Here is a 115,343-nt window from a genome sequence, read left to right on the forward strand (position 1 = left end):
CAGCCGCACGCCGAGAACCGACGGGTCGGTGAAGCCGAGGTCGCCGTCCTCGTCGACGATCCGCGGCAGCACGTCGCGCGGGCAGCCGAGGAAGTCCACCCACGGGTCGTACCAGTCACCCGTCCGCAGGTCGTAGGCACCGGTGGCCACGGCGTTGGTGGCGGACATGACGTGGCGCGCCCCGCCGGTGAGCTTCCACACCAGCCAGGTGTCGACCGAGCCGAAGGCGAGCCGGCCCTCGTCGTGGGCCCGTGCGGCGGCCGCGTTCCGGTGGATCTCCTCGGCCGCCCACAGCAGCGGCGCCCGGGAGCCGACCGGCCGGCCGGTGCGCTCGGCGAGGTGCTCGTCCCACTCCGGCTCCCACTCCCGCAGCCGCGCGGCGTATCGGCGGTCCTGCCACACCACGGCCTGGCTCAGCGGCGAGCCGGTCACCGTGTCCCACAGCAGCACGGTGGCGCGCTGGGTGGCGACCGACACTCCCAGGATCTCCACGTCGTGCGCGGCCGCCCAGTCCAGCGCCTCCCGGCAGACCCGGACGGTGTTCACCCAGATCTCCGTCCCGTCCTGCTCGACCCGCAGATGGTCGGGTGAGTGGACCGAGATGGGCAGGTACGCGGGCGGTGCCGCGCCGCCGTCGTCGAGGACGACGGCGGCACGGGTGCCCGTGGTGCCCTCATCGATGCTGAGTACGCCTCGGCGGCGCTCCCTGCTCATCTGAGAAGGTCCTTTCGTCGTGTCCCTGTCGGACACCGTTCAGGCCGGCACCGGCTTGCGTTCCTGGAGGCTGATCGTCTCCTCCTCCAGGTTCACCACGGCGCGGGTCGGGTCCCACTTGATCGCCATGCAGGCGAGCAGGCCGATCAGGGGCACCACCGCCAGGACCATCAGGCTGCTGCCCACCCCGATACCCGCCTGGAGCTGCGGGAACAGGTAAAGGCCCGCGACCGATCCGAGGCTGCCGAGCATGCCGGTCACGCCGGTGCCCAGGGTGCGGATGTCACTGCGGTACGACAGCGCCGCGATCGACTTGCCGTTGGGGCCGGGGCCGGCGGAGTGGAAGAAGATGAACAGCACCGGCAGCAGGGCGGCCAGCCCGACGGGCAGTTCCTTGAACGTCGCGCCCATGACGAGCAGGGCGACGAACACCACGGCGTATCCGGCCATCGAGCTGATCCGCAGGCCCAGCCGGCGGCCGAAGTATGCCGACAGGCAGCCGCCGACGATGCCGACCGCGTTGAACGCCATGGACCCCATGGTCGCCTTCTCGAACTCCTTGCCGAACAGCTCAAGGCTGATCACCGGCAGGTACCAGCCCACGGCGAAGTACTGCATGGCCTGGGTGAGGGAGATGACGGTCGACAGCATGGTCCGCGGCAGGTAGGGCTTGCGGAAGAGCACGCCCGCGTCCCGGAACCCGACCTGGTGCGCGGCGGCGGCGGCCTGACCGGTCTCCTGCGGGCCCTCCTGCACGGCGAACCCGTACATCCGGCGCAGGCTCGCCACGGACTCCCGCAGCCTGCCCTTGGACGCCAGCCAGGTGGGGCTCTCCACCAGGAAGGACAGCTGCAGCACCAGCAGGGCGAGCGCGAAGACGGCCGAGGAGCCGACGGACCAGCGCCAGATGTCGGCGCCGACGTCGAACTTGTAGAACACCAGGGTGAGCAGGAGGTTGGTGGTCGTCGCGGTGTACCAGACGCCCTGCCAGAAGTTGAGCCGGCCCTTGAGGGAGGCGGGGGTGTACTCGGCGAGCAGCGCCATGGCCACGGCGAAGTCGATGCCGTAGGCGATGCCCACCAGGGCCCGCCCGGCGAAGACCGTCTGGAAGTCCGAGCCGGCCGCGGTCAGCAGGGCGCCGAGCGCGAAGACGACCTTCGTGATCAGCAGCGGTTTGACCCGGCCGATCCGCGCGGCGAGCCAGCCGCCGAAGGGGTTGGAGATGATCGCGATCGCCGGGGCCATCGCGGTGAGCACGCCGACCTGCGTGGGTGACAGGTCCAGCTGCTTGACCATGGGGGACAGTCCCGCCCCCAGCGCCGCGTTGGAGTAGGCGTCCAGGAACAGTCCCGCCAGGGCGAGGAACCAGATCCAGTTCGCCCTGCCGCTCAGGCTCTTGAGGGTGTCGATGAGATCGGCCGCGTCTCCCGCGTTGCGGATGACCGCCGTTCTCGGGTTCGCGGGGCTGTCGTTCATGCCCGGCCGCCTTTCAGGGGGGTTTGGATCCCTTGCCAGCGGTCCAGGAACGACAAAAAGCACAGACGAAGACCACTGACAGGGATGTCTTCGTCTGTGCCTGCCGTTTACGGGACGTTATGCCCAGGTCATCCGCTATGTCAAGAGGTATGGCGCAGACGTGACAATCAGGGACATTCATCCTAAAGTCGCCCACTATGCCCTATGTCGTGCAAGCCGTATGGACCGCCCGCGACGGCGAGGAGAACGCCGTCGCCGACATCATCCGGCTCATCACCCCACTGTCCCGCCGGGAACCGGGCAACCTCGCCTACCAGGCCCATGTCTCCGTCGACGACCCCCGGCGGTTCATGATCTACGAGCGGTACGTCGACGCCGCGGCCTTCGAGGCGCACCGCGCCTCCGAACACTTCCAGAAGCACGTCGTCGGCGACTGCCTCGCCCGCCTCGCCTCCCGGGAGGTCGTCGCCTACGAGCCCCTCGACCCCTGAGCCGCCCGCCCGGCACCTCACGACGGTTGAGCGGGCGACCTCACCGGTCGCGTCTCAGTCGTCGTGGGCGATGAGCATGAGCTGCCGCCACAGCAGCACGACGAACACCGCGGAACCGGCGAAGGCGAACCAGAACGGCGCCGCGACGCCGAAGCGGGTGGCCAGGAGGCCGCCGATCAACGAGCCGACCACCAGGCCGGCATAGACGCAGAGGGTGTTGACGCTGCCCACCCGGCCCTGGAGTTCGCTCGGGACCGCGCGCTGGCGGACGGTGACCGAGGTCGTGCCCCAGATGAACGCGTGCGCGCCGAAGACCAGGAAGATGGCCCCGGCGACCCACGGCGAATGGGTCAGGGCCAGGCCCAGGTGGGTGAGCGTCTCGATGATGAGCCCGATCCGCATCAGGGCGCCGAGACTCACCCTGCGGGTGATGGCCCCGTACAGACCGGTACCGACCAGGCCGCCGATCCCGTTGATGGTGGTCATCAGGCCGAACCCCACGGCGCCGAGACCGAGCTGTTCCTGGGTGTAGAGGACGAGGACCGACCAGGCCGCGCCGAACGTGAAGTTGAAGATCAGGATGGTGAGCGCCAGCGTGCGGACCGCGGCGTGCCGGACGGTCCAGGTGAACCCGGCGACGAGCTCCCGTACGGTGCCGGACCCGGGGTCGCCGGCCCGCCGGCCGTGCGGCGGCAACGCGATCCGGGAGACCAGGAGGATCCCCGCCATCACCAGGATCAGCTGGGCCGCGAACGGCCAGGTGAAGCCCAGGCCGAACAGTGCCGCGCCGATAGGCGGCCCGGCGAGCTGATTGAGCGTGATGAACCCCGTGCCCAGGCGGGCGTTGGCGATGACGAGATCGTCCTTGCCGACCATCATGGGCGTCAGCGTGGCCGTCGCGCTGTCGGCGAACACCTCGGCGATGGATCGGAGCGTGAGCGCCACCAGCGCCGTCGCCACGGTCACGGTGCCGGTCATCATGAGCGCGACGAGCGCCGCCAGCACCATGACCCGTACCGCGTTCGCGACGATCACGATCCTGCGCCGGTCGTGCCGATCCGACAGCACCCCCGCGTAGAGGCTGAACAGCAGCGGCGGCGCCCAGCTCACCAGGGCCGACAGCGAGATCATCAGCGGGTCGCGGGTCAACGTCGAGATCAGCAGCGGGCCCGCGGCGGCCGCGACCCCGTCACCGAGATTCGTCAGCCAGCTCGAGGCCAGCAACCACCGGAACCCTGTCCCCAGCCGGGCGGGCAGGACCCTCTCCACCACTGCGATCACGAGCGCAAAACCATACGTTCCGGGGGGATCCGCGGCAACGCATTTTCACGGCCACGCGCCATGTCGTGAAGCCGGGCTCGGGATGGTGGATCCGGGGATCGACCTGCCCGGTATGGTCGCCGTTATGGAGATCATCAAGGGCGCCGGGGAATGGGCGCGACCTGCCGCCGGGGCCGCCAATGACTGGGTCGAGCAGCTCAGGGTGCCGGATCTGTCGGTGGGGACGTACTGCATCCCGGCAGGCGGGGCCGACACCCAGAGCCCGCACACCGAGGACGAGATCTACGTGGTGACCGCGGGCCGGGCCCGCATCGTGACGCCGGGCGGTGAGGCGGAGGTCGGTCCCGGAGCGGTCGTCTTCGTCCCGGCAGGCGAGGAACACCGCTTCGTGGACATCACCGAGGACCTGGCGTTGCTGGTCGTGTTCGGCCCGGCCTACGGCTCGCGTACGGACCCGCGGCCCTGACACGCGTGTCGGAGGCGCGCGGGGGCCGGCGGTCGCGTCGCAGGATGTGGACCGCGATGGCCAGGCCGGCGACGGTGAGGAGCGCGCCGACGAGGTAGATGGATCGCAGCCCTGATCCGTCGCCGATGACTCTTCCGCCCAGCCAGCCGGCGAACGCGGCGGCGAGCTGGAAGCCGGAGGCGTTGACCGCCACGGCCAGCGTGGGGGCTGAGCCGGCCGTGGCCAGGACGCGTGTCTGCATGCCCGGGACGATCGCGAATGCCAGCACCCCGATGGCGAAGGTCAGAATCGCCGCAGGCGCCTGGACTCCGCTGACGAGCCAGAACAGCGCCAGGACTCCGGCCAGGACGGCGAGCAGACCGGTCAGCGACGGCATCAGGGCTTTGCCCGACAGCCACCCGCCGAGGAAGTTTCCGACGACCGCGCCGGCGCCGTAGACCAGCAGCAGCACGGGGACGGCGTCGGCGGGGAAGCCGCTGACGTCGGTGAGCAGGGGGGTGATGTAGGTGAAGACGGTCACGACCCCCACGTTGCCGACCGCGGTGAGGGCGATCGCGAGCCGGACGTCGCGGCCCGCGAACACCCGCAGTTCTCCGGCGACCGACCCTGTCGCCACCGGTGGCTGAGCGGGAACGAATCGCAGCACCAGCAGCAGGGCGATGATGACGACCGCGGCGACCGCCACGAACGTCGCCCGCCAGCCGAAGTTCTGGCCGATGAAAGTACCGATCGGCGTCCCGAGGACGATGCCCAGGTTCATCCCCAGAGCCACCTTCGCCACGGTGGACGCCTGCTTACCCGGCGGCGCCATGGAGGCCGCGGTGGCGATCGCGATGGCGAAGAACGTCGCCACGACCAGGCCGGCGACGAACCGTGCCGCCAGGAGGATGGCGTAGTCCGGAGCCACCGCCGAACCCAGGTTTCCGAGTATGGAAACGGCGATGAGCCCGATGATGAGCGGCTTGCGGTCCAGCCGGGCCGTCAGGACGGTGACCACCGGGCCCCCGACGATCATGCCCAGCGCATAGGCGGTGACCAGCAGACCGGCCTCGGGAATCGATACCGACAGGCCGGCGGCCACATCCGGCTGAATGCCGGAGATCACGAACTCCCCGCTCGTGAGTCCGAAGACCACCACCATGAGAGAGAAGACAGGAAGAGGCATCGGCACCCCCTTTTGATTCGAGTCTTTATGATGAAGACTAGAACTATCATGATTCGAAGCACAAGCTACACTCGAAGGCATGGCAGAAGAGCCGGACCCGGTGGCAGACGGTGAGATCGACCGCGATGTGTGCAAGTTGGTCCATCGGTTCGCGCAGAGACTCGACGCGCATGTGCGGCGCATCGCCGAGGAACTGGGGATCACCGCCACGCAGGTCGTCGCGCTCCGGGAGCTGTCCGACCCGATCACCGCACGGGAACTGGCCCACAGGATGGTCTGTGAGCCCTCGAACGTGACCTTCGTTCTCGATCGGCTCGAACAACAAGGTCTGATCGAGCGCCGACCTCACCCGACGGACCGGCGCGCCAAGCAGATCGTGCTCACCCCGGCCGGCTGGCGCTACCGGGCCGACGTGCTCGAACGCCTGAACGCCCATTCCCCGCTGGACCTGCTCACCGCCACCCAGCAGGAATCCTTGCGCGACCTGCTGCAGGCGCTCGTCGCGCACCATTAGGACCCGAGCATGATGATTCCTCGCTCTTTTCCGTGAGAGCGGGGTCGAGCTCACCCGACGGGTGTGGCCGCCGGCCGACGGCGGGCGCCGCGGTGCGCACATCGGTCGGGAAAACGACGAGATCCCGCCCGATCGAGCCGATCGGACGGGATCTCGTCAACCACCTGCGGGCCATCTCAGGAACGGCCCTTCTGTGGAGCTATGGGGATTCGAACCCCAGACCTCCTCCATGCCATGGAGGCGCGCTACCAGCTGCGCCATAGCCCCTTGCGGTGCAGATGAAATCTTAGCCCACTTCGGACACCCCGCGTGCCATCCGGCTGGAGACGAGGGCGACCGCCGCGGAGATCACGGTGCTCACCGTGATGACGGCGAAGCACAGGACGTAGGCGTCCCGGGACGGCACGGCCGTCCCGGCGATGGTGACCGAGGTCAGGATCGCCGCCGTGACCGCCCCGGAGACGCTGCCGCCGATCGCGCGGACCAGGGAGTTGATGCCGCTGGCGATGCCGCTCTCGCTCATCGGGACGTGCTGTACGGCCAGCGTCCCCAGCGCCGCGTAGGCGATCCCGAAGCCCAGTCCCTGCAGCGCGTTGGAGCAGACCAGGTCGAGCACGGAGGCGTTGGAGAGGGTGAACCAGCCGAACCCGGCCGCGGTGAGGGCCGCGCCGAGGGCCAGGCAGCGGGCCGCCCCGAGCCGCGCGGACAGGCGGCCGGCCATGAAGGAGGCGCCCAGCATGGTCACCGTGCTGGGCAGGGCGTAGACGCCGACGTCGAGGACCGACCCGCCGAAGCCGTACCCGGCCGCGGGCGGCGTCTGGACGAAGCTGGAGACCAGGGTGAAGAACCCGAACATCGCGAAGCCCAGCAGCATCGAGGCGAGGTTGGCCTGCAGGGAGTGGCGCCCGGCGAGCAGGTGGAGCCGCACCATGGGTGCCCGCATCCGGAGCTGGCTGAACGTCCACACCGCGCACAGCGCCGCGGCGCCCGCGAACAGGCCGATGACGCGCCCCGAGCCCCATCCCCAGTCGTTGCCCTTGGAGATGCCCAGCAGCAGGCAGACGAGCCAGCACGACAGCAGGACCGCGCCGATGACGTCGGGGCGGCCTCCGGCCCTGGCCCCGCCGTCGTGGGCGGTCAGCGCGATGAGCACGAGCGCGGCCGCCGCCAGGGCCGCGGTGATCCAGAAGACCGGGTGGTGGCTGGTGGTGCGGTCGGCGATGACCCCGGTGACGATCATGCCCATGTTGCCGCCGACGCCCATGGTGGCGCTGACCACGCCGATGGCCGTCATCACCCGGGTCCTCGGGAAGCTGTCCCTGATCATGCCGATGGCCAGCGGGATCACCGCCGCCGACGCGCCCTGCAGGGCGCGGCCGGCGATCAGCGTGCTGAGGGTGCCGGACAGGGCGCAGACGACCGATCCGAGGGCGAGCAGGCCGACGGTGAAGAGGATCATCCGCTTCTTGCCGTACATGTCCCCCATGCGGGACAGCAGGGGCGTGGCGACCGCGCCGGCCAGCAGCGAGGCGGTGAAGACCCAGGTGACCTCGGCGACCGGCACCCCGAAGGAGACCATCAGGCGGGGCAGCAGCGGGATCACCACGGTCTGCTGTACCGAGACCACCATTCCGGCGATCGACAGGGCGAGCAGGGTCGGCCACAGCCGCCCGCTCCGCCGTTCGACGCCCGGCTCGACGACGACTGCCCCTGCCACGGTCCCCCCGTTCCCCGGCCCATTCGCACAGGAATGGTAGATCGTAACCGGGATGCGACCAATGGGCGCCCGTGCGGTACCGGGGAAATCGTGACAGAAGCCGTGACATCCCGATGGCTCCGGTCACGGGGCGCGTGCCCGCGCGTCCGGTCACGGCCGCCGGGCCGTACACCCTGACCGGCCACGGCCGAAGAGCCGTACGCCCTGACCGGCCACGGCCGAAGGGCCGCGTCCCCGTGTCAGCCCGCGGTGGTGCGCATGGTCAGCTCGGCGCCGTCCTCCGACAGGTCCAGGGCGACGGCGACCGCGCCGAGTTCGGAGGTGCGCGACAGGTGCGTGCCCCCGCAGGGGATGGAGACCTCCGCCCCGGGCAGGCCGCAGTGCCAGGTCCGGCGGGCGGTCAGCTCGGGGCCCGGGCTGTCGATCCAGACCGGGGCGTCGGCCGCCACCCACTCCTTGAGCAGGGCGTTCGCCCGCTGGGCGATCTCCGGCAGCTCCGCGGACAGCCCTTCGGCCGAGAACCCCCTGCGGCGCAGCGACTTGCCCAGGCGGTAGACGTCCACGCTGCCGCCCGGCACGATCCGCGAGGAGGTGATGGCCGTCTGGTCGAAGTCGGGATGCCCCAGCCCGTCGGCGGGGACCTCCTTGCGCCATCGTCCGGCCAGCGCCGCGTTGAGCGCGAGCGCGGCGAGGTGGCAGGCGGTGTGCCCGGCCGACAGGGCGCGGCGGGCTTCGGCGTCCACCGCCAGCTCGACCTCGGCGTCGGTCACCGGGGCGTCGGTCACGTGGACGACCAGCCAGCTCCAGCCGGGTGTGCCCCGGCGCACCGGGATGTCCGGGCCGAGGTGGACGGTCTCCTCGCCTTCCATCACGGCCCCGGTCACGCAGTCGGCGACGGGCAGGCCGCCGATCGTTCCGGTGTCCGCGGGCTGGTCGGGCCAGGTGTGGTCGAGGGGATGGAACGGGGTCTCGGCCACGACCGTGCCGTGGCGCCCGCCCACCGGGAAGGTCGCCACGACCGCCGAGCGCCCCCTGACCTCGCCCGCCGGATAGCTGACCAACGTCGATCCGCCGATGTTCATCCCCACATCATGCAGCATGCGGGTACGGCCCGCGTCGCCCCCGTCGGGACGCGGACCGTACCCGCACGCGCGGCGGAGGTCAGCGGGGCAGTGCCCGCTCGTCCTCCAGGTAACGGTCGCGGCCCGCGTACCAGCCGGCCACCAGCTGCACCAGGACCACCGCGATCAGCAGCAGGTAGCTGGTCGCCCAGCCGCCGGTGGCCTCGTGCATCACGCCGACCAGCAGCGGCCCGGCGCCCGCGATGAGGTAGCCGACGCTCTGCCCGAAGCCGGACAGCGCGGCGGTGGCCTCGGGGGTGCGGGTGCGCAGCGCGAGCATGGTCAGCGCGAGCGGGAAGGACCCCATGCCGATGGCGATGAGCAGCGTGGACAGCCAGGCCAGGGCGGGCGGAGCGAGCCAGAGGCCGAGGAAGCCGACCAGGTAGAAGACCACGAAGGCCGCCACCACCGGCCGCTGGTCGGCGAACCTGGTGGCCACCGCGGGCACGGCCATCGAGACCGGGATGCTGATGGCGGTGAAGACGCCCAGCAGCAGCCCGGCCTGCCCGGTGGTGTAGCCGCCGTCGATGAGGATCTTCGCCAGGAACCCGAACATGATGTAGGCCACCATGCTCTGGGTGCCGAAGTACGCGGCGACGGCCCAGGCGAGCCTGCTGCGCACCAGGGTCCCGGTGCCGAGGTCCCTGCTGCCCGCGTCCCGCTCCGGCTCACTGCGCAGAAGCGCAAGCCACGGAATGACGGCGACTGCGGCCAGCGCCGCCCACACCCCCAGCGCGACGTGCCAGTTGCCGTCGGCGGCCCGTTCGATCGGCACGGTCGCGGCGGCGGCGAGCATCGTGCCGACCGCGAGCGCGGTGGTGTAGACGGTTGTCATGGTCCCGGCCCGGCCGGGGAAGTGGCGCTTGATCAGGGTGGGGATGAGCACGTTGCCCACCGCGCCGCCCGACAGCGCCAGGGCGCTGCTGACCAGGAAGATCCCCGCCGAGCCCACCAGCGCGCGGACCAGCAGGCCCACGCCGAGCACGACCAGGGCGGCCAGCAGCAGCCGGTGCTCGCCGATCCTCCTCGCCAGCGTCGGCGTCACCGCGCCGACCGTGGCGAAGATCAGTACCGGGAGGGTGGTGAGGAGGCCGACCCCGACGCCGGACATGCCGAGGCCGGAGGAGATTTGGTCGAGAACCGGCCCCACGCTGGTGACGGCGGTGCGCAGGTTCAGGGCGGCGAGGATGATCCCCGCCACGAGCAACCAGGCCAAAGATCCTGACGATCCACCGGTGCGGCTGCGCCTCTCCTGGGTGAGCACGCTCATACGGGTTCCAGACCTCCGTCAGTTGACTCGTCGAATCGTAGGATGATTGGCTGACTCAACTGTAACAGGGGTCAAATGGCGATTTGTTCCTGACCCGGAAAACCCATGACAACGTGAAAACCGGGCCACCGCGCCCCTTACAGGACGTGGCCCGGTTTCCCGTGCCCCGGCGCGGACGGCGGGAGGACCCGCCGTACCGCGCCCCAGGAGTTCGGCCTCCGCGCCGGTCGCGTCAGATGACCGGCCCGGTGGCGGGCGGCGGCTCCTCGCCGAGCCGGCGGCCGGCCGGCGGGACCGGGCCGCTGCCGGGCGGGGGCAGCGAGGGGCTCGGAGGAAGTTCTGCCCGCCGACGGTGCCTGGCGGGAGCGGCTCGCCGATGCCGCCGCCGACGTCGGTCACCCCGCCGATGCCGGTCACGCCGCCGGGGACGCCGCCGACGCCCGCCTCCCTGTCCTGCGGGCCCGGCACGTCACCGCGCCACGCGCCGGTCTCACCGCCGCGCGCCTCGATGAACGTCTTGAAACGTTCCAGGTCACCGCGGACGCGCGTGCGGACGATCTGCAGCCAGTCGCCCATCTTCTCGACGAAGCCCTCCGGGTCGTACTCCATCTGGAGCGTGACCCGGGTGCTCTCGGGACCCAGGTGGTGGAAGGTCACCACACCGGCCTGGTGGGGGCGGTCCACCGACTTCCAGGCCACCCGCTCGTCGGGGTGCTGTTCGGTGATCTCGGCCTCGAACTCGCGGCGGACCCCGGCGATCTCGACGACCCACGCCGTACGGGTGTCCGTCAGCTGCTTGATCGACTCGACGCCTTCCATGAACTCGGGAAAGCTCTCGAACTGGGTCCACTGGTTGTATGCCGTACGGATCGGCACGTTCACGTCGATCGACTGTTCGATCGTGCTCACAGTCCTGCCTCCCTTTTCGGTGTACGGGGTGCAGACCTGCCCGATGAGGTACGGCTCTAACTAACGACGCCTCAAAAGCCAGTAGAGCCCCACGAACGGCAGAACCAGCGGGATGAACACGTAGCCGCTGCCGTAGCCGGACCAGACCGTGGCGCTCGGGAACGCCGCGGGGTCCGCCATGCTGAGCGTCCCGACCACGAGCACCCCGGCCAGCTCCACGCAGCAGGCGGTCAGCGCCAGCCTGCGGTTCCCCCTGGCCAGCGCCACGGTGAGCACCAGATAGACGGCGGCGGCGAAGGCCGACAGCGCGTACGCCAGCGGGGCCTCGGAGAACCGCGTCGCGATCTGCACGGCGGCGCGCGCGCCCGCGGCCAGCGTGAACAACCCGTACGCCGCGACCAGGGCGCGCCCCGGCCCACTGCCGATCGCGGGCTCGCCCCCGCCGCGGCGACCGCCGTCCCGGTCGTGCCCGCCGCGCCCGGTCACCGGCTCCCCCCCTCCGGCCCGCCGCCGGCCGCCGCGCCGCTCATGCCGCGCCCTGCCAGAGCTGCAGCAGCCGGCCGACCATGACGCAGACGGCGAAGCCGCCCACCGCGACCACGACCGCCCCCCAGCGTGAGCGCTCGGCGAGCCCGAGGAACGCCGCCGCGGGCGGGATGATCAGAACCCCGACGAGATAACCGACGAAGGTGGCCGTCTCCTTGATCCCCTGACCGCCCGTCAGCGCGGCGATCGCGAGCCCCGCCTGGACGAGCAGGGCGATCTCCAGCACCGCCAGCGCGCCGAGCAGTACGGTCCCCATCGCGCGACCGCGGGCGGCGGTGACGACACCCGCCACGACGATCAGCAACGACAGCGCGATCAGCGCCGCCGCGAACGGGCCGATCACCGGGACATCACAGGGGCTGCGGACATGGGCATCAGCGTACTGCCCGGACGCCCCGCCCCCTGCGGCGCTGCCCGGCCCGCGCGGCGGGGCCTAAGCTTGGGCGGGTGGAGAGAATCCTGGTCAGCGCCTGCCTGATGGGCCGCCGGGTCCGCTACGACGGCGCCGCCAAGACGAGCGACGACGCGCTGCTGGCCGCCTGGCGGAAGGAGGGACGGCTCATCCCCTTCTGCCCCGAGGTGTCGGGCGGCCTGCCCGTTCCGCGGCCCGCCGCCGAGATCGAGGGCGGCGCGGGGGGCGCGGCCGTGCTGGACGGCGCCGCCCGGGTGCTGACCGCCGCCGGAGCCGACGTCACCGGGGCGTTCCTGGCGGGCGCGCACGCGGCGCTGGAGGCCGCCCGCGCGTCCGGCGTCAGGCTGGCGATCCTGAAGGAGGCGAGCCCCTCCTGCGGCAGCCTCGTCGTCCACGACGGCGCCTTCGGCGGCGGGCGCGTGCCCGGCGACGGCGTCACCACCGCGCTGCTGCTGCGGCACGGCATCGCGGTCTTCGGCGAGGACCGCATCGCCGAGGCCGGCCTGCGGCTGCGCGAACTGGAGCGGGCCGCCGCTCCCGGAGGGCGGCGGGACCCCGCCTGATCGGCCGGTTCCCGAGGCCGATGCGGCCGCGCGGGCCCGCGCGCTCCCGGAAGGGCCCGGCGACGGTCGTCCCGAGGTCGGCCGTACCCGCCCGGCCCGGTGTGCGATCCGGCACCGCCGCACGGCGTACGGTGGGGCCGTTCCCGAAACCACCCGCAGGAAGCCGCCCCGTGACCGCCTCCCGTGCGACCCCCGACGCCGTCCCCGACGCCACTGCGATCCGGCCGTCGGCCCCCGCCCCACCGACGTCCTCCGCCCCGGCGGTGCCCGGCGCCCCGATGGCGCCTCCCGTCCCGTCCCGGGGTGCGGCCCGCCTCCTGCTGTCACCGTGGGCGCGCCTGGCGCTGCTCGTCCTGCTCGTGGGAGCGGCCGCCGGGGCGGTGCTGCTCTGGGAGCCCCAGCGGTCGCTCACCTCCGGCGCGGGCGGTCTCGCGTCCGGGGTCTGGGCGGGTCCGGCCTTCGTGGCCGTCTACGCGCTGGGCACGTTCGCCTTCGTCCCCAAGCCGGCGTTGAGCGCCGCCGCCGGCGCCCTGTTCGGCATCGCCTACGGCCTGCCCCTCGCCGTGGCGGGCACCACCGCGGGCGCGGTGACCGCCTTCGCCGCCGCCCGGCTGCTGGGCCGGGACGCCCTGCGGCCGCTGCTGCGGGGCCGGGTCCTGACCGCGCTCGACCGGCGGCTCACCCGTCACGGGTTCGGTGGCGTGCTGGCGCTGCGCCTGCTGCCGGGGGTGCCGTTCGCCGCGGTCAACTTCGGCGCCGCCCTCTCCGGGGTGCGGCCGGGACCGTTCACCGCGGCGACGCTGCTGGGCACGGTGCCGGGCAACGCCGTCTACGTGGCCGCCGGGGCATCGGCCTCCGCGCCCGCCTCACCCGTGACGTGGATCGTCGGCGCCGGATGCGCCGTTCTGCTGGGCGCCGTCCCCCTGTGGCGGGCGGCCGTACGGCGGCGCGCCGCGCGTTCCTCCCCGGCCGTGTCCCCTGATCCGGCCGTGTCCTCGTGATCCGGCCGGAAAACCGACGAGGTCCCGCCCGATCATCTTGATCGGGCGGGACCTCGTCGGTCACCCTCGGGCCGTTTCGGGAACGGCCCCGCGGTGGAGCTATGGGGATTCGAACCCCAGACCTCCTCCATGCCATGGAGGCGCGCTACCAGCTGCGCCATAGCCCCTGGTCACCGCTCCGAGTGTTCTCGTCGCGGCGCTTGGGAAGCATATAGGGAAGCGGCGCGATCGCCTAATCGGCCGCGGTGCGGCCCGCACCCGGCGCGGCCGGGCGCGAGTCCACGCGACCTCGAAGCGGTCGTCGCCGATGACGGCGGGGCCGTGAGCCCGCACGACGTCGGAGACGGCCGCCGTCGGCGGAGCCGCGGGCCCGCGCGACGTCAGGACTGCGTCGCCTCGGGGCTGTCGTCGCTCTGCACCGGCTCGGGGAGGGTGCCGGCGTTGTGCTCCATCAGGCGCCAGCCCTTGCGGCCCTCCTCCAGGACCGACCACGAGCAGTTGCCCAGGCCGCCCAGGGCCGGCCACAGCTCCTCCGGCAGACCCATGAGCCGGGCGACGCCGAGACGGATCGCCGCCCCGTGGGAGGCGACCACCAGCAGCCCGTCCGGCGCCAGCCGCTCCGCCCAGCGGCGGACCGCCGACGACACCCGCTCGGCGACGTGGGTGACGGGCTCGCCGCCGGGCGCCTCCCAGTCGGCGAACTCCCGGGGCCAGCCGGCGGCGATCTCCGCGCGGGTCAGCCCCTCCCACTCGCCGCCGCCCCGCTCGCGGAGGTCCTTGTCCACCGCCACGTCGAGACGGGTGAGGCGGCCGAGTGCCGCGGCGGTGTCGTACGCCCTCCGCAGGTCGGACGAGACGATCATGGTGGGCCTGAGGGCGGCGAGCAGCGACGCGGCGCGGGCCGCCTGGGCCAGGCCCGTCTCGTCCAGCGGGATGTCGCTGTGCCCCTGGAAGCGTTTCTCGACGTTCCAGAGGGTCTGGCCGTGCCTCAGGCAGACGACACGGCGGCTCACTCAGATACCGCCCGGCGGGCGCGCTGGGCGGCGGCCTGGGCCACGCTGTCCGGCAGGGAGATGGAGGGGCAGTCCTTCCACAGGCGCTCAAGGGCGTAGAAGGTGCGGTCCTCCTCGTGCTGGACGTGCACGACGATGTCGATGTAGTCGAGGAGGACCCAGCGGCCCTCGCGCTCGCCCTCCCGGCGGACGGGCTTGGCGTCGGCCTGGAGCCGCAGCCTCTCCTCGATCTCGTCGACGATGGCGCGGACCTGGCGGTCGTTGGAGGCGGAGCACAGCAGGAAGGCGTCGGTGATGACGAGCTGGTCGCTCACGTCGTAGGCGAGAATGTCGTCGGCCAGCTTGTCGGCGGCGGCCTCTGCGGCGATTCTGACGAGCTGGACGGATCTGTCGGTTGCGGTCACGGTGTCGGTTAGTCCTCCTGTAGTCGGCGCTGTCACCTACCAGGGTGCCCCATCGGGAGCCCCCGGAGAACTGCCGCGATCACAGCGCCTGTCATGTTGCCACCCCATTACAACGCCCGGCGGGCACCGCCCGATTCCGTTCCGGTCACGAAGCCCCCGCGCGGGTCGGCGCCGTAAGGCCCGCGGCCGGGCCAGGCCGGGCCGCGGACGCCGTACGGCTCGCGGCCGGGTCAGGCCTCGGGGTCGCGGTACAGGCCGCGCTTGTTGATGTACTGCACGATGCCGTCGGGCACGAGGTACCAGATGGGCTCGCCCGCGGCCACCCGGTCGCGGCACTCCGACGACGAGATGGCCAGCGCCGGGATCTCCACCAGGCTGACCCGGCCCTCGGGAAGGCCGGGGTCGCGCAGCACGTGGCCGGGCCGGGTGGCGCCCACGAAGTGGGCGATGGTGAACAGCTCGTCGACGTCGCGCCAGCTCAGGATCTGCGCCAGCGCGTCGGCCCCGGTGATGAAGAACAGCTCGGTGTCCGGGCCCCGCTCGGTGGAGATCTCCCGCAGCGTGTCGATGGTGAAGGTCGGCCCCGGCCGGTCGATGTCCACCCGGCTCACCGAGAAGCGCGGGTTGGAGGCCGTCGCGATGACCGTCATCAGGTAGCGGTCCTCCGGCGCGGAGACCGTCTTGTCGGCCTTCTGCCAGGGGCGTCCGGTGGGCACGAAGACCACCTCGTCGAGATCGAAGTGGTGGGCGACCTCACTGGCGGCCACCAGGTGGCCGTGATGGATGGGATCGAAGGTGCCACCCATGACGCCCAGGCGTCGCTTTCCCCCGCGACCAGACGCGTTCATCATGGAAGGACCCTAGCGCGCGGCCCGCGACCGGCTTTCGCCCGGTCCCGCGCACACCAGGCGGGTCCGACGTAGCATGCCGGGCATGACCACCACCCCGGATCGCAACCGCGTGCAGCTGCCCGGCATAAGCTCTCGCGCCTACGAACATCCCGCTGACCGGTCCGCGCTGGTCGCCCTGCGCTCGCTCAGCGGCTTCGACACGGTGCTCAAGCAGATGTCCGGCCTGGTCAGCGAGCGCCGTCTGCGCCTGATCCAGCTCGCCTCGGCCGTGCGCACCAGCGAGACGCAGTTCCGCGTCCTGCACGACATGGGCCGCGATGCCGCCTACGTCCTCGATCTCCACCGCATCCCGGAGATCTACGTTCAGCAGAGCCCGGCGGTGCAGGCCAAGGCGATCGGCTTCGACGACCCGTTCATCGTCGTCACCACCGGCCTGCTCGACCTGATGGACGCCGAGGAGCTGCGCTTCGTCATCGGCCACGAGACCGCGCACATCCTGTCGGGCCACGCCGTCTACCGCACCATGCTCGACATCATGACCCGTCTGGCCAGCCGCGTGGCGTGGATCCCGCTCGGCTACATCGGCCTGCGCGCCATCGTCGCGGGGCTGGAGGAGTGGCAGCGCAAGTCGGAGCTGTCGGCCGACCGCGGCGGCCTGCTCTGCGGCCAGGACCCGGAGGCCGCGCTGCGCGCGCTGATGAAGCTCGCCGGCGGCTCGCGTCTGCACGAGATGAACATCGAGGCGTTCCTCGACCAGGCGCGCGAGTACGACACGGCCGGCGACGTCCGCGACGGCCTGCTGAAGGTCCTCAACCTGCTGGGCACCACCCACCCGTTCGCGGTCTCGCGGGTCGCCGAGCTCGACAGGTGGCGCCGCAGCGGCGACTACGAGCGGATGCTCGGCGGTGACTACCCCCGCCGGGCCGACGACGCCGACGCGAGGATCACCGAGGAGATCAAGGCCGCCGCCCGCTCCTACCGCGAGTCCTGGTCGCAGTCGCAGGACCCCTTCATCGGCGTGCTGCGTGACGTCGCCGAGGGCGCGGTCAACGCCGGGGAGCGCATCTTCAACCGCTTCGCCCGCCGCGACGGCAACTGACGGTGACCCGAAGGCCCGGGAGGAGCGTTCCCGGGCCTTCCGTGACCCGTCAGGGTTCGAGGTCGGTCACCCCTCTGCCGCTCGCCATGTCGAACGGTACGGAGACCTGGTCGTGCGCGATCAGCCAGCGGCCGTCGATCTTCCGGAAGCAGAAAGTGGCCCGGACCCACATACCGCTCACCGCCGTCCCGTTCCCCAGCGTGCCGCTGAGCCGGCCGAAGCAGTACCCGAACGCCACGTCGTCGCCCACGGTGAACGTCAGGTCGCGAACCTCGTAATCCACCTCCTGGAAGAACGCGAACACCTTCGCCCAGTTCTTCAGTTTCGCGTCCACCCCGACGTGCTGCAGCGGCGGCTCGACGTCGAAGGACACGACGTCCGTCGCGTAGAGCCGTCGCAGGACCTCCAGATCCTTGGCCCGGATTCCTTCGACGATCCCGCCGACCTGCCGCCTGATCTCGGTTTCGTCCGCCTCGCGTTGCGTGGTCATCGCTGCCCGTCCCTTCCGTTCGGCCTGGCGTCTCGGCCTCTCACCGGTACGACGACGCGGCGCCCCGGAATGTCAGGTGGCGCGGCGACCTGACGGTTCGGTGCGCTGTCTCATCGGACCGCCGAGGGCGGATCCGGCCCGGGGAGCACCTGAAGCCACTCGAGGCCGTGAAGCCGCCTGGTGAGCCCGTCATCCGCGTTCGTCCCGCGGTTGGCCGGTGGTCCAGTCCCAACCGGTGATCGTGGCGCGCATCAGGCGGGCGGCGGTGGACAGGTGGCTGCCGGCGCCCCAGTGCAGGGTGACCGTGCGGCGGCAGCCGGGGTCGTCGACGGCGATCCAGACGCCGGGTACCTGCGTGGTGCTGCGGCGGGCGAAGGCGGGGACGAGGCCGATGCCGAGTCCCGCGCCGATCAGCTCCGCGATGGCGCCGAGCTCGTCGACCTCGCAGACGATCTTCGGCGTGCGGTCCAGCGCGGCGAAGAGCCGGTCGAGCAGCCGCCGCTGCCAGTGCCCTTTGCGGGCGGCGACGAAGGGCTGGCCGACGAGTTCGTCGACGCGCACGGACGTACGGCCCGCCAGCGGGTGATCGAGTGGCGCGCCCACCCCCACCACCTCGTCGAACAGCCGCGCCGACTCCAGTCCTTCGGCGTGGATCGGCTGCGAGGCGACGCACAGGTCGACGTCCTGGGCCCGCAGGCGGCGGGCCATGTCCTCGGCCGGTGACCAGTGGAGCTCGACCTCGACGGAGGGATGGGCCCGCCTGTAGGCCGTCAGCGGGCCGGTGAGGGTGAGGAAGGTTTCCGACGCCAGCCTCACGGTGCCCATGCCCTCGCCTGCGGCCTCGGCGACGGCGCGTCGTCCGGCCTCGAGCTCGCCCAGGGCGCGCTCGACGTGGCCGCGGAAGACCTTGCCCGCGTCGTTCAGCCGCAGCCGGCCGCTCCGGTCGAACAGCGGGGTGCCCAGCTCGCTCTCCAACCGGGCGATGGTCCGGCTCAGCGACGGCTGGGCGACGTGAAGCTCCTCGGCCGCCCGGCTGAGGTGTTCCAGCCGGGCCACCACCAGGAACTGCCTGAGCGGGCCCAGCTCCATCATGCCTCCCGGAACATAACACCATAGCAATATTGATCTTAGACGAGATAACCGTCTGTCCATAGTGTCGGGTCGTTCACAGATCAAGGTCAGAGCGAGGAGAAGTGCGACATGCTCACCGGGGCCGCGCATCGGCCGAAACCCACAGGATGGACGTTTCGAGCCGTCGTCAGCGCGCACATGGTGGCGATCGCCGGCCAGCCGGTGTTCGCCGGGGTGTATCTGACCGGTGACTTCGACGGCCTGCGCTGGCACGCGGTCGGCGCCGGCGTGGTCACCTCCATCGGATACCTGCAGGTGATCGCGGCGATCGTGGTGTGGGTACGGCTGCGCCAGGCGTGGCCTTTCCTGGCCACGACGGCGGTGGTGGCGGCCGAGACGGTGCAGTACTTCGCCGGCTTGGACGGCGCGTTGTGGCTGCACATCCCGCTGGGCGTGATGACCGTCGCCGCGCTCGCCGTGCAGTTCATCGCCGTCTGGCGCCGGCCCCTCCCGCGGCGGCCGCGTACACGGCGGGAGGCCCGTGATGCGTGAGCACCACGACGAGGGCCGCGGCCTGACCAGGCGGCGGATGCTGGGCATCGGCGGGGCGCTCGGGCTGACGGCGGCCGCCGGGCTGTCGGCCTCGGCCGCGCTGGCCCGCCGGCCGCCGGTCACCGGTGCCCAGTTGCGCAGCGCCGTACCGCTACCGCCGCCGTTCCGGGTGCCGCTGCCGATTCCCCCCGTGCTCGATCCGGTCGGCACCTCGGGCGGGACCGACCGCTACGAGATCACCCAGCGCGAGGTGAGCGCGGAGATCCTGCCCGGCGTCAGAACGCCGCTGTGGACGTACGAGGGCACCTTCCCCGGACCGACGATCGAGTCGCGCCGCGGCCGGCCGGTCACCGTGACGCACCGCAACGAACTGCCCGTGCCGACCGTCGTGCACCTGCACGGCGGACGGACCCCGGCGGCCTCCGACGGGTACCCGACCGACCTCGTCCTGCCCCAGGACTGGCAGGAGCGCTCCATGCACACGGGGCACGGCTCCGGGCACGGCATGCGGGGCATGCGCGATCCGCGGGCCGTGGTGACCGAGCTGACACGGGACTACACCTTCCCGATGGACCAGCGACCGACGCTGCTGTGGTACCACGACCACCGGATGGACTTCACCGCCCCCGCGATCTGGCGCGGCCTGGCCGGGCTGCACATCGTCCGCGACGACGCCGAGGACGCCCTCGGCCTGCCCGCGGGGCCGCGCGAACTGCCCCTCATGATCGCCGACCGCGGGTTCGCCGCCGACGGCGGCCTCGCCTATCCCGCCCTCGACCCCGCCCTGCGGGAGCGGCCGGGTGTGCGCGACCCCTATCTCGGCGGCGTCCTCGGTGACGTGATCCTGGTCAACGGCGCCCCGTGGCCCGTGCACGAGGTCGACGCGGCCCGCCACCGGCTGCGTATCCTGAACGCCTCCAACGCCCGGCACTACGAGCTCGAAGCGGTCACCGACGACGGACGCCGCCTCGACCTCGTCCAGATCGGCGCCGACCAGGGACTGCTCGCCGCGCCGGTCACCCACCGGCTGCTGCCGACGGCGCCCGCCGAACGCCACGACGTGATCATCGACTTCTCCGGCGTCCCGGTCGGCGGCCGCGTCAGGCTCCTCAACCGGCTCGGCTCGGGCCGTACCCGCGACGTGATGGCCTTCCACGTCGCGCGCCGCGCCGCCGACGACAGCCGCGTCCCCCGCACCCTCTCCACCGACCTGCCGGCCTGGCGCCGGTCGGACGCCGTCAGGGTGCGCGACCTCTCCTTCCGCGCCGGGCGCATGGGCGGCGGCCACGGCTGGCTGATCGGCGGGCTGCCGTTCGACCCCGTCCGCTCCGACGTCACCACCCGTCTTGGCGATGTCGAGGTGTGGCGGCTGGTCGCCGACGTCCACCACCCCGTCCACCTGCATCTGGTCGGTTTCCGGGTGCTCTCGCGCGGCGGCCGCCCGCCGCTGCCGCACGACGCGGGCCTCAAGGACACCGTCTCCCTGCGGCCGGGTGAGTCAGCCGAGATCATCACCCGTTTCGACGGCTACCGCGGCCGTTACCTCTTCCACTGCCACAACGCCGAACACGAGGACATGGGCATGATGGCCAACCTTGAGATCGTCTAGGGGCGCGTGCCACGCCCGCCCGCGCCGCCCCCGGGTGCCGGTCAGAGGCCGAACACGAGGGCGACCGCCCGTACGGCCGTCGCGCAGAGGGCGACGAACCCGCCCAGCAGGGTCAGGGCGCGCAGCCCCTGCCTGCGCAGGTCGCGGAGCTCGGGGATCCGCGAGCTGACCCGCTCGATCTCGCGGCCGGTGCCCCAGCCGCAGACGACGCCGAACACGACACCGGCGACGGCGACGGGGCCGGGCCGCAGCCACCATTCGGGCGGCAGCTCCCCGCCCAGGATCGCCCACAGGGTGACCCCGGCGAGCCCGGCGGCCGGCAATCCGGGCCAGGCCAGCACGGTCACCAGCGACACCGCGAGGGTCGGCGGGAAGGTCGCCGCGCGCAGTACGCCGCGCGTCCTGGCCGACCTGCACCGCCTGACCAGCCAGTGCCCCATCCAGATCGCACGGGCCAGCCCGGTGAAGACCACGGTGACGGCGAAGGTGGCCAGCGGCCAGATCACCGTGGACACCACGCACGGTACGGCGAGCACGGCCAGCAGGAGCAGCGCCGCGCTTCCCACGGGCAGCGGGCCCGTCCTGGCCGGGGCGGGCTCCGCGGCCGGGGCGGTCCGCCGCCTCCTGACGACCCGGCGGGCGGGCGCGGACCCGTCCGCCGCGGGAGGGTGCCCGCCCCGGGATAGCTGCGTCTCACCCGGGACCGGGGTCCGCTCGTCGTCCCCGGGGCGCGTCCCCCGGACGGTCCGGTCCGGCGCGGGACCCGGCCGGGGCCCGCGGACGGCCTCCGCCGTCTTCGCCGCCCTTCCGGCCTTCGGGGGCTCCTCCGCCGTGGCGGTGGCGGCCCGGGTCTCCGGTTTCCGCGCCGCGACGGCCGCGGCCCGCTCCCCGGCATGCCCGTTCCGCTCCCCCTCGCGCCCGGCGTTCTTCGCGGGTGCCGTTGCGGCCGAGGCGGTGGCGCGGGCCAGGCGGGCGAGGCGGGTGGCGAGGACGGCCGCGGTGGGGCGTTTCCCGGCCTCGCGGTGCAGGGCCGCCCGGATCAGGGGCAGCAGCGCCGCGGGGACCCCCGCGAGGTCGGCCTGGCCGTTCAGGATCGCGTACATCTGCGCCTCGACCGTGCCGCGGCCGAAGGTGGGGCGCCCGGTGGCGGCGAACGCGACCGTGGCGGCCCAGGCGTGCACGTCGACGGGCTCCCGCACCGGCTCGTCGGCGAACAGCTCCGGGGCGGCGTAGCCGGGGGTGCCCAGGAAGGTGCCGGTGAGGGTGAGCCGGGTGGCGTCGAGGACCTGGGCGATGCCGAAGTCGATCAGGACGGGCTCGCCGCCGGGGCCGAGCAGCACGTTCGTGGGCTTGAGGTCGCGGTGCACGACCCCGGCCGCATGGATGGCCGACAGCGCGGTCGCCAGCCCCTGCGCCAGGGTGACGAGCCCCGCTCCCCGGAGCGGGCCGTCGCGCCGTACCCGCTCCAGGAGGGTGTCGCCCTCGATGTACTGCATGACCAGGTAGGGCCGCTCGCAGGCGAGATCGGCGTCGAGGACCCGGGCGACGTAGGGGCTCTCGACCCGGCGCAGGGCGCGGACCTCGCGTTCGAGCCGCGCGCGGGCCTCGGAGTCGGCGTCGACGGCCTCGTGGAGCATCTTGAGAGCGACGAGCTCGCCGCGGCGGTTGGCGGCGAGGTAGACCTCGCCCATGCCGCCCCGGCCGAGGCGCTCCATCAACGTGTAGGGGCCGATCCGCCCGAGTCGCCCCACGTGCCCTCCCGCGTCGGCCACATGGGTCCGAGACCGCCTGTGCCTGTCGGGTCGCTCGCTCGCGCTCGCTCCCCTGCCTCCAGCCCAAAGGAGACAACACCATAGCGGGCGGGGAGGACGAATTTACGGCGGCGCGCCGTACTTGGGGGAAACATCAGCGGCCCGCGGCGTCTCCCCGGGGATGCCCCGGCCCGCCCGCCTGCGGGGACGGCCGCTGCGGGGACTGCTCCGGCGGCTGCTCCGCCGGCCGGTCCGCCGGAGCGGGCGGCTGCGGCCCGGTCGCGAGCGGCGGGACGTACGGCAGGCCCGCCTCGTCCCGCCGGCGGCGCTCCTTCCGGCGGCCGAAGAGCAGGTGGTCCAGGCTGACCCGGCCCGCGCCGCCGGCGGCCAGCAGCAGCGCGGCCGAGCCGAGGGCGCCGGCCAGCTCGAAACCGCCCTCACCGACGAACAGCGCGCCCCGGTGGACGAACAGGACGGCGCCCAGCATGTCCACCGCGAGCAGGAGCCCGGCGAGCGGGGTCAGCAGGCCCAGGATGAGCAGGATCCCGCCGGCCAGCTCGACGACCACGGCGTACCACGCCGACGCCTCCGGCAGCGGCACGCCCATCGTGGCGAACTTCGCCGCGGCCGCGCCGGGCCCGCCGCCCGCGGCCTTCTGCCACCCGTGCGCGAAGAAGATCACGCCCACCACGATCCGGGCGATCAGCGCCGCCACGTCGTAAAGGGCGCGCCTCATGGCCGAGCCCGCCCGTCACGCGGGTCACCGGGCGATCGGTCCGGGGCCACGGCTCCCCGCGAGGGCCGGCCAGCGGACGGCACGGCGGCCGGACTCGTGATCACTGCGTCCATGCGACCAAGTCAAACGGCACCCGGCGTCGATCACGCGGAGCGACACGCCATCACGGAGAGCCATCGGGGGCGGCTGCCCGGCTACTCGGCGCGAGGCCCCGGCCGGGCGATGACCGTGCCGGTCGCGGTGCGCAGATGGCCCTCCCCGGTGTAGATCCACTTGGTGGAGGTCAGCTCGGGCAGGCCCATGGGGCCGCGCGCGTGCAGCTTCTGGGTGGAGATGCCGATCTCCGCGCCGAACCCGAACTCGCCGCCGTCGGTGAACCGGGTGGAGGCGTTGACCGCCACCGCCGCGGAGTCGACCGTCGCGACGAACCTGCGCGAGGCGGTGACCGAGCGGGTCACGATCGCGTCGGTGTGGCCCGAGCCGTACTTCCTGATGTGCGCGACCGCGTCCTCCAGCGAGTCGACCACGGCGGCGGCGATGTCGAGGGAGAGGTACTCCTCGCGGAAGTCGGTCTCACCGGCCGGCACCACGTCGCCGTAGGCGGCGATCCGCTCGTCCCCGTGCACCGTCACCCCCTCGGCGGCCAGCGCGGCCAGCGCGCGCGGCACGAACGCGTCGGCGACGGCGGCGTGCACCAGGAGCGTCTCGGCGGCGTTGCACACCGAGGGCCGCTGGGCCTTGGCGTTGAGGAGGATCTCGACGGCGAGGTCGAGATCGGCGTCGGCGTCGACGTAGACGTGGCAGTTGCCGACGCCGGTCTCGATCACCGGGACCGTGGACTCCTCGACCACCGAGTTGATCAGCGAGGCCCCGCCGCGCGGGATCAGCACGTCCACCAGGCCCCGGGCCCGCATGAGCTCCTTGACCGAGTCGCGGCTGCGGCCGGGCACCAGCTGCACCGCCCCGGCCGGGACCTCGGTGCCGGCCAGCGCCTCCTGCATGACCTTCACCAGGGCGGTGTTGGAGGAGTACGCGCTGGACGAGCCGCGCAGCAGCACGGCGTTGCCGCTCTTCAGGCAGAGCGCCGCGGCGTCCACGGTCACGTTCGGGCGGCCCTCGTAGATGATGCCGACCACCCCGAGGGGCACCCGGACCTGGCGCAGCTCCAGCCCGTTGGGCAGCGTGCCGCCCCGGACCACCTCGCCCACCGGGTCGGGCAGGTCGGCGACCTGGCGGACCGCCTCGGCGACGGCCCGGACGCGGGCCTCGTCGAGCCGGAGCCGGTCGATCATGTACTCGGAGGTGCCGCCCTCCCGCGCCCGCTCCACGTCGAGCGCGTTGGCCTCGACGATCTCGGCCGCCCTGGCCACCAGGGCGTCGGCCACCACCCGGAGCGCGGCGTCCTTGGGCGACCGCGGCAGCGGGGCCAGCTCGGCGGCGGCCTCTTTGGCCGCCCGGGCCACCTTCAGGAATTCCTCGGACATCTCGCGCTCCATGCGAACCGGAAACTAGTGCTGGGTCTCCAGTATGACGATGTCGTCGCGGTGAATCAGCTCACGCTCATATTCCGGACCGAGGTCGGCGCCCAGCTCCCTGGTGGAACGGCCCAGCAGGCCGGGGATCTCCCCGGCGTCGAAGTTCACCAGGCCGCGGGCGACGACCCGGCCGCGCGGCCCGCACAGGTCCACCGGGTCGCCCGCGGCGAACTCGCCCTCGACGGCGGTGACCCCGGCGGGCAGCAGCGACTTGCGGCGGCCCACCACGGCCTCGACCGCGCCGGGGTCCAGGTGGAGGCGGCCCCGGCCGGTGGTGGCGTGCGCCAGCCACAGCAGGCGGGTGCCGGGGTGGCGGCCCTCGGGGTGGAAGTAGGTGCCGATGTCGGCGCCGGCCAGGGCCTGCGCGGCGTGCGCGGCGGCGGTCAGCACGACGGGCACGCCCGCGCCGGTGGCGATCCGGGCCGCCTGCACCTTGGTGACCATGCCGCCGGTGCCGACCGCGCCGCCCCTGCCCAGCTCGACGCCCACGAGGTCGGCGGGCCCGCGCACCTCGGTGAGCCTGCGGGCCCCCGGGCGGCGCGGGTCGCCGTCGTAGAGGGCGTCCACGTCCGACAGCAGCACCAGCGCGTCGGCGCGGGTCAGGTGGGCGACCAGCGCGGCGAGCCGGTCGTTGTCACCGAAGCGGATCTCGTCGGTGGCCACGGTGTCGTTCTCGTTGACCACCGGGACGATGCCCAGCTCCAGCAGGCGGCTCAGCGTGCGCTGGGCGTTGGCGTGGTGCGAGCGGCGCATCATGTCGTCGGCGGTCAGCAGCACCTGGCCGACGCGCAGGCCGTACCGGGCGAAGGAGGAGGTGTAGCGGGCGACCAGCACCCCCTGCCCGACGGAGGCCGCCGCCTGCTGGGTGGCGAGGTCGCGCGGCCGGGCGGGCAGGCCCAGCGGGCCCAGGCCCGCCGCGATCGCGCCGGAGGACACCAGCACGAGCTGAGTGCCCGCCGCGCGGCGGGCGGCGAGCACGTCGACCAGGGCGTCCACCCGGTCGACGTCGATCGTCCCCTGCGGAGTGGTGAGCGAGGACGAGCCCACCTTCACGACCAGGCGTGCGGCCATACGGATCCGATCGCGCCCACCGTCCACGACACGTACCTTCCTCGAAAAGGGCTCCCCGGGTTCTGCCGCCACGGCCCATGCGCCGGGGGCCCCGGGGGCCGTGGAGAGCAGGCTATCCGAGCCGGTTGTCCGTGCCCCGCGGCCCCTGGTGCACGGCCTCGGCGTTGAGCGTCGGCTGCCAGTCGAAGATGTAGCCGTTCTCCATGGACCCGATGATCACCTCGGCGCCGGCCTTGGCGCCCGCCTTGGTGAGCTCCTCCTCCACGCCGAGCCGCTCCAGCCGGTCGGCGAGGTAGCCGACGGCCTCGTCGTTGGTGAAGTCGGTCTGGCGGATCCACCGCTCCGGCTTGACCCCGGTGACCTGGAAGGTGTTGTCGTCCACCCGGCGTACCGCGAAGCCGGTGTCGCCGATCTGGCGGGGCCGGATGACCAGGCGGGTCGGCTCGGGCACGGGCGCGGCGGCCCGGGCGGCGGCGACCATCTCGGCCATGGCGTAGGTCAGCTCCGGCAGGCCCTCGTGCGTGGCCGCCGAGATCTGGAAGACCCGCAGCCCCCGCTCCTCCAGCATCGGCCGGACGATGTCGGCCAGCTCCCGGGCGTCGGGCACGTCGGCCTTGTTGAGCACGGCCAGGCGCGGCCGGTCCTCCAGCTTGCCGTACGCCGCGAGCTCGGCCTCGATCGCCTCGTAGTCGCTGACCGGGTCGCGGCCCGGCTCCATGGTGGCGCAGTCGATCACGTGCACGAGCGTGTTGCACCGCTCGACGTGCCGCAGGAACTCGTGTCCCAGGCCCTTGCCCTCCGACGCGCCGGGGATGAGGCCGGGCACGTCGGCGACGGTGAAGACCGTGTCGCCGGCGCTGACGACGCCGAGGTTGGGCACCAGCGTGGTGAACGGATAGTCGGCGATCTTCGGGCGGGCCGCCGACAGCGCGGCGATCAGGGAGGACTTGCCCGCGCTGGGGAAGCCGACCAGCGCCACGTCGGCGACGCTCTTCAGCTCCAGCATCACGTCGAGAGCGTCCCCGGGCTCGCCGAGCAGCGCGAAGCCGGGGGCCTTGCGCTTGGTGGAGGCCAGGGCGGCGTTGCCCAGCCCGCCGTGGCCGCCCTCGGCGATCACGTAGCGGGTGCCGGCGCCGACCAGGTCGACCAGGACCTCCCCGGTGGAGGCGTCCTTGACCACGGTGCCGTCGGGCACCGGCAGGATGACGTCCCCGCCGTTGGCTCCGTCACGGTTGCCGCCCGAGCCCTGCTTGCCGTTGGCGGCCTTGCGGTGCGGACGGTGGTGGTACTCCAGCAGCGTGGCGGTGCTGGGGTCGACCTCCAGGATCACGTCGCCGCCGCGGCCGCCGTTGCCGCCGTCGGGGCCGCCGAGCGGCTTGAACTTCTCCCGATGGACAGAGGCGCAGCCATGTCCCCCGTCACCGGCCTTGATGTGCAGGACCACCTGGTCCACAAAGTCCGGCATGTCTGCCTTTCTACCCCTATCTCAGGAAAGCCGCTCATAAAGCGAACAGGGGTGGATCGCGTACGCGATCCACCCCTGTCGTTGACGTCTGGCGGTGCGGACCTACTCCGCGGCCGGGACGATGCTCACCGCGCGGCGACCGCGCTTGACACCGAACTGCACGTGGCCGGCGGCCAGCGCGAACAGCGTGTCGTCGCTGCCGCGGCCGACGTTGTCACCCGGGTGGAAGTGGGTGCCACGCTGACGGACGATGATCTCGCCGGCGTTGACCAGCTGACCGCCGAAGCGCTTCACGCCGAGCCGCTGGGCGTTGGAGTCACGGCCGTTCCGAGTGGACGACGCGCCCTTCTTGTGTGCCATCTCGCAAAACTCCCGAAACTCAGGCCTGGTCGATGCCGGTGATCTTCACCTGCGTGTAACGCTGGCGGTGACCCTGGCGCTTCTTGTAGCCGGTCTTGTTCTTGTACTTGAGGATCCGGATCTTCGGACCCTTGGTCTCGCCGAGAATCTCGGCGGCGACGGTGAACTTGCCCGCCTCGGTGGTCACGTCGCCATCGTTGACGACGAGCACCGTCGGCAGCGAAACCTTGGAACCGACCTCGCCGGCGACCTTGTCCACCTCAAGGACGTCACCGACGGAGACCTTCTGCTGCCTGCCGCCGCAACGAACGATCGCGTACACCGCGGAACCCTTCTTCTGACTACTTGCTCGCTGGATGCTGCGCCCCGCATCCGGCTATGGTCACTGATGTCGACCGACGAACCGGGTAGACGCGCGAACAGGGCGCGCCACGAGCGCACCGGTTCACCAGCTTACCGGATTATCGGTGTCCTGGTCGAACCGGGCGGAACGCCGGAGCTGCCGGCCGCTGACCGTGCCCCGCGGGCGCCCCCGCCGCCCAGAGCGCCTGTACGGCGCCGCCGGACGGCGGGATTCGCGAGGCGGCCCGGTCAGTCGGCCGACCTGGCCTTCCGGGAGCGTCGCCGCCCCCGGCCGGAAGTCTGCATGGCCTGAGCGTCTCCGTCAGGAGCGTCATCAAGCGCATCGGTCACCGTATCACGGCCGGACTGGTCGTTGGCCGCGACGGCCTGACCGCCGTCCTTGCCGAGCTTCTCCGCGACGGCCTTCTCGATGGCCATCTTGCCCTGGGTGCCGCGCGGTTCCGGCTTGCCCTCGACCGGCTCGGTCGAGACGTGCAGGCCCCGGCCGTTGCAGCACTCACAGACGGTGGAGAACGCCTCCAGCAGGCCCTGCCCGACCCGCTTGCGGGTCATCTGCACCAGCCCCAGCGAGGTGACCTCGGCGACCTGGTGCTTGGTCCGGTCGCGGGCCAGGCACTCCAGCAGCCGCCGCAGCACCAGGTCGCGGTTGCTCTCCAGCACCATGTCGATGAAGTCGATGACGATGATGCCGCCGATGTCCCGCAGCCTGAGCTGGCGGACGATCTCCTCGGCCGCCTCCAGGTTGTTGCGGGTCACCGTCTCCTCGAGGTTGCCGCCCTGACCGGTGAACTTGCCGGTGTTGACGTCGACCACCGTCATGGCCTCGGTCCGGTCGATCACCAGCGAACCGCCGCTGGGCAGCCAGACCTTGCGCTCCATCGCCTTGGCGATCTGCTCGTCGATGCGGTAGGCGGCGAAGACGTCGCCGTCGCCGTCCCACCTCTTCAGCCGGTCGGCCAGGTGCGGGGCGACATAGCGGACGTACTCGTCGACCGTCTCCCACACCTCGTCGCCCGCCACGACCAGCGAGGCGAAGTCCTCGTTGAAGACGTCGCGGACCACCCTGACGGTCAGGTCGGGCTCGGAGGACAGCAGCTCCGGCGCGCTGGCAGACTTGGCCTTGCGCTGGATGTTCTCCCACTGGGCCGACAGCCTGGCCACATCGCGGCCGAGCTCCTCCTCGGAGGCGCCCTCGGCGGCCGTGCGGACGATGACACCGGCGTTCTCCGGCATCACCTTCTTCAGGATGCTCTTGAGGCGGGTGCGCTCCTTGTCGGGCAGCTTGCGGCTGATCCCGGTCATCGAGCCGTCGGGCACGTAGACCAGGTAGCGGCCCGGCAGGCTGATCTGCGAGGTGAGCCGCGCCCCCTTGTGGCCCATCGGGTCCTTGGTGACCTGCACCAGCACCGACTGGCCGGACTTCAGCGCCACCTCGATCCGCTTGGGCTGACCCTCCAGCCCCACGGTGTCGAAGTTGACCTCACCGGCGTACAGCACCGCGTTGCGGCCCTTGCCGATGTCGACGAACGCCGCCTCCATGCTCGGCAGGACGTTCTGCACCTTGCCGAGGTAGACGTTGCCCACGTAGGACTGACCGGCCTCGCGGTTGACGTAGTGCTCGACGAGGATGCCATCCTCCAGCACCGCGATCTGGGTCCGGCCGCCGGTGCGGCGGACCACCATCATGCGCTCGACGGACTCGCGGCGAGCCAGGAACTCCGACTCGGTGATGATCGGCGGACGCCTGCGACCGAGCTCACGGCCCTCGCGGCGGCGCTGCTTCTTGGCCTCCAGGCGGGTCGAGCCGCGCACGCTCTGCACCTCGTCCAGCAGGCTGCGGCCGGCGCGGGGCGCGCGGATGCGCACCACGGTGTTCGGCGGGTCGTCGTGGCCCTCGTCCGTCTCCTCGCCGCCCCTGCGGCGGCGACGGCGGCGACGGCGCGAGCCGCCCGTCTCCTCCTCGGCCTGCTCGGCGGGCTGGGGCTGGGCCGGGGACTCCTCCTCGGCCTGCTCCGGCTCCTCCTCCTCGCCCTCCTCCAGGTCACGGGTACGGCCCCGGCCGCGCCCGCCCCTGCGGCGGCGACGGCGGCGGCCACCGGCCTCGTCGTCGCCCTCGGCCTCGTCACCGGCGGCCTCCGGGGTGAGCTCCTCCTCGGCCTGCTCCGCCTCGGGTTCCGGCTGCGCCGGCGCGGGACGCACGGCGGGCGCCTCGGCCCGCTGCGGGTCGGGGGCCTGGAAGAGCGGCTGGAAGACCGCGGCCGGTGCCTGGAAGGTCAGCGCCGGGGCCTCCGGGCGCTCACGCTCGGTCAGCCCGAAGGGGTCGGAGAACAGGCCGGGACGCTCCTCGACGATGTCCTCGCCCGCGGGCTCGTCGTCCAGCGCCTCGTCGGCGGGCGGCTCCGGAAGCAGGTCCGCGACGGCCGGGGCTTCCGAGGGCTCCTCGCCGTACGGAGCCTCCGCGACCTCCGCGACCGCCGGGGTCTTCGCGGCCTCCGGGGCCTCCTGAGCCGCCACGGGTCCCGCCGGAGCCGCGGCCTGGGGCGCGCTCACCTCGGCGACCGGCTCGGCCGCGGGGGCCTCCTGCTGCGCCGCCTTCCTGCGGGTGCGGGTGCGCTTGGCCGGCGCGGGCTTCTCCGGCGCCTCCTGTCCGGACGGCTCGGCCACCGGCTCCGGCGCGACCGGCGCGGCCGTCTCCGCGGACGCCTCGGTCGCCGACCCGGAAGCCGTCTCGGCGGGCGCCTCGGCGCCCGGCTCCGCCACCGGTTCGACGGCCGCCTTCTTCGCACGGCTGCGCCGGGGCTTCGCGGCGGCCGGCTCGGCCGTCGCGGTCCCGGCCTCGGCGACGGCCGCCTTGCGCCGGGTCGCGCGCTTGGGCTTCACCGGCTCCGGCGCCGCCTCGGGCTCCGGCGTGGCTCCGGGCTCCTGGGCCGCGGCGGGCCGTACGTCACCGGTCTCGGCGGGTCCGTCCGGCCGCGTCACCGCCGGCTCGGGAGCCGGGGCCACCGCGGGCTCGGCGGCGGCCGACGGGGCCGTCACCGGCGCGGGCGCCTTCGGCACCGCGGGCGGGGACTCCGGCTCCTCCGGCGGAGGGCCGGCCGGCCTGCTGGCGGACCGCCTGCGACGTGTCGGCTGGGTCTGTTCTGTTCTGTCCTCGCCGGGGCCGTTCACCCCGGCGCCGGGCTCGTTGTCGAGCATGCGGGCGCTCTCCCGTCAGCTCCCGGGCACGTCTCCGCGCCGCGCGGGAGCTCTCGTCTCTCGCTGTACGCCGGACCGCACGGCCCGGCGCCAAGTCCTATAGATCGCCGTCGACGTGCCGGCCCACCGGTTCCGTTTCGCCGCCGCGCATCATGTCGCGGTCCAGGTCGAACGGGTCGGCGGGCCCACCGGTACGCGCGTCCAGCGGTCCCTGCGCCAGCCTGGTCACCTCGGGGGGCACCGGCGGCGCGAAGCCTGCCAAAAGACGCAGTCCGGTGAGAACGTCGTCGGGTCGAACGGCAGGAGTTGCGTGCCGTACAACCATGCGAAGTATGACACATGGCCGACCGGACGCCTGACCTGCTGTTGTCTCGGTTCCCTCGGTCACCTCGAGCCTCAGCACCGCCTCACGCGCGTCGAAGCGGCGCAGACCCTTCTTGGTCATGCGCTCCACCTCGATCCGCTCGGCGGCGACGAACCGCTCCGCCGCCTCCTTCGCCAGGACGGGGTCGGCCTGCGGCAGCCGTACCTCCCACGCCGAGCACTCCAGCCGGTCGGCCAGGGTTCCGGCGCCCGCCACGACGACGTCGAGCACGTCGACGCCCGGTGGCAGGGAGGTGTCGAGCGCGGTGCGCAGCCACTGGGGGTCGCACTCCCGCGTCACGCTGATCTCGAGGTATTCGGCCTCGCTCGCCACCCCGGTGGCCGCGGCCGCGCCCACATAGGAGATCCTGGGGTGCGGCGAGAAGCCCGCGCTGAACGCGACCGGGACGCCGGCGCGCCGGACGGCGCGCTCCACCGCCCGGGAGACGTCACGGTGACTCGTGAAGCGCAGGCGGCCGCGCTTGGCGTAGCGGACACGCAGCCGCTGCGCCACGGGTGCGGGCGGAGGCCCGTCGGGAACGGGTTTCAGGGTGGTGTCGTCCTTCCAGGTCGTGATCGGTCGAGATCCGGCCGTGCTCACGCACGGCCTATCTCAGACAACCGTCAGTGGCAGCAGCTTCTTCCCCGTGGGCCCGATCTGGATCTCGGTGCCCATGGTGGGGCACACCCCGCAGTCGTAGCAGGGCGTCCAGCGGCAGTCCTCGACCTCGACGTCGTTGACGGCGTCCTGCCAGTCCTGCCAGAGCCACTCGCGGTCGAGGCCGGCGTCGAGGTGGTCCCAGGGCAGGACCTCGTTCTCCTCGCGCTCGCGCGTGGTGTACCAGTCGATGTCGATGCCGGCCTTGGCCGCGCAGTCCATCCAGCGCTGGTAGGAGAAGTGCTCGCTCCAGCCGTCGAACCGGCCGCCCTCCTCCCAGACCGCGCGGATGACCGCGCCGACCCGGCGGTCGCCGCGGGAGAGCAGGCCCTCCACGATCGACGGCTTGCCGTCGTGGTAGCGCATGCCGATGGCCCGGCCGTACTCCTTGTCGCCGCGCAGGGCGTCCTTGAGGGCCTTGAGCCTGCGGTCGACCGTCTCGTGGTCGGCCTGGGCGGCCCACTGGAACGGCGTGTGCGGCTTGGGAACGAAACCACCGATGGAGACCGTGCAGCGCACGTCACGCGACCCGGTGGCCTCCCTGCCCGCCTTGATGACCTTCCTCGCCAGGTCGGCGATGCCGAGGACGTCGGCGTCCTCCTCCGTGGGCAGGCCGCACATGAAGTAGAGCTTCACCTGCCGCCAGCCCTGGCTGTAGGCGGCGGTCACCGTCCGGATCAGGTCGTCCTCGGTGACCATCTTGTTGATCACCTTGCGCATCCGCTCCGAGCCGCCCTCCGGGGCGAACGTCAGGCCGGAGCGGCGGCCGTTGCGGGAGAACTCGTTGGCCAGGTCGATGTTGAAGGCGTCGACCCGGGTCGAGGGCAGCGACAGCGAGGTGTTGGTGCCCTCGTAGCGGTCGGCCAGGCCCTTGGCCAGGCCGCCGATCTCGGAGTGGTCCGCCGACGACAGCGACAGCAGCCCGACCTCGTTGAACCCGGACGCCCTGACGCCCGCCTCGACCATGTCGCCGATCGTGGTGATCGAGCGCTCCCGCACCGGGCGGGTGATCATGCCCGCCTGGCAGAACCGGCAGCCGCGCGTGCAGCCGCGGAAGATCTCCACGCTGAACCGCTCGTGCACCGTCTCGGCCAGCGGGACCAGCGGCTTCTTCGGGTAGGGCCACTCGTCGAGGTCCATCACCGTGTGCTTCTGCACCCGCCACGGCACCCCCGACCGGTTCGGCGCGACCCGCTGGATACGGCCGTCCGGGTGGTAGGTGACGTCGTAGAACCTGGGCACGTAGACCCCGCCGGACTCGGCCAGCCGCATCAGCAGCTCGTCGCGCCCGCCGGGCGAGCCCTCCTCCTTCCACTCGCGGATGACCTCGCTGATCGCGATGGCGATCTGCTCGCCGTCGCCCAGCACCGCGGCGTCGAGGAAGTCGGCGACCGGCTCGGGGTTGAAGGCCGCGTGGCCTCCCGCCAGGACGATCGGGTCGTCGTCGGTCCGGTCGGCGGCCAGGAGCGGAATGCCGGCCAGGTCCAGCGCGGTCAGCATGTTGGTGTAGCCCAGCTCGGTGGCGAAGGAGATCCCGAGCACGTCGAACGCCCGCACCGGCCGGTGCCCGTCGACCGTGAACTGCGGGACGCCCTCCGACCGCATGAGCGCCTCGAGATCGGGCCAGACGGCGTAGGTGCGCTCGGCCAGCGTCCCGGGCAGCTCGTTGAGAATCTCGTAGAGGATCTGGACGCCCTGGTTGGGCAGGCCCACCTCGTAGGCGTCCGGATACATCAGAGCCCAACGGACCGTGGACTCGTCCCAGTCCTTGACGGTCGAGTTGAGCTCACCCCCGACATACTGGATCGGCTTCTGCACCTTGGGCAGGAGCGCTTCCAGGCGGGGAAACAGCGACTCGACAGACATGCCCCAAGCCTATCCGGCTACGGGAGGTGCCACAGGCGGTCGTCCCCCGCGCGCAGCGAGCCCAGCCGGTGCCGCAGCTCGTCACGGACCCCGGCGTCGAGGTGCGCCCGGCGCAGCAGGGCCGTCAGGGTCTGCAGATCCCGGATGTCCCGCAGCACCGGATACCCCGCCTGGGACCTGGCGTCGTGACCGTACGCCTCGCTGAAATTCGCCAGCTGCCGCTCGGTCAGCCCGAACCGCGCGCCGTGCAGGGTCGGAACCAGGTCGATCTCCCGCGGCCCCGCGCACGCCCACTGCCAGGACCTCAGCAGGAACCCCCGGGGCGTGCGGATCATGTTCTCCCGCCGGGCGTCGCCGTGCACCAGCCCGTACGGCAGCGCGAACTCCACCGGCCCGTACGCCTCGGCGAGCGCGTCGCAGCGCCCCAGCAGCCACCCCCGGTCCTCGCGGTCCAGCACCGGGCACTCCCCCGCCGCCCGGCGCACCGCCCCCAGCGGATCGTAGGCCGGCAACTCGAACGGCACCGGCGGCAGGGCGTGCAGCCGCCGCAGCAGCGGCCCGAGCTGCGCCGGGTCGGGCGGCGGCCCTATGTGCTCCTGCCGCCGCCAGAAGGTCGCCAGGAACCCCTCGGCGACGATCGGCTGCTCCACGTCCAGGGGGCGGTCGGCCGGGAACCCCCGGTCCGCCAGCCACCGCGCCACCCGCACCGAGACGGCCGGCCGCTCGGCCTCGTCCGGCGCGTCCTCCCGGGCCAGCCGTACCACCACGCCCTCGGCGGCCAGGTGGCAGACCAGCCCGGCGGCATCGTGTCCCATCCGGAACCCGGTCGCGTCCAGCCCGGCCTGCCGGCACGAGCGGGTGAGCGCCCCGGTCACCCGGGGAAGAAGCGAACCCTCCGCAGCGATCGTCATCGTCCACTCCTGTCTGGAAATCCGCGCCGGCCCGCCCACGGGCCCGGCGACACCGGTGAGCGGGGGGAGAGTTCGAGACCGGGGACGGGCGGACGGCTTCCATCGCGGCCGGTCTCAGAACGGCCGCTGACGGATGTGGATCGCCTGGAGCAACCCGACGGCGATCATGTTCGCGAAGGTCGCGGTGCCGCCGTAGGAGACGAACGGCAGGGGCAGCCCGGTGATCGGCATGATCCCGATCGTCATCCCGACGTTGACGAAGGACTGGAAGGCCAGCCAGCACACGATCACCCCGGCCGTCATCGCGCCGAACCGGTCGTCGCACCGGCGGGCGATCCGCATCCCCCGCAGCAGGACCACCGCGAGCAGCGCCACCACCGTGACCGAGCCGAGGAAGCCGAACTCCTCACCCGCGACGGTGAAGACGAAGTCGGTGTGCTGCTCGGGCACGAACCGGCCGGTGGTCTGTCCGCCGCGGAACAACCCCTTGCCGAACAGCCCTCCCGAGCCGATCGCGATCAGCGACTGGGTGCTGTTGTAGCCGACGCCCCGCGGGTCGCTGGCCGGGTTGAGGAAGGCGGTGAACCGCGCGATCTGGTACGGCTCCAGCACGTCGAGGAACCACACGCCCACGGCCCCGGCGACCACGAGCAGGGCCAGCCCGAGGACCCACCGCTTGCGCACCCCCGCGATGATCATCGCGGCGGCGGTGATCACCCCCAGGACCATGGTGGTGCCCAGGTCCGGCTGGAGCATCACCATCCCCATGGTCAGAGCGGCCACCGCCAGCGACACCCCGACGTCCAGGCCGCGCGGTCGCTCGCCGCCCTTGGCCGGCTGGGCCATCAGCATGGCGAGCATCAGCGCCAGCCCGAGCTTGGCCAGCTCCGACGGCTGGAAGGCGAACCCCCCGCCCAGCATGATCCACGAATGCGCGCCGTTCACCGTGGACCCCAACGGCGTGATCACCAGGATCAGCCCCACGAACGTCACGGCGTACACCAGCGGCGCGTACGCCCGCAGCCTGCGGTGGTTCACCATCGTCGCCAGACCGGTCAGCACCGCGCCGATGGCGAGGTTGAGGACGTGCTTCTTGACCAGCCCCGTGGAGCCGGGCGCCCAGGTCCGGGTCGACGACCACACCAGCAGCGTGCCGATCACCGACAGCGCGGCGACCGCGACGAGCAGCACCCCGTCCATCCGGCCCACCACCGAGGAGGCCGCCATCGCCCTGCGGGCCAGCGACCTGCGCGGCGGGTTGATCACCCGGGCGGTCATCGCGCCACCGTCCCGTCCCGCTCGATCACCGGCGGCTCGGACGCGGGACGCCCGGCGGGCAGCGCCGCCGGGACCGGCCCGCCCTTGGGCGAGATGCCGTAGATGCCCTCGTAGATCTTCCGCGCGGCCGGGGCGGCGGTCTCAGCGCCCATCCCGCCCTGGGAGACCATGACGACCACCACGAACCTCGGATTGCCGGCCGGCGCGAACGACGCGAACCACGAGGTGTCGGCCTTGCCGTACACCTCGGCCGTGCCGGTCTTGCCGCCGATCCGCACCCGGTTCATCGGGAAGCCGGTGAAGGCGCCCGCGGCCGTGCCGTCGGAGGGCACGTCGCTCAGCGCCGCCCTGATGTAGTCGCGCTCCCGCGCCGAGATCGGCAGCCGGCCCACCACCGGCGCCTTGATCTCCTTGACCATGGTGCCGTCGGGCCGCACCAGCGCCCAGCCGAGCCGGGGGCTGCGCAGCCTGCCGTCCCCCACCAGCGCCGCGTAGGCCGCGGCGAGCTGCAACGGGGTCACCAGGACGTCGCCCTGGCCGATGGAGAAGTTCGCCGCGTCACCCGGCCGCAGCAGGTAGCCCTCCAGGCAGTTCTCGTACGCCAGCTGCTTGAGGAAGGCGGCCCGGCTCTGGTCGGTCCTGGCGACCTCCGGGTAGCCGGTCTTGGCGCGGCGGCAGTTGACCTCCTTGGTGGCCTCCCAGATCTGCTTCTTCCAGTCGCGGTCCGGGATCCGCCCGGCCGACTCGCCCGGCAGGTCCACGCCCGTCGGCCGGCCGAACCCGAAGGCCCGCGCCATGGCCGCCATCGGCTGCTTGGTGTTCCCCTTCGGCCGCAGCCCGCCGTCGCGCAGCCACTGCTCGTAGGCCGCCCGGTAGAAGATCGTGTCGCAGGACTTCACCAGCGCGGTGTGCAGGTTCATCGTGCCCATGCCGATGCCGTGGAAGTTGCTGAACGCCCGGCTGCCGACCATGAAGGAACCCGGGCAGTCGTACTGGCCGTGCAGCGGGTAGCCGTCCCGGAGCATCGCCGACACCGAGGAGATCTTGAAGGTCGAGCCCGGCGCGAACTGTCCCTTGATCGCCCGTGACACCAGCGGCTTGCCCGACTTCTCCGACAGCAGGCGCTGGTACTCCGTCTCGGAGATGCCACCCGTCCAGACCTTCGGGTCGTAGGTCGGCGCGCTGGCCAGCGCGAGGATCCTGCCGGTCCGCACGTCGAGCACCACGCCCGCCGCGCCGTCGGCCCTGGGCGCGGACTTCATGGCCTCGGCCAAGGCTTTCTCGGTCACCGCCTGAACCTTGGCGTCGATGCTGGTGATGAGCGTGTCACCGGGGATCGGCGCGACCTGCCGCTCCACTCCGATGACCTTGCCGAGCCGGTCGACCTGCACCCGCCGGATCCCCGGCACCCCGCGCAGCTCCGCGTCGTAGACCGCCTCCAGCCCGTCGCGTCCCACCAGGTCGACACCGGAGAACGACGCCTTGAACCCCTCGCGCTTCTCCAGCTCCTCCTGTGTGATCGGCTGCAGGTAGCCCAGCGCCTGGGCGGCGGCGCTGCCGTGCGGGTACTGCCGCACCGCCTGCACCTCGGCGGTCACCCCGGGGAACTCCTCCTGCCGCTCCAGGATCTGCAGGGCCTCACGCGTGGTGACCTCGTCGTCGATCGGGATCGGCTGGTACGGCGAGCCCGGCCAGCACGGCCGGGTGACCCCGGGACCGCACGCCCTGATGCGCTCGCGCAGCCGCTCGGGACTGCGGTTCAGGACCGCCGCCAGCCTCTGCAGGACGGTCCTGCCGTTGCCCGCCATCCGGTTCAGGCTCGTCCGGTCCACCGAGACCACGAGCCGGGTCCGGTTGCGCACCAGCGGCCGCCCCGCCGCGTCGAGGATCTGGCCGCGCACGGCCGGAACGACCACGTCACGCGTCCGCGTCTCGGTCGCCGCCTGCGTGAACTCCGCGTAGCGCACCACCTGCACCTGCCAGAGCCGTACGGCGAGCAGCGCCATCAGCGACATCACCAGCGCCTGGATCACGACCAGCCGGCCCCGTACCCGGATCATGCCTGCCCCCCGTCACGCCCGGCCCACGGCCTCCCCCGTCCGTCAGGCCGGACCCCGCACGCCCCCCGGCCTTCGCGCCGGACCCCGCGCGTCCCCCGCACGTCAGGCCGGACCCCGCACGCCCGGCGGTCCGCCCTCCGCGGTCCGCTCCGATCACGCCCGGTGGCCCGCGCGCTCACAGACGGCTCCGCGCCGGATACCGCACCGGCCGCGAAGCCCGCATCCGGGGACCCCCGGCGACCCTCCTCGCCAGCCCCGCCACCGGCAGGGCCGCCACCATGTCGTAGACGGCCTCCCGAGGCAACGTGACCGTCAGCACGTCCTCCCCGAGCCGGGCGTCACCGAACAGGGCCCCGGCCGCCGCGGCGAGCACCGGCCCGGCGACGGCGCAGGTGAGCGTCGTGATGATCCTTGCCTCGGGGTGGATCTCGGCCATCCGCCCGGCCGCGAACCCGACCAGGCACAGCACCAGGGCGTACTGCCCCATCACGTGCGCGGCGGGCGGCAGCATGTCGTTGAGCAGCCCGGCGAAGAACCCCATGACCGTCCCGGCGGCGGCCCCGCGGGCCTGCGCGTAACCGATCACGGTGAGCAGCACCAGATCGGGGGCGACGTCCCCCGGCAGCGGCAGGCGGTTCACCACCGCCACCTGCACCACCATGACCAGCAGGAGGAACCCGGCGGCGAGCACGTCCCGGCCCATCGGTCAGATCCCCCCGCGCCGCGTGCCCGGCGCCACCGCCTCGGGCGGCACGTCATCCCGCCCGCCGGGCGCCGCCTCGTCCTCCGGCGCGTCCTCCGTCTCCGGCTTCCCGCCCTCGCGGCCCGGCGCCTCCTCCGTCCCCTGCGCCTCCTCGCGGTCCGGCCCGCCCCGGGCCTTCGCCTTCTTCTCCTTCTCCGCCTGCCGCGGCGCACCCGGCAGGACCGCGTCACGCGGGTCACGCGGCGGCGCCTGCACGACCACACCCACCACGTCGAGCGCGGTCAGATCGGCGTACGGCCGGGCGTAGGCCACCCGGGTCAGCTCCCCCGGCGTCGCCTCCACCCGCTCCACCACCCCGATCGGCACCCCGGCCACGTACGGCACGCCGTGCTGGGAGCCGAAGCTGACGATCCGCCGGCCGGGAACGATCTGCGCCGTGGAGTCGAGCAGCCGGAAACGCAGCAGGCGGCCGTCGGACCCCACGCCGTGCACCACCCCGATCTCGTTGCTCCCCTCCAGGCGGGCCCCGGCCGCCGACGCCGGATCGCTGAGCAGCACGACGGTCGAGGTGGACCGCCCCGCCTGGACCACCCTGCCGACCAGGCCCTCGCCGTTCAGCACCGTCATCTCCGTCCGCACCCCGTCCGCTGCGCCGACGTCGAGCTCGACGGCCTCCTCGAACCCCGGCGTGCCCCGCCGGGCGATCACCTGCGCCGGGACGATCCGGTATCCGGCGACGCCCGCCACGCCGAGCAGGCGGCGCAGCTGCGCCGACCGCTGCCGGTCCAGGCTCTGCGTCACCAGGTCACGCCTGAGCCTGCCGTTCTCGGCGCGCAGCTCCTCGATACGGCGCCGCGCCTCCGGCGCACCCGTGATCATCGCGACGAACCTGCCGATCGGCCGGACGATGTCGGCCCCCGCGCTCTCCGCGGCGCCGAACACCGTCGCCCCCACCCCCTTGAGGGGAGTGAGCGGGGAGGCGCCGCCGGTCCGGTGGTCGACGGTCATCAACACGAGAGCCGCGGCCAGCAGCACCCCCAGGCTGATCCGTGCGTGGCGCGTGTCCTTCATCAGTGCCGCGGCTCCGGAACGAGGACCTGCTGCAGCGCCTCGAAGTCCTCGACGCACTTGCCGGAGCCGAGCGCGACGGAGTCGAGGGCGTTGTCCACCAGGTGGATCGGCATGCCGGTCTCGTCCTTGAGCCGCTCGTCCAGCCCCTTCAGCAGGGCGCCGCCGCCGGTGAGGGCGATCCCCCGGTCCATCAGGTCGCCGGACAGCTCCGGCGGGCACTTGTCCAGGGTGGTCTTGACCGCGTCCACGATCGCGTTCACCTGCTCGTCGGTGGCCCGGCGGATCTCGGCGGCCGACACGACGATCGTCTTCGGCAGGCCGCTGACCAGGTCACGGCCGCGGATCTCCGCGTGGCCCTCCTCGGGAAGCGCGCAGGCCGAGCCGATCGCCATCTTGATCTCCTCGGCGGTGCGCTCGCCGAGCATGAGCGAGTACTCCTTCTTGGCGTAGCTGATGATCGCCTGATCCAGCTCGTCACCGCCCACCCTGATCGACTGGCTGGTCACCACGCCGCCCATCGAGATGATGGCGACCTCGGTGGTGCCGCCGCCGACGTCGACCACCATGTTGCCGGTCGGCTCGTGCACGGGCAGGCCCGCCCCGATCGCCGCGGCCATCGGCTCCTCGATGATGTAGACCTGCCGCGCCCCCGCCTGGTAGCCGGCCTCCTTGACCGCCCGCTGCTCGACGCCGGTGATCCCGCTCGGCACCGCGATGATGATGCGCGGCTTGGCGAACTGGCTGCGCCGGTGGACCCGCTGGATGAAGTAGCGGAGCATGCGCTCGGTGACGTCGAAGTCGGCGATGACGCCGTCCTTCAGCGGCCGGATGGCCACGATGTTGCCCGGAGTCCGGCCGATCATGCGCTTAGCCTCGATGCCGATGGCGACGATCTTTCCCGTGACCATGTTCATCGCGACGACGGACGGCTCGTTGAGCACGATGCCCTTGCCCCGGACGTACACCAGCGTGTTCGCGGTGCCGAGGTCGACCGCCATGTCGCGTCCGAGGAAAGCAAGCTTGCTGCTCATGGGGAAGGCGGCCCTCCTTCCGTCAGGTCGTCGGCGAAAACTACAGAACGCACTCGAATCGTAACGTGATGTACCCACCCCTGAGCGCAATGAGCCTGCCAGCTCCAGGAAAATCTTAAGTCGCGGCAAACACGTCGGGCCCCGCCGTCCTCCCGGGTGATCTCCGGGAAGGACGGCGGGGCCCGACGGCGACGACCTTAGAAGCGGTCCGGGAAGAAGATCTTGATCTCGCGGGCGGCGGACTCGGGCGAGTCGGAGCCGTGGACCACGTTCTCACCGATCTCCAGGGCGTGGTCGCCACGGATGGTGCCGGGAGCGGACTTGACCGGGTCGGTCAGACCCGCCAGGGCGCGGAAGGCCTCGATGGCGCGCGGGCCCTCGACCGCCATGGCGACGAGCGGACCGGAGGTGATGAACTCCACCAGCTCGCCGAAGAACGGCCGCTCGGAGTGCTCGGCGTAGTGCAGCTTGGCGGTCTCGGCGTCGAGAGTGCGCAGCTCCAGCGCGACGACCTTCAGGCCCTTGCGCTCGATCCGGGCGATCACGTCACCGATGAGGCCGCGCGCGACACCGTCGGGCTTGATCAGGACAAGGGTGCGCTCGGACACTGAAGTTCTCCTTCGAACAGGGATGACTCGCAGACTGCGTGAACGGGCGAAGTTTACCGTCCCGGAGCCGGCCGCCGTTGCCCGGCGGCCGGGCGGCGGCCGACCGGGGAACGGCGGAGCCGGAAGCGGGGGCGTGAGCCGGAAGCGCCCCTCCTCAGGGAGCCGTCAGGCGCGGCCCGGGCCGTCCGTGTCCTCCGGCGAGGGCGTGGGCGGCGGCACGACCGGCATCGTGCCGGTCCGCTCCGGCCTCGGCCACGGTTTCGGACCGGGCTCGGGCACGGGCTCGAACCGGGGTTTCGGACCGGGCCGGGGTCCTCCCGGCTCACCGCCCTCCTTCCGGCCGGGCTCCGCCCCCATCTCGGCTTCCGTCTCCGCCCCGGGATCCACCCCCGGCTCGCCGCCCCGCGCCGGAGCGCCCCGACTCCCCGTGGTGGACGGCCACCCGTCGCGGACGACATCACCCGGGGCCTCCTCGGGAACCTCCGTGATGCCCGCCGTACCGGGCCGGGGAGCACCGGACACCCCGGACGCCGCAGGGAACGGGTCCGGAGCGGACGGCCGGGACGCATCGTTCACGGACGGCTGGGAACGGCGCACGAGGAGGGCGCCGAGGACGATGACCACGATCACCAGGCCGCCCCCCACCACGGCCCACCGGTGCAGCGCGTCGACGAAGGCGTCGACCAGCGCCTCCGGGGTGCCGGCGCCCCGCAGGACGAGGAACTGCACGCCGCTGCCGAGCAGGAAGCCCGAGAGGACTCCCGGGAAGAACAACGACAGCGCGAAGAGCGCCGCCCCGATGCCGGACGAGCGCAGTGCGGAGGTCAGGGCCACGGCGGCGCCGACCGCGAGCAACACCAGGGGAAGGACCAGGACCGGGCTCGCGGAGGAGGGCAGCAGCACCTCCACCGTGCACAGCCCCGCCACCACGACCGCCATGCCGCTCGCCGCGGCCGTGGGCAGGACGGCGTCGCTCAGACGGCCCACCGCCACGGCGGCCACGACGGCCGCCACCCCCGCGATCGCGAAGGCCGGCCACAGCCCGGACAGGCCCGGACCACCCAGGCCGCTGAGCTCGACGTTGGTCACCTGCGCGGCCGTGGGCAGGACGACGACGCCCATCACGAGCACCGTGTAGGCGGACACCCGGCCGTCGGCGCCCCCGGAGACGGAGGCCGAGGCCAGCCCGAAAAGGGCGACGATGGACAGCGTGGCCGCGGTCAGCAGCAGACCCGGCGACCAGTCGTAGGTGCTGCCCAGCGCCAGGGCCGCGATGCCCGCGGCGGGCACGACGGCCAGCAGCGGCCGCCCGCGCCCCGGAGCCCCGGCGGCCGGCCGCGCCGGATCGCCGGGCTCTCCACCGGTCTCCCGGCCACCGTCATACCCCCGGCCGCCGCCGGCCTCCTGGTCACCGCCGGGCTTCCACGCGTCGTCGGGCCCTCGGGCACCGTCGGGTCTCCGGGCGCCGTCATCTCTCAACCGGAGCACGAAGTAGGCGGCGGCCAGCACGAGCGCGACCCCTGTCAGCATGGGGTACGGCTGAAGCGCGACCCTCCAGGACCTGGCCTCGTCCAGCGGCCACAGCGCCAGCGCCTGCGCCGCCAGGAGGCTCACCGCGAGAACGGCGCACCACAGCGCCCGCAGGAACGGAGAACGCTCCCAGACCGCGGCCAGGGTCGCCGGCACCACCAGCCCCGCGCCGACCCCGTGCAGCACCCGCAGCACTCCCACCAGCGACGTGGAGTCGGCGTACCCTCCGGCCGCGTCGGCCACGGCTAGGAGGGCCAACCCGGCGACCAGTATCGGCGCCACCCTCCGGCGGCGCACGGCGAGCGCGGCCAGCGGCACGGTCAGCACCGTCGCGGGCAGCGCCAGCCCGTGCGCCCGCATCATCCCGATCGGTGAGATGTCACGCGGCAGCAGAGCCGACACCACCGAGATGGTGTTGGGCAGGGCGACGATCGCCAGCGGAAGCGTCACCGCGACGAGCGTCCCGAGGACGACGTCGAGCGCCGAAGGGGCACGGAGTGCGCGCGCCAGGCCTGTGGGCTCGGCGGCCACCGCCCGAGTCGGCTGAGTGGGAGGGACGGCCATGTAGGCCGACTTTAGCGGGAAGTCACGCCCTCGACACGGCGAGCGACGAATATCGCCGTGATCCACAGGGCGGCGAAAATCCCACCGAGGAAGAACATGGTCGAAACCATGAACCCCGAAACGATGGCCAGCACCTGGATCACGCTTCCGGCGATGTAGGCGAAGGGCCGCTTCAGCATGCCGGCGACCAGCACGCACAGCACCGCCAGGCCCAGCCCCACGGTCAGCGCCACGGCCGGCTCGATCTTCTGGACATTGATGGCGACCGGGGCGAACAACCCGACGACGATCGCCTCCATACCCAGCACACTGGCGCAGAGCCGCCGCATGCCCGGAGTGACCGTGATCATTTTTCGCCCTTCCGCCGACGCCTCGCTCATCCGGCCTCGCCCGCCTTGAACAGCAGCCGCGCGTCCCCGGCGGTGACCACGGAACCGGTGATCAGCACTCCCGCGCCACCGAACTCCCCCGCCTCGTCGGCGATCGCGATCGCCCTGTCGATCGCCTCGTCCAGGCGGTCGGCCCGGTGGACCCGGTCGGGATCGAAGATCTCTTCGGCCAGCGTGGCGAGCTCGTCGACGTCCATCGACCTGGGCGAGGAATTACGGGTCACCACGATCTCGTCCATCATGGGTTCGAGCAGCTCCAGGATCCCCTCGACGTCCTTGTCGGCGAACATCGCCACCACTCCGACGAGCTTGTCGAAGCCGAAGGACTCCTGGACGCCGTCCAGGGTCGCCTGGATGCCGCCGGGGTTGTGCGCGGCGTCCACGAGCACCGTGGGTCCCCGCCGCACGACCTCCAGCCTCCCCGGCGAGGTCACCTGCAGGAACGCCTGCCGGACCAGCTCGGGGTCGAGGGGGTCGCTCCCGGCCGTCAGCGCCTCCACGGCGGCCAGCGCGCAGGCGGCGTTGCTCGCCTGGTGTGCGCCGTAGAGGGGGAGCAGGACCTCGTCGTATGTCCCCTTGAGGCTCTTGAGGTGGAGAAGCTGGCCGCCCACCGCCAGCTCCCGGCCGAGCACACCGAACTCCAGCCCTTCCCTGGCCACGGTGGCGCCCACCTCCGCGGCCCTGCGCATCAGCACCTCCGCCGCGGGAAGCTGCTGCTGGGCGAGTACGGCCATCGCCCCGGGCTTGATGATGCCGGCCTTCTCGCCCGCGATGGTCTCGACATCAGGGCCGAGATAGTCCATATGGTCCAGCGAGATGGGCGTGATGACCGCCACCGCTCCGTCGGCGACGTTGGTCGCGTCGAAACTGCCGCCCATGCCGGTCTCGATGACCGCGACGTCGACGGGGGCGTCGGCGAACGCCACAAAGGCCATCGCGGTGAGGGTCTCGAAGAACGAGAGCCTGGGCCCCTTGGCGTCGATCATCTCGAGGTAGGGAAGGACGTCCTCGTAGACCTCGGCGAATCGCTCCTCGCTGAGCGGGGCGCCGTCCACGGAGATGCGCTCCCGCATGGAGATGAGATGGGGGCTGGTGAACCGGCCGACCCGAAGGTTGCGCTCACGCAGAATCGTCTCGATCATCCGGGTCGTGGTCGACTTGCCGTTGGTGCCGGCCACGTGTATCACCTGGTAGGAGCGCTGCGGGGAGCCGAGCACATCCATGAGCGCGGAGATCCTGTCGAGCGTGGGCTCGAAGTTCCACTCGACGCCGCGTTCCATGATTGCTCGTTCGACTGCCTGATAGTCCACGCCTCAAGCCTACTGACCGCACGGTCGGGCTCCCGACGCCCCCGGAACTCCTGGGAACGGCACGAGTACCGGCAGGCGCTTCAGGAGCCCCTGCCGAACCATAAGCCGGCCCCGCAGAACATCGGCCCTGCAAAGCCTCAGCCCCGCAGAACGCGGACACGGAAAGCGGGCACGCAAAAAAGCGGGGCCCCGGACGACGAACGTCCAGAGCCCCGCTTCGAAAGATTGTCCGGCGGCGACCTACTCTCCCACACCGTCCCCGGTGCAGTACCATCGGCGCTGAAGAGCTTAACTTCCGGGTTCGGAATGTAACCGGGTGTTTCCCCTTCGCCATAACCGCCGTAACACTATGAAACACACAAACACACGCACCCAACCCGAAAACCAGTCCCGGGGGTGCAGACGATGCCTGCTGCCTCAGAATCACACAGTGGACGCGAGCAAAACCAGTGATCACGCGCTGCTCCGGACCCGGCGAAGAGTACAGAGCGCTGCAGAAAACCACACGAACGCTTTATGGTCAAGTCCTCGGCCTATTAGTACCGGTCAGCTCCACACATTACTGCGCTTCCACCTCCGGCCTATCAACCCAATCGTCTATTGGGAGCCTTACCCCCTCACGGGGTGGGAGACCTCATCTCAAGGCAAGCTTCCCGCTTAGATGCTTTCAGCGGTTATCCCTCCCGAACGTAGCCAACCAGCCGTGCTCCTGGCGGAACAACTGGCACACCAGAGGTTCGTCCGTCCCGGTCCTCTCGTACTAGGGACAGCCCCTTTCAAGTCTCCTGCGCGCGCAGCGGATAGGGACCGAACTGTCTCGCGACGTTCTAAACCCAGCTCGCGTACCGCTTTAATGGGCGAACAGCCCAACCCTTGGGACCTACTCCAGCCCCAGGATGCGACGAGCCGACATCGAGGTGCCAAACCATCCCGTCGATATGGACTCTTGGGGAAGATCAGCCTGTTATCCCCGGGGTACCTTTTAGCCGTTGAGCGACGGCGCTTCCACATGCCACCGCCGGATCACTAGTCCCAGCTTTCGCTCCTGCTCGACCCGCCGGTCTCACAGTCAAGCTCCCTTGTGCACTTACACTCGACACCTGATTGCCAACCAGGCTGAGGGAACCTTTGGGCGCCTCCGTTACCCTTTAGGAGGCAACCGCCCCAGTTAAACTACCCACCAGACACTGTCCCTGATCCGGATCACGGACCCAAGTTAGACGTCCAAAACGACCAGAGTGGTATTTCACCAATGACTCCACCGGAACTAGCGTCCCAGCTTCACCGTCTCCCACCTATCCTACACAAACCGTTCCAAACGCCAATGTCAAGCTGTAGTGAAGGTCCCGGGGTCTTTCCGTCCTGCTGCGCGTAACGAGCATCTTTACTCGTAGTGCAATTTCGCCGGGTCTGCGGTTGAGACAGCGGGGAAGTCGTTACGCCATTCGTGCAGGTCGGAACTTACCCGACAAGGAATTTCGCTACCTTAGGATGGTTATAGTTACCACCGCCGTTTACTGGCGCTTAAGTTCTCACCTTCGCACACCCGAAGGCATGCTAAGCGGTCCCCTTAACGTTCCAGCACCGGGCAGGCGTCAGTCCGTATACATCGTCTTACGACTTCGCACGGACCTGTGTTTTTAGTAAACAGTCGCTTCCCCCTGGCCTCTGCGGCCCCCACCAGCTCCGAGTGCAAGACTCATCACCAGCGAAGGCCCCCCTTCTCCCGAAGTTACGGGGGCAATTTGCCGAGTTCCTTAACCGCAGTTCACCCGATCGCCTTGGTATTCTCTACCTGACCACCTGAGTCGGTTTCGGGTACGGGCCGCCATGACACTCACTAGAGGCTTTTCTCGGCAGCATAGGATCACCCACTTCGCCACAATCGGCTCGGCATCACGTCTCAGACCCATGAGAGGCGGATTTGCCTACCCCTCGTCCTACACGCTTACCCCAGGAACAACCATCGCCTGGGATGGGCTACCTTCCTGCGTCACCCCATCGCTTACCTACTACCAGATCAGGTCAGGCGTTCACCCTGACGCCCGCTCCGAAGAGCAGACCGGGTTAAGGACCCTTAGTATCACTGGGTTCAATATGGGCGCATCACAGCGGGTACGGGAATATCAACCCGTTGTCCATCGACTACGCCTGTCGGCCTCGCCTTAGGTCCCGACTTACCCTGGGCGGATTAGCCTGGCCCAGGAACCCTTGGTCATCCGGCGCAGAAGTTTCTCACTTCTGATTCGCTACTCATGCCTGCATTCTCACTCGCACGGCCTCCACAACTGGATCACTCCGCTGCTTCGCCGGCCGCACGACGCTCCCCTACCCATCCACACCCCTCGACAAAAGCCAGGGTTGATGTGTGAATGCCACGACTTCGGCGGTGTACTTGAGCCCCGCTACATTGTCGGCGCAGAATCACTTGACCAGTGAGCTATTACGCACTCTTTCAAGGGTGGCTGCTTCTAAGCCAACCTCCTGGTTGTCACTGCGACTCCACATCCTTTCCCACTTAGCACACGCTTAGGGGCCTTAGTCGGTGGTCTGGGCTGTTTCCCTCTCGACTACGGAGCTTATCCCCCGCAGTCTCACTGCCACGCTCTCACTTACCGGCATTCGGAGTTTGGCTGACGTCAGTAACCTTGTCGGGCCCATCGGCCATCCAGTGCTCTACCTCCGGCAAGAAACACGCGACGCTGCACCTAAATGCATTTCGGGGAGAACCAGCTATCACGGAGTTTGATTGGCCTTTCACCCCTAAACACAGGTCATCCCCCAGGTTTTCAACCCTGGTGGGTTCGGTCCTCCACGCGGTCTTACCCGCGCTTCAACCTGCCCATGCCTAGATCACTCCGCTTCGGGTCTGCAGCATGCGACTCAAACGCCCTATTCAGACTCGCTTTCGCTACGGCTACCCCACACGGGTTAACCTCGCCACACACCGCAACTCGCAGGCTCATTCTTCAAAAGGCACGCAGTCACATCACAGACACCCCGAAGAGTGTCTACGCTCCTACGGCTTGTAGGCACACGGTTTCAGGTACTATTTCACGACCCCTCACCGGGGCACTTTTCACCTTTCCCTCACGGTACTAGTGCACTATCGGTCATCAGGGAGTATTTAGGCTTACCAGGTGGTCCTGGCAGATTCACACAGGATTTCTCGGGCCCCGTGCTACTTGGGATCCCCTCCAGCAGTCGACAGGATTTCGCCTACCCGGCTCTCACGGTCTCCGGCGCCCCTTCCCAGAAGCTTCGGCTACCCCATCGATTTCTCACTGCTCGTGGCTCCGGCAGAAACCACAAGAAGGTCCCACAACCCCGAACACGCAACGCCCGCCGGCTTTAACACGCGCCCGGTTTAGCCTCTTCCGCTTTCGCTCACCACTACTCACGGAATCACTATTTGTTTTCTCTTCCTACGGGTACTGAGATGTTTCACTTCCCCGCGTTACCACCAACCGCCCTATACATTCAGGCGGAGGCAACACCACATGACTGGTGCTAGGTTTCCCCATTCGGACATCCCCGGATCAACGTCTGGTTGGCGACTCCCCGGGGCTTAACGCAGCCTCCCACGTCCTTCATCGGCTCCTGATGCCAAGGCATCCACCGTGTGCCCTAAAAAACTTGGCCACAAAGATGCTCGCGTCCACTATGCAAATCTCAAACAACACGCAGCGACCATCACGACCCCACCACCAGACACCCGAACCCAGCAGAGACAACCTCTACCAAGCTCAAGCCGGTATGACAGGCGGACGGTCCCGCAGAGGGAAAACCAAACCAGCGAGCCCGCCCGAACAGCGGGCCCGCCTGGTCCGTTTCCTCAGGACCCAACAGTGTGTCCGGACCAGCGAAACCCCTCGCAACCGCCGTTCCCACTCCCCCAGGGCGAACCCCGGAGGCGGTACTAGCCGGCCAGCGACTCCGCTGAACCGAATAGCCAGTGCTCCACTAATGAGCGCACCGTGCGCGAGACGTTCGCTCGCGGCCACGGCATGGACCGACCAGGCCACCCAGCGGGTGAACCGGATCAGCCGGTGCTCCTTAGAAAGGAGGTGATCCAGCCGCACCTTCCGGTACGGCTACCTTGTTACGACTTCGTCCCAATCGCCAGCCCCACCTTCGACCGCTCCCCCCCAAAGGGTTGGGCCACGGGCTTCGGGTGTTGCCGACTTTCGTGACGTGACGGGCGGTGTGTACAAGGCCCGGGAACGTATTCACCGCAGCGTTGCTGATCTGCGATTACTAGCGACTCCGACTTCATGGGGTCGAGTTGCAGACCCCAATCCGAACTGAGACCGGCTTTTAGGGATTCGCTCCACCTTGCGGTATCGCAACCCTCTGTACCGGCCATTGTAGCATGTTTGCAGCCCAAGACATAAGGGGCATGATGACTTGACGTCATCCCCACCTTCCTCCGAGTTGACCCCGGCAGTCCCCCATGAGTCCCCACCACCCCGAAGGGCGTGCTGGCAACATGGAGCAAGGGTTGCGCTCGTTGCGGGACTTAACCCAACATCTCACGACACGAGCTGACGACAGCCATGCACCACCTGTCACCCAGTCCGAAGAGGGCTCTGTCTCCAGAGCTTTCCGGGCGATGTCAAGCCTTGGTAAGGTTCTTCGCGTTGCGTCGAATTAAGCAACATGCTCCGCCGCTTGTGCGGGCCCCCGTCAATTCCTTTGAGTTTTAGCCTTGCGGCCGTACTCCCCAGGCGGGGCGCTTAATGCGTTAGCTACGGCGCGGAAACCGTGGAAGGCCCCCACACCTAGCGCCCAACGTTTACGGCGTGGACTACCAGGGTATCTAATCCTGTTCGCTCCCCACGCTTTCGCTCCTCAGCGTCAGGTAAGGCCCAGAGAACCGCCTTCGCCACCGGTGTTCCTCCTGATATCTGCGCATTTCACCGCTACACCAGGAATTCCGTTCTCCCCTGCCTACCTCTAGCCAGCCCGTATCGAATGCAGACCTGGAGTTAAGCCCCAAGCTTTCACATCCGACGCGACAAGCCACCTACGAGCTCTTTACGCCCAATAATTCCGGACAACGCTTGCGCCCTACGTATTACCGCGGCTGCTGGCACGTAGTTAGCCGGCGCTTCTTCTGCAGGTACACGTCAACTTCGTCCCTGCTGAAAGAGGTTTACAACCCGAAGGCCGTCATCCCCCACGCGGCGTCGCTGCGTCAGGCTTCCGCCCATTGCGCAATATTCCCCACTGCTGCCTCCCGTAGGAGTCTGGGCCGTGTCTCAGTCCCAGTGTGGCCGGTCGCCCTCTCAGGCCGGCTACCCGTCGTCGCCTTGGTAGGCCGTTACCCCACCAACAAGCTGATAGGCCGCGAGTCCATCCCCAACCGAAAAAACTTTCCACACGCATCCCATGCGGAAGCGTGTCGTATCCGGTATTAGACCCAGTTTCCCGGGCTTATCCCAGAGTCAGGGGCAGGTTACTCACGTGTTACTCACCCGTTCGCCGCTCGAGTACCCCGAAGGGCCTTTCCGCTCGACTTGCATGTGTTAAGCACGCCGCCAGCGTTCGTCCTGAGCCAGGATCAAACTCTCCAAACAATGTCTACAGAGTTTCTCCCGGCTGAAAGCATCCCCGTCCCGGCAAAGGAGACGAGGTGCATCAACCAAAGGAATCCGTCCTCCCACCGAGGCGGGTGGGACGGGGTTGTGCATCATGCACTGGCTTTTAACACACTGTTGAGTTCTCAAGAAACGGACGCGTTCACCGTCGGTCCGGATCGTCGATCCGCCCTCCGGGGCATTCGTTTCGCGTCTCAATCTTAGCAGTTCCGCCTGGTTTGTGTCAAACTGTCGCTTTCGCGTCAGCCGACCCGCACCCGCCGGATCCACAGCGGATCTCGACCGCCCCGTCTCCAGGGCAACCCCTCTAACTTACTCCAACATCCCGTCGTTGTCCAACCGGATGCCGCCTAGACACGAACGTCCCAGCGGAGCAGATTCAGAGAGAGTCGCGGGGACGCGCCCCGCGGGAAGAAACTCTAGCAGCCCTTCCGGGCCTTGATGACCAACTTCATGGAACAGTCAGGTATTCCCTCCGTCACGCTCCCTAAACCCCGAGAGCCCGGAGTCCGACCGGACTCCGGGCTCTCGGGCACGCGGGCTCAGCCGGCCGGGAGAGCGGCCAGCTGCGCGGTGAGCCGGGTGATGTCCTGGTCGGCCTGGGCCGCGCGGGCGCGCACCTTGGCGACCACCTCGTCGGGGGCCTTGGACATGAACTGCTCGTTGCCCAGCTTGGCGGCCACCTGCGCGGCCTCCTTCCGGGCAACGGCCAGGTCCTTCTCCAGCCGCTTGCGCTCGGCGACCACGTCGATCGTCCCCGCGGTGTCGATCTCCACCACGATGCCGCCCACGTCGAGACGGGCGGTGGCCGAGAACGACTCCGACGGCTCATCGAGCCGGAGCAGCGCGCGGATGGCCCTTTCGTGCGGGGCGAGAGCCGTACCGGTGAGTGACAGGCGTGCGGCGACGCGCTGGCCGGGCTTCAGCCCTTGGTCGGAGCGGAACCTGCGGACCTCGGTCACCAGACCCTGGACGGCGAGGATCTCCTCCTCGGCGGAGGAGTCGCGCAGCGACTCCTGGACCGTCGGCCACGGCGCGACCACGATGGAGTCTCCGCCGGTGAGAGCCCGCCACAGCTCCTCGGTCACGAACGGCACCAGCGGGTGGAGCAGCCGGAGCAGCGCGTCGAGGACGTGGCCGAGCACCAGCCGGGTGTGCTCCTCGCCCGCGGCGAGCTGGATCTTGGCCAGCTCGACGTACCAGTCGCAGACCTCGTCCCACGCGAAGTGGTAGAGGATGTCGGAGATCTTGGCGAACTCGAAGTCCTCGAAGGCCGCGTCGACCTCCGCCACGACCTCCTGGAGCCGGGAGAGGATCCACCGGTCGGCGGCCGTCAGCTCGTCGACCGGAAGCTCGCCGACCGCGGCGCCGTTCATCAGGGCGAAGCGGGTGGCGTTCCAGATCTTGTTGCAGAAGTTGCGGGAGCCGCCGGCCCACTCCTCGCTGATCGCCACGTCGGAGCCGGGGTTGGCGCCGCGCAGCAGCGTGAACCGGGTGGCGTCGGCGCCGAAGCGCTCGACCCAGTCGAGCGGGTCGACCACGTTGCCGAACGACTTGGACATCTTCTTGCCGTGCTGGTCGCGGACCATGCCGTGCAGGGCCACCGTGTGGAACGGCGGGCGACCGTCCATCGCGTAGAGGCCGAACATCATCATCCGGGCCACCCAGAAGAACAGGATGTCGTAGCCGGTGACCAGGACGGAGGTCGGGTAGAACTTCTCCAGCTCCGGCGTGCGGTCCGGCCAGCCCAGGGTCGAGAACGGCCACAGACCCGAGGAGAACCACGTGTCGAGGACGTCGGGGTCCTGGACGTATCCGGCGGGCGGCTCCTCGTCGGGTCCGACGCAGACGACCTCTCCGGCCGGGCCGTACCAGACCGGGATCCGGTGACCCCACCAGAGCTGGCGCGAGATGCACCAGTCGTGCATGTCGTCGACCCAGTCGAAGTAGCGCTTGGCCAGCTCCGGCGGGTGGATCTTCGTCTGGCCGTCACGGACGGCGTCACCGGCGGCCTTGGCCAGGGGCGAGACGTTGACGAACCACTGCAGGGACAGCCGCGGCTCCACCACGGTCTTGCAGCGCGAGCAGTGACCGACCGAGTGGAGGTAGGGACGCTTCTCCTCGACGATCCGGCCCTGCTCACGCAGCGCGGCCACCACGGCGGGACGGGCCTCGAAGCGGTCGAGCCCCTGGAAGGGGCCGTGCGTGGTGATCACTCCGCGCTCGTCCATCACCGCCAGGGAGGGCAGCGAGTGGCGGCGGCCGATCTCGAAGTCGTTGGGGTCGTGCGCCGGAGTGACCTTGACGGCGCCGGTGCCGAAGGCGGGATCGACGTGCTCGTCGGCCACCACCGGGATGCGACGCCCGGTCAGCGGGAGCTCGACCTCGCGCCCGACCAGGTGGGCGTAGCGCTCGTCGGACGGGTGGACGGCCACCGCGGTGTCGCCGAGCATGGTCTCGGCCCGGGTCGTGGCCACGACGATGGAGTCCTCGCCGTCGCCGTACCGGATCGAGATGAGCTCGCCCTCGTCCTCGCTGTGCTCCACCTCGATGTCCGACAGCGCGGTCAGGCAGCGCGGGCACCAGTTGATGATGCGCTCGGCGCGGTAGATGAGCCCGTCGTCGAACAGCCTCTTGAAGATCGTCTGAACCGCGCGGGAGAGACCGGGGTCCATGGTGAAGCGCTCGCGCGTCCAGTCCACGCCGTCACCGAGCTTGCGCATCTGGCCGAGGATCCGGCCGCCGGACTCCTCCTTCCACTGCCAGACGCGCTCGACGAAGGCCTCGCGGCCGAGGTCGTGGCGGGACAGGCTCTCCTTGGCGAGCTCCCGCTCGACGACGTTCTGGGTGGCGATACCCGCGTGGTCCATGCCCGGCAGCCAGAGCGTCTCCTGGCCGCGCATGCGGGCGCGGCGGGTCAGCGCGTCCTGGATCGAGTGGTCGAGGGCGTGGCCGATGTGCAGGACCCCGGTCACGTTGGGCGGCGGCAGGACGATGCTGTACGGCTCGCGCCCGCTACTCGCGTCCGCGGTGAAGTATCCCTCCGATACCCAGCGCTCGTAGCTCCGGGTCTCCACGTCGGCGGGGGTGTACTGGGTGGGCAGATCTGGCATCGTCACGGTGTCCAATTCTAGGGACGTCCGGGTGGTCGATGCTCCAGGCTTTTCCGGGACCGTCTCTCACCCGGCCGGATCGCCCGGAGCGGGCCGGTGTCGGAACGGATGACGCCCCCGCGGGATTCCTCCCTCGGGGGCGTCGTGGTGCGGGATCGCCGGTCGCCGGGCCGTACGGGCGGCCGGTGCGGCGGCCGCGGGTTACGCGGACTTCTCGCGCGGCGTGCGCTGCTGCTTGTTGAGCTGGTCGCGGGGCACGAGGGTCGGGTTGACGTGCTCCAGAACCGACTCGCGGGTGATGACCACCCTCGCCACGTCCTGGCGGGAGGGAACCTCGTACATCACCGACAGGAGGACCTCCTCCAGGATGGCCCGCAGGCCGCGGGCGCCGGTGCCGCGCAGGATCGCCTGGTCCGCGATGGCCTCCAGGGCGTCGTCGCTGAACTCCAGCTCGACGTTGTCCAGCTCGAACAGCCGGCGGTACTGCTTCACCAGGGCGTTGCGCGGCTCGGTGAGGATCTGGATCAGGGCGTCGCGGTCGAGGTTGTGGACGCTGGTGATGACCGGGAGGCGGCCGACGAACTCGGGGATCATGCCGAACTTCAGCAGGTCCTCCGGCATGACGTCCTTGAAGATGTCGGAGGCGTCGACGTCGTCCTTGGAGTGGATGATCGCGTTGAACCCGATGCCCTTGCGGCCGATCCGGGACTCGATGATCTTCTCCAGGCCGGCGAAGGCGCCGCCGCAGATGAACAGCACGTTGGTGGTGTCGATCTGGATGAACTCCTGGTGCGGGTGCTTGCGCCCGCCCTGGGGCGGCACGCTCGCCGTGGTGCCTTCCAGGATCTTCAGGAGGGCCTGCTGGACGCCTTCCCCGGAGACGTCCCTGGTGATCGACGGGTTCTCGCTCTTGCGGGCGATCTTGTCGACCTCGTCGATGTAGATGATGCCGGTCTCGGCCTTCTTGACGTCGTAGTCGGCGGCCTGGATCAGCTTGAGGAGGATGTTCTCGACGTCCTCGCCGACGTAGCCCGCCTCGGTCAGCGCGGTGGCGTCGGCGATGGCGAAGGGCACGTTCAGCATCTTCGCCAGCGTCTGGGCGAGCAGTGTCTTGCCCGAGCCGGTCGGGCCCAGGAGCAGGATGTTGGACTTGGCCAGCTCCAGGCCGTCATCGCGGCCGCGGTCGCCGGACTGCACCCGCTTGTAGTGGTTGTAGACCGCCACCGACAGGGCCTTCTTCGCCTGGTCCTGGCCGATGACGTAGGCGTCGAGGAACTCGTAGATCTCCCGCGGCTTGGGCAGGCTGTCCCACTTGAGCTCGGAGGACTCGCTGAGCTCCTCTTCGATGATCTCGTTGCAGAGATCGATGCACTCATCGCAGATGTATACGCCGGGTCCGGCGATGAGCTTCTTGACTTGCTTCTGACTCTTCCCGCAGAAAGAGCACTTCAGCAGGTCTCCCCCGTCGCCGATGCGTGCCACCCCAGATACTCCTTTGCGTGGGACCGCCCTGGCTTCCGCGGTCCGTTTCTTCCGACCGGCCCGATACCCGGTGCGAAAAGTCATCCCGCTCAGGTTTCGACGTTACCGTCTTCTGGGCCCTCAGTGAGCCCCCTGGCGGCGAGTCGCACCGGAACGTGCCCAATTAGGCACCGTTCCGGTGCGGTGGACCCCGTCAGGAAGCTACGGCCTTGGCCAGCTTCTTGCGGGACGGGATGATGTCGTCGATCAGCCCGTACGCCTTCGCCTCCTCGGCATCGAGGATCTTGTCGCGCTCGATGTCCTTGCGGATCTGCTCGGCCGAGCGGCCGGTGTGCCGCGACAGGATCTCCTCCATCTGCGTGCGCATCCGGAGGATCTCACGCGCCTGGATCTCGATGTCGCTGCCCTGGCCGCCGCCCTCGGTGGAGGGCTGGTGGATCAGCATCCGGGCGTTCGGCAGGCCGAACCGCTTGCCGGGCGTGCCGCCGGCCAGCAGGATCGCCGCGGCCGAGGCCGCCTGGCCGAGGCATACCGTCTGGATCTCCGGCCGGACGAACTGCATCGTGTCGTAGATCGCCATCATGGCGGTGAACGACCCGCCGGGCGAGTTGATGTACATGCTGATGTCGCGGTCGGGATCGAGCGACTCCAGCGTCAGCAACTGCGCCATGACGTCGTTGGCCGAGGCGTCGTCCACCTGCACGCCGAGGAAGATGATGCGGTCCTCGAACAGCTTGTTGTACGGGTTCATCTCCTTCGCGCCGTACGAGGTGCGCTCGACGAAGGAGGGAAGGACATAGCGGCCGTTGATGTCTCCCGGCCGGATCAACTCACTCACCTTGTTCCCCTTCAGGAGACGGGGCCCGTGGAGGGCACCTGCCGGGCGCTACGGACGACGTGGTCGATGAAGCCGTAGTCCTTGGCCTCCTCCGCCGTGAACCAGCGGTCACGGTCGGAGTCGGCCTCGATCTGGTCGAGCGGCTGGCCGGTGTGGAAGGCGATCCGCTCGGCGAGGGTCTTCTTGACGTAGAGCATCTGCTCGGCCTGGATGGCGATGTCGGCGGCGGTGCCCCCGATGCCTCCGGACGGCTGGTGCATCATGATGCGGGCGTGCGGCAGGGCGAACCTCTTACCGCGCTCGCCGGCGCAGAGGAGGAACTGGCCCATGGAAGCGGCCAGGCCCATCGCGACCGTGCACACGTTGTTGGGCACGTATTCCATCATGTCGTAAATCGCCATACCGGCGGTCACGGACCCACCGGGCGAGTTGATGTAGAGCCAGATGTCGCGCTCGCCGTCGTCGGCCGCGAGCAGGAGCAGCTCGGCACAGATTCGGTTGGCGATCTCGTCGTTGACCTGGGTGCCCAGCACGATGATGCGCTCACGCAGCAGCCGCTGGTAGAGCTGGTCTTCGAGCCTGAACGAGCCGGTCGGCTGGCTCATCGACTCGGGCCCGGAGCCGGTCGGCTGGTAAATGGTCGGCGGGCTGGTCACAGCGTCACCTTCCGATGCGTCGTAATCGATTGTGGCTTTGCTTGTGACCTTAACGCGCGCCACCCACCGGACATGCCCCCTCCCGGTGCTGTTCGCTGACGGCGCATGCTCGCCGCGCCGCCCGGACGCCCCGCGCGGGCCGTCCGGCCCTGTTCTCCGGGGGTCACGGCGAAGACGGCGGCGCCCCACCGTGCCGGGCACGGTGGGGCGCCGCGTGGTGCGCGTCGGCGAGATTACTTCTCGGTGGCCTCGTCGGCCTGCTCCGCGGTGGTCTCCTCGGCGGCGGGCTCCTCGCCGGCCTCCTCGGCGTTGATCTCGGCGTAGATGGCCTTGAGGTCGACCTCGTTGCCGGCCTCGTCGGTCACCTTGGCGGCGTCGCCGATGAGGCTCTTGGCCTTGTCACGGACGATCTCGACCATGGCGAGGGTGAGCTGGTCGTTGTCGGCGAGGTGCTGGGCGAGCACGTTCGGGGCGACGTTCATCTGCATGGCGCGGCGCACCACGAAGTTGGTCAGCTCCTGCTCGCTGACGCCGATCTCCTCGGCCCTGACGATCTTGTCGAGGACGAAGCCGGTCTTGAGGGCCTTGGCGGCGCTCTCGTCGAACTCGGCGTAGCGCTCTTCCTCGGTGGTCTGGTAGAGGCGGAAGAACGCCTCCTTGCTCAGACCGCTCTCCGCGATCTGGTGCTCCAGGTTGTGCTTGCGGTTGTCGACCTCGGCCTTGAGGGCGCTCTCCGGAAGCGGGATGTCGATCTGGGCGAGGAGGGCGTCGAGGGCGTTCTCCCGGGCCTGGACGACCTGCTCGACGAGCTTGTTGCGGCGGCCCTGCTCGCGGATGCTGGCCTTGAGCTCGTCGAGGGTGTCGAACTCGCTGGCGAGCTGCGCGAACTCGTCGTCGAGCTCGGGGAGGACCTTCTCCTTGACGTTCTTGATGGTGATCGTGACCACGGCCTCCTCGCCGGCGTTCTCGCCGCCGACCAGGTTCGTGGTGAACTCCTTGACGTCACCGGCGGACATGCCGACCAGGGCGTCGTCGAGGCCCTGGAGCACCGAGCCGGCACCGACCTCGTAGGAGACGTCGTTGGCCTGCTGCTCCTCGATGTTCTCGCCGTCGATCGCGGCGGCGAGGTCCATGACGACGTAGTCGCCGTTGGCGGCGGGGCGCTCGACGCCGGTCAGCGTGGCGAAGCGCTGGCGCAGGCCGTCCAGCTGGGCCTCGATGTCCTCGTCGGTCACCTCGGCGACCGGGACGCTCACCTCGATGCCCTGGTAGTCGGGGACGTCGAAGTTCGGGCGGACGTCGACCTCGGCGGTGAACTCGACCTGCTCGCCATCGTCGATCTTGGTGACCTCGATGTCCGGCTGGCTGACGGGGAAGATCTCACTCTCGTCGACGGCCTGGCCGTACAGCTTCGGCACCGCGTCGTTGAGGGTCTCCTCCAGCACCACCGCGCGGCCGAAACGCTGCTCGATGATGCGGGCCGGAACCTTGCCGGGGCGGAATCCGGGGACGCGCACCTGCTGCGCGACCTTCTTGTACGCCGCCTTCATGCTCTCGTCGAGCTCCTCGAACGGCACCTCGACAGTGAGCTTGACCCGGGTCGGGCTGAGCTCCTCGACAGCGGTCTTCACGGGGTGATCTCCTTGATCAAGCTTCGAGTGATCGCGGGCGCGTCAAGTCGTACGGCTACCGCGGCAAGCTCGCGCGCCGCGCCCACATGAGCGGCGCGGGGCACAGCCTTCGAGACATACAAGCCGTGAGGGCATGATCCACCGTGGCGGGTGTCCAGCGCCGCTGGCCAGTCTAGGGCAGTCGCGCACCACAGAGCGACCGGTGGTTGTTCAGTTCTCCTTGATGATGCGCCGCAGGATGTCGGTCGTCTCATCCGGGGTGGTGCTGACGGCGCACAGCCGTTCCATGACCTCGCTGTAACGGTCCACTTCTTCCCGTTTGTCGAGGTAGAGGGCGCTGGCGAGTTGCTCGACGTAGACCACGTCGGGCAGGTCGGGGTCGGCGAAGCGCAGCACGCTGAAGGCGCCGCCCTCGGCGCTGTGGCCGCCGAAGCTGAACGGCATGACCTGGATCGTGACGTTCAGCCGCCGCATGAGGTCCAGCAGGTGCTCCAGCTGTGCCCGCATCACGTCGGCGCCGCCGATGGGACGGCGCAGCGCGGCCTCGTCGATGACCGCCCAGAAGAACGGCCCGTCGGGCCGGTCGAACACCTTCTGGCGCTCCATCCGCAGGTCGACGCGGCGCTCGATCTCCTCGGGCCCGACGCCGGCGCTTCCCGCGGTGATGACCGCCCTGGCGTACTCCCTGGTCTGGAGCAGCCCGGGCACGAACTGGACCTCGTAGGTGCGGATCCGGGAGGCGGCCTCCTCCAGTCCGACGTAGGTCTGGAACCACGAGGGCAGCAGGTCGTTGAAGCGGTGCCACCAGCCCGGCTCGTTGGCCCGGGACAGAAGGTCCATCACCGCCGAGCGCGCCTCCTCGTCCTCGACCCCGTAGAAGGTCAGCAGGTCGGAGACGTCGCGCTCCCGCAGTCCGACCCGGCCGAGCTCCATCCTGCTGATCTTGGATTCGGAACCGCGGATCAGATGGCCCGCCTCCTCGCGGGAGAGGCCCCGGGCCTCACGGAGCCGGCGTAGTTGGGAGCCCAAAAGGATACGCAGAGCTGTCGGACCCGATCCCGGGTGGATCTGCGTCACTTCGCCTCCCTGTGCAGTTGGGCCAGCGCACACAGTGTCATCACTTCCGGCCTTCCTGACAAGGTCCCGACACCGTGTCCGATTCACCGAGCATCCCGTAAGAATCGGCGATGCGGCTGCACGCTGCAACTGCACGTGCATTTGGGTCTTGCAGGGGGCGGCCGGGTGACTCATGATGGCCTAGTGCATATTGGGCTTAAGGTGCACAAGCTCTGACAATTCACAGGCGGTACGGAGATGGCAATGGCGGCGGGAGGCACCGGCAGGATGGTTGAGGAGCCAGAATCGGCTACCGACTACCTGCGGGCGACCCGCGAGGTCAGCTTCGACGACCTCCTCGTGGCCGACCGCCTCGACGGCTCCGACGCGACGGCGTGCCCGCTCTCCCCTCAGGCCGACTCCGTCAAGACCGCGCGGGACGTGACCCGCTCGACGCTGCGCCACTGGGGTCTGTCGGAACTGAGCGATGACGCAGCGCTAGTGGTTTCGGAACTGGTGACCAACGCGGTCCGCTACGCGCTGTGCCCGCCCGTCCGCGTCGACGCCACCCCGATCACGCTGATGCTGATGCGCATCTCGGCGCACGTCGTCCTCGCCGTGGCCGATCCGAGCGACGAGGCGCCCACGCCCAAGGAGCCCGACTTCATCTCCGAGAACGGCCGCGGCCTCTACATCGTGGAGACCTACAGCAGGTGCTGGGGATGGGACCACCTCGCCCGCGGCGGCAAGGCCGTCTGGGCCGTCTTCAGCGGGACCGGCTGACCCGGACCGGGGGATCACGGGGCCCGGCGGCCTCGGCGGGATCCACGGCCCCGCGGCCCTCCGGACTCGGCGCGCGGGCCGGGCCGCGCGGACCTCGCGCCCACACGGGCTCCATGCGACCGTCCGGGCCCCGCGCCCATGGAAAAGGGCCGATCCATGCGGATCGGCCCCTGGCCCGCTGTCGGGGTGACAGGATTTGAACCTGCGGCCCCCTGCTCCCAAAGCAGGTGCGCTACCAAGCTGCGCCACACCCCGGTTCGCCGAGTGCGCGCACGCTCCGGAACTCCGGTACGATTACGCCCTGACGACCGGATGAAGTCTAGACCAGACCGGCACCGGCTCGTGCGGACGTAGCTCAATGGTAGAGCCCCAGTCTTCCAAACTGGCTACGCGGGTTCGATTCCCGTCGTCCGCTCCGAACGAGAAAGGCCAGGTCACACCGTACGGCGTGACCTGGCCTTCTCGATTTCCACTTGTTTTCCGCCCGCTGTTTTCATGCCGCCCGCATCGCGCATCAGATTTTGTTCTCTCGTTTCGGCCGTCGCCCCGGGCACCGGCCCGAAGGCATGAGCGGTGACGCCTCGCCCCGGCCCCGCGTCGCGTACCGGCAGATCAGCGCCACCCGCGGCGAGGCGTGCCCCGCCCCGCCGGCTCCTTGCGGTTCGGGAACCCGTACGGCTCATCCGCCCGCGGGGGCACCGGAACGGTGGAGATCCGCGTGGCGCCCCGGGGCCCGCCCCGGGTCCCGCTCCCGTCGGAGGCGCCCCGCCTACGGGGTCACATGACGTGAAACGTCGCGCCGCGCCGTACAGGCGTCACAAGTCTCATACGGTGAATAATCCGAAATCTCCGGCAAAAATGAGCCTAGACCCTAGATCGTTCCTTACCATTCATCTTTGGACGTAGCCGAGTTCGTGGAGGGGAACGTGACGAGGTCCGACGGCGTCATCATCAGCGGTGAGCACAGCGGGCTCCCCCACGCCGCGCGCCTCTCACCCTCCTGTCCGCCCACGACCATGCCCGCCAGACCCGGCGGACGGTCCGGGAACGCGCCCGCGGGCGGCCCGGCCACCCGGCGGACCCCGGCTCCCCTCCGGCGGGGCGCGTGAACCGCCGCTTCGTCACCAAGGACCCGGCCACCGCGATCCCCCGGATGAGCAGCCCCGCCTCCATGAACGAGCAGCTGTCGCTGCTCAACGCGGCGAGCAAGCGGATCGGCAGCACCCTCGACATGTTCGAGACCGGCAGGGAGCTGATGAACGTCGCCGTGCCGCGCTTCGCCGACGCGGCCGGCATCCTGGTGCAGGACCGGCTGGTGGCCGAGGGGGAGTCCCCCCAGCGCGCCACCGACGGGTCGGTGCCGGTCCGGCGGATCGCGGTCGGGGTGGCCAGCTCCTCGCCCGGCGAGTACGCCGAGGCGTTCCCGGTGGACGAGGTCGTCGTCTACGACGCCTGGACGCCGTACGCCAGGTGCATGGCCACCGGGAATCCGATCCTCTATCCCCGGCTGGGCCGCCGTACCTCCGAGGAGATCGGGCGGTTCGCCAAGCGCGAGACGGTGGCCAGGGTGCTGGAGGACAGCTCGTTCCTGGTCGTGCCGCTGAAGGCGCGCGGCCAGGTGCTCGGCTTCGTCGTCTTCACCCGCAGGCCGGACAGCGAGCCGTTCGAGGAGCAGGACATCAACCTCGCCGAGGAGCTGGCGGCCAGGACCGCCGTCTGCCTCGACAACGCCCGGCTCTACAACCGTGAGCGGCGCACCGCGCTCACCCTGCAGAGCAGCCTGCTCCCGGTCGACCTCCAGCAGCCCCTGGGCCTGACGATCGCCTCCCGCTACCTGCCCGCGAGCGACCTGGTCGGGGTGGGCGGCGACTGGTACGACGTGATCCAGCTCCCCGGATGCCGGGTGGCCCTCGTCGTGGGCGACGTGATGGGGCACGGGATCAGGGCCGCGGCCACGATGGGCCAGCTCCGCACGGCCGCCCGCACGCTCGCCAGCCTCGACCTCACCCCCGCCGAGGTGCTGTTCCGCCTCAACCGGATGAGCCAGGACCTGGACGGCACCCAGATCGCGACGTGCGTCTACGCCACCTACGACCCCGTCACGCGGACCTGCGCGATCGCCTCGGCGGGACACGTCCCTCCGATCCTGGTACGGCCCGGCGGCGGGGCCGAGCCGCTGGAGCTGCCCCCGGGGCCGCCCCTCGGCATCGGCAACGAGCCGACGGAGATGCGCGAGCTCGTCCTGCCGCACGACGCCGTCCTCGCCTTCTACACCGACGGCCTGGTGGAGAGCCGCGACCGGGACATCGACGAGGGGATCGGCATGGTCTGCGACCTGCTGGCCGATCAGAACCAGGACCTGGAGGCGGTCTGCGACCTCACGATCGAGGCCCAGCGGCCCGGGCACGAGCGCGACGACATCGCGCTCCTGCTGGCCAGGGTGCGCCGGCTGGGCGAGGAGGATCTGGCGCAGCTCACGCTCGATCCCGACCCGCGCTCCGCCGCCCGGGCCCGCCGTCTCGTGCGCGCGACGCTGTCCGAGTGGCGGCTGGACCCGATCGCCGACGCCACCGAGCTCATGATCAGTGAGCTGGTCACCAACGCCATCAAACACGGCTCGGGCACGGTCGAGGTGCGCCTGCTGCGCGGTCCCTCGCTGGTGTGCGAGGTGGCCGACCGCTCCCCGGCGCGGCCGGTCATGCGCGAGGCGGGCAGCGACGATGACACCGGCCGCGGCCTGCACCTGATCAACTGGCTCGCGCACCGCTGGGGCACCCGCCCGACCCCGGACGGCAAGATCGTCTGGGTGGAGCAGCGCCTGCCCTGAGATCCCTTCCCCGGTCCCGCCCGGGCCGTGCCCGCGGACGGCGATGACTACTCGTCCCGCGGGAGTTACGGTCGAGGTGAGGATCGGGGAGGGCATGATGAGCATCGACACACGCGAGGCCTACCGCCGAGCGCTGGACGCCTTCGGCGCTCTCGTCCACCGGATCGGGCCCGGGCAGTGGAGGCTTCCCACCCCGTGCGTGGACTGGGACGTCCGTACCCTGGTCGACCATGTGGTCAGGGAGAACCGCTGGGTCCCCCTGCTGCTGGCCGGCCGGACCGTGGGCGAGGTCGGCGACGCCCTGGACGGCGACATGCTCGGCGACGACGCGCTGAAGGCGTTCGACACCTCCGCCACGGCGGCCGTGCAGGCGGTGTTCGAGGACGGCGCGCTCGCCCGCGTCGCCCACCTGTCGTTCGGTGACGTGCCCGGCGGCGAGTACGTCGCGGAGCTGTTCGCCGACGTCCTCATCCACACCTGGGACCTCGCCCGGGCCGTCGGCGCCGACGAACGGCTCGACCCGGAGCTGGTCGACGCCTGCGCGGCCTGGTTCGCCGACGCGGAGAAGGGCTACCGGCAGGCCGGGGTCATCGGGGAGCAGCGGCCGACGCCCGCGGGCACCGACGCGCAGACCCGCCTCCTGGCCGCCTGGGGCCGCCCGCCACAGCCCGACGGAGACGACGACTAGATCCGTTCGGACCGCTCCCGCCCACCGCGGGCCGGTGACCGGACCCGCCCGCCGTGCGCCCGGCCGGTGCCCGGCGCGGTACGGGGCCGCCGGACAGGGCAGGCATCATCCCCCACCAGGTTCCAACATCTTCCAACCATCATGGTTGTGGTAATTTGCTGGAATCTGGTGATTTAAGGGGTGGTCAATGCTCGCCCAGCAGCGGCGGCAGGCGATCTTGGAGCGGGTGCGCGCGAGCGGCGGGGCCAGGGTCGCCGACCTGGTGCGCGAACTCGGGGTGTCGGACATGACGATCCGCCGGGACCTGGAGGTGCTGGCGGAGCGCGGGCTGGTGGCGAAGGTCCACGGCGGCGCCACCGTCGCCGGGCCCGGATCCACCGAGGAACCGGGGTTCGCCGCCAAGTCGGCGCGCCAGCAGCCGGAGAAGGAGGCGATCGCCCGGCGGGCGGCCCGGCTGGTACGGCCGGGCACGGCCGTGGCGCTCTCCGCCGGGACCACCACCTGGACGCTCGCCCACTTCCTGACCGACGTGCCCGACCTGACGGTGATCACCAACTCGATCGGGATCGCCGAGGTCTTCCACCGCTCCCCCCGCGCCGACCGCACCGTCGTGCTGACCGGCGGCGTCCGCACGCCCTCCGACGCGCTGGTCGGCCCGGTCGCGGTCGCGGCGGTCCGCGGGCTGCACGTGGACACCCTCTTCCTCGGCGTGCACGGGATGAGCGTGCGCGCCGGATTCACCACGCCCAACCTGCTGGAGGCCGAGACCGACCGCGAGCTGGTCGCCTCGGCGCACCGGCTGGTGGTGCCCGCCGACCACACCAAGTGGGGCACGGTCGGCATCAGCACGATCGCCGGGCTGGCCGAGGCGCACGTCGTGGTCAGCGATCCCGGCCTGCCGGAGGAGGCCCGCGAGGAGCTGGCCGCCCGGGTGGGCGAACTGATCATCACCGACCCCCACCAGCGGAACGAGACGGCGACCCGATGAAACGCACGATCACCCACCTGGCCGACGGCCGCGAACTGCTCTACTTCGACCGGCGGGACGACGCCGACCGGAGCGCGGCCGACCTGCGCGACCTGCCGCCCCGTCCCCCCGCCTCCGAGCTGCGCTACGACCCGCTCACCGAGGAGTGGATCGCGGTGGCCGGGCACCGCCAGAGCCGCACGTTCCTGCCGCCGGCCGACGAGTGCCCGCTGTGCCCCTCGGCTCCCGGCAGGCTCACCGAGATCCCCTCGCCCGACTACGACGTGGTGGTCTTCGAGAACCGCTTCCCGTCCTTCTCCGGCCAGCCGGTCGGCACCGCCCCCGTCGGCGGGCTGAGCGAGGTCCGCCCGGGGACCGGGCGGTGCGAGGTGGTGTGCTTCACCTCCGACCACGACTCCTCCTTCTCCCGGCTCTCCCCCGAGCAGGTCGAGCTGGTCATGGAGGCGTGGATCGACCGTACGGCGGAGCTGTCGGCGCTACCCGGGGTGGAGCAGGTCTTCTGCTTCGAGAACCGGGGCCCCGAGATCGGCATCACCCTGGCTCACCCGCACGGCCAGATCTACGCCTACCCCTACGTGACCCCCCGGACCCGGCTGTCCCTGCGGGCGGCCGAGCGGCACCGGAGGCGGACCGGCCGCGACCTGTTCGCCGACGTGCTCACCGCCGAGCGGGAGGCGGGCGTCCGCGTGGTCGCCGCCAACGAGCACTGGACGGCGTTCGTGCCGGCCGCGGCGCGCTGGCCGGTCGAGGTCCACCTCTACCCCCACCGCCGGGTGCCCGACCTGGGCTCGCTGGAGGCCGACGAGCGGGCGGCGTTCGGCCCCCTGTACACCCGGGTGCTTCGCGCCCTGGACGGGCTCTTCGGCGTGCCGCTGCCGTACGTGGCGGCCTGGCACCAGGCGCCGGTGCACACCGGCCGGGACCTGTCGTACGCCCACCTGGAGGTGTTCAGCATCCGCCGGGCGCCCGACAAGCTGAAGTATCTGGCCGGGTCGGAGTCGGCCATGGGCGCCTTCGTGAACGACGTCCTGCCGGAGGACACGGCCCGCCGCCTGCGGTCCCTGGCCGAGGGGTGAGCCGAAGGGTGAGCCGAGGGGTGATCGGCGTCCGGTCACGGAACGGGGTCGCGTGACCATCCGTTTACCATTGCTATCCTCACCCATTGGACTTTATGTCCGATATGCCTAATTCCGGGTGCGTCGCCCGGAAGCCGGGGAACCACCGCACCCGGGGTGAATCCACTTCGGTGGAAGGGCTCTCTCCCGCCCGAACCCGTCAGCTAACCCGGTAGGCGGTAGGAGAGGAGAGCCGTGGCGGCCCCGTCCCCCACGTCCCGTCGCCGTGCGGCCATGACCGTCTCCGCGGTCTCCGCCCTGGCGTTCGTCCTCGGCGGCGGACCCGCCGGCGCCGACCCCAAGCCGTCCGAGTCCGAGCTGCGCGCCGACCTCGCCAAGCTCACCAAGAAGGTCGACGGGCTCATCGAGGACTACGCGGCCAAGCGGGAGTCACTGCGCAGGGCCCGGCAGGCCGAGAGCCGGGCCAGGACCGCCCTGACCGAGGCGGAGCACGCCTACACCGAGGCCAGGGAGCAGGTCGCGGACATCGCCCGGCTCCAATACCAGGGCAGCGGCGGCCTGCCCGCCCTGCTGTTCGCCCCCCAGCCGGACGGCGCGGCGGTCACCGCGCAGCTCGCCGCCCAGCAGGGTGCCCACCTGCGGACCTTCGCCCAGAGCCGGGACCTGCGCAGGCGGGCGGCCGAGGAGGCCACCCGGCTCACCGGCCGGATCGCCGAGGAGGGCGAGGCCGTGGCCGCCCGGCGCCGCGACGCCGAGAAGGCCATCGCGGACGTCAAACGGAAGCTCGACGCGCTCGTCCCCGTGGGCTCGGGTCGCCGCGCCGACGGCAGCTGGGCGCCCCAGCTGCCCGCCGGCTCCGACAACATCACCGACCGCACCCGGATCATGCGCGGGGCGGTCGGGAAGCGGTTCACCCTCCCCCACGAGGTCGGCTGCTACCGCTCGGAGAACGACGGCGGCGAACACCCGCTGGGCCGGGCCTGCGACTTCATGATGAGCGCCGGCGGCTCGACGCCCACGGCGGAGCACGTCGCGCTCGGCGACGAGATCGCCGCCTGGGTCCTCAAGAACAGGGCGCGGCTCGGGGTCAAGTACGTGATCTGGCGCCAGCGGATCAACAGCGGCACCGGCTGGCGTGCCATGTCCGACCGCGGAGGCGTCACCGCCAACCACTACGACCACGTGCACATCTCGATGTACTGACCGGCCCGTGCGGATCGACGGCGTCACGGACGGGTGACGGCCACGTCCGTCACCCCCGCCGCCTCGGCGACCATCCGGTCCAGGCCGGCCAGGTCGGCCGGGCGGGCGACGGCCGCCTCGGCGAAACGGGCGAGCAGCCGGGCGAAGGTCTCGCGGTCGGCCTCCGTCCAGTCGGCGATCAAGCCGTCCAGGTAGGTCCGCCGGTAGCGGACGACCACCTCCAGCACCCGGCGGCCGCGTTCGCTCAGCACGAGCCGGGCCCGCCGGGCGTCCACCGCGGACTCCTCGCGCGCCAACAGGCCCGCGCCGATCGCGTCGTTGACGAGCCTGCTGGCGGTGGACGGATCGACGTCGAGCTGCTCGGCTACGGCGCCCACGGTCACCTCGGGCACGTCCAGGCTCAGCTTGTGCACCGCGTGCACGACCATCACGTTCGACATCTGCACCGGCCGGGGCGGCTCGCCCGCCCGGCGGGCGCGCAACGGCCGGGCCCAGATCCGGCGCAACCGGAACAGCGCCACGTCGATCGCCGCTCCCGGCGTCCGGTCGTTCACGGCGTACCCCTACGGCGGGTACGGCCCGCCCGCGGCGCGCCGTACGGGATGGACGGTTACGGAGATCAGCCCAGCAGGCGGATCGGGTTGAAGACGTCGGCGTACGCCAGCAGACCGGCCATGACGATCATCACCAGGGCGATGGCGTAGGTGAGCGGGAGCGCCTTGGCGATGTCCACGTGGGCGGGGGTGGGACGGCGCGTCACGCGGGCGAAGCCCCGCTTCAGCCCCTCCCACAGCCCTCCGGCGATGTGACCGCCGTCGAGCGGGAGCAGCGGGATCAGGTTGAACATGCCGATCGCCAGGTTGAACACGGCCAGCAGGTTGATGAAGATGACGACCTTGCTCTCCAGCGGGGCCGAGGAGGCCACGATCTCCCCGCCCATGCGGCCGACGCCGACGATACCCACCGGGCCGTTCTTGTCGCGCTCATGACCGGAGAAGGCGGCGTTCCAGACGCCCACCATCTTCTCCGGGAAGCGCAGCAGCGCGCCCGCCGTCAACGAGGTGGTGTCCCACATGTGGGCGGCGACCGCTCCGATGCCCTGCCGCTCGGTGACGATCACCGGGCTGACCCCGAGGTAACCGACGCCCTTTTCGATCTTCCCGGGCTCGTCCAGCGACTCGCGGTCCTGGGCGATGAGGTTCGCGGTGACGGTCATCGGCCGGCCGTCCCGCGTGATGCCGATCGCCAGCGGACCGGCGCCGTGGGAGCGGATGGCCCGGGTCGCGGCGTCCCAGCTCGCGACGGGCCGGCCGGCCACCGACACCAGTACGTCACCGGGGCGCAGCCCCGCCGCGGCGGCCGGGCTGGGCCTGTCGGCCGCGGTGCACTCGGCACCGGGGTTCTTCGCGATCTCGGCGGAGGTCTTGACGCACTGCGGGACCGAGGAGATCTGGCTCTTCTCGACGGCGACGCCGAAGCCCATCATCACGACGGCGAACAGCACGAACGCCAGCACGAAGTTCATCGCCGGGCCGCCCGACATGACGATGACCTTCTGCCACCAGGGCTTGCGGTAGAAGACCCGGTCCTCGTCGCCGGGGCGGACCTCCTCCATCGCCGCGTCACGGGCGTTCTCGATGAGGCCCTGCCACGGACCGGTGGAGACCGAGCGCAACGTGCCCGGCGCGTCGGTGGGCCGGGGCGGCAGCATGCCGATCATCCGGATGTAACCGCCGAAGGGGAGCCACTTGACGCCGTACTCGGTCTCGCCCCGGTGACGGGACCACAGCGTGGGACCGAAGCCGACCATGTACTGGGTGACCTTGACGCCGAAGATCTTGGCGGGCACCAGATGGCCGATTTCGTGCAGTCCGATCGAGACCATGAGTCCCAGGAGGATGATGAGGACCCCGACGAGCCAGCTCACAGGTCAAACTCCCCGGTCGTTTATGTGCGGGCGGTCTTCCGAGACTAACCCACGCTTCGTGGTTCCAGAGTGCCACAGAGACGGAGCCTCCGGATCAGGTCTCTTGCGCCGGGTTGACCGAATGGGGACACTTCGTTGACAGTAAGCGATCGTGCGGTCACCCTGTGAAAGGCGTTGGGGGGAAACTTTTGATCGGGATCCTGATTGCCGAGCATCTGCCGCTGGTCCGACGAGGCCTGGTGGCCTCGTTGGCGTGCGAGCCGGACCTCAAGGTGGTGGCGGATGTCGGCAACGGCGAGGAGGTCCTGCCCGCCGTCCTGCGACACCGCCCCGACGCGGCGGTCGTCGATCTGGATCTGCCCGACGTCGACGGCTTCGCCGTCGCGCTCCGGCTGCACGAGGACGCCCCCTCCTGCCGGACGCTCCTGCTGTCGCGCCACCCCAGCGCCGGCCAGGTGCGGCGGGCCTTCTCCGTGCACGCGCTCGGGTTCATGAGCCTGGACGTGCGGCCCGAGCAGCTCGCCGACGGCGTGCGCCGGGTGGCCGCCGGGCGCCGGGCGATCGACTCCGAGCTCGCGGTCGCCGCCCTGGAGTCGGCGGAGAACCCGCTGACCCGGCGGGAGCTGGACGTGCTGCGGCTGGCGGCCCTGGGCGCACGGTCCAATGAGATCGCCGACCAGCTCTTCCTGTCCGTGGGAACGGTCCGAAATCACCTGTCGCGGATCATCAGCAAGACCCAGGCCCGCAATCGCCTCGACGCCGTGCGCATCGCCCGCGACGCCGGGTGGCTCTGACTCCGCGGAGTCCGCGGACTCCGCGGACTCCGCGAAAACTTCGCGACGATTCCGCGGCGGACGCCCCGGCGACTCCGCGACGGACGTCCCCGGCACGGCCGCCGAAGCGCAGCCGGCCGCGCCGGGGACGTCCGCCCCGGCCGGGTGCGCGGCCCGTCACCGGACCACGCACCCGGCCGCCTTCGCGTCGCGCCCGGCCGGACCTCCCCCACGAAAGTCACGACGTCGCGCGGCGCGCCGCCGAGGAGCCGCCGATCACCGATGTCACAACGGATGACACCGACGGCCGCCCACCGGGTGACCCGGCACGGCGGCCGGCATGTCGCACCGTCCGCCGCCCAGGCCGGCCCCGGGGCAACCGCGCCACCCCCCGGGGTCCGGAACCCATGCGGACGGGGCGACCGCCGGATCGGCCGGGCTTCCGGTGAAAGGACACCGGGTCCGACCGCCCGCCGGGGCGACTCCCTGAAGGTTCGAAACCGCCCCTAGAGCCTTCCAAACGCCCACCGGCTCCCGCCAGTGTTCCGGCTCACCGGAAAACGGTGTGGAACACCGGCCGTTGACCATGCATTCCGTAATGATCCGACTACCATCGGTGCTATCCGTACGGCGTCGGGGAGTGTGCCGGGCCGGGGGGACGCCGGTTCCGGGGCCCGTTCCGGACATCAGGGGCGCCAGATGAGGATGAGCGCGCAGTCGTCGTTGTGCCCGGCCGACATGGTGGTGACGAGGTTCCGGGCGCCGTCGCGGAAACCGGAGGGCAGCAGTCGCTCGGCCTCGCCGAGCAGCCGGTCGAGACCGGCGTCGATGTCGCGGCCCGGCTGCTCGATCAGCCCGTCGGTGTAGAGCATGAGCGCGTCACCCCTGCGGAGCATGCCCTTGTCGCGCTCGCAGTGCAGGTCGCCGACGATGCCCAGCACCACGCCCTTGGCCGGGGAGACCTTCCAGGTGCCGGTCCCCGCCTCGAACTTGACCACCGGCGGGTGCCCGGCCGAGGTGATCACGTATTCCGCCGTGGCGAGGTTGATCCGCACGTGGACCGCCGTGACGAAGCCCTCCGCCTCGCGCTGGCGGCGCAGGTAGGTGTTGCAGGCGCCGAGGAAGTCGTCGACCGAGCCGAGCAGGCCGCCGAAGGCACCCGACAGCATCAGCGCCCTGGTGCCCGCGTCGACGCCCTTGCCGGAGACGTCGACGAGGGCGAGCTCCAGGACGTCGCCCTCCCGGATGGAGACGAGGAAGTCGCCGCCGAAGGAGGAGCCGCCCGCCTGCTTGAGCACCACCCGCGAGTCCCAGTCCTTGGGCAGCTTCGGCAGCTCGCTCTGCTTCTTGAGCCGGTCGCGCAGCTCCAGCAGCATCACGTCGCCACGCAGGCCCTGCACCCCGAGTTTGCCGCGGGTGCGGGCCATCAGGGCGGCCAGCACGATGGTGAAGCCGAACGTCGCCAGCAGGCCCGGCCCGATGTGCCCGACCCCGCGCACGACGGCCACGTAGACGAGCGAGACGGCGACCGCGCACAGCAGCTTGGACAGGCTGCGCAGCCGGAGCTGCAGCCCGCCGACGAGGGTGATCGGGATCATGAGCGCCGGGGAGAACCACTCCATGGAGACCCGGGCGGCCAGCGCCCCGACCGTCAGGGTCAGCACGCTCAGCGTGATGAGGAGGTTGCGGTCGCGGGCGAACGGCCCGCGCCGCAGGAACCGCACGGTGGGTGCCAGAAGGGGGATCCGTGCCAGAAACGCACGGAGCCCAGGAGGAATCAGCGGCACCGGGCGAGAACTCATGATGCGCCTGACTGTATCTGGCTGCCCCCTGTTTGGGCAGCCCACTTGACCGACACCTTGATCATTTAGGGGGGAAATTGAATGGCCCGACGGGTTTGTCACCTCTACCGTGGGAGAAATGTCTTTCACCCTGCGTCCGATGACGGAGACCGACTGGCCCGCCTGGCTCGACCTCGACGAGGAGGCGTTCGGCGCCGCCGTGCCGCCGCACCGGAGAGAGCAGTACCGGGCGGTGACCGAGTTCGACCGCTCGCTGGGCGCGTTCGACGGCGATCTGCTGGTGGGCACGGCCACCTCGTGCGGCTTCACCATGACGGTGCCCGGCGGGCCGATCCCGGTGGCCGGGGTCACCTCGGTCGGGGTGCTGCCCTCGCACCGCCGCCGGGGCGTGCTGTCCTCCCTCATGACCCGCCAGCTCGCCGACCTGCGTGAGCGGGGTGAGGCGGTCGCCGCGCTCTACGCCTCCGAGGCGGCGATCTACGGGCGGTTCGGGTACGGCAGGGCCGCCGACGCGCTCTCCTTCGACATCCCCCGGCACGGCGCGGTCCTGGCGGGTCACGCCCCCGCGGACCCCTCGTTGCGCCTGCGCGTCGTACGGCCGGCCGGGACCCGGGACGTCTTCGAGAAGGTCTTCGACGCCGTCCGCGAGGGCCGTCCGGGGATGTACGCCCGCACCCCGGCCCGCTGGGACTCGGTGCTGTCGGACCACGACGCCGACCGTGGGAACGCCGGGCCGCTGCGCGCGGTGGTGGCCGAGGACGACGGCGGCCCGCGCGGCTACGCGCTCTTCCGGACCGTCCAGCGCTACACCCCGCACACCGTGCCCGACGGCGAGCTGCGGGTCGGGGAGGTCTTCGCGCTGGACGACGCCGCCTACGCGGAGCTGTGGCGGCACCTGCTGGACCGCGACCTGGTGGCGCTGATCAGGGCCCACCGCCGGCCGGTGGACGACCCGCTGGCGCACATGCTGGCCGAGTCGCGCAACCTCAACGCCATCTGGGTGGACGACCTGTGGGTCCGTCTGGTGGACGTCGGACGGGCTCTGGAATCCCGCGCCTACTCGGCGCCGGTGGACGTGGTGGTCGAGATCGCCGACCCCGTGTGCCCGTGGAACGAGGGCCGCCTGCGGCTGACGGCCGGCCCCTCCGGCGTCCGGTGCGTGCCCACCGGCGACCCGGCGGAGGTGTCGCTCCCCGTGGCCGCGCTCGGCGCGGCCTATCTGGGCGGCCGCCCGCTGACGCCGCTGCGGTCGGCGGGACTGGTGCGCGAGTCGCGGGCGGGGGCCGTACGGGAGCTGTCGCTGGCGATGTCCTGGGAGCCGGCCCCCTGGGCCGGTCTGGTCTTCTGAGCCGTTCCGCGGGCCGCGGACCGCGGCTACGGTGAAGGGCATGGCACTGCAGAGCTTGCAGATCACCGCGCTCACCGCGATGCGGGCCCGGGACGTCTCCCGGCCCACCCGGGAACAGCAGGAGGGCGCCGACGCGCGGCCCCTGCGCGACGAGACGCCGCGCAGGGAGCCCCGGCGCGGGGACCGCCCGCGCGGGGAGCCGCGCCGCGGGTGACCGGGCGCGGTCTACCGCGGCCGGTCTACGGCATCGGCGGAAGGCCGCCGCCGGTCTCGTACGCGCCGATCTGCGCGATCCGGCGGCTGTGCCGCTCCAGGCCCGAGTACGGCGTGCCGAGGAAGATCTCCACGAACCGGAGCGACTCCTCCTCGCTGTTCATCCGGGCGCCGAGGCTGATCACGTTGGCGTCGTTGTGCTCGCGGGCGAGCTTGGCGGTGTCGTCGTTCCAGGCCAGGGCGGCGCGGATGCCGCGCACCTTGTTGGCGGCGATCTGCTCGCCGTTGCCGGAGCCGCCGATCACGACCCCCAGGCTGCCCGGCTCTCCCGCGACGCCCTCCGCGGCGCGCAGCACGAACGGCGGGTAGTCGTCCTCGGCGTCATAGACGAACGGACCGCAGTCGGTCACCTCGTGGCCGTTCTCCTTGAGCCAGGAGACGACGCGGTTCTTGAGTTCATAGCCGGCATGGTCGGCACCGATGTAGACACGCACCCGCCCAGTTTCGCAGGTGTATGTCGCCCCGCCGACCCGCCCCCCGGCTAAGGTAATGACCGGTATGCCAACGCACCCCTTACAGGGTCCACGAGAGAGAATCCCACATGCGTGACATCCGAGTGATCGGAGATCCGGTCCTGCGCACGCCCGCCGAGTCCGTCACGGACTTCGACCGCGACCTGCGCCGCCTGATCGACGAGATGTTCGCCGCGATGTACGCCGCGCAGGGCGTCGGCCTCGCCGGCCCGCAGATCGGCGTGTCGAAGAGGCTGTTCGTCTACGACTGCAGCAACCGCAAGGGGCACGTGGTCAACCCCGTGCTGACCGTGGACGACCCTGCAGAGGTCCTCGACGAGGAGGGCTGCCTGTCGGTCCCCGGCCGCGAGACCGGAACCCCGATCTACGCCCGGACCCCCCGCGCCGCCGGTGTCACCGTCGAGGGCTTCGACCGCCTGGGCCGTCCGGTCCGGGTCAGGGCCCGCGGCCTGCTCGCGCGCTGCTTCCAGCACGAGACCGACCACCTCGACGGCATGCTCTACGTCGACCGCCTGCCCAAGGACGCCGCCCGCAAGGTCCTGCTCCAGACTCCCTGACCGGCTCCGGCCCGCGGGAGGGACCGGCCTCGCCCACCGGCCGGCGCCGCCACCCGGGCCGTCACCGGTTCACGAACCGGTGACGGCTGACGGGCCGGCCCGGTTCACGGGTCGGCGTCCGTTCACGGCCCGGTGTCCGTTGGCGACCCGGCGTCCGTTCGCGGGCCCGCGCCGGGCTCGCCGGCCGGCCGCCGCGCGCGCCGCAGGCGACGCAGGCGCCACAGCGGCCTGGACGCCAGGCCGAGACCGGCCAGCATGAGCAGTGCGACGGCGATCCACTCGTTGGACCCGCCGGGGCCGTAGACGTGGCCCCGGCGGCCGGTGTCGAAGGCCCGCGCCGCCTGACCCGGGGTGAACGACCCGCGCTCGCCGCCGTAGAACGCCACCTCGGGACGGACCGTCCGGCCGGCGCGGAACTCCCCCAGCCAGGTGCACTGCTCGTGGCCGGGGTGCTGGACGCACTCGACCCGGTGGGCGGTGAAGGTGCCCCAGGCGCCGTCGCCGCGGAACGCGGCCAGGGCCGGTCCGAGGTTCTGTACGGCCAGCAGCAGCAGGATCAGCCCGCCCGCGGCGATCACCAGATCGAACGCGCCGACGCGCGCGGTGCTCGGTCTCATGCCGTTACCGTGCCCCTTCGAGGAGACTGCCCAGGCGGGTCTACCCCGCGTGGGCCGCCGCGACGACCCTGTTCCGCGGCCGGGTCCGGCCGCGTCTCCGCGTCGTCCCGGCGGCCGTCACCCTTACCGCCGCGCGGGTCGCCGGTCAGAGCTGGACCGACTTGACCTCCAGGTACTCCTCCAGGCCGAACACGCCCAGCTCGCGGCCCAGCCCCGACTGCTTGTACCCCCCGAAGGGGGCCCGGGGGTTGAACTGACCGCCGTTGACGGACACCTGGCCGGTGCGCAGCCTGCGCGCGACGGCGACGCCCTGTTCCTCGGTGCCCGCCCACACCGCGCCGGCCAGGCCGTACGGCGTGCCGTTGGCGATGGCCACGGCCTCGTCCTCGCCGCGGGTGTAGGGGATGGCCGCCAGGACCGGCCCGAAGATCTCCTCCTGCTCGATCACCATCCCCGGCTCGACCCCGGCGAACACGGTGGGCTCGACATAGAAGCCCCGCTCCAGGGGCCGGTCGACGCCGCCGGTGATGAGCCGCGCCCCCTCCTCCTGGCCGCGGTTGATGTAGCGGACGACCCGGTCGCGCTGGGCGGCCGAGACCAGCGGGCCCAGGCGGGTGCTCTCGTCGAAGGGGTCGCCGACGGTGTACTTCGCGGCGGCCCGGGCGGCCAGTTCGACGGCCTCGTCGTACCGGTCGCGGTGGACGATCATGCGGGACCAGGCGGAGCAGGTCTGCCCGGAGTTGAGGAAGGCGTTGGCCACGGTCACCTTGACCGCCGTGGCGAGGTCGGCGTCCGGCAGGATCACGCTGGCCGACTTGCCGCCGAGCTCCAGGGCCACCCGCTTGACCCCCTCGGCCGCCAGCGCCGCGACCCGCCGGCCCGCCCGGGTGGAGCCGGTGAACGACACCATGTCCACGTCCGGGTGGGAGACCAGCGCCTCGCCGATGGTCGGGCCGTACCCGCTGACCATGTTGAACACCCCGGCGGGCAGCCCGACCTCGTCGAAGATCCCGGCCAGCGCGAAGGCCGCCAGCGGCGCCACCTCGCTGGGCTTGAGCACCACCGTGCAGCCGGCGGCGAGCGCCGGACCGACCTTGCACAGGATCTGGTGGAGGGGGTAGTTCCACGGCGTGATGGCGGCCACCACGCCGACCGGCTCCCGGAAGATCCGGGAGTTGCCGACCCGCTCGCCCTCGAAGTCGTAGGCGGCGGCGAGCTCGGCGTAGGAGGCCAGCACCCCGGCGGGCATCAGCGTCTGCACCTTCATCGCCACGCCGTACGGCGCGCCCATGTCGGTGGCGATGATCCTGGCTATCTGGTCGGAGCGCTGACGTATCAGGTCGGCGGCGGCGGCGAGGACCTTGCCGCGGTCGGCGGGGGCCGTGCCCGACCACGCGGGCAGGGCCGCCCGGGCGGCGGCCACGGCGGCCTCGACGTCGGCGGCGGCCCCGGCCGGCACCCTGTCGACCGTCTCCTCGGTCGCGGGGTTGACGACGTCGATGCCCTCGCCCGACGCGGACGGCTGCCAGGCTCCGTTCAGATAAAGATGACGCATGACTCTCATCCTCGCGCGCGGATCGTCATAAGGCGAGAGCCCGGCAGGTCAGGCGAGGGGCGGGTCGCGCGGCGTCAGGCGCGGGCCGGACGCGGGCCCCTCGCCGCGGCGGGCGCTCGGCCGTCTGTGCCCCCGAGCGTACGGCGAAGCGCGCCGTCCGGCGACGAATGACCGACATCATTCAAGATTCGTAATATTGGGGATATTTCGGAAGCACCGAAGAGCGGCTTCCGGTCCTCCCCTCCGCGCCGGGGAGGACCGGAGGCCACCGCGCGGTCAGTCGAAGATCGGCGGCCGGGTGCGGGAGCGCTTGATCTCGAAGAAGCCGTCGGTGCCGGCCACCAGGCGGACGCCGTCCCAGAGCCGGCCGGCGTCCTCTCCCTTGGGCGCGGGCGTGATGACCGGCCCGAAGAACGCGACGCCCTCCACGGAGATCACCGGCGTGCCGACCTCCTGGCCGACCCGGCCGATGCCGTCCTCGTGCGAGGCCCGCACGAGGTCGTCGTGGTCCTCGGAGTCCATCGCGTCGGCGAACCCGCGGTCGAGGCCGGCGGCCTCCAGGGCCTCCTCGACCGTCTCGCGGAGCCGGTCGAGCTGCTTGAGCATGCCCTGGTTGTGGAAACGGACGCCGAGCTCGGTGTAGAGGCGGCCGACGGTGTCGGAGTCGTACTTCTCCTGCACGGCCGCCACCACCCGGACCGGGCCGATGGCCCTGGCGATCATCTCGCGGTAGGTCTCGGGGACGTCCTTGTCCTCGTTGAGGACGTTGAGGCTCATGATGTGCCAGCGCGGCTCGATGGGCCGCACCTTCGCCACCTCCAGCAGCCAGCGCGACGTTATCCAGGCGTACGGGCAGAAGGGGTCGAACCACAGGTCGACGGGAGTGCGCTCGGTCATCTCTTCAGCTCTCTGGTCGTGAGACTCGTTCATCCGGCGACAACCCGGTACGCCGAGCCCCCTATTCCGGCCCGGCCCCCGGCACCGTTCCGGTCCACCCTTCGACTCCGTTCCGGTCCGCCCCCACGTCCACCGGCCGCTTTATCCTCGAATGAGGCGACCGGCCGACCCGCGGTCCCCGAGGCGGCGTTCCCCCGCCCCGCATGGCAGGATTCGATGGACCCTTCGCAAGGGAGCGGAGGAGTTGTGACGAGGGAGCTGTGGTGGCAGGCAATCTGACCCGTGACGAGGCCCGCGAGCGCGCGCGGCTGCTCAGCGTGCAGTCGTACGCGGTGGAGCTCGACCTGACCGAGGGTGAGGAGCGCTTCGAGAGCGTCACCACGGTCCGCTTCACCAGCGAGCGGGCCGGTGCCGGGACGTTCATCGAGCTGGCCGACGCCAGGATCCGTTCGGCGGTGCTGAACGGCGTCGAGCTGGACGTGAGCGCCTACGACCCGGAGACCGGGCGGCTGCCGCTCCCGGACCTCGCCGAGGTCAACGAGCTGCGCGTCGACGCCGACTGCCGCTACTCGCACACCGGCGAGGGCCTGCACCGCTTCGTGGACCCCGTCGACAAGAACGTCTACCTGCACAGCCAGTTCGAGACGGCCGACGCCCACCGGATGTACGCCTGCTTCGACCAGCCCGACCTCAAGGCGACCTTCGAGCTGACCGTGCTCGCGCCCTCGCACTGGGAGGTCGTCTCCAACGCCGCGCCCGACGAGGTCCAGGAGCTGGAGGGGCACCGCGGCAAGCACGGCGCCCTGCAGGACGCCAAGCGCTGGCACTTCCCCGCCACGCCGGTGATGAGCACCTACATCACCGCGCTGTGCGCCGGGCCGTACCACAAGGTGACCTCCGAGCACGACGGCATCCCGCTGGGCATCTACTGCCGGGCCTCGCTCGCCGAGCACCTCGACCCCGACAACATCTTCGAGGTCACCCGGCAGGGCTTCGACTTCTTCCACCGGGTCTTCGGGATCCGCTACCCGTTCGGCAAGTACGACCAGCTGTTCGTGCCGGAGTTCAACGCGGGCGCGATGGAGAACGCCGGCTGCGTGACCTTCCTGGAGGACTACGTCTTCCGCTCCCGCGTCACCGACGCGATCATCGAGCGCCGCGCCGAGACGATCCTGCACGAGATGGCGCACATGTGGTTCGGCGACCTGGTCACCATGCGCTGGTGGGACGACCTGTGGCTGAACGAGTCGTTCGCCACCTACGCCTCGGTGCTCTGCCAGTCGGAGGCCACCCGCTGGGGCCAGGGCGCCTGGACCACCTTCGCCAACGTGGAGAAGGCCTGGGCCTACCGGCAGGACCAGCTCCCCTCGACCCACCCGATCGCCGCCGACATCGTCGACATGCAGGCGGTCGAGGTCAACTTCGACGGCATCACCTACGCCAAGGGCGCCTCGGTGCTCAAGCAGCTCGTGGCCTACGTCGGCCTGGACAACTTCCTGGCCGGCGTCCGCGACTACTTCAACGAGCACGCCTGGGGCAACACCACGCTCGCCGACCTGCTGGGGGCGCTGGAGCGCACCTCGGGCCGCGACCTGTCGTCCTGGTCCAAGGAGTGGCTGGAGACCGCCTGGGTCAACACGCTGCGCCCGTCGTTCACCACCGACGACGAGGGCCGCTTCACCTCCTTCGAGGTGCTGCAGGAGGCCCCGGCCGAGTACCCGACGCTGCGCTCGCACCGCGTCGCCGTCGGCCTGTACTCCCTGCGCGGCGAGGAGCTGGTCCGCACCAGGCGCGTCGAGCTCGACGTGGTCGGCGCGCGCACGGCCGTGACCGAGCTGGTCGGCGAGGTCCAGCCGGACCTGGTGCTGCTCAACGACGACGACCTGACCTACGCCAAGCTCCGGCTCGACGAGCGCTCGCTGCGGACGCTGGTCGAGGGCGGCATCAACAGGTTCACCGAGTCGCTGCCGCGGGCCCTGTGCTGGTCGGCCGCCTGGGACATGACCCGCGACGCCGAGATGCCCGCCCGCGACTACGTGGCCCTGGCGCTCTCCGGCATCGCGTCGATCAAGGACATCTCGGTCGCCCAGGCCGTGCTCCGCCAGGCCCGCCAGGCCGTCCAGCAGTACGCCGACCCCGCCTGGCGCGCCGAGGGCCTCGCCCTGCTGGCCTCCGGCCTGCGTTCCCTCGTCGCCGGCGCCGAGCCCGGCTCCGACCACCAGCTCGCCTACGTCAACGCCCTGGCCTCCGTGGCGACCTCCGCCGAGGACCTGTCGTTCCTGTCGGGCCTGCTGGACGGCACGGCCGTGCTCGACGGGCTGACCGTCGACGCCGACCTGCGCTGGACCCTGATCCAGGCCCTGGTCTCCGGCGGCGTGCTCGGCGAGGAGGACATCGCCGAGGAGCTGATGCGCGACTCCACCGCCACCGGCGAGCGCTCCGCCGCGCGCTGCCGCGCCGCGCTCCCGACGCCCCAGGGCAAGGCCAAGGCGTGGGCGACCATGACCGAGGGCAGGCTGAGCGGCGCGATGCTCCGCTCGACCATCCTCGGCTTCATGGACCCGAACCACCCGGACCTGCTGGAGCCGTACGGGGCGAAGTACTTCGAGCAGATCGTCCACATCTGGAGCACCTGGACCTTCGACTCGGCGCAGAACTTCGCCGTCGGCTGCTACCCGGCCCTGGCCATCTCCCCGCAGACCGTGGCGAGGACCCAGGACCTGATCTCGGCGGAGCAGCCCCCGCAGGCCCTGCGGCGCCTGCTGCTGGAGGGCGCCGACGGCATCGGCCGCGCCCTGCGCGCCCAGGCCAAGGACGCCGCCGCGGCGTCCTGACCCGCGCGTCCCGGCCGCGCCCCGCCCTTCGTGGCGGGGGCGCGGTCCGTGTGGGCGACATTCCCGGCATCGGCGACTCCGAAAGGTGATCAGGTGGAATCGGCGCGCGACCTTCTCGTCTCCCTGGCGCGGAGGTACGCCTTCGGCGACGTCGGGGCGCTCGCCCCGGAGGTGATCGGGGAGGCGGGCGCCGTCGAGACCGTGTGCGAGTTCGGCCAGCGGCTGCTCTCGCTCGACGCCGAGGACTTCGCGGCCGAGGCGCGCGGCGTACCCGCCGACCTGCGGCGGCGCGCGCGGGCCTGCACCATGCCCCAGACGCCCCGGGAGCAGCCGCGTGGCGCGCTCGCGTCGCTGCGCCCGGCCTACGGGCTGCTGCTGGAGGTGATCGCCGTCCGGTGGCACCGGCGCGAGCTGAGCTCCATGGTGGCCGCCCTGCACATCGCCAGCGAGTATCTCCCGCTGCTCGCCTTCGAGCCCGCGCTCGGCAACGCGGGCGACCCCGCCCGCTGGCCGGTGGGGCTGAGCGCGCCGGGCAGCAGGTTCGGCGTGATCGGCGACCGCGAGTGCGACCACACCAAGTCCGAGCAGTCGGCCGCCAACCGGACCCTGCGGGTGGCCGGGGAACCCGCCGAGGGGTGGCGGGCCTACTTCGACCGCCAGCACAGCCAGGTGGCGGGCGCCCTGGCCACCTGCGTGACCTCCTGCCGCAACCCCTGCACCGCGATGGACTGGGTCGGGCCCCACGTCCGCGACGACCTCGCCCTGCGCGCCCGGATGGCCCTGGCCTTCGCCGAGACGCCCCTCGTACGGCTGCGCCACGCCGCCCCGGTGGGCCACGGGTTCGGCGTCCCCTCCCCCGAGGAGGTCCTCGACGCCTGGGAGCGCAGCCGGGCCGTCCTGTCCAAGAACGACGTGGGCGCCGCGGCGTCCGCCGAGGACGGTTTCCCGCTGCCCGGCCTGCCCAGTCTGTTCTCGGCCGTCGCGGGCGTCCCGGTGGCGCCCTCGACGCTGCTGGCGGACATCGCCGCGCACCTGGCGGGCCTCCTGGAGCTCTGACCGGCGCGGACGTCCGCAGCCGGAGCCCCGATCAGAGCGGGCGTCCGCAGCCGTCCACCGGGTCGCAGCGCCAGGGCGGAGGCTCGGCCTGCCGTACGGGCGGCGGGGCCATGGGCCTGCCGGACAGGTCCCACGACGTCATCAGCTCGCCGGCCACCGCCGAGACCAGGCAGCAGGAGGCCGCGAGCAGCAGCAGGACCAGGCCCCGGTGGACGTAGCGCTGCTTGACGTCGGCGACGGCGCCGAGCCGGCCGGCCCGACGCACCAGCCGGTCGACCTGGACCGTCGCGTCCCGGGCCCCGTCCCGGCCCGCGTCCCGGCCGGCGGTGCGGGCGCGCAGCTCGGCGAGGGCGCTCTCGGAGAAGGCCCCGGCCCGGGAGTCGTCGGCCGGGCCGGCGGCGCGCGGACCGGCGCGGAAGGCGCCGGCGGGGAACGCCCCGTCGGAGGACGGGCGCGGCGCGGACACCCGGGCCGAGTAGAAGCGGCGGCGCTCCACGGCCCGCGCGGCGAGGCGGGCGCTGTACGGCCAGAGCGCGGCGGCGAGCGTCACGATCGCCATCGCGCACAGGAACAGGCCCGCCCACCACAGCCAGCTCACCTCGGCCGGGAGGTCGCGCGGCGTCAGCCGAGCGGCCGTCAGCCCGCCGATGAGGGCCGTCCCGGCCAGGGCGGCGGCCCTGCGGTCCGCGCGACCACTCCTGTCGCGCGCCTCGGCCAGGAGGCCCGTGAGATAGGCGAACGCCTGGTCCGGCGCCTTTCGCACCATTCCCCCCGCGAAATATGAACGGCAGGGCCGACTCCGGCCCGACCCGGGCCTTTACCCGATATCGGGAAAGGAACGCATGTCATATCAGAAACCCGAGTACCACGTACCGGTTTCGGCGGACGCCGCGGTCCGGCACGGGGCTTCACCGGCGGCCGGGGCGCTAAGATCACGCACGTGCGCGCTGTCCGCGCGGCGGCCGGTGACACCGGGTTCTCTAGAGAGGAAATATGTAGATACCCGGTTGCCTGCGGCCCAAGCGGGCAATGACGGTCACAAAAGTATGAGAAACCCAATACTAGGCACCCCTGGGGGCGTCAGCTACCGTGAGTTACGTGGATTCCGGCCAGGTACCAGAAGACGGTAACAACGCGTCACCGATTTGGGTCAGTGACCGGTCGGCCGACGACAGGCCGGCGCCCCGACCCACCGCGCCAGAGCCCGAGCCCGTGCCCGTCAGGCGCGCCTCCCTGCGCGAGCTGTTCGACGACCCCAGGTACGGCCACCTGCGCCGGCGCGCGCTGATCGCCGTCATCGTGGGCGTCGTCGCGGGGGTGCTGCTGGCGAGCTGGCGGCTGGGCCTCACCGCCGCCGTGCTCGCGGCGATCGCCGACACCGTGGTCCGCGCCCGCTCGCACTCCACCGTGCCCGCCTGGCGGCGCGCCTCGGTCGCGGAACGGCGCACGGAGGCGCAGCTCAAGGGGCTGGAACGGCGCGGCTACCGCACCCTGCACGCCCGGGCCATCCCGAGCAGCGAGGCCCAGATCGACCACCTGGTCGTCGGCCCCACCGGCGTCTACGCCGTCGACTCCGAGAAGTGGGACAAGCGCCTGCCGGTCCGCGTCCAGTCGCACCGCAAGCTGTTCCACGGCCCGTTCAACCAGAAGCCCCGCCTCGACGAGGCGCGCTGGGAGGCGGCCCAGGCGAGCGAGCTGATCGGCAAGGCGCTGGGCCGCGAGATCACGATCATCCCCTCCCTCGCCATCTACGGCCCGGCGATCCCGTGGAAGATCCTCAACGTCCGCGAGGTGGACGTCTTCGACGGCAGCCGCGTCCGCAAGTGGATCACCAAGCGGGAGCGGTCGCTGACCGCGGAGGAGATCGACATGATCTACCGCGCCGCCGCCGAGGTGCTGCCCGCCCGTTACCCCGAGGACTGACCGCCCCCGGGCCCCCGTCACGCGCTTCTCCCCCCGGCCCCTCCCCGTGAGGGGCCGCGGGACGCGGGACCGTCCCGCGTTGTGACACCTCCGTCTCGTGGAATGGACACGACGTCTCACGCACTGGGAGGTGGCCGTACCATTTGAGGACACGGTCGCGATGATGGGAGAAGCCTCATGCCCGCCCTCAGGTCACGTACGGTCACCCACGGCAGGAACATGGTCGGAGCCCGGGCCCTGCTTCGGGCGACGGGCGTGGCGGGCGATGACTTCGGCAAGCCGATCATCGCGGTGGCCAACAGCTTCACCCAGTTCGTCCCCGGGCACGTCCACCTCCGCGAGGTCGGCGACGTGGTGGCCGGGGCGATCCGCGAGGCGGGCGCGATCCCGCGCGAGTTCAACACGATCGCGGTCGACGACGGCATCGCCATGGGCCACGGCGGCATGCTGTACTCGCTGCCCAGCCGCGAGCTGATCGCCGACGCGGTCGAGTACATGGTCAACGCGCACTGCGCCGACGCCCTGATCTGCGTCTCCAACTGCGACAAGATCACCCCGGGCATGCTGCTGGCCGCCTTCCGGCTCAACATCCCCACGATCTTCGTCTCCGGCGGCCCGATGGAGGCCGGCAAGACGCCGGGCCGCAAGCTCGACCTGATCGACCCCATGGTGGCGGCCGCCGACGACAGCGTCTCGGACGCCGAGCTGCTGGAGATGGAGGAGAGCGCCTGCCCGACCTGCGGCTCGTGCAGCGGGATGTTCACCGCCAACTCGATGAACTGCCTCGCCGAGGCCATCGGCCTGGCGCTGCCGGGCAACGGCACGATCCTGGCCACGCACACGGCGCGCAAGAAGCTGTTCGAGGACGCCGGGCGGCAGCTGGTGGAGATCACCCGCCGCTACTACGAGGACGGCGACGAGAGCGTCCTGCCGCGCAACATCGCCACCAAGGACGCGTTCGAGAACGCCATGGCGCTGGACGTGGCGATGGGCGGCTCGACCAACACGATCCTGCACATCCTCGCCGCGGCCCGCGAGGCCGGGGTCGACTTCGGCCTCAAGGAGATCAACGAGATCTCCCTGCGGGTGCCGTGCCTGTGCAAGGTGGCCCCGGCCACCTCCGAGTACCACGTTGAGGACGTCCACCGCGCGGGCGGCATCCCCGCCATCCTCGGCGAGCTGGACCGCGCCGGGCTGATCCACCGTGACGCGCGGTCCGTCTCCGGCGGGACCCTGGGCGACGTCCTCGACGCCTGGGACCCGTGCTCGGCGAACGTCCGGCCCGAGGCCCTGGAGCTGTGGCACGCCGCCCCGGGCAACGTGCGCACCGTCAAGCCCTACTCCCAGGACTCCCGCTGGGAGTCGCTCGACCTGGACCGGGCGGGGGGCTGCGTGCGCGACCTGGAGCACGCCTACACCCGCGACGGGGGCCTGGCCGTCCTCTACGGCAACATCGCCGTCGACGGCTGCATCGTCAAGACCGCCGGGGTGGACGAGTCGATCTGGAGGTTCACCGGGCCGGCCGTTGTGTTCGAGTCGCAGGAGGAGGCCGTCGAGGGCATCCTCGGCGACCGGGTCAAGGCCGGGGACGTCGTGGTGATCCGGTACGAGGGTCCCAAGGGCGGGCCGGGCATGCAGGAGATGCTCTACCCCACCTCGTTCCTGAAGGGCAGGGGCCTGGGCAAGGCGTGCGCGCTGGTCACCGACGGCCGCTTCTCCGGCGGCACCAGCGGGCTGTCCATCGGCCACGCCTCCCCGGAGGCGGCCGAGGGCGGCCTCATCGCCCTGGTCGAGGACGGCGACCTCGTCGAGATCGACATCCCGGGCCGCTCGATCGAGCTGAAGGTCTCCGAGGAGGAGCTGTCGGCCCGCCGGCAGCGGCTCCTGGCCGAGCTGGGCGGCTACCGGCCGCGTGACCGCCACCGCCCGGTGAGCGCCGCCCTGCAGGCCTACGCCGCGCTGACCACCTCGGCCTCCACCGGCGCCTCGCGGGACCTGTCGCAGCTGTCGCGCTGATCGTCCCCGGTTCCCCCCGGCGCCTCGCCGGGGTTGTCGCAGCCGTCGCTCCGACCTCGGAATCCTCTCGGATACGTCCCATCGCATCCGAGAGGATTTTCGAAAAATGTCGGTGTTCGGACGTACCATGAAGACATGGCAAACGTCACGAAATCCCCTGCCAACCCGCTGACGACCGCCGAAATCGCCGCCCTCGCCCTGTCCCTCGCCCACCTCGGCTCGGGCCCGCAGGCCACCGCCGCCCGCCTCGGCCTGCGCCACGCGTTCGAACAGCTCCACCTCGACGACGAGGTCGTCGCCACCACGCTGGCGACCCTCACCGAACCGATGCCCGACGCGGTGGCCGACCGGGCCCGGACCATCGCGGCCGCCATCACCTCGCGCATGGTGGTCCGCCTGCACTACCGGGACGTGTCAGGCCGCATCACCGTCCGCGAGGTCGACCCGGTGACGTGCATGGTCCACCGCGATCACTGGTATCTCGTGGGCATGTGCCGGCTGCGGCGCGGCATCCGGGCCTTCCGGTTCGACCGGATCATCGCCACCGAGCCGACCTTCGTCCCCGCCCGGCCGCACCTCGCCACCGACTTCCTGCCCTTCCAGGGCAAGCGGGCGGCCTGACACCCACCGGCGCCGTCCCGCGGGCCCCGCGCGCCGGGGGCCGCGGGAACAGCGCCCCGACGCCGCCCGGGGCGGTCCCTGCCGAGGGCCGGCCGCCCCGGGTTGCGTCAGGCGGAGCCGAGGCGGTCCCTCCAAGGGTGGACGGACCCCCGGGTTGCGTCAGGCGGAGCCGGGACGGTCAGCCGCAGCAACCGCCCCCGCAGCAGCCGCCTCCGCCACCGGCGGGGCGGGGGGCGGCGCCGCCGGACGCGCCGGTGACGGCGACCGTGGACAGCAGCCTGACGGTGTCGTCGTGCCCCCGCGGGCAGGAGGCGGGCTCGTCGGAGCGGGCCATCGGCCGGGAGACCTCGAAAGAGGAGCCGCAGGAGCGGCAGCGGAATTCATAGCGCGGCATGGCACACAAGCGTACTCACGCGAACGCGACGGAGGCGTAGTCGGCGACGGGGACGTACCCGATCGCCTGATAGATCGCGTTGGACGTGGGATTGGCCAGGTTGGTGAAGAGCAGCACCTCGGTGGCGCCCCCGGCGAGCGCCCCGGCCGTCGCGGCGTGGGTGACGGCCGTGCCGTACCCGCGGCGGCGGAGGGCGGGCGGCGTGTAGACGGGGCCGATCCTGGACACGCCCGCGAGGGGCGCCGAGACCCCGGCGAACGCGACCGGCTCGCCGCCCACCTCCCACAGCAGGAACTCCTCCCGGGTGATCCTGCTGGCCACCAGCGGCGTCAGGTCGAACGCCACGGACTCGTGCTCCTCCTCCTGGAAGGCGGCGTTCCAGGCGACGAGCAGGTCGAGGTCGGCGGCGACGGCGGTGCGGGCGGCGCCCTCGGCGGCGGGCGACGGCGCGCGGAGGGTGCCGATCCGGTAGAGGCGCTCGGAGCGGCGCCCCGCCTCCGGCCGCCACCAGGCGGCGGCGAACGCCTCGGCCGCCTCCGCCGGCCCCGAGACGCCGGGCACCCGCCGCTCCGCCTCGATGAGCCGGGTGGCCAGGTCGCGCACGGCGTCGGCGGGGACGTCGGGGAGCAGCAGGGGGCGGGGCGGCGTCTGGCTCGCCGCCGCGACGACCTCGCCGCCCCGCTCCAGCCAGCCCAGCAGCAGGTCCTCGCCCCACAGCCCGGCGCGTATGGCGCGCAGGACCGTGAGCGGCATGGTGTTGCGGACCGGGTCGCGCAGCAGCAGCGGCTCCGCCGCCCTGGCGTACTCCTCGACGTCCGAGGTGAACGTCCAGGTCATCCGGCCGTCACCCCGTGGCCCCGCGAACGCTCACGCCGCGCTCTCCGCGAGATAGGGGGCCCACAGGGGGTCGCCGACGTTGTGCGCGCCGATCAGCCGCCAGTGGACGCCGTGCGGCACCACCGGGGCGACGCTGAGCGTCCATCCCAGCTCCTCCAGCATCCGGTCGGCCTTGCGGTGGTTGCACGGCATGCACGAGGCCACGCAGTTCTCCCACGTGTGGGTGCCGCCCCGGGAGCGCGGGATCACGTGGTCGATGGTCTCGGCCCGCTGGCCGCAGTAGGCGCAGCGGTGGTCGTCGCGGCGCATCAGCGCGGTCCGGGTCAGCGGGATCCGCGACCGGTACGGAATGCGGACGTACCTGCGCAGCCTGATCACCGAGGGCGCGTCGAGGATACGGCTCGCCGAGCGGATCACGGCGCCCTGCCCGTCACGGTGCACGACGTCGGCCTTCTCCCGCAGCACGAGCACGACGGCCCGGTGCAGGGAAAGCGTGGTCAGGGGTTCGTAGGTGGCGTTCAAGAGCAGGACCTGGCGCATCAGCGAGCATCTCCCGCCGCACACGTCGTCAGGGTCGTCATGTGAGAGGGCACGCCGTGGCGTACCCCGACTGGCGGCCCCTCCTGAGGCCCGGATGTTTCCGTCACGATGACCTCCGCCGGACGGCCCAGCGGATGGTCACCCCGGCGCCGTCCTTCACCAAGTTTGGCTTCTGCATCGTCGTTCCCGCCACCCATAAAAGGCTGGAGAGACGCCTGGTACGTTTTATGCCCGCATTACCAGTTTTTAACTCCTCTTCCGGCGCATCGGTTCCGCCCGGCGCGCTGGTGATGCCGGGACGCCGCCGGAGGTCGTAGGGTTCCTGCCATGACGCGACAGCCCTACCCTCCAGCCAGCCGTGACGACATCGTCGAGAACCTGCACGGCACCCCCGTCTCCGATCCCTACCGGTGGCTGGAGGATCCCGACGACCCCGCCACCGAGGGGTGGCTGGCCGCGCAGGAGAAGCTGTTCGCGGCCGAGATGAGCGCCCTGCCCGGACGTGAGGCGTTCCGGTCGCGGATCGCCGAGCTGCTCCGGTCCGGCTCGGTGGGGGCTCCGGTCTGGCGCGGGAACCGGGCGTTCTTCACCCGCCGCACCCCCGACCAGGAGCACGCGGTGCTCTACACCGCCGATCCCGGCGGCGCGGAGCGGGCGCTGTTCGACCCGATGGCGATCGACCCGACCGGGCTCACCACCCTCGACGCCTGGCAGCCCGACAAGGAGGGCCGTCTGCTCGCCTACCAGGTCTCGGTGGGCGGCGACGAGGAGTCCAGCCTCTACCTCATGGACGTCGCGACGGGAGAGCGGATCGAGGGGCCGATCGACCGGTGCCGCTACTCCCCGGTGGCCTGGCTGCCCGGCGGGGAGGCCTTCTACTACGTGCGCCGGCTCCCCTCCACGGAGGTCCCCGAGGGCGAGGAGCAGTTCCACCGCCGCGTCTACCTCCACCGGGTCGGCACCTCCACCGAGGACGACGTGCTGATCTTCGGCGAGGGGATGGAGAAGACCAACTACTACGGGGTGGCGGTCTCGCGCGACGGCCGCCGGCTGCAGATCTCCGCCTCCCGCGGCACCGCGCCGCGCAACGACCTGTGGGTGGCCGACCTGTCCGCCTCCACCCCCGACTCGCCCGAGCTGACCGTCGTCCAGGAGGGCGTGGACGCCCAGACCGCGCTGCACTTCGGCCGCGACGGCCTGCTGTACGTCTTCACCGACCGCGACGCGCCGCGCGGCCGGATCTGCGTGACCGACCCCTCGGAGCCGCTGGCCGAGCAGTGGCGCGACCTGATCCCGCAGGACCCCGAGGCGGTGCTCACCGACTACGCGATCCTCGACGACCTCGACCGGCCGGTCATGCTCGTCGGCTGGACCCGCCACGCGATCAGCGAGATCACCGTTCACGACCTGGCGACCGGCGAGCGCGTCGGGGAGGTGCCCACGCCCGGCCTGGGCACCATCGGCGGCATCACCGAGCGCCCCGAGGGCGGCCACGAGGCGTGGTTCGGCTACACCGACAACACCACCCCGCCGACCATCCAGCGCTACGACGCCCGCACCGGCGAGACCACGCTGTGGGCCGCCTCCCCCGGCGTCGTCGAGGTGCCCGCCGTCCACACCGAGCAGGTGGCCTACCGCTCGGCCGACGGCACCGAGGTCCACATGCTGGTGATCAGCAAGCCCGGCGCCGAGGGCCCGCGCCCGACCATCCTGTACGGCTACGGCGGCTTCGGCCTGTCGATGTCGCCGGGTTACTCGGCCTCCATCCTGGCGTGGGTCGAGGCGGGCGGCGCCTACGCCATCGCCCAGCTGCGCGGCGGCGGCGAGGAGGGCGAGGAGTGGCACCGCGCGGGGATGCTCGCCAACAAGCAGAACGTCTTCGACGACCTGCACGCGGCGGCCGAGCACCTGATCGCCACCGGGATCACCACCCCGGACCGGCTCGGCATCTCCGGCGGCTCCAACGGCGGCCTGCTGGTCGGCGCGGCGCTCACCCAGCGTCCCGACCTGTACGCCGCCGTCGTCTGCTCGGCCCCGCTGCTGGACATGGTCCGCTACGAGCTGTTCGGCCTCGGCGCCACCTGGAACGTCGAGTACGGCTCGGCCGAGAAGCCCGACGAGTTCGCCTGGCTGCACGCCTACTCGCCGTACCACAACGTCCGGGAGGGCGTGTCCTACCCGGCGACGCTGTTCACCGTCTTCCAGTCGGACACCCGGGTCCACCCGCTGCACGCCTGGAAGACGTGCGCCGCGCTGCAGCACGCGCAGGCCGGGGACCGGCCGATCCTGCTGCGCAACGAGACCGAGGTGGGCCACGGCGCCCGCGCGGTGAGCAGGACCGTCGAGCTGGCCGCCGACCAGCTCACCTTCCTGGCCCACCACACCGGCCTGGCCGTCTGACGCGGCCCTCCCCCGGCTCTTCTCCGGTTCTCCCCCGGTCTCCGGCCCTCCCCGGGTCTCCCGGCGGGAGGGCCGGAACGACCGGCGGCCTCAGCGGGGGAAGACGATGGTCTTGTGGCCGTCGAGGAGGACCCGCTGCTCGCTGTGCCAGCGCACGGCGCGGGCGAGGACCTGGCACTCGACGTCGCGCCCGATGGCGGCCAGGTCGTCGGCGGAGTGGGTGTGGTTGACCCGCGCCACCTCCTGCTCGATGATCGGCCCCTCGTCGAGGTCGGCGGTGACGTAGTGGGCGGTCGCGCCGATCAGCTTCACCCCGCGCGAGTGGGCCTGGTGGTACGGCTTGGCGCCCTTGAACGACGGCAGGAACGAGTGGTGGATGTTGATCACGTTGCCGGCGAGCTTGACGCAGAGGTCCTCCGACAGCACCTGCATGTAGCGGGCGAGCACCACCAGGTCGGCGCGGTAGTGGTCGACCAGCGCCAGCACCTCCGCCTCCTGCCGGGCCTTGGTCTCGGCGGTGACCGGCAGGTGGTGGTAGTCGATGCCGTACGACTGGGTCAGCGGCCGCATGTCGGGGTGGTTGGAGACCACGGCGACGATCTCGATGTCGAGCAGGCCCGAGCGCGTCCGGTAGAGGAGGTCGTTGAGGCAGTGGCCGAACTTGCTGACCATCACCAGAACGCGCGGCTTGACGGCGGTGTCCCGCAGCTTGGGCTCCATGCCGAACTCCGGGGCGAGCGCGGCGAGGGCCGTACGGAGCTCGGCCTCGGGGACCGGTGAGGCGAATTGCACCCGCATGAAGAACCGCTGGGAGACGGGGTCGCCGAACTGCTGGCTCTCCAGGATGTTGCAGCCGTGCCCGGCCAGGAGACCGGAGACCGCGGCCACCACCCCGGGGCGGTCCGGGCAGGACAGCGTCAGCACGAACTCCGCCGCGGGACTCATCGGCGCCGCCCGCCCGCCCGCGCCCGGCCCACGCCGGTCCTGTCGACTCGCTCGCTCATCTTTCATCCCTGGAGGTCAGACCCTGAAGGTCGGATCGTACGGTGTCACCCTGCAGGGTACGGTGCCTCCGGGCCGGCCGGGGCGGATCATGGGTCTCCGCGCGCCTTCGCCGGAGCCGAACCCGCGCCACGGCCGATGACGGTGGCGACGGGCCGGCTGCCTCAGCCCTCGTGGATGGCGCTGGCCGTGCCGCTCAGCCGGACGGTGCCGGGCTTGTGAACGATGATCTTCTTCATCGTGACCCCATAGGAAAGGGACTACAGGTACGAGAAGCAAGTATTCCGGCGTGGCATCACGGGGCAAACATCAAATGCCGAAAGAGTCTGAATTAGTACTGGTTCAACAAAGGGGTCACCGCTTCGACCAGTTCCTTCTCGCCATAAATCACCACACATCCCCCGCGTTCCTCGCGGCTGATCTCGCGCCAGCCGTACTTGCGGTACAGCTCGATCGCGGCGGGCTGGTTCAGTGTGGTGTCGCCGCGGAGCCGCGTGTAACCGAGCGCGATCGCCCGCGCCTCCAGTTCCGCGACGATCCTGGCGCCGAACCCGCGCCGCTGGAACTCCGGGTGCACCCGGATGCGGCACATCTCGGCGGTCCGGTCGTCGATACGGCGGAGGCCGCCCATGGCGACCACCCGCCCGCCATCGGACTCCCCGACCAGGAACTCCCCCCGATCCGCCAGGTAGATCTCGTTGATCCGAGGGAAGTCGTCCTCGTAGTAGACGCCGTCTCCCGGAGCCAGACCGACCTGCGCGAGGCAGATCTGGTGCAGCGCCCACACGGACTCGAGATCGGACCAGCGGTAGCGGCGTACCCTCACAGCACCTCGCCCGTGATCGGGGCCGTCACCGACGCGGTGCGCACCGCCTCCAGATACTCCTTGAGGGCGGGGTGGCCCGGGGCCCTGGTCTCGACCGCCTTGGCCACCTCGTAGGCCCGCTGCATCAGGATGTCGGGCCTGCAGCCCTCTCCCAGGCTCGTCAGCGCCGTCGTGGCGATCTGCAGCGCCTCCTCGACATCGCCCTCCAGCAGGCGGCACTTGGCCCGGTCGAGCTTGATGATCGTCGGGTCGAGCCAGTCGGACGGGCCGTACTTGGTGAGCGCCTGCTCCAGGATGAGGTCGGCCTCCATCGGCTGGCCCAGCCTGACGAGGGCGTCGCCCTGGTGGAAGTAGAGCTGGCGCTCGGTGTAGCCGAAGGTGGCGTCGTCCTGCTCGGAGGCGGTCATCTGGGAGAACGCCGCCCTGGCCCGCGACAGCGCCCGCTTGGCCTGGTCCACCACGTCCTTCTTGCCTCCGCCCGCCATCATCGCGAGCGCGCGGGCCTCGAAGACCGGGGCCATGGCCTGGGCCGCGCACGGCGTCTGTCCCGCCAGGTCGCGGCTCTTGCGCGCGAGGTTCAGCGCCTCACGCGGATCGCCGTAGTACAGCGGCACCAGCGCTTCCCGGGCGATGACCCAGGCTCGCAGCGCCCGGTCGCCGGTGTCGTCGGCGGCCATCCGGCCCGTCCGGAAGAAGGACCGGGCCATCCTGTGGTCGCCCAGGTTTACCATGATCATGCCGCTGAGACCGGCGAGTTGGGCCGCCATGCGGCACAGCCGTTCCTGCAGGTCGACGGGCTGGCGATGCTCCATGGCCTTGCGGACGGCGCTGAACTCCAGCAGCACGTCGCACAGCAGGCGCAGCGGCGGCGTGTTCATGTACTGCCGTCCGAAGCCGAGCGTGGCTTCCTCCCACTGGTCGAGCATCGCGGGTGAGACGGTGGCCGACACCAGGGTCTCGTCCATCCTCCTGCGCACGTTCTCGACCGATCCGAGCAACTGGCCGTCCAGCGTCACGCCGGCGCCGGCCAGGAGCTGTAATAGCGTCCTCCGTAGCACGTTCTCGTCCTCCTCGCCCCCGTTCGCGGAGGGGTCGCCGCCAGCCGGGCGGTTCAGCGGCTCGCGCGTCCCGGGGGAAGTGTCGGGTCTTCTGTTCTGGAGATCACTCCCGGCCACCACGGGCGTCCTGTGGTCGTGGCCGCAGATGCACGGGCCGTCGTAGCCGAGAGAGGCCGGTTCGACCCGGTAGGCGGAGCACAGGTAGTGGAGATACTCGGGACCGGGCCGCTTGAGCCCGCTCTCGTACGCGGACAGGAGCGTCTCGCCGATCCCCGGCGCCGCCTTGCCGTCGCGTTCGAACAGCGCCCGTATCTGCTCGATCACGTCGGCCAGCGCGACGCCGTGGGCGAGGCGATGCCCCTTGATGCGGGTGGTCCCGAACTGCGGACCACACTTGTCGTAGATCTCCTCGGCGATCTGGGCGGGGGCCTGCCCCGCCGCCAGGCCACGGGCCCGGATCTGCCGCGCTAATTCCGTCTCCCTGTGCTGCCTGCCGGACATTCCGGCCCCTCTCTGATGGCCAGCCGGGCTGACTGGCGCACTTGACCGGTCCTCACCAGATGACACAGCGTGACTCTCACGTCGCACTGCGCCTACCGAGAATAATGACCCACGTTTGAGTTATTCGGAACGTGCAGATGAAGCCATTGGCTAAGGATCGTCCTCCACCGGACTGTTTCTTTCAACCTGCTTGGGAGAAGGCATATCCCGATCTTGTTTTTCCCACGTTGACCCTTCACGCCTGGTGAGTCATCTTTGGCCAACCAGCACCGATTCGCGCAGCTAAGCGAACCGGATTCGGTGTGGTACCGGCTGAAAAACGAGGAGGGACGAGGTGGGGGAAGACGACTTCGGACACCTGGAGCGATTGGTGTCAGAGCTTGACTCTCGAGGACTGCACGCGCGATTGGTGCGTACCCGGTCGGGCCGTCCCTTTGTCCGCGTGATCAACCCGAACGCGACCAGCCTGGCGGAGAACGTCACCTGCCGAGCGCAGCCGGCCACGGCCCCCCGCCCCCCGGACGTGTACTACTGGTGGTCCTGGGGAGAGCGGATGCACACGGTCGAGGATCCCGCCGGCGCCGCGACCAAGGTCGCACGCGTGCTCGCCGCGGTGGGAGAGTGACACCGGCGGCGGGCGGGGACGGGGTCGCAGCCGTCCGCGCCCGCCGCACCCACCGCGGTCCGACGGGGGCGGCGGGGTGACCCGGTGCGGAGCGTCCTCGGACGCTGGGCACCTCGCCGACCTCCCCGAAACCCGCCGTGAAGGAGAGTCCGGCGCCCCCTTCCGCCGCGTCCCCTTACACGGCGCCCACGAAGCCACCGTCCGGATCCCTCCGGACGGAGGTCGGAGGGATCCCTCCCGGGAACGGCACGGGACACGCTTCCGGGTGCGTGCCCCGGCCGAGCAGCCCGCCACCGGGTCGTCTCCGGATCGGCCCCCGCGGCCCCGGTCCGGGCGTCCCCGTCTTCCCCGGCGCGATGTGACGGCGGCCGGATCGGTCGGCAATATGGACTGGCAACGCGAGTTGCCCGTTTCGCCGACCTATCCGATCCGGGAGGGATCCACTCCGTGTTCCTGCTCGCCCCCGCCCCCACTCCCACCCCGACACCCACCGGGGTGCCGGGAGTAGAGGAACTTCTCGACATGAGTGCGGGCCTTACCAAGGGATGTGAGAACGGCGGGGGGCTAATCTGCAATCTCATGCAGTCCGTCCTGCCCGCCACCTGGGCTCCCGCGGTCGCCGGCGCGATCGCCATCGTCCTCGTCGTGCTCGTCGCACTGGTCACTCGGAACGTGGCCAACCGCCTGATCACCCGGGTGGTGCGCCGCGCCTCCTCCTCCAACGGCTCCTCGATCGCCGGGCGGCTGCGCGGCAAGCAGAACATCCCCCTTGAGGGCCTCGACGCGGTCGCCGCCGAACGGCGCAGGCAGCGGGCCGAGACCATCGGCTCGGTGCTGCGGTCGGTCGCCTCGGTCGTCATCCTCGGCACCGCCGTGCTGACCGTCCTGGACCGGCTGTCGGTCCCCATCGCGCCCCTGCTCACCAGCGTCGGCATCGTCGGCGTCGCCGTGGGCTTCGGCGCCCAGGAGCTCGTCAAGGACTTCATCGCCGGCATGTTCATGCTGCTGGAGGACCAGTACGGCGTGGGCGACGTGATCGACGCGGGCGCCGCCGTCGGCACCGTCGAGGCGGTCACCCTGCGCATCACCCGGCTGCGCGACAACGACGGCCGGGTCTGGTACATCCGCAACGGCACCATCGTCCGGGTCGGCAACGAGTCGCAGGGGTGGGCCCGCGCCGTCGTGGACGTCCCGGTGGCCTACGCCTCCGACATCCCCGCGGTCCGCGAGCTGCTCCAGCAGGTGGTCGACGACATGTGGAACGACCCTGCCTACCGCGACGCCGTCCTGGTCGAGGAGCCGCAGGTCTGGGGCATCGAGCAGATCTCCGACACCGCGATCGTCTTCCGGATCAGCGCCAAGACGATCCCCTCCCGGCAGTCCGAGATCGCCCGCGAGCTCCGCCTGCGGGTCAAGTCGGCCCTGGACCGGGCGGCCATCACGATCGCCGGCTGACGCCGCCCGGTTCCGGTGTCGCTTAGGCTTGGAGCCGTGTCCGCTATCCCCGAGGAATCACAGTCCTTCTACGACGCCGTCGGCGGCGAGGAGACCTTCCGGCGTCTCGTCCACCGCTTCTACGAAGGCGTCGTGGACGATCCGCTGCTGTGGCCGCTCTACCCCGAGGAAGACCTCGCCGGGGCCGAGGACCGGCTCAGCCTCTTCCTGATGCAGTACTGGGGCGGCCCGAACACCTACAGTGCGCAGCGCGGCCACCCGAGGCTGCGGATGCGGCACAATCCGTTCGTCATCGGCGCGGCCGAACGCGACGCCTGGCTGCGGCACATGCACGACGCGGTGGTCTCGCTGGAGCTTCCCGAGGAGCTGGAGAAGCGCCTGTGGGACTACCTGGTGTACGCCGCCCACAGCATGGTCAACGCACCGGACGCCTGACCGAGGAGCGGTAACGTCCGGGTCTTCGACGCATAAACCACACCGGGCCAGGGCAATCCAAGCACATGGAAATCCCCTGGTGGCGTGATGCCGTCGTCTACGAGATCTATGTTCGCAGCTTCGCCGACGCCTCCGGAGACGGCGTCGGCGATCTGCCCGGTATAAGACAGCGTCTTCCCTACCTCGCCGAGCTCGGTGTGGACGCGATCTGGCTGACCCCCTTCTACCCCTCCCCCATGGCCGACGGCGGCTACGACGTCGCCGACTACCGCGACGTCGACCCGCTGTTCGGCACCCTGGCCGACTTCGACGCGCTCGTGACCGACGCGCACGCGCTGGGACTGCGGGTGCTCGTGGACATCGTGCCCAACCACAGCTCCGCCGAGCACCCGTGGTTCAGGGCGGCGCTGCGGGGTGAGGGCCGGGACCGCTACGTCTTCCGCGACGGCGGGGACGAGCCGCCCAACAACTGGCAGTCGACCTTCAGCGGCCCGGCCTGGACGAAGACACCCGACGGGCAGTGGTACCTTCACCTGTTCGCACCGGAGCAGCCCGACTTCAACTGGCGTAATCCCGAGGTGCACGCCGAGTTCCTCGACGTGCTGAGGTTCTGGCTGGACCGCGGGGTGGACGGGTTCCGCATCGATGTGGCGATGGGCCTGTACAAGGCCGAGGGCCTGCCCGACCTGCCCCCGGAGGACCAGGCGTTCCGGTCCGAGTCACCGATCTGGGGGCGCCCCGAGGTGCACGAGGTGTACCGGGAGTGGCGCAAGGTCCTCGACTCCTACCCCGGGGAGCGGATGGCCATCGGCGAGGTGTGGACCGACTCCGCCGAGGACCTCGCCCTGTACCTGCGCCCCGACGAACTGCACCAGAGCTTCAACTTCGCCTGGCTGGAGGCGCCGTGGTCGGCCACGGCCTTCCGGAAGGTCATCGGCGACACCCTGGCGGCGGTGACCGCCCCGACGTGGGTGCTGTCCAACCACGACGTGGTCCGCCACGTCACCCGGTACGGCGAGGGCCTGGTGAACTCCACGGCCGGCCTGGCCCGTGCCAGGGCGGCCCTGCTCGCCATGCTGGCCCTGCCGGGGTCGGCATATCTGTACCAGGGGGAGGAACTCGGACTCCCCGAGGTCAAGGATCTTCCCCCGGAGGCGCGTCAGGACCCCGTCTTCCGCCGCTCCGAGGGCTCGCTGCCGGGCCGGGACGGGTGCCGGGTGCCCCTGCCCTGGGCGGGTGCGGCCGCGCCGTACGGCTTCTCACCCGACGGGGTGGGGCCGTGGCTGCCGCAGCCGGCCGACTGGGCCGCGCTGACCGTCGAGCGGCAGGCCGCGGATCCGGGGTCGACCCTGCACTTCTACAAGGAGGCGCTGCGCGCCCGGCGCGAACTGCGCGGCGCCCTGCCCGACGGGATCACCTGGCTCGACGCCCCCGAGGACGCCCTCGTCTTCACCCGCGGCCCGCTGACGTGCGTCCTCAACTGCGGCACCGAGCCGGTGCCGCTTCCCCCGCACGAGCACGTGCTGATCGGCAGCGCGCCGGTGGACGGCTATCTGCTCCTCCCGGACACCGCCGTCTGGCTGCACACGCCCTGACCCGGCGGGCCGTCCGGTCCGGACGCGCGAAGCCGCCTCGGCGTACGAGGCGACCCGGAGCCGCGAGGCGATCGGGTGCGTGAGGCGGCTCGAACACATGAGGCGGCCCACCGCTCCCCGTGCGGGGTGCGGTGGGCCGCCTCTGCCGTCCCGCGTCAGTCGCGGGTGAGCTTGCGGTAGGTGACGCGGTGCGGACGCGCCGCGTCGGCCCCCAGACGCTCGATCTTGTTCTTCTCGTAGTCGGCGAAGTTGCCCTCGAACCAGAACCAGTTGGAGTCGCCCTCCCACGCCAGGATGTGGGTGGCGATGCGGTCGAGGAACCACCGGTCGTGGGAGGTGATGACCGCGCAGCCCGGGAACTCGAGCAGCGCGTTCTCCAGGCTGGAGAGCGTCTCGGTGTCGAGGTCGTTGGTGGGCTCGTCCAGCAGCAGCACGTTGCCGCCCTGCTTGAGGGTCAGCGCCAGGTTGAGCCGATTGCGCTCGCCACCGGACAGGACGCCGGCCTTCTTCTGCTGGTCGGGGCCCTTGAAGCCGAACGCGGCGATGTAGGCGCGCGACGGCATCTCCACCTGGCCGACCTTGATGTAGTCGAGCCCGTCGGAGACGACCTCCCAGACGTTCTTCTGCGGGTCGATGCCGCCGCGGCTCTGGTCGGCGTAGGAGATCTGGACGGTGTCACCGATGACGATCTGGCCGCTGTCCGGCTTCTCGCTCTCGGTGATCATCCGGAACAGCGTGGTCTTGCCGACGCCGTTGGGGCCGATGATGCCGACGATGCCGTTACGCGGCAGGTCGAACGTGAGGCCCTCCATCAGCACGCGGTCCCCGAAGCCCTTGGTGAGGTTCTCGGCCCGGATGATCGTGGTGCCCAGGCGCGGGCCCGGCGGGATCTGGATCTCCTCGAAGTCCAGCTTCCGATGCTTGGCGGCCTCGGCGGCCATCTCCTCGTAGCGCTGGAGTCGCGCCCGGCTCTTGGTCTGGCGGGCCCGGGCGTTGGAGCGGACCCACTCCAGCTCCTCCTCCAGGCGCTTCTTGCGCTTGGCGTCCTTCTGGCCCTCCAGCTTGAGCCGGGCGGTCTTGGCCTCAAGGTAGGTGGAGTAGTTGCCCTCGTAGGCGTGGCAGCGGCCGCGGTCGAGCTCCAGGATCCAGCCGGCCACGTTGTCCAGGAAGTAACGGTCGTGGGTGACGGCCAGGACGGTGCCGGGGTACTTCTCCAGGTGGGACTCCAGCCACTGGACGCTCTCGGCGTCGAGGTGGTTGGTGGGCTCGTCGAGCAGGAGCAGGTCGGGCTGCTCCAGCAGCAGCTTGCACAGCGCGACCCGGCGGCGCTCACCACCGGAGAGCATGGTGACGTCGGCGTCCGGAGGCGGGCAGCGCAGGGCGTCCATCGCCTGTTCGAGCTGGCTGTCGAGGTCCCACGCGTTGCGGTGGTCGAGGGCGTCCTGGAGCTTGCCCATCTCCTCCAGCAGCTCGTCGCTGTACTCGGTGGCCATCAGCTCGGCGATCTCGTTGAACCGGTCGAGCATGGCCTTGGTCTCGGCGACGCCCTCCTCGACGTTGCCGAGTACGGTCTTCGACTCGTTCAGCGGGGGCTCCTGCTGGAGCATGCCGACGGTGAAGCCGGGCATGAGGCGGGCTTCACCGTTGGACGGCTGGTCCAGACCCGCCATCATCCGCAGCAGCGTCGACTTTCCGGTGCCGTTGGGGCCCAGGACGCCGATCTTGGCGCCCGGCAGGAACGACAAGGTGACGTCGTCGAGGACGACCTTGTCGCCGTGCGCCTTGCGCACGCGCTGCAGTGTGTAGATGTACTCCGGCATGACTTCTAGCTTAGGGCCTTTCGGGCTTTGCTAGGGGCGGCCGGGGGCCGGGGCCGGTGGGCCGGGGAACCACGGCGGCCGGAAGGCAGATCCGGTCGCGGCCCATCTCCTTGGCCTGGTAAAGAGCGAGGTCCGCGGCGGCGAGCAATTCGATCAGGTCGTCGCCGTGCATGCTCATGATCGCGACCCCGGCGGAGATCGTCACCGTGACGAGGTTGTCGTCGGCCGGGACCGCCATCCGCCCGATACGGGACCGCAGCCGCTCGGCCACCCTGCGCGCCTCGGTCACGTCGGCCCGGGGCAGCAGGACGACGAACTCCTCACCCCCGAACCGGCCCACCACGTCGTAGTCCCGCAGCTGGCTGCGGATGGTCGAGGCGACGCCGGCCAGCACCTGGTCGCCGACCAGGTGGCCGTAGGTGTCGTTGACCCGCTTGAAGTGGTCGATGTCCACGATCAGCAGCGCCAGCGTCTCACCCGTGCGGCGGGCCCTGACGATCTCGGTGTCGGCCTCGCGCTGCCAGGCCGCCGCGTTGAGCAGGCCGGTCTTGGGATCGGTGCGGGCCGCGGCCTGGAGCTGGGCGTGCAGCAGGCTGCGCTGGAGCAGCATCACCGGCGGCAGTGCCAGCACCAGCAGGGCGAGGTTCAGCCCGCAGGTGATGGCGACGAGGATGCCGACGCACAGTTCGACCACGTCGAGCAGCAGGTTCTCCCGGTTCCACAGCACCTCCCGCCAGCGGCTGTCGGGCGCCGCCGCGTGCGCGGCGACGGCGATCAACGCGGTGTTGAGCACCGTGAACAGGGCGGCGCACCCCACGGCGACGAGGATCGGCACCCCGGCCCCGGTGGTCAGCGCGCTCAGGTCGCCCACGACGGAGTGGAACAGCACCGAGGCCGAGCATCCGGCCAGGCCGATGGCGGCCGAGCTGAAGACCCGCCGGTAGGCCACCGTCTCGCGCACGCGCTTCTGCAGCAGGATCTGGAGCGGGATCGGCGACAGGAGCGCGTACACCGGAGGCAGCAGCAGTGCGACGGGCAGCCACCAGGCCGACAGCAGGTCACGCGAGACGCCGGCCGGCATGCCGAGCCTGCGGGTCGCCTCGATGCAGACGGCCCCGCACGCCATCAGCGCGGTGAAGGCGAGCACGTCGTGCCAGCGGAAGACCGTCGAGACGGCGAAGAAACCGATGGCGAGGAGATCGAGCGCTACGATCGCGCAAAGGTAGACGACCAGCGAACGGTGCTGCCCAAGCAAGGGCCAGCGATCAGCCAAGGCCGCCACACCGTCACGCGGTTTGACCGAGGTGTGACCGGGTGCCGTCATGTCGCCCCCTTCTCCGACTAACGATGTGTAACACGATAGTTGCGGAGTGTGCGGCGCGCGACGGGAACCGCTACCTTGAGCGGGTGGGCGCGTGTCCCGGCGGCCCACGAGTGAAAGGACCCGCTCCCCGCCGAGCGGGCCATGTGGGAAAGGAGCAGCCATGCTGCGGGGTGTGACCTGGACCTGACAGGTGCTCCGGCATCTGGCACGGGCAAGACCATCGGGCCGTCTCCACCGGCGCCACCGCCCTCCCGGCGAGGCACCGGCCGCGTCCGGCCGATGCCCCCTCAGCCCTCGGGTCTCCCGAGGGACACCGCCCGGCACCGGAAGCCCGCCGCAGGAACCTCGTCATACGAAGAACACCTCTTCCAGGCCGGAGCACCTTCGCTCCGGAACACCCGCTCAGCAGGTGTCACACCCCCGGGCGGCCGGGACATCCTCTCCAGCCGGCATCGCCCCCGAACGGAAACACCCACCCGAACACCCACCCGGCCGGCGTCACCCCGGACCGGGACACCCGCCCGCCCGGCCGGCATCGCCCTCAGGCCGATCCGGTCACCGCTTCAGGCCGCCGCGCGCACCTCGACGGGCCACGGCGTCTCGTCCGTCTCCTCCAAGACCGGTGACTCCCGCCTCGGGGATCTCCGTCCCGAGGACCTCCGCGCGGCCTCGCCGGACCTCCCCTCACCGGTCCGCCTCGCACCGGCGCCCTCTCCTCCGGGCCGGTCCGCACCGGCGCTCCCCTCGGCCCGCTCCGCCGCGGCCCCCGCGGCGGCCTCCCCCGTGGCGACCCCCTCCGCGCCCGTCCCCCCGGTCGCGTCGCGGACTGCCGGACCCTGGCCGCCGGCGACGCCGTCGCCGGACCCGACCGGTGTGAGAGCGTCGGGCGCGGACACCGCCGCAGAGTCTGGGGCGGACACCGCTGCAGAGTCTGGGGCGGACACCGCCGCGGCATCCGGGACGGATCCCGCGGGGACGCCGGGGACGGACGTGGTCGCGGGGACCGCCAAGCCGCCCATGGCCCAGTCGTGCGTCCCGTGGTCGAGCTCGCTCCGCTCGTCACGGCCCAGCGACGGGGCGATCCCGCCCCGCATCGGCTTGGTGAAGCTCCCGAGGCCCCAGCGCAGGTCGTGCCCGAGCGAGCTGGCCTCCACCTCGGGCATGAAACGACGCTCGCCCTCGTGGACGAACTCGCGGATCCGCAGCCGCCCCTGCACGACGATCGGCTGGCCGAGCCGTACCGACTGGGCGACGTTGTCGGCGAGCCCGCGGAAGCAGCGGACTCCGAAGTATGTCGTCTCGCCGTTGCACCACTGCTGGTTGTCCCTGTCGAAGTAACGGCTGGTCGAGGCGACCTTGAGCGAGGTGACCCGGCTCCCGTCGGGGAAGGTGTGCTGGCGCGGCGGGGCCGCGACGTTGCCGGTCAGCGTGATCTGGATGTCGTTCATCGTGATCTCCCATGAAGGCGGGCGGGCTGCCCGCGACCTGAAGACACGATGGCCCGTGCCGCCACCGGCACGGGCCGCCGAACCCCGTTCTGTGGACAGCCGCGCGAACACGCCCAGGCCCTGTGGAAAACCCCGGCCCCGCGGGAAACGCCGCTCGCCGTACCAAGGATCCGAAGGGCCGCGAAAGGCTCGAAGGCCGGGTGTCAGCCCTGGACGCCGCGCATGGCGGCGTAGAACTCGTTGTACCTGGCCAGCTCCCGCTCCACCGGCTCGATCACCAGCTCTCCGGCCACCGCGGACACCCTGCGGCGCATCTCCCGCTCCAGGCGTTCCCGCTCGTTCTCCGACCGCATCGCGACGATGTTGCGGGCGGCCGTGGCGGAGAGCACGCCGAGCCCCAGGACCGAGAACACCATCAGCCCCACCCACGGCAGCGAGGCCGCGTCCGCGAAGAACTCCAACGCCGCGGGCGGCTTCCCCACGCCGAACACGCCGTAGGCGAGAGCCGTGCCCGCCCAGGCGAGACCGGCCACGAAGAGCAGGACGAGCAGGTACTGCCAGATCCGCACCAGCCGCCACCAGGCGGGAACCCGGTCGAGGCGCGGCGCCACCTCCGACAGCTCCTCGGAGAGCACCCCGGGAAGCCGGTCCGCGTGGGAACGCGCCGCGTCCCTGATCCCGTTGCGCCACGCCTCGTGCATGCCGGTGGTCAGACCGTCGGCCAGGGCGTGCACCGCGTTGTCCACTTCGGCGGGCTGGGCGCTGACCGCGCCCCCGGCCAGGCCGCGGATCTCCTCCTTCAGGCCGCCCAGACGCAGGCTGCTCAGCGGGTCGGGCCGGAGCCTGGCGGCCCAGCGGGCGTACGGCCAGCCCAGCCACTCCGCCGCCCGCACGCCGTACACGTTCTCCATGGCCTCCCCGACCGCGGGCACGCCGACCGCGTCACAGAGGGCGTCGGTCAGGCCGATCCTGCGGGCCTCGTCGACGGACGCGGGGGCGGCGGGGGCCTCCTCGGTGGGCATGGCCTTCGTCAGCCGCGCGGTGAGCCGGTCCAGATCGGCCTCGATGCGCTGGACCGCGGCCCGGCGCCTGGTGACGGTCCCGGCGAGGACGGCCTTCAGCTCGTCCACGCCCTCCCCGGTGAGCGCGGAGGCGGTGACGATGACGGGGTCGGTGACCCCTTCGCGGCGCAGCAGTTCCGCCAGGTCGGAGACGCACTCGGCCCGCTCCTCCGGCTCCAGGCGGTCGACCTGGTTGAGCACGAAGATCGTCGCCGCGTCGTGCCCGGCCAGCTCGGTGACGTAACGGCGGTGGGTGGAGGCGTCGGCGTACTTCTGCGGGTCGAGCACCCACACCACGAGGTCGGCGACCTGGATGAGCCGGTCGGCCTCGGTGTCGGTGAGCGCCCGGATGGAGTCGTGGTCGGGCAGGTCGAGCAGGATCAGCCCGTGCAGCCGGCCCTCGCCCCGGTCCAGGGCGCTGGCCCTGGCGAAGCGGTGCCGCCACTGGACCTGCAGCCAGTCGAGCAGCGGACCGGCGCCGTCCAGACCCCACACGCAGGCATGGGTGCGGGCCGTCGTGGGGCGGCGGACCCCGGTCGGCGACAGCTCCAGGCCGGAGATCGCGTTGAACAGGGTCGACTTGCCGCTTCCGGTGCCCCCCGCGAGCGCGACCACGGTGTGCTCGGAGGAGAGCTTGAGCCGGTCGCCGGCGCGCAGCAGCAGCTGCCCCGAACCGGTGAGGAGCTCGGGGTCGACTCTGCCCGGTCCCAGCTCCACGACCCGGGCCAGTGCGGCGAGCCGGACGCCGATTCCCTGCCGGGTCCTGGTGGTGCCAACGGTGGTCATCGCTCGCTTACCGTTCCTCGTTCACCGCGGGGGCGCTTCGTCCCGCGCGGACCACTTCAAGGTTGTACGCCGCCTGGTAGAGGCGGGTCGCGGCGGACTCGTCGGGCACGCCCGCGCCGTCGAGGACCCGGGTGTGACGCGACGTCTCGTCGTCGAAGATCGCGCCGATCCGGGCGCGCAGGTCGCTGCGGGCCCTGGCACCGATGGTCCGCACCGACTCGGCTCCCAGCAGGGCGTTGACCAGCCGCTGCGGCAGCGTCCCGGTACCGGGCCCGGCCGCCTCCGCCGAACCCTGCCCGAGCAGCCCCACCGTGAAGACCAGCGCCAGCGACTCGACGTCGAACGAGACCAGCCGCGCCACCGACCGCTTGGTCACGCCCTCGGTGCGGATCAGTTCGACGATGTGGTCCTGCCAGGCGGCGATGGTACGGCCGGCCCTGCGCGCCAGATCGTCGGAGGCGCGACCGAGGTCCGGGGCGGCGGCCAGGATCCTGTCCGTGCCGGGCCGCCGCTGCCAGCGTGCGACGGACTCCTCGGCGGCCCGCTGCGCCGCCGAGATGACGACGGATTCCAGGCCCGCCCGGAGCGCGGCCTTCAGCGCGGTGAGTCGCTCGGGGGCCTGCTGGCCCGCCTTGCCCGCGAACCGGCCGGGCCTGCGCAGGTGGAGGGTCCGCATGAGATCGCCCGAGCCCGCGAAGTCCTGCCATCGGGCGAGCACCTCGCCGCAGAGCAGTGAGCCGTCACCGGTCGCCTTCTCTATCGCGGCCAGCGCCCCGCCGTAGACGGCGTCCACGTCCCGGCGGAGCTCGCCCCGGAACGCGACCTGGAACTCCAGTTGCCGGGCCAGTGCGGGCATCCGGGTGCGGAAGCTGTCGAGCACCCCGGACAGCGTCGCCTGTACGGCCCGCGCCCGGCGCTGCTCGTCGATGGACAGCCCGGTCAGCCAGTCGTGGAGGTCGGCGACCTCGTGGGCGGGGAGCATGCCGCCGGTGACCTTGCTCTCGTCGACGACGAAGCGCTCGACCTCGCCCAGGCCGTACTCGGCCAGCATCCTGAAGAAGTGCTTGGTGACCACGTCACGCGACTTGGGCGGAACCCGGGAGAGCACGATGGCCAGCTCGGCCCCGCGCTCCTTGGCCAGACGCAGCAGCCGCCACACCGGGGCGTCGGCGTAGCGAGCCGCTGTGGTGACAAATATCCATAAATCACCCACGTCGAGCATGCGGTGGGCGATCTCGTGGTTCTCCTCGACGACCGAGTCGATGTCGGGGGTGTCGAGCAGGGCCATGCCCGCCGGGAGGCTCTCGGCGGGGGCGAGCACCAGAGAGTCGCGGTCGGCCGCCGCCGGGACGGCCTCCTGCCTGCGCAGACTCCCCAGCACGTCACCCTTGGCGAACCAGTCGCGGTCATCGGGGTGACAGGCGAGGACCGGGGTGGCGGTGGTCGGGCGGCGCACGCCGGTGGGGCTGACCCGGGCCCCGGCCAGGGTGTTGAGCAACGTGGACTTGCCCGCGCCGGTCGAGCCCGCGATGACCACCAGCGCCGGGGCGGTACTCGTGCGGACCCGGGGGATCACGTAGTCGTCGAGCTGGGCGAGGATCTCCTCCTGGGTCCGCCGCGACTCCTCGGCCCCGGGCAGGTCGAGGCCGAACCGCAGGCCGGTGACGCCCTCGCGCACGGCCACGAGCGCGCGGCCCAGGAGGTCGGCGGCGGCGTCGGGCAGCGGGGTCTCCCGCATCCGGTTCGGGCCGTCCGCGGGGCGGGGGCCGTCCGCAGGGCGGGGATCGCGCGTGGCGGCCGGGCTCTTCCCGGGAGCCGGTTCCCATGTGGGGTCCGGGTCCTCTCCGGGACCCGAACCGCGCGCGGGGTCCGGGACACGCGGGGCCTCGGCCACGGGATCCGGAACGGGTACGGCCTCGGCCGCGGCAGGATCCGGAGCGGGTACGACCTCGGCATCAGTGGAGCCCGGGACGTCCTCGGACACGACAGGGTCCGAGGCGGGTACGGCCCCGGACCCTGTGGAGCCCGGGACGTCCTCGGAGCCCCGATCACGCACGGAAACCGGCTCGCCCACGCCCTCGGGCACGACGGGATCCGGAACGGGTACGGCCCCGGCCACAGCGGAACCCGGGACGTCCTCGGAGCCCCGATCACGCACGGAAACCGGCTCGCCCACGCCCTCGGTCTCGACGGAGTCCGGGACGTCCGCGAGTGCCTGATCGTGTACGGGGTCCCGGTCGCGGGTGAAGTCCGGATCTCCGGCGGGGCCGGCCGCGACGGGAGCGGGCGCGGCTCCGGTGACCTCCCCGCTCCCGCCGGTGCCCTCACCGGCGTCGTCACCGATGAGGGCGGACGCGAACCCGTCCCCGGACCGGTCCGGCTCCGCGTCCACGCGACCGGGAGAGGAGGCCGGGGCACCGCTCGCGGGGGCTTTCTCCACGGGAGCACCGCTCGCCGGGGTCGGTGACGAGGCGTCATGGCCACTCGCCGGAGGCGCGGGAGTGCCGCCGGTCAGGGCCGCGATCCTCGCCTGGGCCGCCGCCGCTGCGGCGCGGAAGGCGGCCATCGGGTCGTCAGCCGTCGCGGCGGCACGGAAGTCCGCGAGCGGATCGTTCACCGGCGGGCCGACGGGATCGTTCACCGGCGGGCCGACGGGGCCGTTCGCCGGGGGGCCGATGGGGCCGTTCGCCGCCGGGGAGGCGGCCCCACTCCGTGTGGGCGCCTCGCTCGCGGGCCGCGCGGGCACGCCTGCGGGCCGCCCGGGAGCAGCGGATCGCGCGGGCGCCCCGCCCACGGGCCGTCCGGGAGTATCGGGCCGTGCGGGTGCTCCGCCCACGGGCCGTCCGGGAGTATCGGGCCGTGCGGGTGCTCCGCCCACGGGCCGTCCGGGAGTATCGGGCCGTGCGGGTGCTCCGCCCACGGGCCGGGCTGATCCGGCGCCCGGCGCCGACGGTCCGGCGGTGTCCTCGCGAGACGCGGGCGCGTCGCCGGTCAGGGCCGCGATCCTCGCCTGGGCCGCCGCCGCTGCGGCGCGGAAGGCGGCCATCGGGTCGTCGGCGGGCGGGGCGGCGGATCCGCCCGCGTCCTCACCGGCCGGGGGACGTTCGGGCGAGCGGGGGTCGTGAGCGGGGCCGATGGCTCCGAAGGCGAGGGTCTGCTCCCCTGGTGACTCAGCGTCGTCCGGAGCGGTGCCGCCGGAGGACTCCCGGGAGGCGCGGGCGAGCCGGCGATCACGTTCGCCCTGGTGGGGGGGCCTATTGGCAGGCGACTTCACGGTACGCGCTCCGCTCGAACCATATCGACCTCCTGGCCGATCTTCACGACATCGCCGACGATCACGATCGCAGGTGGCCGGATCCCGGCCGCGGTCACGCGCTCCGCCACGGTGGACAGCGTCGCGTGGAGAGCCCGTTGGGTGGGAAGAGTACCGTCCTGTACCACCATCACGGGAGTTTCCGGCGAACGTCCCTCCTGGAGAAGAGTTTCGGCGATTATTCCGATTCGTTCGACGGCCATCATGAGCACCAGGGTTCCATTGGAATTCGCCAGGTTCGGCCAGTCGACGGTCGACCGGGGATCGCCGGGCGGAACGTGAACCGACACCACATGGAACTCCTGGCTGACGCCGCGGTGCGTCACCGGCACGCCCGCCGCGGCGGGTACCGCGACGGGGCTGGTGATGCCCGGCACGACGATGACCGGGATGCCCTCGCGGGCGCAGGCGAGCATCTCCTCCCCGCCGCGCCCGAAGACGAACGGGTCGCCCCCCTTGAGGCGGACCACGAACTTGCCCTGCTTGGCGCGCTCGACCAGCAGCCTGTTGATCTCCTTCTGGGGCATGGACCGGCCGTAGGGGACCTTCGCGGCGTCGATCAGCTCGACGTCCGGGGGAAGCTCGTCGAGCAGGGCACGTGGCGCGAGCCGGTCGGCGACGACCACGTCGGCCTGGGCGAGCAGCTGCCGGCCGCGCACCGTGATCAGGCTCGGGTCCCCCGGGCCCCCGCCGACCAGTGCCACGCCCACCGGTTTGGTACGGCCGCGCCGGGCGTCGATCGTGCCGTCGCGCAACGCCGCCACCACGGCGTCCCGGATCCCCGCCGCCCGGCGTGGATCACCGCCGGCGGTGACCGCCACGTCGATCTCGTCCACCCGCCCGCGGGCGGGGGTCCACGCCGCCGACGCCTCCCTGTCGTCCGCGCGCACGCACCAGATCCGCTTGGCCTCCGCCTCGGCCGCCACCGCCGTGTTCACCGCCCGGTCGTCGGTGCACGCCTGCACCAGCCAGGCACCGTCCAGGTCGCCCACCTCGTACGGCCTGGCCTCCCAGGTCACGCGGCCGGCCGCGATGAGGTCGTCGAGGGCGTGGGTCACCTCCGGGGAGATGACGGTGACCAGCGCGCCGGCGTCGAGCAGCGCCGGGACCCGCCGCTGGGCGACGCGTCCACCGCCCACGACGAGCACCCGCCGCCCGGAGAGGCGCAAACCCAGTAGATAGGGCGACATGCGGCAGATCTCCTGTTCGCGGTCGATCGGTGGGCATGGGCGTCAGGAGGCAAACCTACCGGCTTGCGCCGTGTAGTTGACTGCCTCTGTCCCAACAGGGTTCCCAACAGGGTAAGGAACGCCTCCCCGTCACTCCCCACAGCCTTCCCGCGATCTCCCCGGAATCTCTCGCGGTCTCCACCCGGCCTTTTCGCGACCTCCTCGCGGCCCTCCCACCCCGTCCCACGGTCTTTCCGAGGCCCCGCCCCCGCGGTCTCCCCCAGCCTTTCCGGCCTTTCCGGTCTTTCCGGCCTTCCCGTGACGGGTACGGCGACCCGCCGCACCCGTCACCGGGCCGGAGGGCTCACGCCTCCTTGTCCGTGACCCCGGCCGAGTCGAAGGTCGCGACCTCGTGCATCACCCGGACGGCGGCGCAGACCAGCGGGTGGGCGAGCAGGCCGCCGGTCCCCTCCCCGAGCCGCATCTCCAACTCCACCAGGGGCCGCAGACCCAGATGGTCGAGGGCGGCGGCGTGACCCGGCTCGGCCGAACGGTGCCCGGCGACGCAGTGGTCCACCGTGCCGGGGGCCAGCGCGGCGGCCACGAGCGCGGCCGAGCCCGCGATGACGCCGTCGAGGATGACAGGCACCCGGGCGGCGGCCCCGCCCAGGACGAACCCGGCGATCGCGGCGTGCTCCAGCCCTCCGACCGCGGCCAGCGTCTCCAGTGCCGATCGTGCCGGCGCCTCACCCGACGCACCGCCCGCACCGCCAGGACCACCGGGACCGCCGGGACCATCCCAACCGTCCGAACCACCCGGAGCGTCCAGACCGCCCTGACCGGCCGACCCTTCCAAGCCCTCCAAGCCCTCCGAACCGCCCGAGCCCTCCGTCAGGCCGCCGGCCAGGCCGTTCACCCGCAGCGCCCGGCGGATCACCGCGACCTTCCGTGCCAGCGTCTCGTCGTCGGCGCCGGTCCCCCTGCCGGTCACGACGTCCGGGTCCCGGCCGGTGAAGGCGCAGATCAGCGCGGCCGAGGCGGTGGTGTTGGCGATGCCCATGTCCCCCGTTACCAGGCAGCGGGCGCCGCGCCCGACGAGATCCCGGGCCACGGCGATCCCGGTCTCCAGGGCGGCGACCGCCTGCTCGACGGTCATCGCCGGCCCCTGCGACATGTCGGCGGTGCCGTAAGCGACCTTGCTGACCGTCAGGCCCGGCGCCGGTTCGAGGTCGGCGGCGACGCCGACGTCCACGACCGTCACCGAGGCGCCGACCTGGGCGGCGAAGGCGTTGGCCACCGCACCGCCCGCGAGGAAGTTGCCGACCATCTGGGCGGTGACCTCCCGCGGCCACGGGCTCACCCCTTGGGTGTGGACACCGTGGTCGGCGGCGAAGATGGCCAGCGCCGCCGGGAACGGCATCGGCGGCGGGTTGACCGCTGCGGCCCCGGCCAGCCGTACCGCCACCTCCTCCAGTGCGCCCAGAGCGCCGCGGGGTTTGGTCAGGCTGTCCTGGTGGGCCCTGGCCGCGGCCAGCGCGGCGGGGTCGGCGGGCCTGATCGCGGCGATGGTCTGCTCAAGGAGAGTCATGCCGTTCAGTGTCCGCGAAAACCCGGCGTTCCGCGAAACCTCGGTTCCGCGGGGGATCATGGCATCCGCGGGGGTACGGGTTCCGCGGGAAGTTCGGAATCCGACCGGAAGCCTCGCTCTCCGCAGGAGATACGGGATTCAACCGGAAGTCTCAGGTCCCGCGGAAGGCCCGGGATCCGGCCGGAAGCCCCGGGCTCCGCATGAGACCGGTGCCGGGCGGAGCCGCCGGCCGCTCAGCGGCCGGTCACCAGATGACGCCGCCGAGCGCCTCCTCGTAGCGCTCGACGACCACGTCGGCCAGGCCCTCGCAGTCGCCGATGACGTCGGCGCACCGGACGTCGAGGTCGGGGTGGCCCGCGGCGTAGGCCATGGCCTGGGCCCAGACGCGGTCGAGCACCCCGCCGCCGAACAGCAGGTAGGGGACGACGATCACGCGCTTGGCGCCGAGCCGGCGGCAGCGCTCGATGCCGCCGGGGACGCCGGGCGGGGTGAGGGAGACGAACGCCGTCTCCACGGTCATGTACTCGTGGGCGTGCGTCTCCCAGAACAGGCGGGAGACCCGGTGGACGTCCGCGTTGGCGGCGGGGCTGGTGGAGCCGTCGCCGACCAGGACCACGGCGGTCTCGCCGATCTCGATGCGCTCGGGCTCGTCGTCGAGCGGACCGGCGGCCACGGGGACCAGGCGAAGGCTGGCGACCTCGGCGGCGGCGTCGGCCAGGCGCTCGGCCAGCAGCGCCAGCACCCGGGGGTCGGAGCCGAGCGGACGGCCGTAGTCACAGGAGAGCATCGGGTGACGCTCCTGCTCCTGGGCCATCACGGCGAGGAGGTCGGCGTCGGCGCGCATGTCCTCGGTGAGGCTCAGCGGCAGCGCCACCATCCGGTGGTGCCCCCGGGCGACCAGCGAGGCGATCGAGTCGCTGAGGCGGGGCCTGGCCCTGCTGATGTATCCGCCGGAGACGTCGGCCGCCGTCTGGTCCAGACGGCAGCGGAGCCGGTGGACGAACCTGCCGAATTCTGCGGAACCCGCGTCATCGTGCGAGCCCTGCCCGATGAGCAGCAGCGGCGGTTTCATGAAGGAGAGACTCCAATGACCTTGACCTGGCAGTACGCGGTGGATCTCGACCCGGGGACACTCGGTCGCGAGTGGCGAGGATATCCGATGGCGCGGTGGCATGGGCAGGTAACGGACTGTCCAAAAGCGGCGCCACGCCCCTTCACGCCTCCGGGTAACAATCCCGTCCGATCCGGCCGGACCATGCCTGACCAGGCAGGACATCCGGCGTCCCGTGAGCTGGCAGCGCCCCGCCGGACGGCGACACCGTGGCACCCGGACGGCGACGCGGTGGCACCCGGACGGCGGCGCGGTGGCGCCGGGGCGGTTCAGCGGACGACGATCACTTCCAGCACGCGCGGGCCGTGCACGCCCTCGACCCGGTTCAGCTCGATGTCGCTGGTCGCCGAGGGGCCGCTGATCCAGGTCAACGGCCGGGCCGGGTCGAGCCGCCCGACGGCGTCGGGCACGTCCGCCACGATCTGGTCCGCCCGCACCACGCACAGGTGGTAGTCCGGGACCAGGGTCAGCGCCCGCCGCCCCTGCCCGGGGCCGGCGTCCAGCACGATCGTGCCGGTCTCGGCGATCGCCACCGCGCATCCGGTGATCACGCCGTCCACGGCGTCCAGCTCGGCCGCGCTCAGCGGCGGGTCGTCGGCGACCGGCTCCGGGGGTGTCCACTCCGGGGGGAGGCCGGCGGGGACGACCACCCGGACGGCGCCGCGCCCGGCCAGCGCCGCGGTGATCGTCGCGGTCACCTCCTCCTCGGCCACCACGTGCACGACGGCGCGGTAGTCGGCCACCCGCTCGGCGAACAGCTCCACCGCGCCGGGCAGGTCGCGCGTCGTACGGTAGGCGCGGGTGATCTCCACGTCGGGAGCCCCGGCCACGGCGGCACGGATCCTGGTCAGGATCAGTTCCCTGCTTCCGCTCATCGGGTGCCCCCGTTCGTACGGTTCCACCAGTCGCGGAAGGACTCGGCGGGGATGTCGGGAAGGTCGCGGGTGTCGGTCCAGGCGGCCAGCGGGCCGGGCAGTCGCCCGGGGACGAAGCGGCGCAGCCGTCCGGCGAGCCGCTGGGCCCCCGCCAGGCGCGCCGGACGGTCGAACACCCATCCGGCGGCGCGCATGCCGAGACGCTCGGCGCGCGGGTGGCGGGCCTTCCCCCGCAGGTGGACCAGGACCTCGGGGATGTCGATCGCCACCGGGCAGACGTCGAAGCAGGCGCCGCACAGGCTGGAGGCGTACGGCAGCGAGGCGTCGAGCTCGGAGGCCATGCCGCGCAGCTGCGGGGTGAGGATCGCGCCGATCGGGCCGGGATAGACCGAGCCGTAGGCGTGGCCGCCCGCGCGCTCGTATACCGGGCAGACGTTCAGGCAGGCCGAACAGCGGATGCAGCGCAGCGCCTGCCGTCCCACCTCGTCGGCGAGGACGCGGGTGCGGCCGTTGTCCAGCAGGACGAGGTGGAACTCCTGTCCCTCGACGGCACCGGTCCAGGTGGAGGTGTAGGGGTTCATCCGCTCGCCGGTGGAGCTCCTGGGCAGCAGTTGGAGGAAGACCTCCAGGTCGCGCCAGGTCGGCAGGAGTTTCTCAATGCCGACCACGCTGATCAGCGTCTCCGGCAGGGTCAGGCACATCCGGCCGTTGCCCTCGGACTCCAGCACCACCAGCGTGCCGGTCTCGGCGATCATGAAGTTGGCGCCGGAGATCGCGACCTTGGTGGACAGGAAGCGCTCCCGCAGGTGGAGGCGGGCCGCCTCGGCCAGGGCGCGGGGGTCGTCGGTCAGCTCACCGGGCGCCGGACGGCCCCAGGCTGCCATCTTCGCGCGGAAGATCTCGCGGATCTCCGAGCGGTTGCGGTGGATGGCGGGGACCAGGATGTGCGAGGGCCAGTCGTCGCCGAGCTGCACGATCAGTTCGGCGAGGTCGGTCTCGTAGGCGGTGACGCCCGCGCGGCCGAGCGCCTCGTTGAGCCCGATCTCCTGGGTGGCCATCGACTTGACCTTGACCACGCTGGTCTCACCGGTCGCCCTGACCAGGCCGGTGACGATCCGGTTGGCCTCCGCTGCGTCGGCCGCCCAGTGGACGTGGCCGCCGGCCGCGGTGACGGCCTCCTCCAACTGCGGGAGGTAGCGGTCCAGGTTGCGCAGCGTGTGGTCCTTGATCTGCCGGCCCGCGGCGCGCAGTTCCGCCCAGTCGGGCAGCTCGGCGACGACGGAGGCCCGCCGGCCGCGGATCGTGCGCGTGGCCTTGCGGAGGTTGAACCTGAGCTGGGAGTCCTGTACGGCGGCGGCCGCGTTGCGCGGGAACGCGGGCATGCCGAGGAACGCGGCGTTCCCGCTCATCGGCCGTCCTTCCCGGTCACCGTGCCGTCCTCCACGCTCATCGGCCGTCCTCCCCGGTCGTCGCTCCGTCATCCCGGGTCACCGCGCCGTCCTCCCCTGCGGTCGTCGCGGCGTCTTCCGCGACTCCGCGTGCGGCACCGGCCGCCGCGGTCCCCGCGGGGTCCTCCGTGGCGGCGAGGATCTCGGCGAGGTGCATGGTCCGCACCCCGGTGCGCTGCCGCCGCAGGGTGCCGCCGATGTGCATCAGGCAGGAGTTGTCGGTGGCGCAGACCACCTCCGCGCCGGTGTCCATGATGTTGCGCACCTTGTCGGCGCACATGGCCGCGGAGACCGCCGGGTTCTTCACCGCGAAGGTGCCGCCGAAGCCGCAGCACTCCTCGGACTCGGGCAGCGGCACCAGCTCCAGGCCCCGCACCCGCTCCAGCAGGCGGAGCGGGCGGTCGCCCAGGCGCAGGCCGCGCAGGGAGTGGCAGGTCGGGTGGTAGGTCACCCGGTGCGGGAAGTACGCCCCGACGTCCTCGGCGCCGAGGACGTCGAGCAGGAACTCCGACAGCTCGTAGACCCTCGGCCCCGCCTCGGCGGACTCCCCCGCCGGAGGGGCGGGCTCGCCGGCACGGGGTTCGTACCCGCCCGCCGCGCCGGACGGGACCGGCCCGCCGCCCGTCCCGTGTCCACCGTGACCGTCATGACCGTCATGACCGTCATGGCCGCCGTGACCGCCGTGACCGCCCGAGGCGGCGCGGGCCAGCTTCGAGTACTGCTCGCGCACCATCGCGGCGCACGACCCCGACGGCACCACGACCGCGTCGTAACCGGCGAAGACGTCCGCGAAGTGCCGCGCCAGCCGCCTGCCCTCGGCCAGGTAGCCGGTGTTGAGGTGCATCTGGCCGCAGCACGTCTGCGCCGTGGGGAAGTCCACGTCGCAGCCCAGGCGGCGCAGCAGGGTCACGACCGCCTGCCCGGTGCCGGGGAACAGGGTGTCGTTCACGCATGTGACGAACAGGGCGACGCGCAAGGCACTCCCTCCCGAGTCTGGTGCAACACACTATCCGTCCGGCTTTCCGAACCGCGGGGAGCGGCACCGGTCAGGGCCTGAGGGCGGCGCCCGGCAGGCCTTCCAAGGTGGCGGAGACCGGGGCCGGGACGACGCCCGACGACGGCCCGGGGACCCCCAGGGAGACGGGTCCGAGCGAGGACGCCGGGGACGGGACGGTGCCGGTGATCGAGGGCGGCTGGACGGAGTCGGCCACCCGGCACGACTCGCCCGAGCACGTCGCCAGCGCGTCGAGCTGCCGGTCGAACGCGGAGATCACCGACGGCGGCACCCCGGCCGCGAGGTTGTGGAGCTGGTAGGGGTCGGTGACGAGGTCGTAGAGCTGGTACTCCCCGGTCGCGTAGCGGACGAAGGTGTAGCGGGCGGTCCGCATGCCCCGGTAGGCCGGGACCGGCGTCTGACGGGCCGAGTCCAGGTTGAACGGGCGGTTGAACTCCAGCAGCACGTTCTGCCGCCAGGACGGGGGCGTGCGGCCTTGCAGCAGCGGCACCAGGGACCTTCCTTCGACGAAGGAGGGCAGCCGGGCCCCGGCCAGGTCGGCGAAGGTCGGG

At 71.4% G+C, this 115,343-nt stretch carries 95 protein-coding genes, 4 tRNA genes, 3 rRNA genes and 1 riboswitch (2 of these 103 cut by a window edge); of the genes, 29 read left to right on the forward strand and 73 right to left on the reverse strand.

Annotated elements, in window-relative coordinates; translation table 11 throughout:
- Together ACQP10_RS28735 and ACQP10_RS28740 are read right to left on the reverse strand one after the other, a co-directional pair.
- On the reverse strand, positions 1 to 714 hold the beginning of the coding sequence (locus ACQP10_RS28735; RefSeq protein WP_433540067.1) for an FGGY family carbohydrate kinase. The gene continues 840 nt to the left of window position 1, outside the view; only the first 714 of its 1,554 coding nucleotides appear in the window; its start codon is at positions 712 to 714; the stop codon falls past the left edge of the window.
- Positions 715 to 753: 39 nt separating this feature from the next.
- Positions 754 to 2,190: an MFS transporter gene (locus ACQP10_RS28740; RefSeq protein WP_390005178.1), complete on the reverse strand. Its 1,437-nt coding sequence runs from the start codon at positions 2,188 to 2,190 to the stop codon at positions 754 to 756.
- Between the two features lie 197 nt (positions 2,191 to 2,387).
- Between ACQP10_RS28740 and ACQP10_RS28745 the strand changes: the two genes are divergently transcribed.
- Positions 2,388 to 2,681: a putative quinol monooxygenase gene (locus tag ACQP10_RS28745; protein ID WP_346019642.1), complete on the forward strand. Its 294-nt coding sequence runs from the start codon at positions 2,388 to 2,390 to the stop codon at positions 2,679 to 2,681.
- Positions 2,682 to 2,735: 54 nt separating this feature from the next.
- Here the strand turns inward: ACQP10_RS28745 and ACQP10_RS28750 are convergent, their stop codons facing one another.
- Complete coding sequence (locus ACQP10_RS28750; RefSeq protein WP_433540068.1) at positions 2,736 to 3,962, reverse strand: MFS transporter; 1,227 nt, start codon at positions 3,960 to 3,962, stop codon at positions 2,736 to 2,738.
- Between the two features lie 124 nt (positions 3,963 to 4,086).
- On the opposite strand from ACQP10_RS28750, the gene ACQP10_RS28755 reads away from it, so the two are divergent.
- Complete coding sequence (locus tag ACQP10_RS28755; RefSeq protein ID WP_346019640.1) at positions 4,087 to 4,428, forward strand: cupin domain-containing protein; 342 nt, start codon at positions 4,087 to 4,089, stop codon at positions 4,426 to 4,428.
- Here ACQP10_RS28755 and ACQP10_RS28760 read toward each other — a convergent pair.
- Positions 4,358 to 5,593, reverse strand: a complete 1,236-nt coding sequence (locus tag ACQP10_RS28760; protein WP_433540069.1) for an MFS transporter — start codon at positions 5,591 to 5,593, stop codon at positions 4,358 to 4,360. The genes ACQP10_RS28755 and ACQP10_RS28760 overlap by 71 nt on opposite strands.
- Before the next feature lie 79 nt (positions 5,594 to 5,672).
- Here ACQP10_RS28760 and ACQP10_RS28765 point away from each other — a divergent pair, with 79 nt between their 5' ends.
- Positions 5,673 to 6,107 carry a MarR family winged helix-turn-helix transcriptional regulator gene (locus ACQP10_RS28765; RefSeq protein WP_346019638.1) on the forward strand — a complete coding sequence of 145 codons (435 nt, stop codon included), beginning with the start codon at positions 5,673 to 5,675 and terminating at the stop codon, positions 6,105 to 6,107.
- A 194-nt stretch (positions 6,108 to 6,301) separates the two neighbouring features.
- Here ACQP10_RS28765 and ACQP10_RS28770 read toward each other — a convergent pair.
- From ACQP10_RS28770 to ACQP10_RS28800, 7 genes are all read right to left on the reverse strand, one after another.
- Positions 6,302 to 6,374: transfer RNA gene (locus ACQP10_RS28770), tRNA-Ala, on the reverse strand.
- A 19-nt stretch (positions 6,375 to 6,393) separates the two neighbouring features.
- Positions 6,394 to 7,824: an MFS transporter gene (locus ACQP10_RS28775; RefSeq protein ID WP_346019637.1), complete on the reverse strand. Its 1,431-nt coding sequence runs from the start codon at positions 7,822 to 7,824 to the stop codon at positions 6,394 to 6,396.
- Between the two features lie 239 nt (positions 7,825 to 8,063).
- Positions 8,064 to 8,906 carry a metal-dependent hydrolase gene (locus tag ACQP10_RS28780; RefSeq protein WP_346019636.1) on the reverse strand — a complete coding sequence of 281 codons (843 nt, stop codon included), beginning with the start codon at positions 8,904 to 8,906 and terminating at the stop codon, positions 8,064 to 8,066.
- A 79-nt stretch (positions 8,907 to 8,985) separates the two neighbouring features.
- Complete coding sequence (locus ACQP10_RS28785) at positions 8,986 to 10,161, reverse strand: CynX/NimT family MFS transporter (RefSeq protein WP_346019635.1); 1,176 nt, start codon at positions 10,159 to 10,161, stop codon at positions 8,986 to 8,988.
- A 72-nt stretch (positions 10,162 to 10,233) separates the two neighbouring features.
- Positions 10,234 to 11,124 carry an SRPBCC family protein gene (locus ACQP10_RS28790; RefSeq protein WP_433540070.1) on the reverse strand — a complete coding sequence of 297 codons (891 nt, stop codon included), beginning with the start codon at positions 11,122 to 11,124 and terminating at the stop codon, positions 10,234 to 10,236.
- Positions 11,125 to 11,184: 60 nt separating this feature from the next.
- Entirely contained in the window at positions 11,185 to 11,550 is a 366-nt protein-coding gene (locus tag ACQP10_RS28795) for a hypothetical protein (RefSeq protein WP_189245747.1), read from the reverse strand.
- Positions 11,551 to 11,650: 100 nt separating this feature from the next.
- Entirely contained in the window at positions 11,651 to 12,013 is a 363-nt protein-coding gene (locus ACQP10_RS28800) for a hypothetical protein (protein WP_346019632.1), read from the reverse strand.
- A gap of 104 nt (positions 12,014 to 12,117) precedes the next feature.
- Here ACQP10_RS28800 and ACQP10_RS28805 point away from each other — a divergent pair, with 104 nt between their 5' ends.
- Positions 12,118 to 12,645, forward strand: a complete 528-nt coding sequence (locus ACQP10_RS28805; protein WP_346019631.1) for a DUF523 domain-containing protein — start codon at positions 12,118 to 12,120, stop codon at positions 12,643 to 12,645.
- 170 nt (positions 12,646 to 12,815) lie between these two features.
- Positions 12,816 to 13,646 (forward strand): TVP38/TMEM64 family protein, encoded by an 831-nt coding sequence (locus tag ACQP10_RS28810; RefSeq protein WP_346019630.1) that lies wholly within the window; start codon positions 12,816 to 12,818, stop codon positions 13,644 to 13,646.
- A 94-nt stretch (positions 13,647 to 13,740) separates the two neighbouring features.
- On the opposite strand, the gene ACQP10_RS28815 is transcribed toward ACQP10_RS28810, so the two are convergent.
- From ACQP10_RS28815 to nadD, 4 genes are all read right to left on the reverse strand, one after another.
- Positions 13,741 to 13,813: transfer RNA gene (locus ACQP10_RS28815), tRNA-Ala, on the reverse strand.
- A 213-nt stretch (positions 13,814 to 14,026) separates the two neighbouring features.
- The gene (locus tag ACQP10_RS28820; protein ID WP_346019629.1) at positions 14,027 to 14,659 is read right to left on the reverse strand and encodes a histidine phosphatase family protein; all 633 of its coding nucleotides are present in this window, start codon (positions 14,657 to 14,659) and stop codon (positions 14,027 to 14,029) included.
- The gene (rsfS, locus tag ACQP10_RS28825; RefSeq protein ID WP_189245648.1) at positions 14,656 to 15,063 is read right to left on the reverse strand and encodes a ribosome silencing factor; all 408 of its coding nucleotides are present in this window, start codon (positions 15,061 to 15,063) and stop codon (positions 14,656 to 14,658) included. The genes ACQP10_RS28820 and rsfS overlap by 4 nt, the downstream gene beginning before the upstream one ends.
- Before the next feature lie 230 nt (positions 15,064 to 15,293).
- Positions 15,294 to 15,914 carry a nicotinate-nucleotide adenylyltransferase gene (gene nadD, locus ACQP10_RS28830; RefSeq protein ID WP_189245649.1) on the reverse strand — a complete coding sequence of 207 codons (621 nt, stop codon included), beginning with the start codon at positions 15,912 to 15,914 and terminating at the stop codon, positions 15,294 to 15,296.
- Positions 15,915 to 15,987: 73 nt separating this feature from the next.
- On the opposite strand from nadD, the gene ACQP10_RS28835 reads away from it, so the two are divergent.
- Entirely contained in the window at positions 15,988 to 17,013 is a 1,026-nt protein-coding gene (locus ACQP10_RS28835) for a M48 family metallopeptidase (RefSeq protein WP_386149390.1), read from the forward strand.
- A 49-nt stretch (positions 17,014 to 17,062) separates the two neighbouring features.
- Here ACQP10_RS28835 and ACQP10_RS28840 read toward each other — a convergent pair whose 3' ends face one another.
- Both ACQP10_RS28840 and ACQP10_RS28845 read right to left on the reverse strand, forming a co-directional pair.
- Positions 17,063 to 17,503, reverse strand: coding sequence for a YybH family protein (locus ACQP10_RS28840; protein WP_346019627.1), 441 nt, complete (start codon positions 17,501 to 17,503; stop codon positions 17,063 to 17,065).
- 189 nt (positions 17,504 to 17,692) lie between these two features.
- The gene (locus tag ACQP10_RS28845; RefSeq protein ID WP_346019626.1) at positions 17,693 to 18,595 is read right to left on the reverse strand and encodes a LysR substrate-binding domain-containing protein; all 903 of its coding nucleotides are present in this window, start codon (positions 18,593 to 18,595) and stop codon (positions 17,693 to 17,695) included.
- Between the two features lie 108 nt (positions 18,596 to 18,703).
- Between ACQP10_RS28845 and ACQP10_RS28850 the strand changes: the two genes are divergently transcribed.
- Both ACQP10_RS28850 and ACQP10_RS28855 read left to right on the forward strand, forming a co-directional pair.
- On the forward strand, positions 18,704 to 19,126 hold the full coding sequence (locus tag ACQP10_RS28850) for a hypothetical protein (protein WP_433540071.1): 423 nt from the start codon (positions 18,704 to 18,706) through the stop codon (positions 19,124 to 19,126).
- The gene (locus tag ACQP10_RS28855; RefSeq protein ID WP_433540072.1) at positions 19,119 to 20,735 is read left to right on the forward strand and encodes a multicopper oxidase family protein; all 1,617 of its coding nucleotides are present in this window, start codon (positions 19,119 to 19,121) and stop codon (positions 20,733 to 20,735) included. The genes ACQP10_RS28850 and ACQP10_RS28855 overlap by 8 nt, the downstream gene beginning before the upstream one ends.
- Positions 20,736 to 20,776: 41 nt before the next feature.
- On the opposite strand, the gene ACQP10_RS28860 is transcribed toward ACQP10_RS28855, so the two are convergent.
- The 29 genes from ACQP10_RS28860 to ACQP10_RS29000 form a co-directional block, all read right to left on the reverse strand.
- A complete protein-coding gene (locus ACQP10_RS28860; RefSeq protein WP_346019623.1) occupies positions 20,777 to 22,486 on the reverse strand; it encodes a serine/threonine-protein kinase in 1,710 nt (569 codons plus the stop codon).
- A gap of 154 nt (positions 22,487 to 22,640) precedes the next feature.
- A complete protein-coding gene (locus ACQP10_RS28865; RefSeq protein ID WP_433540073.1) occupies positions 22,641 to 23,222 on the reverse strand; it encodes a DoxX family protein in 582 nt (193 codons plus the stop codon).
- Positions 23,223 to 23,416: 194 nt separating this feature from the next.
- Positions 23,417 to 24,706: a glutamate-5-semialdehyde dehydrogenase gene (locus ACQP10_RS28870; RefSeq protein WP_346019621.1), complete on the reverse strand. Its 1,290-nt coding sequence runs from the start codon at positions 24,704 to 24,706 to the stop codon at positions 23,417 to 23,419.
- A gap of 24 nt (positions 24,707 to 24,730) precedes the next feature.
- Positions 24,731 to 25,828, reverse strand: a complete 1,098-nt coding sequence (proB, locus tag ACQP10_RS28875; protein WP_433540074.1) for a glutamate 5-kinase — start codon at positions 25,826 to 25,828, stop codon at positions 24,731 to 24,733.
- Positions 25,829 to 25,940: 112 nt separating this feature from the next.
- Positions 25,941 to 27,293 carry a GTPase ObgE gene (obgE, locus tag ACQP10_RS28880; protein ID WP_346019619.1) on the reverse strand — a complete coding sequence of 451 codons (1,353 nt, stop codon included), beginning with the start codon at positions 27,291 to 27,293 and terminating at the stop codon, positions 25,941 to 25,943.
- Between the two features lie 102 nt (positions 27,294 to 27,395).
- Positions 27,396 to 27,653 carry a 50S ribosomal protein L27 gene (rpmA, locus tag ACQP10_RS28885; protein WP_189245659.1) on the reverse strand — a complete coding sequence of 86 codons (258 nt, stop codon included), beginning with the start codon at positions 27,651 to 27,653 and terminating at the stop codon, positions 27,396 to 27,398.
- Between the two features lie 19 nt (positions 27,654 to 27,672).
- Entirely contained in the window at positions 27,673 to 27,975 is a 303-nt protein-coding gene (gene rplU, locus ACQP10_RS28890) for a 50S ribosomal protein L21 (protein ID WP_346019618.1), read from the reverse strand.
- Between the two features lie 269 nt (positions 27,976 to 28,244).
- Positions 28,245 to 31,211: an Rne/Rng family ribonuclease gene (locus ACQP10_RS28895; RefSeq protein ID WP_433540075.1), complete on the reverse strand. Its 2,967-nt coding sequence runs from the start codon at positions 31,209 to 31,211 to the stop codon at positions 28,245 to 28,247.
- A 97-nt stretch (positions 31,212 to 31,308) separates the two neighbouring features.
- Positions 31,309 to 32,088, reverse strand: a complete 780-nt coding sequence (locus tag ACQP10_RS28900) for a TIGR03936 family radical SAM-associated protein (RefSeq protein WP_346019740.1) — start codon at positions 32,086 to 32,088, stop codon at positions 31,309 to 31,311.
- 99 nt (positions 32,089 to 32,187) lie between these two features.
- Positions 32,188 to 34,098 carry a TIGR03960 family B12-binding radical SAM protein gene (locus ACQP10_RS28905; RefSeq protein WP_390005131.1) on the reverse strand — a complete coding sequence of 637 codons (1,911 nt, stop codon included), beginning with the start codon at positions 34,096 to 34,098 and terminating at the stop codon, positions 32,188 to 32,190.
- A 17-nt stretch (positions 34,099 to 34,115) separates the two neighbouring features.
- The gene (locus tag ACQP10_RS28910; protein ID WP_346019615.1) at positions 34,116 to 35,009 is read right to left on the reverse strand and encodes a phosphotransferase family protein; all 894 of its coding nucleotides are present in this window, start codon (positions 35,007 to 35,009) and stop codon (positions 34,116 to 34,118) included.
- Between the two features lie 114 nt (positions 35,010 to 35,123).
- On the reverse strand, positions 35,124 to 36,287 hold the full coding sequence (rodA, locus tag ACQP10_RS28915) for a rod shape-determining protein RodA (RefSeq protein WP_346019614.1): 1,164 nt from the start codon (positions 36,285 to 36,287) through the stop codon (positions 35,124 to 35,126).
- The gene (gene mrdA / locus ACQP10_RS28920) at positions 36,284 to 38,347 is read right to left on the reverse strand and encodes a penicillin-binding protein 2 (protein WP_346019613.1); all 2,064 of its coding nucleotides are present in this window, start codon (positions 38,345 to 38,347) and stop codon (positions 36,284 to 36,286) included. The genes rodA and mrdA overlap by 4 nt, the downstream gene beginning before the upstream one ends.
- Positions 38,348 to 38,522: 175 nt before the next feature.
- On the reverse strand, positions 38,523 to 39,050 hold the full coding sequence (gene mreD, locus ACQP10_RS28925; protein ID WP_346019612.1) for a rod shape-determining protein MreD: 528 nt from the start codon (positions 39,048 to 39,050) through the stop codon (positions 38,523 to 38,525).
- Positions 39,051 to 39,053: 3 nt separating this feature from the next.
- Positions 39,054 to 40,121, reverse strand: a complete 1,068-nt coding sequence (gene mreC, locus ACQP10_RS28930; protein WP_346019611.1) for a rod shape-determining protein MreC — start codon at positions 40,119 to 40,121, stop codon at positions 39,054 to 39,056.
- Positions 40,121 to 41,152 (reverse strand): rod shape-determining protein, encoded by a 1,032-nt coding sequence (locus ACQP10_RS28935; RefSeq protein WP_189245668.1) that lies wholly within the window; start codon positions 41,150 to 41,152, stop codon positions 40,121 to 40,123. The genes mreC and ACQP10_RS28935 overlap by 1 nt, the downstream gene beginning before the upstream one ends.
- Positions 41,153 to 41,349: 197 nt before the next feature.
- Positions 41,350 to 41,760 carry a nucleoside-diphosphate kinase gene (gene ndk / locus ACQP10_RS28940; protein WP_346019610.1) on the reverse strand — a complete coding sequence of 137 codons (411 nt, stop codon included), beginning with the start codon at positions 41,758 to 41,760 and terminating at the stop codon, positions 41,350 to 41,352.
- Between the two features lie 165 nt (positions 41,761 to 41,925).
- The gene (locus tag ACQP10_RS28945) at positions 41,926 to 43,854 is read right to left on the reverse strand and encodes a hypothetical protein (protein ID WP_399499523.1); all 1,929 of its coding nucleotides are present in this window, start codon (positions 43,852 to 43,854) and stop codon (positions 41,926 to 41,928) included.
- An 11-nt stretch (positions 43,855 to 43,865) separates the two neighbouring features.
- A complete protein-coding gene (locus ACQP10_RS28950) occupies positions 43,866 to 44,234 on the reverse strand; it encodes a DUF4233 domain-containing protein (RefSeq protein ID WP_229811031.1) in 369 nt (122 codons plus the stop codon).
- Positions 44,231 to 45,523: a bifunctional folylpolyglutamate synthase/dihydrofolate synthase gene (locus ACQP10_RS28955; RefSeq protein WP_346019739.1), complete on the reverse strand. Its 1,293-nt coding sequence runs from the start codon at positions 45,521 to 45,523 to the stop codon at positions 44,231 to 44,233. The genes ACQP10_RS28950 and ACQP10_RS28955 overlap by 4 nt, the downstream gene beginning before the upstream one ends.
- Positions 45,524 to 45,780: 257 nt before the next feature.
- Positions 45,781 to 45,897, reverse strand: a 5S ribosomal RNA gene (gene rrf, locus ACQP10_RS28960).
- A gap of 172 nt (positions 45,898 to 46,069) precedes the next feature.
- A 23S ribosomal RNA gene (locus tag ACQP10_RS28965) occupies positions 46,070 to 49,195 on the reverse strand.
- A 418-nt stretch (positions 49,196 to 49,613) separates the two neighbouring features.
- A 16S ribosomal RNA gene (locus ACQP10_RS28970) occupies positions 49,614 to 51,132 on the reverse strand.
- Together the 16S, 23S and 5S rRNA genes form the textbook arrangement of a ribosomal RNA operon.
- A gap of 563 nt (positions 51,133 to 51,695) precedes the next feature.
- Positions 51,696 to 54,266 (reverse strand): valine--tRNA ligase, encoded by a 2,571-nt coding sequence (locus ACQP10_RS28975; protein ID WP_433541952.1) that lies wholly within the window; start codon positions 54,264 to 54,266, stop codon positions 51,696 to 51,698.
- A gap of 201 nt (positions 54,267 to 54,467) precedes the next feature.
- The gene (clpX, locus tag ACQP10_RS28980; RefSeq protein WP_179823929.1) at positions 54,468 to 55,748 is read right to left on the reverse strand and encodes an ATP-dependent Clp protease ATP-binding subunit ClpX; all 1,281 of its coding nucleotides are present in this window, start codon (positions 55,746 to 55,748) and stop codon (positions 54,468 to 54,470) included.
- A gap of 193 nt (positions 55,749 to 55,941) precedes the next feature.
- The gene (locus ACQP10_RS28985) at positions 55,942 to 56,586 is read right to left on the reverse strand and encodes an ATP-dependent Clp protease proteolytic subunit (protein ID WP_179823931.1); all 645 of its coding nucleotides are present in this window, start codon (positions 56,584 to 56,586) and stop codon (positions 55,942 to 55,944) included.
- An 11-nt stretch (positions 56,587 to 56,597) separates the two neighbouring features.
- On the reverse strand, positions 56,598 to 57,242 hold the full coding sequence (locus ACQP10_RS28990; protein WP_308426337.1) for a ClpP family protease: 645 nt from the start codon (positions 57,240 to 57,242) through the stop codon (positions 56,598 to 56,600).
- Positions 57,243 to 57,475: 233 nt separating this feature from the next.
- A complete protein-coding gene (tig, locus tag ACQP10_RS28995) occupies positions 57,476 to 58,873 on the reverse strand; it encodes a trigger factor (protein ID WP_433540076.1) in 1,398 nt (465 codons plus the stop codon).
- 210 nt (positions 58,874 to 59,083) lie between these two features.
- Positions 59,084 to 59,950 (reverse strand): Scr1 family TA system antitoxin-like transcriptional regulator, encoded by an 867-nt coding sequence (locus ACQP10_RS29000; RefSeq protein ID WP_179823936.1) that lies wholly within the window; start codon positions 59,948 to 59,950, stop codon positions 59,084 to 59,086.
- A 267-nt stretch (positions 59,951 to 60,217) separates the two neighbouring features.
- Between ACQP10_RS29000 and ACQP10_RS29005 the strand changes: the two genes are divergently transcribed.
- The gene (locus tag ACQP10_RS29005; RefSeq protein WP_355646031.1) at positions 60,218 to 60,712 is read left to right on the forward strand and encodes an ATP-binding protein; all 495 of its coding nucleotides are present in this window, start codon (positions 60,218 to 60,220) and stop codon (positions 60,710 to 60,712) included.
- A gap of 181 nt (positions 60,713 to 60,893) precedes the next feature.
- Here ACQP10_RS29005 and ACQP10_RS29010 read toward each other — a convergent pair.
- Positions 60,894 to 60,967: transfer RNA gene (locus ACQP10_RS29010), tRNA-Pro, on the reverse strand.
- 89 nt (positions 60,968 to 61,056) lie between these two features.
- Here ACQP10_RS29010 and ACQP10_RS29015 point away from each other — a divergent pair.
- From ACQP10_RS29015 to ACQP10_RS29040, 6 genes are all read left to right on the forward strand, one after another.
- Positions 61,057 to 61,127 (forward strand) — tRNA-Gly (locus ACQP10_RS29015).
- Positions 61,128 to 61,817: 690 nt separating this feature from the next.
- Complete coding sequence (locus ACQP10_RS29020) at positions 61,818 to 63,539, forward strand: SpoIIE family protein phosphatase (RefSeq protein ID WP_346019605.1); 1,722 nt, start codon at positions 61,818 to 61,820, stop codon at positions 63,537 to 63,539.
- Positions 63,540 to 63,636: 97 nt separating this feature from the next.
- A complete protein-coding gene (locus ACQP10_RS29025; protein WP_390000385.1) occupies positions 63,637 to 64,227 on the forward strand; it encodes a TIGR03086 family metal-binding protein in 591 nt (196 codons plus the stop codon).
- Positions 64,228 to 64,414: 187 nt separating this feature from the next.
- Complete coding sequence (locus ACQP10_RS29030; protein ID WP_390000383.1) at positions 64,415 to 65,215, forward strand: DeoR/GlpR family DNA-binding transcription regulator; 801 nt, start codon at positions 64,415 to 64,417, stop codon at positions 65,213 to 65,215.
- Entirely contained in the window at positions 65,212 to 66,291 is a 1,080-nt protein-coding gene (galT, locus tag ACQP10_RS29035; protein WP_433540077.1) for a galactose-1-phosphate uridylyltransferase, read from the forward strand. The genes ACQP10_RS29030 and galT overlap by 4 nt, the downstream gene beginning before the upstream one ends.
- A 95-nt stretch (positions 66,292 to 66,386) precedes the next feature.
- Positions 66,387 to 66,523, forward strand: a riboswitch (cyclic di-AMP (ydaO/yuaA leader).
- Between the two features lie 41 nt (positions 66,524 to 66,564).
- Positions 66,565 to 67,494, forward strand: a complete 930-nt coding sequence (locus ACQP10_RS29040) for a coiled-coil domain-containing protein (protein WP_346019601.1) — start codon at positions 66,565 to 66,567, stop codon at positions 67,492 to 67,494.
- Between the two features lie 23 nt (positions 67,495 to 67,517).
- Here ACQP10_RS29040 and ACQP10_RS29045 read toward each other — a convergent pair whose 3' ends face one another.
- Both ACQP10_RS29045 and ACQP10_RS29050 read right to left on the reverse strand, forming a co-directional pair.
- The gene (locus ACQP10_RS29045; protein WP_346019600.1) at positions 67,518 to 68,048 is read right to left on the reverse strand and encodes a MarR family winged helix-turn-helix transcriptional regulator; all 531 of its coding nucleotides are present in this window, start codon (positions 68,046 to 68,048) and stop codon (positions 67,518 to 67,520) included.
- A 65-nt stretch (positions 68,049 to 68,113) separates the two neighbouring features.
- Entirely contained in the window at positions 68,114 to 69,421 is a 1,308-nt protein-coding gene (locus ACQP10_RS29050) for a M50 family metallopeptidase (protein ID WP_346019599.1), read from the reverse strand.
- Positions 69,422 to 69,585: 164 nt separating this feature from the next.
- Between ACQP10_RS29050 and ACQP10_RS29055 the strand changes: the two genes are divergently transcribed.
- Positions 69,586 to 70,215 carry a response regulator transcription factor gene (locus ACQP10_RS29055; RefSeq protein WP_346019598.1) on the forward strand — a complete coding sequence of 210 codons (630 nt, stop codon included), beginning with the start codon at positions 69,586 to 69,588 and terminating at the stop codon, positions 70,213 to 70,215.
- A gap of 665 nt (positions 70,216 to 70,880) precedes the next feature.
- On the opposite strand, the gene ACQP10_RS29060 is transcribed toward ACQP10_RS29055, so the two are convergent.
- Positions 70,881 to 71,996 carry a PP2C family protein-serine/threonine phosphatase gene (locus ACQP10_RS29060; RefSeq protein ID WP_390000374.1) on the reverse strand — a complete coding sequence of 372 codons (1,116 nt, stop codon included), beginning with the start codon at positions 71,994 to 71,996 and terminating at the stop codon, positions 70,881 to 70,883.
- Positions 71,997 to 72,114: 118 nt separating this feature from the next.
- Between ACQP10_RS29060 and ACQP10_RS29065 the strand changes: the two genes are divergently transcribed.
- Positions 72,115 to 73,344, forward strand: a complete 1,230-nt coding sequence (locus tag ACQP10_RS29065) for a GNAT family N-acetyltransferase (RefSeq protein WP_390000371.1) — start codon at positions 72,115 to 72,117, stop codon at positions 73,342 to 73,344.
- Positions 73,345 to 73,384: 40 nt separating this feature from the next.
- Positions 73,385 to 73,558, forward strand: coding sequence for a hypothetical protein (locus ACQP10_RS29070; RefSeq protein ID WP_179823959.1), 174 nt, complete (start codon positions 73,385 to 73,387; stop codon positions 73,556 to 73,558).
- A 25-nt stretch (positions 73,559 to 73,583) separates the two neighbouring features.
- Here ACQP10_RS29070 and ACQP10_RS29075 read toward each other — a convergent pair whose 3' ends face one another.
- The gene (locus ACQP10_RS29075) at positions 73,584 to 74,051 is read right to left on the reverse strand and encodes a ribose-5-phosphate isomerase (protein WP_346019595.1); all 468 of its coding nucleotides are present in this window, start codon (positions 74,049 to 74,051) and stop codon (positions 73,584 to 73,586) included.
- 107 nt (positions 74,052 to 74,158) lie between these two features.
- On the opposite strand from ACQP10_RS29075, the gene def reads away from it, so the two are divergent.
- Positions 74,159 to 74,647 (forward strand): peptide deformylase, encoded by a 489-nt coding sequence (gene def, locus ACQP10_RS29080; RefSeq protein WP_346019594.1) that lies wholly within the window; start codon positions 74,159 to 74,161, stop codon positions 74,645 to 74,647.
- A 122-nt stretch (positions 74,648 to 74,769) separates the two neighbouring features.
- On the opposite strand, the gene ACQP10_RS29085 is transcribed toward def, so the two are convergent.
- The 3 genes from ACQP10_RS29085 to ACQP10_RS29095 all read right to left on the reverse strand — a co-directional run bounded on the left by ACQP10_RS29085 (position 74,770) and on the right by ACQP10_RS29095 (position 77,716).
- On the reverse strand, positions 74,770 to 75,264 hold the full coding sequence (locus ACQP10_RS29085; RefSeq protein ID WP_390000366.1) for a hypothetical protein: 495 nt from the start codon (positions 75,262 to 75,264) through the stop codon (positions 74,770 to 74,772).
- Positions 75,265 to 75,409: 145 nt separating this feature from the next.
- On the reverse strand, positions 75,410 to 76,819 hold the full coding sequence (locus tag ACQP10_RS29090; RefSeq protein WP_179823967.1) for an aldehyde dehydrogenase family protein: 1,410 nt from the start codon (positions 76,817 to 76,819) through the stop codon (positions 75,410 to 75,412).
- A gap of 276 nt (positions 76,820 to 77,095) precedes the next feature.
- Positions 77,096 to 77,716 carry a mycothiol-dependent nitroreductase Rv2466c family protein gene (locus ACQP10_RS29095; protein ID WP_179823969.1) on the reverse strand — a complete coding sequence of 207 codons (621 nt, stop codon included), beginning with the start codon at positions 77,714 to 77,716 and terminating at the stop codon, positions 77,096 to 77,098.
- A 263-nt stretch (positions 77,717 to 77,979) separates the two neighbouring features.
- On the opposite strand from ACQP10_RS29095, the gene pepN reads away from it, so the two are divergent.
- Both pepN and ACQP10_RS29105 read left to right on the forward strand, forming a co-directional pair.
- A complete protein-coding gene (gene pepN, locus ACQP10_RS29100; RefSeq protein WP_399500050.1) occupies positions 77,980 to 80,550 on the forward strand; it encodes an aminopeptidase N in 2,571 nt (856 codons plus the stop codon).
- A gap of 93 nt (positions 80,551 to 80,643) precedes the next feature.
- Positions 80,644 to 81,606 (forward strand): hypothetical protein, encoded by a 963-nt coding sequence (locus ACQP10_RS29105; protein ID WP_179823974.1) that lies wholly within the window; start codon positions 80,644 to 80,646, stop codon positions 81,604 to 81,606.
- Between the two features lie 31 nt (positions 81,607 to 81,637).
- Here ACQP10_RS29105 and ACQP10_RS29110 read toward each other — a convergent pair whose 3' ends face one another.
- On the reverse strand, positions 81,638 to 82,372 hold the full coding sequence (locus ACQP10_RS29110) for a hypothetical protein (RefSeq protein WP_179823976.1): 735 nt from the start codon (positions 82,370 to 82,372) through the stop codon (positions 81,638 to 81,640).
- Positions 82,373 to 82,818: 446 nt separating this feature from the next.
- Here ACQP10_RS29110 and ACQP10_RS29115 point away from each other — a divergent pair, with 446 nt between their 5' ends.
- The 3 genes from ACQP10_RS29115 to ACQP10_RS29125 all read left to right on the forward strand — a co-directional run bounded on the left by ACQP10_RS29115 (position 82,819) and on the right by ACQP10_RS29125 (position 86,166).
- A complete protein-coding gene (locus tag ACQP10_RS29115; protein WP_346019591.1) occupies positions 82,819 to 83,529 on the forward strand; it encodes a nuclease-related domain-containing protein in 711 nt (236 codons plus the stop codon).
- Between the two features lie 177 nt (positions 83,530 to 83,706).
- Entirely contained in the window at positions 83,707 to 85,545 is a 1,839-nt protein-coding gene (gene ilvD, locus ACQP10_RS29120) for a dihydroxy-acid dehydratase (RefSeq protein ID WP_390000354.1), read from the forward strand.
- Positions 85,546 to 85,680: 135 nt separating this feature from the next.
- Positions 85,681 to 86,166, forward strand: a complete 486-nt coding sequence (locus ACQP10_RS29125; RefSeq protein WP_179823982.1) for a helix-turn-helix transcriptional regulator — start codon at positions 85,681 to 85,683, stop codon at positions 86,164 to 86,166.
- 178 nt (positions 86,167 to 86,344) lie between these two features.
- On the opposite strand, the gene ACQP10_RS29130 is transcribed toward ACQP10_RS29125, so the two are convergent.
- The 3 genes from ACQP10_RS29130 to ACQP10_RS29140 are packed head-to-tail and all read right to left on the reverse strand — an operon-like array spanning position 86,345 to position 87,937.
- Entirely contained in the window at positions 86,345 to 86,560 is a 216-nt protein-coding gene (locus tag ACQP10_RS29130; protein ID WP_346019589.1) for an FmdB family zinc ribbon protein, read from the reverse strand.
- A 15-nt stretch (positions 86,561 to 86,575) separates the two neighbouring features.
- The gene (locus ACQP10_RS29135) at positions 86,576 to 87,397 is read right to left on the reverse strand and encodes a GNAT family N-acetyltransferase (RefSeq protein WP_179823986.1); all 822 of its coding nucleotides are present in this window, start codon (positions 87,395 to 87,397) and stop codon (positions 86,576 to 86,578) included.
- 30 nt (positions 87,398 to 87,427) lie between these two features.
- On the reverse strand, positions 87,428 to 87,937 hold the full coding sequence (locus ACQP10_RS29140) for an HNH endonuclease (RefSeq protein WP_179826253.1): 510 nt from the start codon (positions 87,935 to 87,937) through the stop codon (positions 87,428 to 87,430).
- A gap of 327 nt (positions 87,938 to 88,264) precedes the next feature.
- On the opposite strand from ACQP10_RS29140, the gene ACQP10_RS29145 reads away from it, so the two are divergent.
- On the forward strand, positions 88,265 to 90,337 hold the full coding sequence (locus ACQP10_RS29145) for a prolyl oligopeptidase family serine peptidase (RefSeq protein ID WP_179823988.1): 2,073 nt from the start codon (positions 88,265 to 88,267) through the stop codon (positions 90,335 to 90,337).
- A gap of 90 nt (positions 90,338 to 90,427) precedes the next feature.
- Here ACQP10_RS29145 and purU read toward each other — a convergent pair whose 3' ends face one another.
- The 3 genes from purU to ACQP10_RS29160 form a co-directional block, all read right to left on the reverse strand.
- Entirely contained in the window at positions 90,428 to 91,282 is an 855-nt protein-coding gene (gene purU / locus ACQP10_RS29150; RefSeq protein WP_346019588.1) for a formyltetrahydrofolate deformylase, read from the reverse strand.
- 388 nt (positions 91,283 to 91,670) lie between these two features.
- On the reverse strand, positions 91,671 to 92,165 hold the full coding sequence (locus ACQP10_RS29155; RefSeq protein WP_346019587.1) for a GNAT family N-acetyltransferase: 495 nt from the start codon (positions 92,163 to 92,165) through the stop codon (positions 91,671 to 91,673).
- The gene (locus ACQP10_RS29160) at positions 92,162 to 93,724 is read right to left on the reverse strand and encodes an XRE family transcriptional regulator (protein WP_390000344.1); all 1,563 of its coding nucleotides are present in this window, start codon (positions 93,722 to 93,724) and stop codon (positions 92,162 to 92,164) included. The genes ACQP10_RS29155 and ACQP10_RS29160 overlap by 4 nt, the downstream gene beginning before the upstream one ends.
- Before the next feature lie 442 nt (positions 93,725 to 94,166).
- Between ACQP10_RS29160 and ACQP10_RS29165 the strand changes: the two genes are divergently transcribed.
- The 4 genes from ACQP10_RS29165 (at position 94,167) to ACQP10_RS29180 (ending at position 97,834) form a co-directional block, all read left to right on the forward strand.
- The gene (locus ACQP10_RS29165) at positions 94,167 to 94,349 is read left to right on the forward strand and encodes a hypothetical protein (RefSeq protein WP_229812017.1); all 183 of its coding nucleotides are present in this window, start codon (positions 94,167 to 94,169) and stop codon (positions 94,347 to 94,349) included.
- 579 nt (positions 94,350 to 94,928) lie between these two features.
- Entirely contained in the window at positions 94,929 to 95,804 is an 876-nt protein-coding gene (locus ACQP10_RS29170) for a mechanosensitive ion channel family protein (RefSeq protein WP_433540078.1), read from the forward strand.
- 36 nt (positions 95,805 to 95,840) lie between these two features.
- A complete protein-coding gene (locus ACQP10_RS29175; RefSeq protein ID WP_346019584.1) occupies positions 95,841 to 96,239 on the forward strand; it encodes a globin in 399 nt (132 codons plus the stop codon).
- Positions 96,240 to 96,304: 65 nt separating this feature from the next.
- The gene (locus ACQP10_RS29180; protein ID WP_433540079.1) at positions 96,305 to 97,834 is read left to right on the forward strand and encodes a glycoside hydrolase family 13 protein; all 1,530 of its coding nucleotides are present in this window, start codon (positions 96,305 to 96,307) and stop codon (positions 97,832 to 97,834) included.
- Positions 97,835 to 97,989: 155 nt separating this feature from the next.
- Here ACQP10_RS29180 and ettA read toward each other — a convergent pair whose 3' ends face one another.
- From ettA to ACQP10_RS29240, 12 genes are all read right to left on the reverse strand, one after another.
- Positions 97,990 to 99,654 (reverse strand): energy-dependent translational throttle protein EttA, encoded by a 1,665-nt coding sequence (gene ettA, locus ACQP10_RS29185; RefSeq protein ID WP_179824004.1) that lies wholly within the window; start codon positions 99,652 to 99,654, stop codon positions 97,990 to 97,992.
- 10 nt (positions 99,655 to 99,664) lie between these two features.
- Positions 99,665 to 100,978, reverse strand: coding sequence for a GGDEF domain-containing protein (locus ACQP10_RS29190; RefSeq protein ID WP_179824006.1), 1,314 nt, complete (start codon positions 100,976 to 100,978; stop codon positions 99,665 to 99,667).
- Between the two features lie 563 nt (positions 100,979 to 101,541).
- Positions 101,542 to 102,426 (reverse strand): single-stranded DNA-binding protein, encoded by an 885-nt coding sequence (locus ACQP10_RS29195; protein WP_346019582.1) that lies wholly within the window; start codon positions 102,424 to 102,426, stop codon positions 101,542 to 101,544.
- Positions 102,427 to 102,629: 203 nt separating this feature from the next.
- Complete coding sequence (locus ACQP10_RS29200; protein ID WP_346019581.1) at positions 102,630 to 104,273, reverse strand: GTP-binding protein; 1,644 nt, start codon at positions 104,271 to 104,273, stop codon at positions 102,630 to 102,632.
- Between the two features lie 7 nt (positions 104,274 to 104,280).
- Positions 104,281 to 106,011, reverse strand: a complete 1,731-nt coding sequence (locus tag ACQP10_RS29205; protein WP_346019580.1) for a dynamin family protein — start codon at positions 106,009 to 106,011, stop codon at positions 104,281 to 104,283.
- Between the two features lie 1,532 nt (positions 106,012 to 107,543).
- Positions 107,544 to 108,776 carry a uroporphyrinogen-III C-methyltransferase gene (cobA, locus tag ACQP10_RS29210; protein WP_346019579.1) on the reverse strand — a complete coding sequence of 411 codons (1,233 nt, stop codon included), beginning with the start codon at positions 108,774 to 108,776 and terminating at the stop codon, positions 107,544 to 107,546.
- A 343-nt stretch (positions 108,777 to 109,119) separates the two neighbouring features.
- Complete coding sequence (locus tag ACQP10_RS29215; protein WP_433540080.1) at positions 109,120 to 110,343, reverse strand: nicotinate-nucleotide--dimethylbenzimidazole phosphoribosyltransferase; 1,224 nt, start codon at positions 110,341 to 110,343, stop codon at positions 109,120 to 109,122.
- Between the two features lie 244 nt (positions 110,344 to 110,587).
- A complete protein-coding gene (locus tag ACQP10_RS29220) occupies positions 110,588 to 111,415 on the reverse strand; it encodes a sirohydrochlorin chelatase (RefSeq protein WP_179824023.1) in 828 nt (275 codons plus the stop codon).
- 308 nt (positions 111,416 to 111,723) lie between these two features.
- Positions 111,724 to 112,329: a LutC/YkgG family protein gene (locus ACQP10_RS29225; protein WP_433540081.1), complete on the reverse strand. Its 606-nt coding sequence runs from the start codon at positions 112,327 to 112,329 to the stop codon at positions 111,724 to 111,726.
- On the reverse strand, positions 112,326 to 113,738 hold the full coding sequence (locus ACQP10_RS29230; RefSeq protein WP_433540082.1) for a lactate utilization protein B: 1,413 nt from the start codon (positions 113,736 to 113,738) through the stop codon (positions 112,326 to 112,328). Before ACQP10_RS29230 ends, ACQP10_RS29225 begins: the two co-directional genes overlap by 4 nt.
- Positions 113,739 to 113,775: 37 nt before the next feature.
- Entirely contained in the window at positions 113,776 to 114,753 is a 978-nt protein-coding gene (locus ACQP10_RS29235) for a (Fe-S)-binding protein (RefSeq protein WP_433540083.1), read from the reverse strand.
- 70 nt (positions 114,754 to 114,823) lie between these two features.
- Positions 114,824 to 115,343, reverse strand: the 3' portion of a protein-coding gene (locus ACQP10_RS29240) for a sulfatase family protein (protein ID WP_346019574.1). It continues 1,070 nt past the right edge of the window; the window shows 520 of its 1,590 coding nt (coding positions 1,071-1,590); its start codon lies off the right edge, out of view; it ends in the stop codon at positions 114,824 to 114,826.

Origin of the sequence: Streptosporangium sandarakinum (assembly GCF_050942225.1) — a bacterium.
Classification (GTDB): Bacteria; Actinomycetota; Actinomycetes; order Streptosporangiales; family Streptosporangiaceae; genus Streptosporangium; species Streptosporangium nondiastaticum.

Bases quoted from the DNA above. Each gene is read 5' to 3' on its own strand.
- ACQP10_RS28780 (WP_346019636.1), bottom strand. From the start codon at position 8,906: ATGAACATCGGCGGATCGACGTTGGTCAGCTATCCGGCGGGCGAGGTC.
- nadD (WP_189245649.1), bottom strand. From the start codon at position 15,914: ATGATGAACGCGTCTGGTCGCGGGGGAAAGCGACGCCTGGGCGTCATG.
- ACQP10_RS29095 (WP_179823969.1), bottom strand. From the start codon at position 77,716: ATGACCGAGCGCACTCCCGTCGACCTGTGGTTCGACCCCTTCTGCCCG.
- ACQP10_RS28840 (WP_346019627.1), bottom strand. From the start codon at position 17,503: ATGACCACGCAACGCGAGGCGGACGAAACCGAGATCAGGCGGCAGGTC.
- ACQP10_RS29190 (WP_179824006.1), bottom strand. From the start codon at position 100,978: ATGACGGCACCCGGTCACACCTCGGTCAAACCGCGTGACGGTGTGGCG.
- ACQP10_RS28760 (WP_433540069.1), bottom strand. From the start codon at position 5,593: ATGCCTCTTCCTGTCTTCTCTCTCATGGTGGTGGTCTTCGGACTCACG.
- ACQP10_RS28745 (WP_346019642.1), top strand. From the start codon at position 2,388: ATGCCCTATGTCGTGCAAGCCGTATGGACCGCCCGCGACGGCGAGGAG.
- ACQP10_RS29205 (WP_346019580.1), bottom strand. From the start codon at position 106,011: ATGCGGGAGACCCCGCTGCCCGACGCCGCCGCCGACCTCCTGGGCCGC.
- ACQP10_RS29065 (WP_390000371.1), top strand. From the start codon at position 72,115: ATGTCTTTCACCCTGCGTCCGATGACGGAGACCGACTGGCCCGCCTGG.
- ACQP10_RS29085 (WP_390000366.1), bottom strand. From the start codon at position 75,264: ATGAGACCGAGCACCGCGCGCGTCGGCGCGTTCGATCTGGTGATCGCC.
- ACQP10_RS29145 (WP_179823988.1), top strand. From the start codon at position 88,265: ATGACGCGACAGCCCTACCCTCCAGCCAGCCGTGACGACATCGTCGAG.
- rpmA (WP_189245659.1), bottom strand. From the start codon at position 27,653: ATGGCACACAAGAAGGGCGCGTCGTCCACTCGGAACGGCCGTGACTCC.
- ACQP10_RS28740 (WP_390005178.1), bottom strand. From the start codon at position 2,190: ATGAACGACAGCCCCGCGAACCCGAGAACGGCGGTCATCCGCAACGCG.
- ACQP10_RS28975 (WP_433541952.1), bottom strand. From the start codon at position 54,266: ATGCCAGATCTGCCCACCCAGTACACCCCCGCCGACGTGGAGACCCGG.
- ACQP10_RS29140 (WP_179826253.1), bottom strand. From the start codon at position 87,937: ATGCGCCAGGTCCTGCTCTTGAACGCCACCTACGAACCCCTGACCACG.
- ACQP10_RS29220 (WP_179824023.1), bottom strand. From the start codon at position 111,415: ATGAAACCGCCGCTGCTGCTCATCGGGCAGGGCTCGCACGATGACGCG.
- ACQP10_RS28835 (WP_386149390.1), top strand. From the start codon at position 15,988: ATGCCGGGCATGACCACCACCCCGGATCGCAACCGCGTGCAGCTGCCC.
- proB (WP_433540074.1), bottom strand. From the start codon at position 25,828: ATGGCCGCACGCCTGGTCGTGAAGGTGGGCTCGTCCTCGCTCACCACT.
- ACQP10_RS29130 (WP_346019589.1), bottom strand. From the start codon at position 86,560: ATGCCGCGCTATGAATTCCGCTGCCGCTCCTGCGGCTCCTCTTTCGAG.
- cobA (WP_346019579.1), bottom strand. From the start codon at position 108,776: ATGTCGCCCTATCTACTGGGTTTGCGCCTCTCCGGGCGGCGGGTGCTC.
- ACQP10_RS28845 (WP_346019626.1), bottom strand. From the start codon at position 18,595: ATGATGGAGCTGGGCCCGCTCAGGCAGTTCCTGGTGGTGGCCCGGCTG.
- ACQP10_RS29180 (WP_433540079.1), top strand. From the start codon at position 96,305: ATGGAAATCCCCTGGTGGCGTGATGCCGTCGTCTACGAGATCTATGTT.
- obgE (WP_346019619.1), bottom strand. From the start codon at position 27,293: ATGCCGGACTTTGTGGACCAGGTGGTCCTGCACATCAAGGCCGGTGAC.
- ACQP10_RS29230 (WP_433540082.1), bottom strand. From the start codon at position 113,738: ATGAGCGGGAACGCCGCGTTCCTCGGCATGCCCGCGTTCCCGCGCAAC.
- ACQP10_RS28905 (WP_390005131.1), bottom strand. From the start codon at position 34,098: ATGTCTGTCGAGTCGCTGTTTCCCCGCCTGGAAGCGCTCCTGCCCAAG.
- mrdA (WP_346019613.1), bottom strand. From the start codon at position 38,347: ATGATCCGGGTACGGGGCCGGCTGGTCGTGATCCAGGCGCTGGTGATG.
- ACQP10_RS29110 (WP_179823976.1), bottom strand. From the start codon at position 82,372: ATGGTGCGAAAGGCGCCGGACCAGGCGTTCGCCTATCTCACGGGCCTC.
- ACQP10_RS29030 (WP_390000383.1), top strand. From the start codon at position 64,415: ATGCTCGCCCAGCAGCGGCGGCAGGCGATCTTGGAGCGGGTGCGCGCG.
- ACQP10_RS29170 (WP_433540078.1), top strand. From the start codon at position 94,929: ATGCAGTCCGTCCTGCCCGCCACCTGGGCTCCCGCGGTCGCCGGCGCG.
- ACQP10_RS29135 (WP_179823986.1), bottom strand. From the start codon at position 87,397: ATGACCTGGACGTTCACCTCGGACGTCGAGGAGTACGCCAGGGCGGCG.
- ACQP10_RS29005 (WP_355646031.1), top strand. From the start codon at position 60,218: ATGGTTGAGGAGCCAGAATCGGCTACCGACTACCTGCGGGCGACCCGC.
- ilvD (WP_390000354.1), top strand. From the start codon at position 83,707: ATGCCCGCCCTCAGGTCACGTACGGTCACCCACGGCAGGAACATGGTC.
- galT (WP_433540077.1), top strand. From the start codon at position 65,212: ATGAAACGCACGATCACCCACCTGGCCGACGGCCGCGAACTGCTCTAC.
- ACQP10_RS29040 (WP_346019601.1), top strand. From the start codon at position 66,565: ATGACCGTCTCCGCGGTCTCCGCCCTGGCGTTCGTCCTCGGCGGCGGA.
- ACQP10_RS28755 (WP_346019640.1), top strand. From the start codon at position 4,087: ATGGAGATCATCAAGGGCGCCGGGGAATGGGCGCGACCTGCCGCCGGG.
- ACQP10_RS29025 (WP_390000385.1), top strand. From the start codon at position 63,637: ATGAGCATCGACACACGCGAGGCCTACCGCCGAGCGCTGGACGCCTTC.
- ACQP10_RS29090 (WP_179823967.1), bottom strand. From the start codon at position 76,819: ATGCGTCATCTTTATCTGAACGGAGCCTGGCAGCCGTCCGCGTCGGGC.
- ACQP10_RS28850 (WP_433540071.1), top strand. From the start codon at position 18,704: ATGCTCACCGGGGCCGCGCATCGGCCGAAACCCACAGGATGGACGTTT.
- purU (WP_346019588.1), bottom strand. From the start codon at position 91,282: ATGAGTCCCGCGGCGGAGTTCGTGCTGACGCTGTCCTGCCCGGACCGC.
- ACQP10_RS29215 (WP_433540080.1), bottom strand. From the start codon at position 110,343: ATGACTCTCCTTGAGCAGACCATCGCCGCGATCAGGCCCGCCGACCCC.
- ACQP10_RS29195 (WP_346019582.1), bottom strand. From the start codon at position 102,426: ATGAACGACATCCAGATCACGCTGACCGGCAACGTCGCGGCCCCGCCG.
- ACQP10_RS29125 (WP_179823982.1), top strand. From the start codon at position 85,681: ATGGCAAACGTCACGAAATCCCCTGCCAACCCGCTGACGACCGCCGAA.
- rodA (WP_346019614.1), bottom strand. From the start codon at position 36,287: ATGACCGCCCGGGTGATCAACCCGCCGCGCAGGTCGCTGGCCCGCAGG.
- ACQP10_RS29200 (WP_346019581.1), bottom strand. From the start codon at position 104,273: ATGACCACCGTTGGCACCACCAGGACCCGGCAGGGAATCGGCGTCCGG.
- mreD (WP_346019612.1), bottom strand. From the start codon at position 39,050: ATGGGCCGGGACGTGCTCGCCGCCGGGTTCCTCCTGCTGGTCATGGTG.
- ACQP10_RS28865 (WP_433540073.1), bottom strand. From the start codon at position 23,222: ATGAGGCGCGCCCTTTACGACGTGGCGGCGCTGATCGCCCGGATCGTG.
- ACQP10_RS29060 (WP_390000374.1), bottom strand. From the start codon at position 71,996: ATGAGTTCTCGCCCGGTGCCGCTGATTCCTCCTGGGCTCCGTGCGTTT.
- ACQP10_RS28910 (WP_346019615.1), bottom strand. From the start codon at position 35,009: ATGACGATCGCTGCGGAGGGTTCGCTTCTTCCCCGGGTGACCGGGGCG.
- ettA (WP_179824004.1), bottom strand. From the start codon at position 99,654: ATGCCGGAGTACATCTACACACTGCAGCGCGTGCGCAAGGCGCACGGC.
- def (WP_346019594.1), top strand. From the start codon at position 74,159: ATGCGTGACATCCGAGTGATCGGAGATCCGGTCCTGCGCACGCCCGCC.
- ACQP10_RS29225 (WP_433540081.1), bottom strand. From the start codon at position 112,329: ATGAGCGGAAGCAGGGAACTGATCCTGACCAGGATCCGTGCCGCCGTG.
- ACQP10_RS28955 (WP_346019739.1), bottom strand. From the start codon at position 45,523: ATGGAACGCGGCGTCGAGTGGAACTTCGAGCCCACGCTCGACAGGATC.
- ACQP10_RS29160 (WP_390000344.1), bottom strand. From the start codon at position 93,724: ATGTCCGGCAGGCAGCACAGGGAGACGGAATTAGCGCGGCAGATCCGG.
- ACQP10_RS28870 (WP_346019621.1), bottom strand. From the start codon at position 24,706: ATGTCCGAGGAATTCCTGAAGGTGGCCCGGGCGGCCAAAGAGGCCGCC.
- ACQP10_RS28935 (WP_189245668.1), bottom strand. From the start codon at position 41,152: ATGAGCAGCAAGCTTGCTTTCCTCGGACGCGACATGGCGGTCGACCTC.
- ACQP10_RS29070 (WP_179823959.1), top strand. From the start codon at position 73,385: ATGGCACTGCAGAGCTTGCAGATCACCGCGCTCACCGCGATGCGGGCC.
- ACQP10_RS28945 (WP_399499523.1), bottom strand. From the start codon at position 43,854: ATGGCCGTCCCTCCCACTCAGCCGACTCGGGCGGTGGCCGCCGAGCCC.
- ACQP10_RS28855 (WP_433540072.1), top strand. From the start codon at position 19,119: ATGCGTGAGCACCACGACGAGGGCCGCGGCCTGACCAGGCGGCGGATG.
- ACQP10_RS28765 (WP_346019638.1), top strand. From the start codon at position 5,673: ATGGCAGAAGAGCCGGACCCGGTGGCAGACGGTGAGATCGACCGCGAT.
- ACQP10_RS28895 (WP_433540075.1), bottom strand. From the start codon at position 31,211: ATGCTCGACAACGAGCCCGGCGCCGGGGTGAACGGCCCCGGCGAGGAC.
- ACQP10_RS28950 (WP_229811031.1), bottom strand. From the start codon at position 44,234: ATGAGCGAGGCGTCGGCGGAAGGGCGAAAAATGATCACGGTCACTCCG.
- mreC (WP_346019611.1), bottom strand. From the start codon at position 40,121: ATGAAGGACACGCGCCACGCACGGATCAGCCTGGGGGTGCTGCTGGCC.